The organism is Pseudomonas sp. VA159-2 (assembly GCF_024126635.1).
GTDB classification, from domain to species: Bacteria; Pseudomonadota; Gammaproteobacteria; order Pseudomonadales; family Pseudomonadaceae; genus Aquipseudomonas; species Aquipseudomonas muyukensis.
Genome location: NZ_JAMYBV010000006.1, coordinates 115344 through 229085 on the forward strand (window position 1 = coordinate 115344; position 113742 = coordinate 229085).

General features: G+C 67.7%; 98 protein-coding genes and 1 riboswitch (2 of these 99 running past the window's edge). Of the genes, 45 read left to right on the top strand and 53 right to left on the bottom strand.

Features of this window, described 5'->3' with window-relative positions:
- The 3 genes in view from NJG22_RS07960 to NJG22_RS07970 are tightly spaced (at most 14 nt apart) and all read right to left on the bottom strand, a layout consistent with a single transcriptional unit that may run on beyond the window.
- A protein-coding gene (locus tag NJG22_RS07960) for a non-ribosomal peptide synthetase (protein WP_253093530.1) crosses the window boundary here: on the bottom strand, positions 1 to 2342 show its beginning. It extends 6163 nt beyond the left edge of the window; only the first 2342 of its 8505 coding nucleotides appear in the window; its start codon is at positions 2340 to 2342; its stop codon lies beyond the left edge, outside the window.
- A 14-nt stretch (positions 2343 to 2356) separates the two neighbouring features.
- Positions 2357 to 10174 (bottom strand): non-ribosomal peptide synthetase, encoded by a 7818-nt coding sequence (locus NJG22_RS07965; RefSeq protein WP_253093531.1) that lies wholly within the window; start codon positions 10172 to 10174, stop codon positions 2357 to 2359.
- Position 10175: 1 nt separating this feature from the next.
- Complete coding sequence (locus NJG22_RS07970) at positions 10176 to 21137, bottom strand: non-ribosomal peptide synthetase (RefSeq protein WP_253093532.1); 10962 nt, start codon at positions 21135 to 21137, stop codon at positions 10176 to 10178.
- A 229-nt stretch (positions 21138 to 21366) separates the two neighbouring features.
- Here NJG22_RS07970 and NJG22_RS07975 point away from each other — a divergent pair, with 229 nt between their 5' ends.
- The 8 genes from NJG22_RS07975 to NJG22_RS08010 are packed head-to-tail and all read left to right on the top strand — an operon-like array spanning position 21367 to position 27397.
- On the top strand, positions 21367 to 22551 hold the full coding sequence (locus tag NJG22_RS07975; RefSeq protein WP_253093533.1) for a PepSY domain-containing protein: 1185 nt from the start codon (positions 21367 to 21369) through the stop codon (positions 22549 to 22551).
- On the top strand, positions 22548 to 23087 hold the full coding sequence (locus NJG22_RS07980) for a thiamine pyrophosphate-binding protein (RefSeq protein WP_253093534.1): 540 nt from the start codon (positions 22548 to 22550) through the stop codon (positions 23085 to 23087). Before NJG22_RS07975 ends, NJG22_RS07980 begins: the two co-directional genes overlap by 4 nt.
- Positions 23084 to 23401: a hypothetical protein gene (locus NJG22_RS07985; RefSeq protein WP_253093535.1), complete on the top strand. Its 318-nt coding sequence runs from the start codon at positions 23084 to 23086 to the stop codon at positions 23399 to 23401. Before NJG22_RS07980 ends, NJG22_RS07985 begins: the two co-directional genes overlap by 4 nt.
- Positions 23398 to 23967 carry a DUF6162 family protein gene (locus tag NJG22_RS07990; RefSeq protein ID WP_253093536.1) on the top strand — a complete coding sequence of 190 codons (570 nt, stop codon included), beginning with the start codon at positions 23398 to 23400 and terminating at the stop codon, positions 23965 to 23967. The genes NJG22_RS07985 and NJG22_RS07990 overlap by 4 nt, the downstream gene beginning before the upstream one ends.
- A 16-nt stretch (positions 23968 to 23983) precedes the next feature.
- The gene (locus tag NJG22_RS07995) at positions 23984 to 24892 is read left to right on the top strand and encodes a metal ABC transporter substrate-binding protein (protein ID WP_253093537.1); all 909 of its coding nucleotides are present in this window, start codon (positions 23984 to 23986) and stop codon (positions 24890 to 24892) included.
- The gene (locus tag NJG22_RS08000) at positions 24889 to 25638 is read left to right on the top strand and encodes a metal ABC transporter ATP-binding protein (RefSeq protein WP_253093538.1); all 750 of its coding nucleotides are present in this window, start codon (positions 24889 to 24891) and stop codon (positions 25636 to 25638) included. The genes NJG22_RS07995 and NJG22_RS08000 overlap by 4 nt, the downstream gene beginning before the upstream one ends.
- Positions 25635 to 26534, top strand: a complete 900-nt coding sequence (locus NJG22_RS08005; protein ID WP_253093539.1) for a metal ABC transporter permease — start codon at positions 25635 to 25637, stop codon at positions 26532 to 26534. Before NJG22_RS08000 ends, NJG22_RS08005 begins: the two co-directional genes overlap by 4 nt.
- Positions 26531 to 27397, top strand: a complete 867-nt coding sequence (locus NJG22_RS08010; protein ID WP_253093540.1) for a zinc ABC transporter substrate-binding protein — start codon at positions 26531 to 26533, stop codon at positions 27395 to 27397. Before NJG22_RS08005 ends, NJG22_RS08010 begins: the two co-directional genes overlap by 4 nt.
- A gap of 123 nt (positions 27398 to 27520) precedes the next feature.
- Here the strand turns inward: NJG22_RS08010 and NJG22_RS08015 are convergent, their stop codons facing one another.
- From NJG22_RS08015 to NJG22_RS08035, 5 genes are all read right to left on the bottom strand, one after another.
- The gene (locus tag NJG22_RS08015; RefSeq protein ID WP_253093660.1) at positions 27521 to 28573 is read right to left on the bottom strand and encodes a DUF1615 domain-containing protein; all 1053 of its coding nucleotides are present in this window, start codon (positions 28571 to 28573) and stop codon (positions 27521 to 27523) included.
- Positions 28574 to 28599: 26 nt separating this feature from the next.
- Positions 28600 to 29151: an isochorismatase family protein gene (locus NJG22_RS08020; RefSeq protein ID WP_253093541.1), complete on the bottom strand. Its 552-nt coding sequence runs from the start codon at positions 29149 to 29151 to the stop codon at positions 28600 to 28602.
- A 146-nt stretch (positions 29152 to 29297) separates the two neighbouring features.
- On the bottom strand, positions 29298 to 30023 hold the full coding sequence (locus NJG22_RS08025) for an alpha/beta fold hydrolase (RefSeq protein ID WP_366518789.1): 726 nt from the start codon (positions 30021 to 30023) through the stop codon (positions 29298 to 29300).
- Complete coding sequence (locus NJG22_RS08030) at positions 30020 to 30238, bottom strand: MbtH family protein (protein ID WP_253093542.1); 219 nt, start codon at positions 30236 to 30238, stop codon at positions 30020 to 30022. The genes NJG22_RS08025 and NJG22_RS08030 overlap by 4 nt, the downstream gene beginning before the upstream one ends.
- 80 nt (positions 30239 to 30318) lie before the next feature.
- Positions 30319 to 30567 carry a helix-hairpin-helix domain-containing protein gene (locus NJG22_RS08035; RefSeq protein ID WP_134693883.1) on the bottom strand — a complete coding sequence of 83 codons (249 nt, stop codon included), beginning with the start codon at positions 30565 to 30567 and terminating at the stop codon, positions 30319 to 30321.
- Positions 30568 to 30654: 87 nt separating this feature from the next.
- Here NJG22_RS08035 and NJG22_RS08040 point away from each other — a divergent pair, with 87 nt between their 5' ends.
- Complete coding sequence (locus NJG22_RS08040; protein WP_253093543.1) at positions 30655 to 31272, top strand: LysE family transporter; 618 nt, start codon at positions 30655 to 30657, stop codon at positions 31270 to 31272.
- A gap of 3 nt (positions 31273 to 31275) precedes the next feature.
- On the opposite strand, the gene NJG22_RS08045 is transcribed toward NJG22_RS08040, so the two are convergent.
- Positions 31276 to 31671, bottom strand: a complete 396-nt coding sequence (locus NJG22_RS08045) for a hypothetical protein (protein ID WP_253093544.1) — start codon at positions 31669 to 31671, stop codon at positions 31276 to 31278.
- A 255-nt stretch (positions 31672 to 31926) separates the two neighbouring features.
- A complete protein-coding gene (locus NJG22_RS08050) occupies positions 31927 to 32628 on the bottom strand; it encodes an NUDIX domain-containing protein (RefSeq protein ID WP_253093545.1) in 702 nt (233 codons plus the stop codon).
- 143 nt (positions 32629 to 32771) lie between these two features.
- Here NJG22_RS08050 and NJG22_RS08055 point away from each other — a divergent pair, with 143 nt between their 5' ends.
- Both NJG22_RS08055 and pncB read left to right on the top strand, forming a co-directional pair.
- Positions 32772 to 33434 (top strand): nicotinamidase, encoded by a 663-nt coding sequence (locus NJG22_RS08055; RefSeq protein ID WP_253093546.1) that lies wholly within the window; start codon positions 32772 to 32774, stop codon positions 33432 to 33434.
- Complete coding sequence (gene pncB / locus NJG22_RS08060) at positions 33431 to 34630, top strand: nicotinate phosphoribosyltransferase (protein WP_253093547.1); 1200 nt, start codon at positions 33431 to 33433, stop codon at positions 34628 to 34630. Before NJG22_RS08055 ends, pncB begins: the two co-directional genes overlap by 4 nt.
- Positions 34631 to 34715: 85 nt before the next feature.
- Here the strand turns inward: pncB and NJG22_RS08065 are convergent, their stop codons facing one another.
- Positions 34716 to 34985: a hypothetical protein gene (locus tag NJG22_RS08065; RefSeq protein ID WP_253093548.1), complete on the bottom strand. Its 270-nt coding sequence runs from the start codon at positions 34983 to 34985 to the stop codon at positions 34716 to 34718.
- 265 nt (positions 34986 to 35250) lie between these two features.
- Between NJG22_RS08065 and ppnN the strand changes: the two genes are divergently transcribed.
- On the top strand, positions 35251 to 36624 hold the full coding sequence (ppnN, locus tag NJG22_RS08070; protein ID WP_253093549.1) for a nucleotide 5'-monophosphate nucleosidase PpnN: 1374 nt from the start codon (positions 35251 to 35253) through the stop codon (positions 36622 to 36624).
- A gap of 277 nt (positions 36625 to 36901) precedes the next feature.
- The gene (locus NJG22_RS08075; protein ID WP_253093550.1) at positions 36902 to 37552 is read left to right on the top strand and encodes a TIGR04211 family SH3 domain-containing protein; all 651 of its coding nucleotides are present in this window, start codon (positions 36902 to 36904) and stop codon (positions 37550 to 37552) included.
- A gap of 89 nt (positions 37553 to 37641) precedes the next feature.
- Here NJG22_RS08075 and NJG22_RS08080 read toward each other — a convergent pair whose 3' ends face one another.
- The 4 genes from NJG22_RS08080 to NJG22_RS08095 all read right to left on the bottom strand — a co-directional run bounded on the left by NJG22_RS08080 (position 37642) and on the right by NJG22_RS08095 (position 40777).
- Positions 37642 to 38577, bottom strand: coding sequence for a 5'-nucleotidase (locus NJG22_RS08080; RefSeq protein ID WP_253093551.1), 936 nt, complete (start codon positions 38575 to 38577; stop codon positions 37642 to 37644).
- A gap of 31 nt (positions 38578 to 38608) precedes the next feature.
- Positions 38609 to 39307, bottom strand: coding sequence for an MOSC domain-containing protein (locus NJG22_RS08085; RefSeq protein WP_253093552.1), 699 nt, complete (start codon positions 39305 to 39307; stop codon positions 38609 to 38611).
- Between the two features lie 178 nt (positions 39308 to 39485).
- Positions 39486 to 39755, bottom strand: a complete 270-nt coding sequence (locus NJG22_RS08090) for a hypothetical protein (RefSeq protein ID WP_253093553.1) — start codon at positions 39753 to 39755, stop codon at positions 39486 to 39488.
- Between the two features lie 140 nt (positions 39756 to 39895).
- The gene (locus NJG22_RS08095) at positions 39896 to 40777 is read right to left on the bottom strand and encodes a LysR family transcriptional regulator (RefSeq protein WP_253093554.1); all 882 of its coding nucleotides are present in this window, start codon (positions 40775 to 40777) and stop codon (positions 39896 to 39898) included.
- Positions 40778 to 40956: 179 nt separating this feature from the next.
- Here NJG22_RS08095 and argC point away from each other — a divergent pair, with 179 nt between their 5' ends.
- Entirely contained in the window at positions 40957 to 41883 is a 927-nt protein-coding gene (gene argC, locus NJG22_RS08100) for an N-acetyl-gamma-glutamyl-phosphate reductase (protein ID WP_253093555.1), read from the top strand.
- A 75-nt stretch (positions 41884 to 41958) separates the two neighbouring features.
- Positions 41959 to 42645: a GNAT family N-acetyltransferase gene (locus NJG22_RS08105; RefSeq protein ID WP_253093556.1), complete on the top strand. Its 687-nt coding sequence runs from the start codon at positions 41959 to 41961 to the stop codon at positions 42643 to 42645.
- 103 nt (positions 42646 to 42748) lie between these two features.
- Here NJG22_RS08105 and NJG22_RS08110 read toward each other — a convergent pair whose 3' ends face one another.
- The 5 genes from NJG22_RS08110 to NJG22_RS08130 are packed head-to-tail and all read right to left on the bottom strand — an operon-like array spanning position 42749 to position 47186.
- Positions 42749 to 43504, bottom strand: a complete 756-nt coding sequence (locus tag NJG22_RS08110) for an ABC transporter permease (RefSeq protein WP_253093557.1) — start codon at positions 43502 to 43504, stop codon at positions 42749 to 42751.
- On the bottom strand, positions 43504 to 44709 hold the full coding sequence (locus tag NJG22_RS08115; RefSeq protein WP_253093558.1) for an ABC transporter substrate-binding protein: 1206 nt from the start codon (positions 44707 to 44709) through the stop codon (positions 43504 to 43506). Before NJG22_RS08115 ends, NJG22_RS08110 begins: the two co-directional genes overlap by 1 nt.
- Complete coding sequence (locus tag NJG22_RS08120; protein WP_253093559.1) at positions 44696 to 45517, bottom strand: ABC transporter ATP-binding protein; 822 nt, start codon at positions 45515 to 45517, stop codon at positions 44696 to 44698. Before NJG22_RS08120 ends, NJG22_RS08115 begins: the two co-directional genes overlap by 14 nt.
- On the bottom strand, positions 45514 to 46578 hold the full coding sequence (locus tag NJG22_RS08125) for an acyl-CoA dehydrogenase family protein (protein ID WP_253093560.1): 1065 nt from the start codon (positions 46576 to 46578) through the stop codon (positions 45514 to 45516). Before NJG22_RS08125 ends, NJG22_RS08120 begins: the two co-directional genes overlap by 4 nt.
- A 47-nt stretch (positions 46579 to 46625) precedes the next feature.
- Positions 46626 to 47186, bottom strand: a complete 561-nt coding sequence (locus NJG22_RS08130) for a carboxymuconolactone decarboxylase family protein (RefSeq protein WP_217848337.1) — start codon at positions 47184 to 47186, stop codon at positions 46626 to 46628.
- A gap of 102 nt (positions 47187 to 47288) precedes the next feature.
- On the opposite strand from NJG22_RS08130, the gene NJG22_RS08135 reads away from it, so the two are divergent.
- Positions 47289 to 48206, top strand: a complete 918-nt coding sequence (locus NJG22_RS08135; RefSeq protein WP_253093561.1) for an AraC family transcriptional regulator — start codon at positions 47289 to 47291, stop codon at positions 48204 to 48206.
- 70 nt (positions 48207 to 48276) lie between these two features.
- Here the strand turns inward: NJG22_RS08135 and NJG22_RS08140 are convergent, their stop codons facing one another.
- Positions 48277 to 48816, bottom strand: a complete 540-nt coding sequence (locus tag NJG22_RS08140) for an Rrf2 family transcriptional regulator (RefSeq protein ID WP_253093562.1) — start codon at positions 48814 to 48816, stop codon at positions 48277 to 48279.
- Positions 48817 to 49072: 256 nt separating this feature from the next.
- On the opposite strand from NJG22_RS08140, the gene NJG22_RS08145 reads away from it, so the two are divergent.
- Entirely contained in the window at positions 49073 to 50272 is a 1200-nt protein-coding gene (locus NJG22_RS08145; protein WP_253093563.1) for an FAD-dependent oxidoreductase, read from the top strand.
- A gap of 220 nt (positions 50273 to 50492) precedes the next feature.
- A complete protein-coding gene (locus NJG22_RS08150; protein WP_253093564.1) occupies positions 50493 to 52118 on the top strand; it encodes a methyl-accepting chemotaxis protein in 1626 nt (541 codons plus the stop codon).
- A 198-nt stretch (positions 52119 to 52316) separates the two neighbouring features.
- Here the strand turns inward: NJG22_RS08150 and NJG22_RS08155 are convergent, their stop codons facing one another.
- Positions 52317 to 53417 carry an alkene reductase gene (locus tag NJG22_RS08155; protein ID WP_253093565.1) on the bottom strand — a complete coding sequence of 367 codons (1101 nt, stop codon included), beginning with the start codon at positions 53415 to 53417 and terminating at the stop codon, positions 52317 to 52319.
- Between the two features lie 35 nt (positions 53418 to 53452).
- On the bottom strand, positions 53453 to 54646 hold the full coding sequence (locus NJG22_RS08160) for an MFS transporter (RefSeq protein ID WP_253093566.1): 1194 nt from the start codon (positions 54644 to 54646) through the stop codon (positions 53453 to 53455).
- A 238-nt stretch (positions 54647 to 54884) separates the two neighbouring features.
- On the opposite strand from NJG22_RS08160, the gene NJG22_RS08165 reads away from it, so the two are divergent.
- The 3 genes from NJG22_RS08165 to NJG22_RS08175 all read left to right on the top strand — a co-directional run bounded on the left by NJG22_RS08165 (position 54885) and on the right by NJG22_RS08175 (position 57819).
- Positions 54885 to 55808 carry a LysR substrate-binding domain-containing protein gene (locus NJG22_RS08165; RefSeq protein WP_253093567.1) on the top strand — a complete coding sequence of 308 codons (924 nt, stop codon included), beginning with the start codon at positions 54885 to 54887 and terminating at the stop codon, positions 55806 to 55808.
- A 95-nt stretch (positions 55809 to 55903) separates the two neighbouring features.
- Positions 55904 to 56701, top strand: coding sequence for an SDR family oxidoreductase (locus tag NJG22_RS08170; protein WP_253093568.1), 798 nt, complete (start codon positions 55904 to 55906; stop codon positions 56699 to 56701).
- Between the two features lie 134 nt (positions 56702 to 56835).
- On the top strand, positions 56836 to 57819 hold the full coding sequence (locus NJG22_RS08175; protein ID WP_253093569.1) for a zinc-binding dehydrogenase: 984 nt from the start codon (positions 56836 to 56838) through the stop codon (positions 57817 to 57819).
- A gap of 209 nt (positions 57820 to 58028) precedes the next feature.
- Here NJG22_RS08175 and thpR read toward each other — a convergent pair whose 3' ends face one another.
- Positions 58029 to 58574, bottom strand: coding sequence for an RNA 2',3'-cyclic phosphodiesterase (gene thpR / locus NJG22_RS08180; protein WP_253093570.1), 546 nt, complete (start codon positions 58572 to 58574; stop codon positions 58029 to 58031).
- 215 nt (positions 58575 to 58789) lie between these two features.
- Between thpR and lpxO the strand changes: the two genes are divergently transcribed.
- The 3 genes from lpxO (at position 58790) to NJG22_RS08195 (ending at position 60816) form a co-directional block, all read left to right on the top strand.
- Entirely contained in the window at positions 58790 to 59689 is a 900-nt protein-coding gene (gene lpxO, locus NJG22_RS08185) for a lipid A hydroxylase LpxO (RefSeq protein ID WP_217848352.1), read from the top strand.
- A 140-nt stretch (positions 59690 to 59829) separates the two neighbouring features.
- Complete coding sequence (locus NJG22_RS08190; protein WP_217848353.1) at positions 59830 to 60168, top strand: carboxymuconolactone decarboxylase family protein; 339 nt, start codon at positions 59830 to 59832, stop codon at positions 60166 to 60168.
- A 78-nt stretch (positions 60169 to 60246) separates the two neighbouring features.
- Positions 60247 to 60816: an N-acetyltransferase gene (locus NJG22_RS08195; protein ID WP_253093571.1), complete on the top strand. Its 570-nt coding sequence runs from the start codon at positions 60247 to 60249 to the stop codon at positions 60814 to 60816.
- Positions 60817 to 60933: 117 nt separating this feature from the next.
- Here the strand turns inward: NJG22_RS08195 and NJG22_RS08200 are convergent, their stop codons facing one another.
- Positions 60934 to 61680: an outer membrane beta-barrel protein gene (locus NJG22_RS08200; protein WP_253093572.1), complete on the bottom strand. Its 747-nt coding sequence runs from the start codon at positions 61678 to 61680 to the stop codon at positions 60934 to 60936.
- A gap of 160 nt (positions 61681 to 61840) precedes the next feature.
- A riboswitch (cobalamin riboswitch) is annotated at positions 61841 to 62047 on the top strand.
- 108 nt (positions 62048 to 62155) lie between these two features.
- On the opposite strand from NJG22_RS08200, the gene NJG22_RS08205 reads away from it, so the two are divergent.
- From NJG22_RS08205 to NJG22_RS08235, 7 genes are all read left to right on the top strand, one after another.
- Positions 62156 to 64279 carry a TonB-dependent receptor gene (locus NJG22_RS08205; RefSeq protein WP_253093573.1) on the top strand — a complete coding sequence of 708 codons (2124 nt, stop codon included), beginning with the start codon at positions 62156 to 62158 and terminating at the stop codon, positions 64277 to 64279.
- Between the two features lie 431 nt (positions 64280 to 64710).
- Entirely contained in the window at positions 64711 to 65550 is an 840-nt protein-coding gene (gene yghU, locus NJG22_RS08210; protein ID WP_253093574.1) for a glutathione-dependent disulfide-bond oxidoreductase, read from the top strand.
- A gap of 219 nt (positions 65551 to 65769) precedes the next feature.
- Positions 65770 to 67473: an amidase gene (locus NJG22_RS08215; RefSeq protein WP_253093575.1), complete on the top strand. Its 1704-nt coding sequence runs from the start codon at positions 65770 to 65772 to the stop codon at positions 67471 to 67473.
- A gap of 100 nt (positions 67474 to 67573) precedes the next feature.
- The gene (locus NJG22_RS08220) at positions 67574 to 68275 is read left to right on the top strand and encodes a PAS domain-containing protein (RefSeq protein WP_253093576.1); all 702 of its coding nucleotides are present in this window, start codon (positions 67574 to 67576) and stop codon (positions 68273 to 68275) included.
- A 16-nt stretch (positions 68276 to 68291) separates the two neighbouring features.
- Entirely contained in the window at positions 68292 to 69209 is a 918-nt protein-coding gene (locus NJG22_RS08225; protein WP_253093577.1) for a pyridoxal-phosphate dependent enzyme, read from the top strand.
- Positions 69210 to 69556: 347 nt separating this feature from the next.
- Positions 69557 to 70654: a carboxynorspermidine decarboxylase gene (locus NJG22_RS08230; RefSeq protein ID WP_253093578.1), complete on the top strand. Its 1098-nt coding sequence runs from the start codon at positions 69557 to 69559 to the stop codon at positions 70652 to 70654.
- A 35-nt stretch (positions 70655 to 70689) separates the two neighbouring features.
- Complete coding sequence (locus tag NJG22_RS08235) at positions 70690 to 71934, top strand: saccharopine dehydrogenase family protein (RefSeq protein WP_253093579.1); 1245 nt, start codon at positions 70690 to 70692, stop codon at positions 71932 to 71934.
- A gap of 51 nt (positions 71935 to 71985) precedes the next feature.
- Here NJG22_RS08235 and NJG22_RS08240 read toward each other — a convergent pair whose 3' ends face one another.
- Positions 71986 to 73032 carry a class I SAM-dependent methyltransferase gene (locus tag NJG22_RS08240; RefSeq protein ID WP_253093580.1) on the bottom strand — a complete coding sequence of 349 codons (1047 nt, stop codon included), beginning with the start codon at positions 73030 to 73032 and terminating at the stop codon, positions 71986 to 71988.
- A 185-nt stretch (positions 73033 to 73217) separates the two neighbouring features.
- Between NJG22_RS08240 and NJG22_RS08245 the strand changes: the two genes are divergently transcribed.
- Positions 73218 to 73706 (top strand): signal peptidase II, encoded by a 489-nt coding sequence (locus tag NJG22_RS08245; RefSeq protein WP_217848367.1) that lies wholly within the window; start codon positions 73218 to 73220, stop codon positions 73704 to 73706.
- Positions 73707 to 73856: 150 nt separating this feature from the next.
- Here the strand turns inward: NJG22_RS08245 and NJG22_RS08250 are convergent, their stop codons facing one another.
- Both NJG22_RS08250 and NJG22_RS08255 read right to left on the bottom strand, forming a co-directional pair.
- Positions 73857 to 74702 (bottom strand): type 1 glutamine amidotransferase domain-containing protein, encoded by an 846-nt coding sequence (locus NJG22_RS08250; RefSeq protein WP_253093581.1) that lies wholly within the window; start codon positions 74700 to 74702, stop codon positions 73857 to 73859.
- A gap of 13 nt (positions 74703 to 74715) precedes the next feature.
- Positions 74716 to 75021, bottom strand: a complete 306-nt coding sequence (locus tag NJG22_RS08255; RefSeq protein ID WP_253093582.1) for a putative quinol monooxygenase — start codon at positions 75019 to 75021, stop codon at positions 74716 to 74718.
- A 96-nt stretch (positions 75022 to 75117) separates the two neighbouring features.
- Between NJG22_RS08255 and NJG22_RS08260 the strand changes: the two genes are divergently transcribed.
- Positions 75118 to 76044 (top strand): LysR family transcriptional regulator, encoded by a 927-nt coding sequence (locus NJG22_RS08260; protein ID WP_253093583.1) that lies wholly within the window; start codon positions 75118 to 75120, stop codon positions 76042 to 76044.
- Here NJG22_RS08260 and gspF read toward each other — a convergent pair.
- From gspF to gspG, 7 genes are read right to left on the bottom strand one after another with little or no spacing between them, the layout of a single operon-like run.
- Positions 76025 to 77230, bottom strand: coding sequence for a type II secretion system inner membrane protein GspF (gene gspF / locus NJG22_RS08265; RefSeq protein WP_253093584.1), 1206 nt, complete (start codon positions 77228 to 77230; stop codon positions 76025 to 76027). The genes NJG22_RS08260 and gspF overlap by 20 nt on opposite strands.
- Positions 77230 to 78651, bottom strand: coding sequence for a type II secretion system ATPase GspE (gene gspE, locus NJG22_RS08270; protein WP_253093585.1), 1422 nt, complete (start codon positions 78649 to 78651; stop codon positions 77230 to 77232). Before gspE ends, gspF begins: the two co-directional genes overlap by 1 nt.
- On the bottom strand, positions 78648 to 81020 hold the full coding sequence (gene gspD, locus NJG22_RS08275) for a type II secretion system secretin GspD (RefSeq protein WP_253093586.1): 2373 nt from the start codon (positions 81018 to 81020) through the stop codon (positions 78648 to 78650). The genes gspE and gspD overlap by 4 nt, the downstream gene beginning before the upstream one ends.
- A complete protein-coding gene (gene gspM, locus NJG22_RS08280; protein WP_253093587.1) occupies positions 81017 to 81538 on the bottom strand; it encodes a type II secretion system protein GspM in 522 nt (173 codons plus the stop codon). The genes gspD and gspM overlap by 4 nt, the downstream gene beginning before the upstream one ends.
- Complete coding sequence (locus tag NJG22_RS08285) at positions 81528 to 82448, bottom strand: GspL/Epsl periplasmic domain-containing protein (RefSeq protein ID WP_253093588.1); 921 nt, start codon at positions 82446 to 82448, stop codon at positions 81528 to 81530. Before NJG22_RS08285 ends, gspM begins: the two co-directional genes overlap by 11 nt.
- Positions 82445 to 83395: a type II secretion system minor pseudopilin GspK gene (gspK, locus tag NJG22_RS08290; protein WP_253093589.1), complete on the bottom strand. Its 951-nt coding sequence runs from the start codon at positions 83393 to 83395 to the stop codon at positions 82445 to 82447. The genes NJG22_RS08285 and gspK overlap by 4 nt, the downstream gene beginning before the upstream one ends.
- A gap of 6 nt (positions 83396 to 83401) precedes the next feature.
- Positions 83402 to 83848: a type II secretion system major pseudopilin GspG gene (gene gspG / locus NJG22_RS08295; protein ID WP_253093590.1), complete on the bottom strand. Its 447-nt coding sequence runs from the start codon at positions 83846 to 83848 to the stop codon at positions 83402 to 83404.
- Between the two features lie 148 nt (positions 83849 to 83996).
- Here gspG and gspI point away from each other — a divergent pair, with 148 nt between their 5' ends.
- Complete coding sequence (gspI, locus tag NJG22_RS08300; protein WP_253093591.1) at positions 83997 to 84356, top strand: type II secretion system minor pseudopilin GspI; 360 nt, start codon at positions 83997 to 83999, stop codon at positions 84354 to 84356.
- 65 nt (positions 84357 to 84421) lie between these two features.
- On the opposite strand, the gene NJG22_RS08305 is transcribed toward gspI, so the two are convergent.
- Complete coding sequence (locus NJG22_RS08305; protein ID WP_253093592.1) at positions 84422 to 85417, bottom strand: bile acid:sodium symporter family protein; 996 nt, start codon at positions 85415 to 85417, stop codon at positions 84422 to 84424.
- 80 nt (positions 85418 to 85497) lie between these two features.
- On the opposite strand from NJG22_RS08305, the gene NJG22_RS08310 reads away from it, so the two are divergent.
- From NJG22_RS08310 to NJG22_RS08325, 4 genes are all read left to right on the top strand, one after another.
- Positions 85498 to 86292: a helix-turn-helix transcriptional regulator gene (locus NJG22_RS08310; RefSeq protein ID WP_253093593.1), complete on the top strand. Its 795-nt coding sequence runs from the start codon at positions 85498 to 85500 to the stop codon at positions 86290 to 86292.
- Between the two features lie 21 nt (positions 86293 to 86313).
- On the top strand, positions 86314 to 87453 hold the full coding sequence (ampC, locus tag NJG22_RS08315) for a class C beta-lactamase (RefSeq protein WP_253093594.1): 1140 nt from the start codon (positions 86314 to 86316) through the stop codon (positions 87451 to 87453).
- A gap of 1 nt (position 87454) precedes the next feature.
- Positions 87455 to 88078 carry a glutathione S-transferase gene (locus NJG22_RS08320; protein WP_253093595.1) on the top strand — a complete coding sequence of 208 codons (624 nt, stop codon included), beginning with the start codon at positions 87455 to 87457 and terminating at the stop codon, positions 88076 to 88078.
- Between the two features lie 307 nt (positions 88079 to 88385).
- Positions 88386 to 88718, top strand: coding sequence for a hypothetical protein (locus NJG22_RS08325; protein ID WP_217848383.1), 333 nt, complete (start codon positions 88386 to 88388; stop codon positions 88716 to 88718).
- Positions 88719 to 88850: 132 nt separating this feature from the next.
- Here NJG22_RS08325 and NJG22_RS08330 read toward each other — a convergent pair whose 3' ends face one another.
- From NJG22_RS08330 to NJG22_RS08340, 3 genes are all read right to left on the bottom strand, one after another.
- Positions 88851 to 89156: a hypothetical protein gene (locus tag NJG22_RS08330; RefSeq protein ID WP_253093596.1), complete on the bottom strand. Its 306-nt coding sequence runs from the start codon at positions 89154 to 89156 to the stop codon at positions 88851 to 88853.
- 221 nt (positions 89157 to 89377) lie between these two features.
- Positions 89378 to 89566 carry a hypothetical protein gene (locus tag NJG22_RS08335; protein WP_134693981.1) on the bottom strand — a complete coding sequence of 63 codons (189 nt, stop codon included), beginning with the start codon at positions 89564 to 89566 and terminating at the stop codon, positions 89378 to 89380.
- Between the two features lie 138 nt (positions 89567 to 89704).
- Positions 89705 to 90025 carry a YbjQ family protein gene (locus NJG22_RS08340; protein ID WP_134693982.1) on the bottom strand — a complete coding sequence of 107 codons (321 nt, stop codon included), beginning with the start codon at positions 90023 to 90025 and terminating at the stop codon, positions 89705 to 89707.
- A gap of 133 nt (positions 90026 to 90158) precedes the next feature.
- Between NJG22_RS08340 and NJG22_RS08345 the strand changes: the two genes are divergently transcribed.
- Both NJG22_RS08345 and NJG22_RS08350 read left to right on the top strand, forming a co-directional pair.
- Positions 90159 to 91592 (top strand): MFS transporter, encoded by a 1434-nt coding sequence (locus NJG22_RS08345; protein ID WP_253093597.1) that lies wholly within the window; start codon positions 90159 to 90161, stop codon positions 91590 to 91592.
- Entirely contained in the window at positions 91589 to 92329 is a 741-nt protein-coding gene (locus NJG22_RS08350; protein ID WP_253093598.1) for a class I SAM-dependent methyltransferase, read from the top strand. Before NJG22_RS08345 ends, NJG22_RS08350 begins: the two co-directional genes overlap by 4 nt.
- 158 nt (positions 92330 to 92487) lie before the next feature.
- Here the strand turns inward: NJG22_RS08350 and ribD are convergent, their stop codons facing one another.
- The 7 genes from ribD to NJG22_RS08385 are packed head-to-tail and all read right to left on the bottom strand — an operon-like array spanning position 92488 to position 99425.
- Positions 92488 to 93402 (bottom strand): bifunctional diaminohydroxyphosphoribosylaminopyrimidine deaminase/5-amino-6-(5-phosphoribosylamino)uracil reductase RibD, encoded by a 915-nt coding sequence (gene ribD / locus NJG22_RS08355; protein WP_253093599.1) that lies wholly within the window; start codon positions 93400 to 93402, stop codon positions 92488 to 92490.
- Positions 93399 to 94058: a class I SAM-dependent methyltransferase gene (locus NJG22_RS08360; protein ID WP_253093600.1), complete on the bottom strand. Its 660-nt coding sequence runs from the start codon at positions 94056 to 94058 to the stop codon at positions 93399 to 93401. The genes ribD and NJG22_RS08360 overlap by 4 nt, the downstream gene beginning before the upstream one ends.
- Before the next feature lie 12 nt (positions 94059 to 94070).
- Positions 94071 to 95762 carry a WD40 repeat domain-containing protein gene (locus tag NJG22_RS08365; protein ID WP_253093601.1) on the bottom strand — a complete coding sequence of 564 codons (1692 nt, stop codon included), beginning with the start codon at positions 95760 to 95762 and terminating at the stop codon, positions 94071 to 94073.
- Between the two features lie 24 nt (positions 95763 to 95786).
- Positions 95787 to 96383: a GTP cyclohydrolase II gene (ribA, locus tag NJG22_RS08370; protein WP_253093602.1), complete on the bottom strand. Its 597-nt coding sequence runs from the start codon at positions 96381 to 96383 to the stop codon at positions 95787 to 95789.
- 34 nt (positions 96384 to 96417) lie between these two features.
- Positions 96418 to 97428, bottom strand: coding sequence for an SUMF1/EgtB/PvdO family nonheme iron enzyme (locus NJG22_RS08375; RefSeq protein WP_253093603.1), 1011 nt, complete (start codon positions 97426 to 97428; stop codon positions 96418 to 96420).
- A 60-nt stretch (positions 97429 to 97488) separates the two neighbouring features.
- Positions 97489 to 98382: a VOC family protein gene (locus NJG22_RS08380; protein WP_253093604.1), complete on the bottom strand. Its 894-nt coding sequence runs from the start codon at positions 98380 to 98382 to the stop codon at positions 97489 to 97491.
- Complete coding sequence (locus NJG22_RS08385; RefSeq protein ID WP_253093605.1) at positions 98382 to 99425, bottom strand: acetylserotonin O-methyltransferase; 1044 nt, start codon at positions 99423 to 99425, stop codon at positions 98382 to 98384. The genes NJG22_RS08380 and NJG22_RS08385 overlap by 1 nt, the downstream gene beginning before the upstream one ends.
- Before the next feature lie 313 nt (positions 99426 to 99738).
- Here NJG22_RS08385 and NJG22_RS08390 point away from each other — a divergent pair, with 313 nt between their 5' ends.
- The gene (locus tag NJG22_RS08390) at positions 99739 to 100383 is read left to right on the top strand and encodes a metalloregulator ArsR/SmtB family transcription factor (RefSeq protein ID WP_217848395.1); all 645 of its coding nucleotides are present in this window, start codon (positions 99739 to 99741) and stop codon (positions 100381 to 100383) included.
- 19 nt (positions 100384 to 100402) lie between these two features.
- Here the strand turns inward: NJG22_RS08390 and NJG22_RS08395 are convergent, their stop codons facing one another.
- The 5 genes from NJG22_RS08395 to NJG22_RS08415 form a co-directional block, all read right to left on the bottom strand.
- A complete protein-coding gene (locus NJG22_RS08395; RefSeq protein ID WP_253093606.1) occupies positions 100403 to 101791 on the bottom strand; it encodes a TolC family protein in 1389 nt (462 codons plus the stop codon).
- Entirely contained in the window at positions 101788 to 104871 is a 3084-nt protein-coding gene (locus NJG22_RS08400; protein ID WP_253093607.1) for a MexW/MexI family multidrug efflux RND transporter permease subunit, read from the bottom strand. Before NJG22_RS08400 ends, NJG22_RS08395 begins: the two co-directional genes overlap by 4 nt.
- A gap of 18 nt (positions 104872 to 104889) precedes the next feature.
- The gene (locus NJG22_RS08405; RefSeq protein ID WP_253093608.1) at positions 104890 to 105984 is read right to left on the bottom strand and encodes an efflux RND transporter periplasmic adaptor subunit; all 1095 of its coding nucleotides are present in this window, start codon (positions 105982 to 105984) and stop codon (positions 104890 to 104892) included.
- Positions 105985 to 105998: 14 nt separating this feature from the next.
- Positions 105999 to 106484 (bottom strand): DUF2165 family protein, encoded by a 486-nt coding sequence (locus NJG22_RS08410; protein WP_253093609.1) that lies wholly within the window; start codon positions 106482 to 106484, stop codon positions 105999 to 106001.
- 261 nt (positions 106485 to 106745) lie between these two features.
- A complete protein-coding gene (locus NJG22_RS08415) occupies positions 106746 to 107633 on the bottom strand; it encodes an EamA family transporter (protein WP_253093610.1) in 888 nt (295 codons plus the stop codon).
- Positions 107634 to 107882: 249 nt separating this feature from the next.
- Here NJG22_RS08415 and NJG22_RS08420 point away from each other — a divergent pair, with 249 nt between their 5' ends.
- Together NJG22_RS08420 and NJG22_RS08425 are read left to right on the top strand one after the other, a co-directional pair.
- Positions 107883 to 109280 (top strand): cytosine permease, encoded by a 1398-nt coding sequence (locus NJG22_RS08420; protein ID WP_253093611.1) that lies wholly within the window; start codon positions 107883 to 107885, stop codon positions 109278 to 109280.
- Between the two features lie 126 nt (positions 109281 to 109406).
- Positions 109407 to 110714: a phosphate ABC transporter substrate-binding/OmpA family protein gene (locus NJG22_RS08425; protein ID WP_253093612.1), complete on the top strand. Its 1308-nt coding sequence runs from the start codon at positions 109407 to 109409 to the stop codon at positions 110712 to 110714.
- 4 nt (positions 110715 to 110718) lie between these two features.
- On the opposite strand, the gene NJG22_RS08430 is transcribed toward NJG22_RS08425, so the two are convergent.
- Positions 110719 to 112053: an ATP-binding protein gene (locus tag NJG22_RS08430; RefSeq protein ID WP_253093613.1), complete on the bottom strand. Its 1335-nt coding sequence runs from the start codon at positions 112051 to 112053 to the stop codon at positions 110719 to 110721.
- Complete coding sequence (locus NJG22_RS08435; protein WP_253093614.1) at positions 112050 to 112799, bottom strand: response regulator transcription factor; 750 nt, start codon at positions 112797 to 112799, stop codon at positions 112050 to 112052. Before NJG22_RS08435 ends, NJG22_RS08430 begins: the two co-directional genes overlap by 4 nt.
- Before the next feature lie 122 nt (positions 112800 to 112921).
- On the opposite strand from NJG22_RS08435, the gene NJG22_RS08440 reads away from it, so the two are divergent.
- Both NJG22_RS08440 and NJG22_RS08445 read left to right on the top strand, forming a co-directional pair.
- Positions 112922 to 113200 carry a hypothetical protein gene (locus NJG22_RS08440; protein WP_225935492.1) on the top strand — a complete coding sequence of 93 codons (279 nt, stop codon included), beginning with the start codon at positions 112922 to 112924 and terminating at the stop codon, positions 113198 to 113200.
- Positions 113197 to 113742, top strand: partial view of a DUF3313 domain-containing protein gene (locus NJG22_RS08445; RefSeq protein WP_253093615.1) — the 5' portion only. 111 nt of this gene lie beyond the right edge of the window; the window shows 546 of its 657 coding nt (coding positions 1-546); it begins with the start codon at positions 113197 to 113199; its stop codon lies beyond the right edge, outside the window. Before NJG22_RS08440 ends, NJG22_RS08445 begins: the two co-directional genes overlap by 4 nt.

Below are 113742 nucleotides of genomic sequence, written 5' to 3' on the forward strand. Positions count from 1 at the left end.
GGCGCCAGTTGGGCGATGCGCGCCAGCAGCGCTGGCGCCGCGCCTTCGCCGCCCAGCACCAACAGGCGTTGCGGCAACTGCGCCGCATCCACGGCGCCGTCGAGCAGCGCCGCCAAGTGCGATGGCACGATTTTCAACGCCTGCACCCCCACCATCGCCCGCGCCATGGCCTGGGCGTCCATGGCCGCGTCGGCCGCGATCAGGTGCAGGGTGCAGCCCGCGCACAAGGCACCGAACAAGGTGGTATGCCCAAGGTCCGCCGCGACGCTGGAGACCAGCGCCATGCTCTGCACCTGCGGCAGGCGCTGCAACACGGCCTGCACGTAGTTGGCCAGGGCGCCATGGCTGACCATCACGCCCTTGGGTCGGCCCGTGGAGCCTGAGGTGTGGATCACATAGGCACACTGCTCGCGCGCCAGCGCAACCGGGCGCAGCGCTGGCGCAGCGGCAAGCTCGAGGGTATCCAGGGCCAGCGCCTGGACCCCGGCAGGCAAGCGCCACTGCCCCAGCCAAGCGGTTTCACTCAACAGCAGCGTGGCGCCGCTGCTGGCCAGCACCTCGGGTAGGCGCTGGGCGGCGGCGTCCGGGTCCACCGGCACATAGGCGCCGCCGGCCTTGAACACCGCCAGGATCGCCAGTGGCAGGTTGATGCCGCGATCCAGGGCCAGCGCCACCGGTGTCTCCGGGCCCACGCCATGGGCCTGCAGCCAGGCTGCCAGGTGCTCGGAGCGCTGCTCCAGCTCGGCGTAGCTCAGCTGCTGGCCGGCGGCAACCAAGGCGATGCGCTGCGGGTGTTGCGCAGCCTGCGCGCGGAACAGCTGCAGCACGCTATCGGCGCAGAACGCCTGGGGCATGCCCTGCCCCGCCTCGAGCAACGCCTGGTGCTGCTCGGCCGCCAGCAGAGGCAAGGCCTCGATGCGCACCTGTGGATCGTCGCAAATCGCCTGCAACACCTGCCGCCATTGCCCGGCGATCCGTTCGGCGGTGTCCGCGTCGAACAGCTCGCTGGCATAGATCAGCGTGGCATCCAGCCCTTGCTCGTGCTCCAGGGTGTTGAGCGTCAGGTCGAACTTGCTGCTGCGCACCGGCTGGGTCAGCGGCCGCAGTTGCAAGCCGGTGCTGACGGTAGCCGCCGCACCACGCGACTCACGTTGGTGATTGAACATCACCTGGAACAGCGCCGCATGGCTGAGGCTGCGTTCGGTATGCAGGGTTTCCAGCAACTGCTCGAACGGCAGGTCCTGGTGCTGCTGGGCCTGCAAGGCCGCCTCGCGCACCTCGGCCAGCAACACGGTGAACGGCAGGTCGCCGCGCACCTGGGCCCGCATCACCTGGGTGTTGACGAAAAAGCCTACCAGGCGCTCGGTTTCGTTACGCCCGCGGTTGGCATTGGGCACGCCGACGCGGATGTCCTGCTGGCCACTGAGGCGTTGCAGCAACGCCTGGTAGGCCGCCAGCAGCAGCACGAACAGGGTCACCCCCTGGTCGGCGGCCAGCGCCTTGAGCTGCGCCGCCAACTGCGGCCCGGGGCTGGCGTCGACGCTGGCCCCGGCATGGCCGGGCAACAGCGGGCGCGGGCGGTCGCAAGGCAGTTGCAACACCTGATCGGCATCGGCCAGCTGCGTACCCCAGTAGGCCAATTGACGCTCGCGCTCGCCGTTGTCCATCCACTGGCGCTGCCACAGGGCATAGTCAGGGTACTGCACCGGCAGCGCCGGCAGGTTGGCCTCGCCCCCCTGCACATTGGCGGTGTAGCAACGCGCCAGCTCCTCCAGCAGCACCTGCAGCGACCAGGCATCGGCCACCACATGGTGCAGCACCAGGCTCAGCACATGGTCGTCCGTTGCGCGCTCGAGCAAGGCCGCGCGCAACAGCGGCCCCTTGGCCAGGTCGAAACCCTGGCCCGATTCGCTCAGCAGGAAGGCTTCGGTGCGTGCCTCGACATCGCCGTCGGCACAGGCCGCCAGCTGATGCACCGGCAACGCCACCGCGAACGGCGCCAGCACCTGCTGGCGCACGCCCTCCGGCGTTTCGACGAACACCGTGCGCAGGCTTTCGTGGCGTGCCACCACCTGCGCCAGGGCCCGTGCCAACGCCGCGCGGTCGAGCGCCCCGCGCAAGCCCAGGGCCAGCGGAATGTTGTAGGTCGCGGCCTGTGGTTCAAGCTGCCAGAGGAACCATTGGCGCTGCTGGGCATACGACAGCAGCAGCGGTTCCTCCGGGTCGCGCCGGAACATCGGCGCGATCCCGTACAGGTTGATGCCCTTCTGCTTGAGCATCACCGCCAGCGCCCGGCGCTCCTTCGCCGTGAGCGCACCCACGGACTCTATCAACTTTTGCACGCACGACCCCTCGATCAGGAAAGCAGTTTCTCAAGCTCTTCGGCAGATAGACGTTTGAGGGCCTCCAGCGATTTAGTCAGCTCGTCCTGCACCGGCGCCTGCGCCTGGCCCAGGGCCTGGACCTTGGCGCAGAACGCCTCCAGGCTGCTGGTTTCGAACAACAGGCGCACCGGCACGTCCAGCTGCAACTGCTCGCGCAGGCGCATCACCGCCTGGGCGGCCAGCAGCGAATGGCCGCCCAGGGCGAAGAAGCCGTCATCCAGCCCAACCTGCTCCACGGCCAGCAATTGGCCCCAGACCTGTGCCACCTGCTGTTGCACCTCGCTGTGCGGCGCGCGGTAGGCCACCTGCACCAACAGGCTGTCCAGGCCCGGCAACTGCCGGCGATCGAGCTTGCCGTTGGCGCTCAACGGCATCTGCGCCAGGCTCACCAGGTGCGCCGGGACCATGTGTTCCGGCAGGCCTTGACGCAAGAAACCACGCAACTGCGCCTGGTCGAGGCCGGCGTCGGCCACCAGGTACGCCACCAACTGCGGCCCCTTGCCGGTATCCGGCGCGGTGACCACCGCCTCGCGCACCCGGGGATGCTCCAGCAACCGCGCCTCGATTTCACCCAGCTCGATGCGCAGCCCCCGGACCTTCACCTGGTGGTCGATACGGCCGGCGTACTCGATGACCCCGTGGCGGTCGTAGCGGGCCAGGTCACCCGTACGGTACATGCGCTCACCGGCCACGAACGGGTCCAGCGGGAAGCGCTCGGCCGTCAGCCCCGGGCGGCGGTGGTAGCCGCGCGCCAGGCCCTCACCGGCCAGGTACAGCTCGCCGGTCACCCCCGGCGCCACCGGCTGCAGGTCGTGGTCGAGGATGTAGGTGCGCAGGTTGGCGATGGCGCGGCCGATCGGCACCGCGCCACGGCCGTCGTCGACACAGTGCCAGTGGGTCACGTCGATGGCTGCTTCGGTAGGGCCATAGAGGTTGTACAGCTGCGCCTGTGGCAGGCGGGCGAACACCTGCTGCTGGGTATCCACTGGCAGCGCCTCGCCACTGCAGACGATCCGCCGCAGCGAGGTGCAGGCCGGTACCCCAGGATCTTGCAGGAACACCTGGAGCATCGAGGGCACGAAGTGCAAGGTACTGACCTGGGTTTCGCCGATCAGCGTCACCAGGCGCGCCGGGTCTCGGTGATCGCCAGGGCCGGCCACCACCAGGTGGGCCCCGGCCAGCAAGGGCCAGAAGAACTCCCACACCGACACGTCGAAGCTGAACGGGGTTTTCTGCAGCACCACGTCATGGGCCTGCAGGCCGTAGGCCTCCTGCATCCACAGCAAGCGATTGACCAAGGCTCGGTGGCGATTGCCGGCGCCTTTCGGCTTGCCCGTGGAGCCGGAGGTATACAGCACGTAGGCCAGGTGCTCGGCGTCGACCTCGACGGCCGGGCGCCCCGGGTCGGCGGCGTCCCAAACCAAGGTGTCGAGGGCCAGCGCCGGCAGCGCCAGGTCGCGCGGCAAGCCGTCGAGCAACCAGGACTGGCTGAGCAGCAGCGCGATCCCGCTGTCCTCGAACAGGTAGGCCAGGCGCTCGGCCGGATACTCCGGGTCCAGCGGCACGTAGGCGCCACCGGCCTTGAGCACCGCCAGCAAGGCGATCACCAACTCCAGCGAGCGCTGCGCCGCCACCCCCACCAGCACGTCCGGGCCAACCCCGGCGGCCACCAGGCGCTGGGCCAACTGGTTGCTGCGCGCCTCCAGCTCGGCGTAGTTGAGGGTCACCCCGGCAAAGGTCAGCGCCGGCGCCTGCGGTGTGCGAGCGGCCTGGGCCTCGATCAGGCGCGGCACGCTCGGCTGCTGGGGATGATCGGCCTGCGGCCCGCGGCCAAGGGCCAGCCAGGCTTCACCCTGGGCGGCATCGAAGGCGCACAGGTCGGCCACCCGGGCCTGCCCGTCAAGCGCCGCCATCGAGCGCAACAGCGCGATCAACTGCTGGCCCAGATCGCCCATGGCGGCGGCATCGAAGCGGGCCGAGTCGTACTTGAAGGTCACCGCCAGCTCCTGGCCCGCGTCCACCAGCACGCTCAAGGGGAAGCCGCTGCGCTCGTGCCCGACCACCTCGCCAAAGCGCAGCCCTGCGGGTGCGCCCTGCTCCAGCGCCTCGGCCACCGGGTAGTTCTCGAACACCAGCAAACTGTCGAACAGCGCCTCGCCGCTGTGCCCGGCCCAACGCTGGATGTCGTACAGCGGGGTGTGCTGCCAATCCCGCAGTTGCAGGTTGAGCCCTTGCAGTGCCTGCAGCCAGGGCACCAGCGGCTGCTCGGGGCTGGCACCGGCGATCACCGGCAGGCTGTTGATGAACAGGCCGATCTGCTGCTCGATACCCGGTAGCTCCGCCGGACGCCCCGACACCGTGGCGCCGAAGGTGACATTGGCCTGGCCGGTATGACGCTGCAACAGGCAGGTCCAGGCGCCTTGCACCAGGGTATTGAGGGTCACCTTGGCGGCACGGGCAAAGCCTTGCAGCGCCTGGGTCGACGCCTCGCCAAGGGCCAGGCGCAGCTGGCCGTCGGCGTTGTCGAGCGGCACGCAAGCGATCGCCTGGGCCAACAGGGTCGGGCCATCGAAGCGCTGCAACTGCGCTTTCCAGAACTGTTCGGCGGCCGACGCATCGCGACCCTGCAGCCAACCGATATAGTCACGGAAACGCCCGGCAGGCGCGGCCGGTTCCTGGCCGGCATAGCGCTGCAGCACCTCGGCGAGCAACTGGGCGTTGCTCCAGCCGTCCATCAGCAGGTGGTGGTTGGTGAAGATCATCTGGTAGCACTGCTCGGCGCAGCGGGCCAGTTGCACCCGCAGCAAGGGTGCCTGGTCCAGCACGAAGCCCTCGTCGCGGGCCACGGCCGCCAGGTCTGCCAACCGCTGCTGCGGGTCGTCGAGGCCGCGCAGGTCGACTTCGGCAAAGGGCAAGGCCACCTCGCGCAGTACCAGCTGTAGCGGCTGGGCCTGGTCGGCCGGCCAATGGAACTGGCTGCGCAAGCTGTCGTGGGCATCCAGGGTGGCCTGCCACGCCTGGCGCAGGCGTTGCGGGTCGAGGCCGTCGATCTGCACCTGCAACTGGTTGATGTAGTCGCCACGGGCCTCGCTGTACAGGCCATGGAACAACATGCCCTGCTGCATCGGCGACAGCGGGTAGGCATCGGCCAGGTTGCGCGGCGGTACCGGCAAGGCGTCCAGGCGGGCCTGGTCGAGGCCGGCCAGTGGCACATCGGATGGCGTCACACCGCCGCTGCCCGCCGCCAGGCAGTGGGTCACCAGCTCGCCGAGCACACGCCCATAGTCATCGGCCAGGGCCTGCACGGTGGCCGGGTCGAACTGCTGCTGGCTGAACGTCCACTCCAGCACCAGCTCGCCCTGGTACACCTGGCCGTTGATGCTGATGGCGCTGGCCAGCGGCGCATCGTCGCCCTGCTCGCTGCCAGCAGCCTCGCGGGCCGGCACGAACAACGCCTGTGGGTCGTCGAAGCTGGCGTCGAACTGGCCCAGGTAGTTGAAGGTGACCTGTGGCGTGGCCAAGGCGCGCAGTGGTTGCATGCGCGGATCGGCAGCCGCGCGCAGCACACCGAAGCCGACGCCCTTGTCGGGCACCTGGCGCAGTTGCTCCTTCACCGCCTTGATCGATTCGCCCAGCCCCTCGCCCGGGTGCAGGCGCACCGGATAGGCGCTGGTGAACCAGCCGACGGTGCGGGTCAGGTCGATATCGTCGAACAGCTCCTCGCGGCCATGCCCCTCCAACTGCACCCACAAGGCCGGCTGCCCGCTCCAGGCACAGAACACCCGCGCCAACGCCGTCAACAGCAGGTCGTTGACCTGGGTGCGGTAGGCACTCGGTGCCTGCTGCAACAGGGCCTGGGTCTGTACCGGGTCGAGGCGGCTGCGGGCGTGGGCGGCATGCCGTCGGTGCAGGCTGGCGTCGGGGTTGGCGCACGGCAGGGCCGGCATCGGCTGGCTGGCCTGCGCCAGCCAGTAGTCGGCGCTGGGCTGCCGGGCCATGTCGCCAGCCCGCTCGCGCAGGCGCAGGGCCCAGTCGCGCAGGGCGCTGGTCTTGGCCGGCAAGGCAGCGCCCGGCGCGCGGTACAGCGCCTGCAGGTCTTCGAAGAGAATGCGCCAGGACACCCCGTCGACCACCAGGTGGTGCGCCACCAGCAGCAGGCGCTGGCCGCCCTGGTAATCGAACAGCACGGCCCGCAGCAGCGGCCCGTTGGCCAGGTCGAGACTACGCTGGGCCTGCTCGCAGACCGCCAGCAAGGCATCGGCGTCAGCCACCTGACGGTGCCACAACAACGTCTGGCCGCCCTCGAGCGGGGCATGGCTGGCACGCCAGCCCTCGGCCTGCTGGACGAAACGCAGGCGCAGGGCGTCGTGCTGGCGCAACAGGGCCTGCAAGGCCTGTTCGAGCGCCTGGGGGTCAAGCCTGAGCCGCGGCTCGAGCAACACCGACTGGTTCCAGTGGTGGCGCGCGGTCATGGCGGTGTCGAAGAACGCCTGCTGAATCGGCAGCAGCGCCAGCTCGCCGGTCACCGGGCCTTGCTCGGCTTGCACGGCGCTGTCGCCACGTTCGGCGACCTGGGCCAAGGCCTGCACGGTCTGGTGCTGGAACAGCGCCTTGGGGGTGAAGCGGATGCCGACCTGGCGCGCACGGCTGACCACCTGCAAGGAGATGATCGAATCACCGCCCAGTTCGAAGAAGTTGTCCTGGCGCCCCACCTGCGCCACCTTGAGCACGTCCTGCCAGATCGCGGCCAGGGCACATTCCAGCGCCCCTTGTGGGGCCTGGTAAGCAGCACTGGCCGGGTCGGCATCCGGGCGCGGCAGTGCCGCCCGGTCGAGCTTGCCATTGACCGTCAGCGGCAGGCTGGGCAATACCCGCCAGTGCACCGGCACCATGTAGGCCGGCAAGCGCGCCGTCAGCGCTTCACCAAGGCCTGTCGCCAGCTCCGCTTGCGCGTCGTCCGCCGCCACCAGGTAGGCGGCCAGCTGCGTGCCTCGAGGACCGTCCACCGGCAGTACCACGGCCTCGCGCACGCCGGGCTGGTCAAGCAGCGCCGCCTCGATTTCACCCAGTTCGATGCGCAAGCCACGCAGCTTGAGCTGGTGGTCGATGCGCCCCAGGTAGTGCAGCAAGCCATCGCCGCCAAGGCGCACCCGGTCACCGCTGCGGTACAGACGCGCGCCCGGCGCGCCGCCGGGGTCGGGCACGAAACGTTCGGCGGTCAGGCCGGGGCGACGGTGATAGCCCCGGGCCAGGGATGCGCCACCGATGAACAGCTCGCCCTGGGCCCCCACCGGGCACAAGCGCAGGCTGTCGGCCAGCACCACCGCGCTGACACCGGCCACCGCCTTGCCAATCGGCACCACGTCGCCGTCATAGACACCGCCCAGTTCATGCCAGGTGCTGTCGATGGTCGACTCGGTCGGCCCATAGAGATTGACCACCCGGCCCTGCCAGTGCTGGCGCAACTGGCGCAGCAGGCTGCCTTTGAGCGCCTCGCCACCGGCCAGCAACAAGCGCAGCGAGGCCAGTTGCCCGGCCTCGACCTGGGGCAGCAGGCCTTGCAGCAACGACGGCGCCACCTGCAACACAGTGATGCGCTCGGTGCCAACCAGCGACCATAACTGGCCGAGGTCGTCGTTCAGATCGGCCGGTGCCAGCACCAGCTGCGCGCCGCACATCAGCGGCAGCCAGAACTCCCAGACCGAGGCATCGAAGCTGAACGCGGTCTTCTGCAGGACCCGGTCCTCCGCGCTCAGGGGATAGGTGGCTCGCATCCACTGCATGTGGTTGGCCAGCCCGCCGTGACGGATCGCCACGCCCTTGGGCCGGCCCGTGGAGCCTGAGGTGTAGATCACGTAGGCCAGGTGTTCGCCATCCAGGCGCAGCGCCGGCGCGCCGGGGTCGTGGGCCGCCACCTCGCACACCGCGGCATCGAGCAGCAGCACCTGCGGCGCCGGTAGCGGGCCGGTGCGCAGGCTGACCTCGGCAGTGGTCAGCAACAACGCCAGGCCGCTGTCCTCGACCATGTAGGCCAGGCGCTCGCGCGGGTAGTCCGGATCCAGCGGCACATAGGCGCCGCCGGCCTTGAGCACGGCCAATTGCGCCACCAGCAGCTCGGGGCTGCGCGCCAGCGCCAGGCCAACCAGGCTTTCCGGGCCGACCCCGGCAGCGCGCAGTCGATGCGCCAGGCGGTTGGCGCAGGCATCGAGCTGCGCGTAGTCGAGGCTGCGCGCGCCTTGACGCACCGCTACGGCCCGCGGGTGGGCGGCGACGCTCGCCGCCAAGGCATCCAGCAGCAGGGTAACCGGCGCCTGGGCCGGTGCAGCGGCATTCACTGGCGTACAGGCAGCCTCCTCCAGGGCCAGCGACAGGTCGCCGGTGAAGGCCTGCAACAGCTGCTGCCAGTGACCGGCCATGCGCTCGACCGTGGCGCGCTCGAACAGTTCGGTGGCGTAGGTGAACGAGGCCCACAGGCGCTGCCCGTCCTCGTAGGTGTCCAGGTTCAGGTCGAACGGCGAGGCGTGCCGCTCCCAGGCCAGGGCCTCGACCCGCAGGCCGCCGGGCAAGGTCGATGGTTGCTCCTGGCGGCCCTGCACCTGGTGGTTGAACATCACCTGGAACAACGGGTTGTAGCTCAGGTTGCGCTCCGGCTGCAGGGCCTCGACCAGTTGTTCGTAGGGCAGGTCCTGGTAGGTCTGCGCCTGCAGCGAGGCCTCGCGCACCTGCTGCAACAGGCTGGCGAGGCTGTCGCGCGGCCCAAGCTGCGCGCGCAACACCTGGGTGTTGACGAAGAAGCCGATCAGGCCCTGGGTTTCACTGCGATTGCGGTTCCCCACCGGCACGCCGACGCGGATATCGCGCTGGCCGCTGTAACGCTGCAACAGCCACTGGAACGACGCCAGCAACAGCATGAACAGGGTTACCCCTTCGCGCTGGCAGGCCTGGCGCAGGGCCGGCAGCAGCTCGGCGGGCAGCGTCACGTCGCAGCGCGCGCCCTGCTGGCTGGCCACCGCGGGACGCGGCCGGTCATGGGGCAGCTCCAGCAACGGCTGCTCGCCGGCCAGTTGCGTGGTCCAGTAGGCGAGCTGGCGCTCGCGCTCGCCCGCCTCCATCCAGCAGCGCTGCCACACGGCATAGTCGGCGTACTGGATCGGCAACGCCGGCAGCGCCGCACCCTGGCCTTGATACAGCGCCACCAGCTCGCGCACCAGCACCTGCATCGACCAGCCATCGGCGATGATGTGATGCAAGGCCAGGACCAGCACCTGGTCCTGCTCGCCCAGTTGCAGCAGGCGCGCGCGCAGCAGCGGGCCCTGGCGCAAGTCGAACGGCTGCGCCAGGGTCGCGTCGACGAAACGCTCGATCAGCGCCTGGCGGTCCGCCTCGTGCAAACCGGCCGGCGCCTGCTCGTCGGTCAGCGCCACCTGCGCCTGGTCCAGAATGCGCTGCTGCGCGTGGGGCTCGTCGTCGAAGCAGGTGCGCAGGCTTTCATGCCGGGCGAGCAGCGCATCGAGCGCCGCCTGCAGCGCGGCGCGGTCGAGGGGGCCACGCAGGTGCAAGGCGGCCGGGATGTGGTAGGCACTGCTGCCCGGCTCCAGTTGCCAGAGGAACCACTGGCGTTGCTGCGCGTAGGACAGCGGCAGACTATCTTGCTCGTGCCGGCAGACCGGGATGGGCAAGTTGGCCAGGCTCATGCCCTTTTCCGCGAGTTTTTCCAGGAACAGCCGGCGCTGTGCCGCAGGCAGCTTGAGGAAGCGCTGTACCAGCTGTGCGTTGTCCAGGCCAGCCATATCAGTTCGCCTCCAGTTCGTTCAGGAAATCAAACATGTCGCTCAAGTCGTCCTCGTGATTCGATGTCATGCAAGCGCCGACCGCCTCGGCGTATTCGCCCAAGGTGCGGGCCTTGAACAGCAGTTCCAGGGTCAGGTCCAGGCCCAGCTCCAACTGGGCCTGGGCGGTCACCTGGGTGGCCAGCAGCGAGTGGCCCCCAAGCTCGAAGAAGTTGTCGTCCAGGCCCACCCGCTCGACCTGCAGCACCGCCCGCCAGATCGCCGCCAACTGTTGTTGCAAGGCGTCCTGCGGCTCCCGGTAGGCGGCATTGCCGGCCACCGCCAACGGTTCAGGCAAGGCCTTGCGGTCGACCTTGCCATTGGGGTTGAGCGGCAGTTGCGCCAGGCACGCCCACTGCGTCGGCACCATGTAGGCCGGCAGTTGCTGCTCCAGTTCGCTGCGCAGCGCCCGTAGCAGTTCGGCCGGGGCCGCCGGCACCGCCTCGGTCGGCACCACGTAGGCCGCCAACACTTTGCCGTGGGTACCCTCGCGGGCCACGGCGACCGCATCGCGTACCCCGGGCTGGCGTTTGAGGCTGGCTTCGATCTCGCCCAGCTCGATGCGGAAACCGCGGATCTTCACCTGGTGGTCGATGCGCCCCAGGCAGTCGACCAAACCGTCGCCGCGCTGGCGCACCAGGTCGCCGGAGCGGTACAGGCGCGCGCCCGGTGCCCCGTGCGGGTCGGGCACGAAGCGCTCGGCGGTCAGCCCCGGGCGGTTCAGGTAACCCCGGGCCACCCCTTCCCCACCCAGGTACAACTCGCCGGCCAGGCCGTCGGGCAACAGTTGCAGGCTGGCGTCGAGCACCCGCGCCGTGCGCGCGCCAACCCGATCGCCGATCGGCGCGTAGGGCGCCTGGCAATGATCGTCCTCGCCGGCCTTCCAGATCAGCGGGGTGACCACGGTCTCGGTGGGGCCATAGCCATTGATGATGTAGCGCGGCCGCAAGGCCCGGCGCGCCAGCGCGTAGCTGGCGCTGGGCACGGCGTCGCCGCCGAAGCAGTACACCCGCATGGGCGGCGGGTTGCCCACCCGCTCGGCGTGCTCGGCCAACTGCTGCAGGTACACCGGCGGGAACGCGGCCACGGTCACCGCGTGTCGGTGCAGCGCGGCGAAGGTCTGCTCCGGGGTCCACAGCGCATCGTCGCGCAGCAGCACCCGGGCGCCGTGGGTGAGGCTGGTAAGCCAGCGCTCGTGGGCGCCGTCGAAGGCGAACGACATGAACAGCAGTTCACAGTCGGCTTCACTCATTTCGTACCGCGCACCGATGCTCTGGCAATGCATGGCCAGCGGCCCATGCTCGACCGCCACCCCCTTGGGCAGCCCGGTGGAGCCGGAGGTGTAGATGATGTAGGCGAGGTTCTGCGCGGCGATGGCCACCTGGGGCGGCGTCGCCGGCTGGGCGTGCAGTGCCAGCCGGTCGACCGCCAGGCTGCGCACGCCATCGGGCAGCGGCGCCGACCAGGGCAGGCGCGAGTCCACCAGCAGCAGCGCCGCGGCGCTGTCCTCGAGCAGGTAGGCCAGGCGCTCCGGCGGATAGCCGGTATCCAGCGGCACGAAGGCAGCGCCGGCCTTGAGCACCGCCAGCAGGGCCACCGGCAACTGCTCGTCGCGCGGCAAGGCCACGGCCACGCGCACCTCCGGGCCGACGCCCTCGGCCCGCAGGCAATGCGCCAACTGGTTGGCGCGCCGCTCCAGCTCGGCGAAGCTCAGTTCGCGCTCGCCCTGGACCACGGCGATGCGCTCGGGCTGGCGTGCCGCCCATTGGCTGATGCGCTGTTGCACCAGCAGGCCATCACCCGGCGCCGGCGCGGCATTGCGCCGTGCGGCCAGCGCCTGCTCGGCCGGCAGCGCCAGCAGCAGTTCGCCCAAGGGTCGCTCGGCGGCTTCGACGAACTGCGCCAGCAGTTGCTCCAGGTGCTCGGCCAAGCGCTGCACGGTGGCCGTGTCGAACTGCCCCAGGGCATAGTCGAAGCCCAGGTGCAGCGCGTCGCCCAGTTCGACCGCCAAGGCCAGTGGATAGTGCGTCTGCTCGTGACTGTGCACGCGAGCAAAGCGCAGCGCGCTGGCATCACGCTGGCGCAGCGCCTCGCCGACCGGGTAGTTCTCGAACACCAGCAGGCTGTCGAACAGGCTTTCGCCAGCCAGCCCCGCCCAGCGCTGGATCTCGAACAGCGGCGTGCTCTCGTGCTCGGCGCGCTCCAGGCTGTCGGCCTGGACCTGTTGCAGCCAGGCGACGACCGACAGCTCCGGGGCCGGGGTACCGATCACCGGCAGGGTGTTGATGAACAACCCGACCTGACGGTCGATGCCCGGGACCTGTGCCGGTCGCCCGGCGACGGTGGTGCCGAAGGCTACGCTGGCCTGGCCGGTGTAGCGCTGCAACAGCAGCATCCATGCTGCCTGCACCAGCACGTTGGCGGTGACCTTGTGGCGGCGGGCGAACGCACTCAACACCTGGGTGCGAGTACTGTCGATCAGCCGTGCGTGGCGCGCCCGGCCGGCCTGCGGCCGCGGCCCGGCCCCCATGGCCTGGGCCAGCCGGGTGGGCGCCTCGAGCTCGGCCAGGCGAGCACGCCAGTAATGCTCGGCGGCCTCGCCATCGACCTGCTGCAGCCAGGCGATGTAGTCGCGGTAGCGTCCGCCGCTGGTGGCCGGCGCCTGGCCGTGGTAGCGCTCGAGGACTTCGCCGAACAACCGTGCATAGCTCCAGCCATCCATCAGGATGTGGTGGTTGGTGCAGACGAACCAGTAACGATCGCTGCCGGTGCGCGCCAGGCACAGGCGCAGCAGCGGCGGCTGGCGCAGGTCGAAGCCACGCGCGCGCTCGGCCGCCAGCAACTGGGCCAGGGCCTGCTCGGGCTCGGCCTGGTCGCGCCAGTCCAGCACCTCGAACGGCAATTGCACCTGCTTGCGCACGAACTGCAGCGGTGTCGCCAGTTCGCCTTGCCACAGGAAGCCGCTGCGCAGCGGCGCATGGGCCTGCAAGGTCTGCTCCCAGGCGGCCTGGAACCGCGCCGGGTCAAGGCCGTCGACCTGCACGTGCATCTGGTTGACGTAGTCGCCACTGCCCTGCTCGTAGAGGGCGTGGAACAGCATGCCCTGCTGCATCGGCGACAACGGGTAGAGATCTTCCAGGGTGGCCAGCGGCACACCCAGGCCGTCAAGGGCCGCCTGGTCGAGCGCCGCCAACGGCACGTCCGACGGCGTCAGCCCTCCGGCACCCGGGGCGCAGCAGGCCTCGACCAGTTGTTGCAGCTCTTCGCTGTAACGCGCGGCCAGGCCTTCGACCAATGCCGGGTCGAGCTGGTCGTCGGCGAAGGTCCAGCCCAGGCTCAGGCAGCCGTCATACACCTGGCCATCGAGGGTCAAGGCATGGCTGAGGGTACCGCGCGCGCTATGGTCGTGGCTGCCACTGGCGCCGGCCGGGCGCAACAAGGCATCCTCGGCAGCGAAGCTGCCATCGAACTGGCCGAGGTAGTTGAACAACACCTGGGCCCGGGGCTGCGCCGCCAGGCGTTGACGGGTGGCGTCATCCCCCAGGTAGCGCAGCGCACCGTGACCAATGCCTTTGTCCGGCACCGCGCGCAGTTGCTCCTTGACCGCGCGCAGCGTGTCGATAGGGGTGGCCGCCGGGGTCAAGCGCAGCGGGTAAAGGCTGGTGAACCAGCCCACGCTACGGCTCAGTTCGAGCCCCTCGAACAGCTCATCACGGCCGTGCCCCTCGAGCTCCAGCAGCACGCTCGGCGCCCCGCTCCAGTGACACAGCACACGGGCCAGGGCGCTGAGCAGCAGGTCGTTGACCTGGGTGTGCCAGGCCTGTGGCGCCTGTTGCAACAAGCGCTGCGTGGTGTCGGCATCGAGCCGGCTGTAGACGGTGCGGGCGCGGCACTGCAAGGCCTGCCCAGGAGCGATCGGCAGCTCGGCGCCTGCGGCGCATTGCTGTTCCCAGTACCCCAGCTGCGCTTGCAACGGTGCACTGCGCGCCCACTGTGCCAGGTGCTGGGCCCAGTCGCGGTAGGCGCCGGTCTTGGCCGCCAGGCCTGGCGCCTGGCCCAGGGCCAGCTGGCGATAGACCGTCTGCAGGTCGTCGAACAGGATGCGCCATGAGACACCGTCCACCACCAGGTGGTGGACGACCAGGAACAGGCGCTGGGCGCCGTCGTCCAAGGTCATCAGCAGGCCGCGCAACAGCGGGCCCTGGGCCAGGTCGAGGCTGCCCTGCAATTGCTCGCACAGGGCGCTCAGCGCTTGGCCATCGGCGGCCTGGGCCTGGCTCAGCAGCGCCTGTTGCGGCTGCAGCGGGCGATAGTGGGCTTGCCAGCCGTCGTCACCTTCGCTGAAGCCCAGGCGCAGGGCATCGTGATGGGCCAGCAAGGCCTGTAGCGCCTGCTCCAGCAGCTGTGGGTCCAGGGGCGCGGCGGGGGCCAGCAGCACCGACTGGTTCCAGTGGTGGCGGTCGATCCGCACCTCCTCGAAGAAGGTCTGCTGGATCGGCAACAGCAACTGGGCACCTTGCACCAGGCCTTGTTCGGCCTGCACGCCGTGCTCGCCAGCCTGGGCCACGGCGGCCACCGCTTGCAGGGTCTGGTACTGGAACAGGTCCTTGGCCTTGATCAGCCACCCGGCCTGGCGCGCGCGGCTGACCACTTGCAAGGCGATGATCGAGTCGCCGCCGAGCTCGAAGAAGTTGTCGTGCAGGCCAATCTCTTGGCACTTGAGCAGCTCAGCCCAGATACCAGCCAGCGCCACCTCGGCACTGCTGCGTGGCGCCGCGTGTTCGCCGCGGGCAGGCTCGGGCAATGGCAGCGCCGGGCGGTCGAGCTTGCCGTTGGCATTGAGCGGCAGGGCCTCGAGGAACAGCCAGTGGCTCGGCACCATGTGCTCGGGCAGGCGCTGACGCAACAGGGCGCGCAGGCTGTCGACCGGCACGCCGGCGCGGTCCTGGGCCACCACGTAGGCCACCAGTTGGCTGCCCTGCCCCACGGTCTGCACCAGCACGGCGGCATCCACCACCTGCGGGCAGTTGCGCAGGGCACTCTCGATCTCGCCCAGCTCGATGCGCAGCCCGCGCAGCTTGACCTGCTGGTCGCGACGGCCGTGGTACTCGAACGCGCCGTCGCGGCCCAGGCGGGCCAGATCACCGGTGCGGTACAGCCGGGCGCCCGGCGCGCCAAACGGGTCGGGCACAAAACTCAACGCCGTCAGCCCGGCACGCCCCAGGTAACCTCGGGCCAGGCCCGCGCCACCCAGGCACAGCTCGCCCAGGGCGTTGCCCGGCGTCAACCCCAGGTCGCTGTCGAGCAACCACGCCGAACGCTCGCCCACGGGCGTGCCGATCGGCGCGTACAGGCTGTGGGTGGCATTGCCGTCACAGGCGTGGATCAGCGGGCTGATCACCGCCTCGGTGGGGCCATAGGCGTTGAACAGCTGCCCGGCGCGCAAGTGCGCAAGCCCGGTAATCTGCGCCAGGCTCCAGGCCTCGCCGCCAAGGATGCAGGCCCGCACGGCCAGCGCTGGGCTGCCGGTTTCGGCGGCCTCGGCGATACGCGCCAGGTAGGTCGGCGGCAGGTCGAGCACCGTGATGCCGTGGGCCTGCAGCTGCGCCAGCAGTTGCGGGTAATCCCACTGGGCGACATCCCCCAGCACCAACGCAGCGCCGTGCATCAGCGGCATGAAGATCTGTTCGGCGGCCGCGTCGAAACTGATCGAGGCGAACTGCAACAGGCGATCCTCCGGGCCCAGCCCATAACGCGCTGCCGCCGCTTGGCAATGCATGGCCAACGCGGCGTGGCTGACGGCCACCCCCTTGGGCCGACCGGTGGAGCCGGAGGTGTAGATCACATAGGCCAGGCTCTGCGCCAGGGGTTGGGGGTAATTGCCGGTGCCGGCCTCGCCAACATCCTCCAGGGCCAAGGTGCGCAGGCCGGGGGCCAACTGCCCGAGCAGCACGCGCTCGCCCAGCACCAGGCTCGCCGCGCTGTCTTCGAGCATGTAGGCCAGGCGTTCGGCGGGATAGGCCGGGTCCAGTGGCAGGTAGCCGCCGCCGGCCTTGAAAATACCCAGCAGGCCGACCACCAGGGCCATGCCCCGCTCGGCGATGATCGCCACCAAGGTCTCGGCGCCCACTCCCTCATCGCGCAGGCGCGCGGCCACGCGGTCGCTGAGCAGGTCAAGCGTGGCGTAGTCGAGCCGCGCGTCACCCTGGACCAAGGCCAATGCCTGCGGGGCACGGAGAACCTGGGCGGCAAAGGCCGCCAGCACGCTGTCGGCTGGCATGCCGGGCACCTCGGCACTGGCCGCGACACGCCGTTGCCACTGCTCGGGCGCCTGCAAGGCGACATTGCCCAACGCTTGCCGGGGTTGCGCGACCAACGCCTGCAGCAAGCCCTGCCAGGCATCGGCCATGGCCTGGATGCTGGCTGGCTCGAACAGCTCGGCGGCGTAGAGGAAGGCGACGTTGATGCCGTGATCGGTCTCGAGGGTTTCCAGGGTGAGGTCGAACTGGGCCTGGCCAGCCGGCAGCACCCGCTCCTGCACCTGGACCCCCGGCAGGTTGCCGGCGGCAGCGGCGCCGACGGTATTGAGGTGGTTGTACATCACCTGGAACAGCGGGTTGTGCTGCAGCGAGCGCTGCGGATTGAGCGCCTCCACCAGGCGGTCGAAGGGCAGGTCCTGGTGCGCCTGCGCGGCCAGCGCCGTGTCCCGGACCTGAAGCACCAGTTGCTCCAGGGCCTGCTGCGGATCGATGTCCAGGCGCAGCACCAAGGTATTGACGAAGAAACCGACCACGCCTTCCAGGGCCTCGGCGTTGCGGTTGTTCACCGGCAAGCCGATACGGATATCACGCTGGCCGCAATAGCGCTGCAGCAGCATGGCGTAGGCGGCGACGAACACCTGGAACAACGTCAGGCGCTGCTGGCGCGCATACTGGCGCACGGCCTGGGCCAATGCCGGAGGCAAGCGCAGGTCCAGGCGCCCTTCGCGGTAGTCGCGCCCAACCCCGCGCGGGTGGTCGCAGGGCAGCTCGAGCAGCGGATGCTCGCTGCCCAGCTGGCCACGCCAGTACTCCAGTTGACGGGCCATCTCGCCGTCCTCCAGCCACTGGCGTTGCCACTGGGCGTAATCGGCGTACTGGATCGGCAGCGGCGGCAACGCCGCCGCCTCGCCTTGCTGGAAAGCGCGGTACAGCTGGGCGAACTCGCGGCCGAGCACGCCCATGGAGCCGCCGTCGGAAACGATATGGTGCAGGGTCACCACCAGCACATGGCGATCACCGCCCAGCTCGAACACCCGGGCCCGCATCAGCGGGCCACGCGCCAGGTCGAACAGTGCATTGACCTCAGCCTCGATGCGCGCCTGCAAGGTACTCTCGTCGTTCAGCACCTCCCACTCCAAGCGCACCGCGCCGTGCGCCTCGACCACCTGCAACAGGCCCTCGCCGTCGCCGGTGAAATGCGTGCGCAAGGCTTCATGGCGCGCCACCAGCTCGGCGAAGGTCGCCTGCAGCGCGGCACGGTCCAGGGCCCCGGTCAAGTCGGCCACCAGCGGTGTGTGGTAGGCAACGCTGTCGGGCTCCAGGGTCCAGAACAACCACTGGCGCTGCTGGGCGAACGATGCCGGCAGCGCTGCCTCGCGCCCCAACGCCCGCAACGGACGGCTCGGCGCGTTGCCACGCACGGCCTGCACCGCCGCGGCGAAACCGCGCAGGTCGGCGCTGTCGAACAGCGTGCGCAACGGCACATCGGCGCCCAGCAAGCGACGGACCCGGGAAATGATCTGCGTGGCCAGCAACGAGTGGCCACCCAGGCCGAAGAAGCTGTCGTCCAAGCCGACCTGCGCCACTTCCAACACCTGCGCCCAAATGTGCGCCAACTGTTGCTGCAACGGGGTCTGCGGCGCCTGGTACAGGGCCTGGGGAGCATCGGGCAGCAAGGCCGCCAGGGCCTGTGGGTCGAGCTTGCCATTGAGGGTCAAGGGCATGGCCTGGAGCGCGACGAAGGTGCTGGGCACCATGTAGTCCGGCAGGGTCTGCGCCAGCGCCTGACGCACGCCACTGCTGTCCACGCCGGGGGCCACCAGGTAGGCGACCAGTTGCCCTTGCTGCACCCGGCAGTGGGCTTCGCGAACCCCCGCCAGCTCGCGCAGGCGGGCCTCGATCTCACCCAGCTCGATACGGAAGCCACGGATCTTCACCTGGTGATCGATACGCCCGCAAAAGCGCAAGCGGCCCTGGTCATCCCGGCTGACCCGGTCACCGCTGCGGTACAGGCGCGCGCCTGGCGGGCCGAAGGGGTCTGGCACGAAGCGCTCGGCGGTCAGCCCTGGACGACGGTGATAACCCCGTGCCAGGCCAGCGCCACCGATCAGCAGCTCGCCCTCGACACCGCGCGGCAACACCTGCATCTGGCCGTCGAGTACTTGCGCGCGCAGGTTTGGCAACGGCAGGCCCAGGGTGGCCGGCTGGCCATCGCCCAGCGCGGCCGTGAGCACGCCCACCGTGGTTTCGGTGGGCCCATAGTGGTTGACCACCCGGCACTGCGGCGCCCATTCGGCCAGGCGCGCCAACAGCGCCGGGGACGGGCTCTCGCCGCCCAGCACCAGGCACTGGCGAGGCAGCCCGGCACCGCGATGCTGCTCGCTGAGCAGTGCCTCGATATGCGACGGCACGATCTTCAACACATCGATCCGCGCCGTCGCCATGTATTCGGCGAAGCGCTCGGCATCGAGGGTCAGCTCCAGGTCGAGCACATGCAGGGTGGCGCCACTGCACAAGGCACCGAACAGCGTGGTATGACCCAGGTCGGCAGCCAGGGTGGACACCACCGCCATGCTTTGCGCGCCCTGCAGCGGCAAGGTTTCGAGGATGCCCTGCAGGTAGTTGACCAGGCCGCCATGGCTCAGCGCCACGCCCTTGGCCTGGCCGGTCGAGCCGGAGGTGTAGATGACATAGGCCAGGTTGCCCGGCGCCACGGCCACGGTGGGCGCGGTCGTGGCAAGCTCAGCCCAGGCCGGTTGCGGCCCATCCAGCAGCAGGACCTGCAGGTCGGCGCCAACCGGCAGCTGGGGCAGTACCGCCTGCTGGGTGAGCAGGATGCCGACGCCGCTGTCCTCGAGCATGTAGGCCAGGCGCTGGGCGGGGAACTGCGGGTCGAACGGCACATAGGCAGCGCCAGCCTTGAAGATCGCCAACATACCCACCAGCATGTCCAGCGAACGTTGCACGGCGATCCCCACCAGCACGTCGGGCCCGGCCCCGAGCGCGCGCAGGTGATGGGCCAGGCGGTTGGCCTGGGCATCCAGCTCGGCCCAGGTGAGCGACTGCGTGCCCTGCACCGCCGCCACCTGCTGCGCGCGCGCCGCCGCCTGGCGCTCGATCAATTGATGGATGCACAGTTCGGCATCCCGTGGCCGGGTGTTGGCATTGTGCTGATGCTGTTCAGCCTGTTGCCGCGGCGACAGCAACGCCAGCTCGCCGAGGGCGGTGGCGGGATCATGCAGCCAACCTTCTACCAGGGTCATCCAGTGGCCTGCCAGGCGCTCGATGCTGTCGGCGCGGAACAGCTCGAGGCGGTAGGTGAACGCCGCGAACAGCCGGCCGCCGCGCTCGAAGGTATCCAGGGACAGGTCGAAACGGGTGGTGTGTTGCTGCCGCTCCAAGGCCCGCAGACGCAGCCCCCGGACCTCGCGCACCTGGTCGAGGTCGGCGACCTGCGACTGATGGTTGAACATCACCTGGAACAGCGGGTTGTGGTTACCCTCGCGGGGCACGCCAAGCCCTTCCACCAGCTGCTCGAAGGGCAGCTCCTGATGCGCCTGCGCGCCCAGCGCCACCTGTCGCACCTGCTCCAGCAACGCCGCCAGGCCTTGTTGCGGGTCTGGCTGGACGCGCAGCACCTGGGTGTTGACGAAACAACCGATCAGGCCTTCGACCTCACTGCGATTGCGGTTGGCCACCGGCACACCCAGGCGAATGTCATCCTGGCCACCGTAGCGTTGCAGCAGCGCAGCGAACATCCCCAGCAGCAGCATGAACAACGTCACGTTGTGCTCGCGAGCACAAGCACGCAGGCTGGCCGCCAGGGCCTGGGGAATCTCCAGCTCGTGCCGCCCACCTGCCGACCCCGGCCGCGCCGGCCGCGGGAAGTCGGTAGGCAGCGCCAGCACGGGGTGCTCATCACCCAGCTGCGCCCGCCAGTACTCCAGCTGGCGCGCCTGCTCGCCGGCCTCCAGCCAACTGCGCTGCCAGCGCGCGTAGTCGCCGTACTGGATCGGCAGCGCCGGCAGCGCCAGCGCCTGACCACGCGAGGCGGCGTCATACCGCTGGATGAACTCGTCGATCAATACATTCATCGACCAGCCGTCGGCGATGATGTGGTGCATGACCAGCACCAGCACGTGCTGCTGCTCGGCCAGGCGTAGCAAGGCGACCCGCAGCAATGGCCCTCGCTCGAGGTCGAACGGTTGTGCGGCCAGCTGGCGCAGGCGCTCGCCCAGCGCCTGCTGACGCTGTGCCTGGGCCAGGGTGCCGAGGTCCTCGTGCTGGATCGCCAGGGTTTGCTCGCCTGCCTTCAGGCACGGCGCATCGTGCTCATCCAGGGCAAACAAGGTGCGCAGGGTCGCGTGGCGCTCGACCAGCCCAGCAAATGCCTGCTCCAGCGCCGCCCGATCCAGGACACCGTCGAGCTGCACCGCACTGGGCAAGTTGTAGGCGTTGCCCTGCGGGTCGAGCTGCCACAGCAGCCACATGCGCTGCTGGGCATAGGACAGCGGGCTGGCGTGGGCCTCGCACGCCCCCGCCGGGATCGGCAGCACCGGGAAATCGACACCCTCGCGCGTCAGCGCGGCGAGAAACAGGCGGCGTTTTTCCACGGGCAGGTCCTGGAACCTGCGGGCAAGCTTGCGAGCGTCATCTGCGTTCATTGACATCCATCCGTCGTGATCGAGCAAGGCGCGCGGGGCGCCTGGTATCCACAGAAAACGGATGACACGCGGGGAAAATTAACGGCTGGCGAACGACCGGGGCGCAGCTCTTGAAACATTTTCTTTCATTTGCTCGAGCAGGTTTTCGATTCTCATTCGTCTTATTTAGCAAACGGCGCAATCACGCTGTGCGTCTGCGCGCCTTCTCGCTTCCGATGGGTTACCTCACATGGCAAAGCAATCGAAATCCAGGCTGTGGTTCCTGGTCCATAGCTGGCTGGCACTGCCGATCTGGTTCTTCGTGCTCATTGTCTGCTTCACCGGCACCTTGGCCGTGGTCAGCCAGGAACTGGTGTGGCTGGCCAACCCCGACGTGCGCGCCAGCAACCCCGACGGCAAGGCCGAACGCCTGAGCTACCAGCAGATCGTCGACGCCCTGCACAAGGCCGAGCCGCAGATGGTGGTACGCACCCTGTCGCAACCGGATGGCTCGCACTTCGCCCTCAACGCCAGCGTCACCTTCCCCGACGGCACCGCGCCGACGCTCTACGTCAACCCCTTCACCGGGGCCATCCAGGGCAAGGCGGCGGACTTCAACTTCGAAGCCTTCACCCGCGCCTTGCATGGCTGGTGGCTGGTCCCGTTCAGCAACGGCTATAGCTGGGGTTGGTACCTGGTGTCGCTGCTCGGCCTGCCAATGCTGGCCTCGCTGGTCACCGGCCTGGTGGTGTACAAGAAATTCTGGCGCGGCTTCTTCAAGCTCCCGCGCCGCCAGCACGGCCCGCGGATCTTCTGGGGCGACCTGCACCGCCTGGCCGGGCTGTGGTCGATCTGGTTCATCGCGGTGATCTCGATCACCGGTACCTGGTTCCTGATCCAGGCGATCCTCGCCGACAACCACGTGACCCTGTCCAGCGAACCGGTGGTGCCGGTGATCGCCCGCGAACAGGTGCCCGCCGGCGTCGACGGCGGCCCCGCCCCGCGCATCGACCTGGACCAGGCCGCACTGATCGCCACCACGGCAATCCCGGGCCTGGACATCAGCTTCATCTCGCTGCCCGGCACCGCCTACAGCCATGTGCGCATGGGCGGGCGTGGCTGGTACCCGTTGATGTTCCAGACCGCCGAAGTCAACCCCTATACCCGCGTGGTCGACAGCCAGTTCCTGCTGGCCGACCGCTCCGCGCTGGAGTTCGTCACCGAGTCGATGCGCCCCTTGCACACCGGCGATTTCGGTGGCCTGGCGATCAAGCTGATCTGGGCCTTCTTCGGCCTGGTGCTGACCTTGATGGTACTCAGCGGCTTGCTGATCTGGAGCAAACGCACCGCCCAGGCCACCGCTGCCGCACTCAAGCGCAGCGAGCGCCAGCCGCGCGCGCAGACATCCCGCCCCGTGGTGGAGGCCAACCCATGAGCCAAGCAACCCTCGCCCCACAGAGCCGTGCCCGGCAGCTATGGCTGAAGTGGCGCTTTCACCTGAACATCCTGTTGCTGCTGATTCCGCTGGGCTTCATGCCGCGCTACTTCGCCGAGGCCCGGCTGTTCCGTGGCGACAGCGGCCTTGGCGCCCATTTGATCAGCGCCATCCCGGTAGGGCCGTACAGCATCGACCTGGCCGAAATGCGCGACGAGGCCCCGCGCGCCGATGGCCCTGCCGGCCACTTCAAGCAGTTCAACGCCGCGCTGTGCAGCGGCTGCCAGGACAAGGTCAAGGCGCTGTACCTGCGCATCGGCAAGCCCCGCAGCCTGCGCGCGGCCGGCACCATCTTCTTCGGCACGCCCTATCGCATGGGCACTTCACTGCCGATTCCGCCGCGCACGCAACCCGACGCCCGCGTCTGGATCACCCTCGAAGGCTGGGACGGCAGCATGCACCAGGCATCCGTGGCGCTGGCCGATGCATCACCAGCCACGGTGGCCTGGCTCAAGAAACAAGGAGGCAAGAAATGAAACAGTCGCTGCGCAGGCTCGCCCTGCCCCTCTTGGCCCTGGCCACCACCCCGGCGCTGGCGCACAACCCGATGTGCGAATGCACCGAGGCCGGCGAGCAGGTCACCTGCAAGGGCGGCTTCTCCGACGGCAGCGGCGCGCCCGGGGTAACCCTGGACGTGATCGGCTACGACGAGCAGGTGCTGCTGGCCAGCAAGCTCGGCGACGACTCGACCCTGACTTTCAAGCGCCCGGACGGTGAGTTCTACGTGCTGTTCGACGCCGGCCCCGGCCACGTGGTGGAAGTCGACCACGCCGACATCGGTGCGCCATGAGCCGCGCCCAGCGGGTGCGCCCGGCCGGCGCCGGGCATGAAACCCTCTACGTGCTGCTGGCCGCCGCGCTGATCGTGCTGCTGGCGGCCAGCGTGGTGAGCCTGCGCGGCGAGCGCGAGGACACGCCGACCCTCGCCGCCCACCAGCTCGACGCCCGCCGCGACCTCAACGCCGCCGAACAGGGTATCCATACCGACCTGTGGGTGGCGGTCGACGAGATCCGCCTGCTGAGCGAGGACAACGGCGCCGCGCCCGAGGCCGCGGCCCTGGCCGAGGAAGGCCTGCCGCCCTTCGTCAGCGACGCCAGCAGCCAGCGCCGCGGCGGCCACCAGTGGTCGCGGCTGGCCAACGGCGCCTACCTGGGCCGCAGCCAGGACGCCCAGGTGGCCGGCAGCTTCCTGCTGATAATGCCCCAGGACGGCGACGCCCAGCCTGATCTCTGGCTGCGCCGCGACAGCAGCACGCAGGCCCCGGACGACCTGGGCGCCGAGGCGCTGGTCGCCGCCGGCTGGCAACAGGTCGTCAGCCACTTCGATGCCGGGGTCACCCGCCAACACCGCCACTGAACCGAAGGACCCGCCCATGTTCCGCTTCGCCCGCGCCCTGGCGCTGCTTCTGGTCGCCACCCTGCCCGCCCTGGCGGTCGCCGACAACGGCAAGCCGCTGCGCATCGGCATTACCCTGCACCCCTACTACAGCTACGTGAGCAACATCGTCGGCGACAAGGCCGAGGTGGTGCCGCTGATTCCCGCCGGCTTCAACCCCCATGCCTACGAGCCGCGCGCCGAGGACATCAAGCGCATCGGCACCCTGGATGTGATCGTGCTCAACGGCGTGGGCCACGACGACTTCGCCGACCGCATGATCGCCGCCAGCGAAAAGCCGGCGATCAAGACCATCGAAGCCAACGCCAACGTGCCGCTGCTGGCGGCCACCGGCATCGCCGCCCGCGGCGCCGGCAAGGTGGTCAACCCCCACACCTTCCTGTCGATCAGCGCCACCATCGCCCAGGTCAACAACATCGCCCGCGAGCTGGGCAAGCTCGACCCGGACAATGCCACGTTCTACCAGCGCAACGCCCGCGCCTACGCCAAGCGCCTGCGCGCGCTGCGTGCCGAGGCGCTGGCCAAGGTCACCCAGGCGCCGGACGCGACCTTCCGCGTGGCCACCATCCACGCCGCCTACGACTACCTGGTGCGCGACTTCGGCCTGGAGGTGACCGCGGTGGTGGAACCGGCCCACGGCATCGAGCCGAGCCCTGCGCAACTGAAGAAGACCATCGACCAGCTCAAGGCACTGGATGTGAAGGTGATCTTCTCGGAGATGGACTTCCCTTCGGCCTACGTCGACACCATCCACCGGGAATCCGGCGTGCGCATCTACCCGCTGACCCATATCTCCTACGGCGAATACACCAAGGACAAGTACGAGGTGGAAATGCAGCGCAACCTCGACACCGTGGTCCAGGCCATCCAGGAGAACCGCGCGTGACCGCCGCCGCCAACCTCGCCGTGGCCCACGGGCCGCGCATCGCGTTCGACGGCATCGACCTCACCCTGGGCCGTACGCGCATTCTGCAAAACGTGCGCTTCGACGTCGCCCCCGGCAGTGTGCACGCCATCGTCGGCCCCAACGGCGGCGGCAAGAGCTCGCTGATCAAGACCCTGCTCGGGCAGATGCCGCACCAGGGCCAACTGACCTTGCACTGGCCGGGCGAGCGCGAGGTGATCGGCTATGTGCCCCAGGCCCTGGAGTTCGACCGCGGCCTGCCGATGACGGTCGACGACTTCATGGCCGCCATGTGCCAGCGCCGCCCGGCGTTCCTCGGTCTGTCGCGGCAGGTACGGCCGCTCATCGAGGCGGCCTTGGCCCAGGTGGGCATGCTCGACAAGCGCAAGCGGCGCATGGGCGCGCTGTCCGGCGGCGAGCGCCAGCGTGTGCTGCTGGCCCAGGGGCTGGTCCCCGAGCCGCAGTTGCTGGTGCTGGACGAGCCGATGTCGGCCCTCGACGAGGCCGGCATCCAGGTGTTCGAGCAACTGCTGCGCGGCTGGCGCCAGGCCGGCACCACCGTGCTATGGATCGAGCACGACCTCGAAGCGGTGCTGCGCCTGGCCGACCGGGTCACCGGGCTGAGCCGCCAGGTGCTGTTCGATGCCCCGCCCGCCGAAGCCCTGACCCCCGAGCGCCTGCTTGGGCTGTTTTCCGTTCACCCGCGCAGCGAGGGCCTTGCCCGATGAGTTTCGAAAGCTTCCGCCAGCTGGTCCAGGACCTGGCCAGCACCGGCTACCTGCCGGAGGCGCTGGCCTATGGGTTCGTGGTCAACGCCCTGCTCGCCGGCTTGATGATCGGCCCGGTGCTGGGCGGCCTGGGCACCCTGGTGGTGGTCAAGCGCTTTGCCTTCTTCTCCGAGGCGGTCGGCCATGCCGCACTCACCGGCGTGGCCATCGGCATCCTGCTCGGCGAGCCCTACACCGGCCCCTACGGCAGCCTGTTCGGCTACTGCCTGCTGTTCGGCATCCTGCTCAATTTCCTGCGCAACCGCACCGGCCTGTCGCCGGACACCCTGATCGGCGTGTTCCTCTCGGTATCCCTGGCACTGGGCGCCAGTTTGCTGCTGATGCTGGCCGGCAAGATCAACGTGCACATCCTCGAGAATGTGCTGTTCGGCTCGGTGCTCACCGTCAGCGCCCAGGACCTGCTGGTGCTGGGCATCGTCGCGGTGCTGGTGCTGGCCCTGGCCCTGCCGCTGTACAACCGCATCATGCTGGCCAGCTTCAACCCGCAGCTGGCGGCGGTGCGCGGGGTGGCGGTGAAGACCCTGGACTACCTGTTCGTGGTGCTGGTGACCTTGGTCACCGTGGCCTCGGTGAAGGTGATCGGGGCGATCCTGGTCGGCGCCCTGCTGGTGATCCCGGCGGCGGCGGCGCGGCTGGTCAGCCAGTCGCTGAAGGGCTTTTTCTTCGTCTCGGTGGCCATCGCCACCCTGAGCACCCTGGTCGGCATCCTCTTGCCGATCGTCTTCGACCTGCCGGTGCCCTCGGGCGCGGCGATCATCCTGGTCGCCGGGATCTGCTTCGCCCTCGCCGCCCTGGCCCGCGCCCTCGTCCCCCGCCTGCAAGGAAACCCGGCATGACCCTGAACCAGCTCACCCTCGCCCTGGCCCTGAGCGGCCTGCCGCTACTGGCCAACGCCACCCAGGTGCTGACCACCCTGCCGGTGACCCACAGCCTGGCCAGCGCCCTGCTGGCCGGCACCTCGGTGCAGCTTGAGCGCGCCGCCCCGGCCAACCTGCCGGCCAGCCGTCAGCCTTCGTACTTCAGCGGCCGTGGCGGCGCCAGCCTGCACAAGGTGGCCAGCCAGGCCGACGCGGTGATCGGCGTGCGCTCGATCTGGCGCGACGACCCGCTGTACCCCATGGCCCGCCGCAGCAATATCCGCATTGTCGAGATCGACGCCGCGCGCCCGGTGGACGGTGCCCTGCCGGGGATCGCGGTCAGGGGCGAGGAGGCCTTCGCCAGCTACCCCTGGCTGAACCCGAGCAACCTCGGGCGCATGGCCGATGTCGTGGCCAACGACCTCGAGCGCCTGGCACCGGCGGACAAGGCCAGGATCCAGGCCAACCTGGCCGGGCTCAAGCGCCAGATGCTGGAGTTGACCGCCAGCAGCCAGGGCCAGTTGGCCGAGGTCGACAACCTGAGCGTGGTGAGCCTGTCCGAGCGCCTGGGCTACCTGGCCAGCGGGCTCAACCTGGATGTGGTCGAGCAGCCATTGCTGGCCGACGAGCAGTGGGACCAGGCAGCGCTCGATGCGCTGGGCGCCAACCTCAAGGGCCAGGACGTGGCGCTGGTGCTGCACCATCGCCAGCCGCCGGCCAAGGTCGCCGCGGTGATCGCCGCGGCGGGGGCCAAGCTGCTGGTGCTGGAGAGCGACCCGGAGGATACCGTGGCCGGGCTCAAGGCCAGCGTCGAGCAGGTGATCCAGGCCCTTCAGGGCTGAGCGGCTGCGCGGCTCGTTCGCCAACAGGGTACGCGCAGGCCTCAACCTGCGGTAGGAGCCAGCCTTGCTGGCGAGCCAGGCGGCGTGGGGTCGCGCCCTTTCAGCCCCCCCCCGGCATGCCCCTCAACGCTTCATGCAGCGCTGATAGCGCTCATCCACCCTGCCGGCAAACCACGCCGTGGTCAGCTTGCGGGTGATCTTCGGGCTCTTCAGCTCGATGCCCGGCAATACCGCGCGCGGCAGCGCCTTGCCGGCCTTGGCCTCGGCCAGGGCGAACACGCCGCGATACAGCGCGGTCTGCTCCAGCCCCAGGCTGCCCTCCTGTTCCAACTGCGCGCGGATCTGCGGATTGCGCAGCCGCAACTGCGGCCCGAGCGTGCGCGCGGCCCGTTCGGTGGTGCCGGGCATGATCGCGCCCGGGGCGATCAGGTCGCCATCGAGCGCCAGCGACGCGCCGCTCACCCGGCTCAGCGCGGCCTGGAACGCGGCGTTGCGGCTGGCGTACCAACCGGCGTTGAAATCGGCGAAGCGGTACAGCTGGCGTTGGTAATGGGCGGGGTAGCCCAGCAGGTGGGCGATGCCGAAGTACAGGCCGCCACGGCGGCTGAACACCTCCTGGCGCACCGTCCCCTGGTAGTCGTAGGGGTAGCCCTTGGTGTGCTGCTCGGCAAAGTCGATGCTCACCTGCATCGGCCCGCCCGTGTGCACCGGGTTGAGCCCGCCCAGCAGCGTGCGGCCCAGCGGCAGGCGGCCGATCACCTCGTCGTACAGGGCACTGAGCTGCTTCTCGCTGCGTACCGCCTGCAGCCGTTGCTGGTAGCTCTTGCCGTTGCTCGAGGGGGTTTGCAGGGCGCCGTCCACCAGCAGTTTCGGAATATGCAGGCGCGCCGCGCGGCGGTCGATTTCCGCGCGGGCGATGCGGCCAAGGTTAGGCACCTGGGGGTCGGCGTTGAAGGTCGACTCCTGTTCGGTCACTGCCAGCACCGCGCACAGGTTGCTCTTGCTCGGGGCCAGGCCCTGGGCCTGGAACGCCACCTGGATATCCGTGGCCCAGCCTTCACGATCCTTGACCTGGGCCGGTAGCAGGCGAAGCAGTTGGGCACGGACCTTGGCCGGGTCGCTCTGCTGCGTCGCTTCATGGCGCCCGGCACAGCCCTGTAGCAGCCCCAGCCCCAGCAGCCCGGCGGCCAGCAGGCGGCCGTTCAGGGTTGCTCCCCGACCAGGTAGGTTTTGCTGATGTGGCGGAACAATGGGTGGCTGGCGCTGCCCAGCAGCTCGAACAGCACCATCTCGCGGGTCACTACCTGGGCGCCGGCATCGCGCATGCGCGCCAGGCCTGCGGCCTTGCTGGCGGCGGTACGGCTGTCGCAGGCATCCTCGACCACGAACACCTGCTTGCCCAGGGCGAGCAGGCCGAGCACGGTCTGCAGCACGCAGACGTGGGTTTCCATGCCGCAGACGATCACCTGCTCGCGGGCCAGCAGGCTGGCTGGCAGGCATTGGGCGGCAACGCAGGAGAAGTGCAGTTTTTCGACGATTTCGGCGGTGGGCGCGGCGGCCTTGAGCGCGGCCAGGGTGTGGCCGAGGCCTTTGGGGTACTGCTCGGAGATGACGGTGGGCAGTTGCAGCTCGGTGGTTGCGGCCAGCAGCCAGCGGGCGCGGGCGGCGGTGCCCTCGGGGTCGCGCATGGCGCCGATGAGTTTTTCCTGGATGTCGACGACCAGCAGCGTGGCCTGGCGGGGATCGATCAGCATGGGCGGTCTCATTGCCTTGGGGAAGGAGCGTTAGCCTTACCCAGGAGGGGGCTGGCGTCAATCGAGACGCGGTCTCGCGCGACGCAGCAGCGCGCCCGATGCAGTCATCCGCTGCTACCTAACTTGTTCTTGAGCAAGAGCAAGACTCAAGCAGAAAGCCGCAGCGGCTCCAAAGTGCGACTGAGCGCCTCGAGCACCCGATCCTCATGCTCATGAATGAAGAAATGCCCCCCAGGAAACTTGGCCAGCGCATACTCACCCACCGTCTCCCGCCCCCACGCCTGCAACTGCTCGTCACTGGCCCGATCGTCCTCGCCAGCAAGCACATGCAGCGCACAACTCAAAGGCGTCCGCTGCCGATAGGCATAACGCCCGCAGAGCAGAAAGTCAGCCTGCATGATCGGCAAGGTCAAACTCATCAACTCTTCGTTGTCCAGAACCTCCTCCGGCGTCCCGCCCAGCTTGCGCAGCTCGGCGATCAGCTCGGCATCGCCGCGCGGCTCGCTCCAGCGCGGGCTGTCGTAATCCTCGCGGCGGGTGGGCGCGGCAGTGCCACAGGCAAACAACGCCACCGGCGCCGGGCAGCCCAACGCACGTAGCTCGTGGGCCAACTCGAACGCCACCAGCGCCCCCAGGCTATGCCCAAGCAACGCATAAGGCGCCTGAGTCGCCAGCCGCTGCTCGGCTGCCAGCTGCCGGGCCAACGCCTGCAGGTCGGTGTGCAAGGGCTCGGCCATGCGCGCACCGCGCCCAGGCAACTCCAGCGGACGCACCTGCAGCCAGGCTGGCAGCTTGCGCCGCCAGCGGCTGTAGACCATGGCACTGGCGCCGGAATACGGCAGGCACAGCAGGTTCAACGTGGCCGCAGTCACTGGGCCGAGGCCGCCATCTGCTGGCGCAGACTCAGCGGACGCATGTCGGTCCACACCTCGTCGATGTAGGCCAGGCAGTCCTTCTTCAGGCCGCTCTTGCCCACCGCGCGCCAGCCGTTGGGAATGGCCTTGTAGTCCGGCCAGATCGAATACTGCTCTTCATGGTTGACCACTACTTGGAACTGGATGTCGTCGCGGTCGAAAACGGAAGTCATTGCCTGTCTCCTTGATGATGAGGGCCGAACGCGCCTGGCGCAGGGCGGCTTTCAAGGGAACGAACAGCAACCAGGGAAAATTAGCCAGGCGCGCGGGTCGACTCACGCGCCCGGGCGATGGCCGCCTGGATCGCCGCCCGGGCCTGCGGGCTGTTCTTCCAGCAACTGCTGCCCACCAGGCTCGCCGCCGCAGCGACGATCTGCAGGGCATCGGCCTCGGCCAACTGCGCCAGCGAGTCGAACCCCAACTGCTCCAGGCGTTGCACCACGGTCGGGCCCACGCCCTTGACCGCCAGCAACTGGGCCCGCTCATCCGCGCAAAACGCCATGTCCACCTCCTTGTGCCTTGCCACTTTGCAAGTGCCGCGGATGATGGCATATATCCCTCTCTGCCCCCACCCTCCAGGAGACTCCCCATGCTCGGCGTGACCGACTACGGCGCTTTCGTGATCGCGTTCCTCATCCTCCTGGCAATCCCCGGCCCCGGCAACTTCGCCCTGATCACCGCCACCGGCAAGGGCGGCATCAAAGGGGGCCTGGCCGCCACCTGCGGGGTGATCCTCGGCGACCAGGTGCTGATGTGGCTGGCGGTGGCCGGCGTCGCCGCGCTGCTGGGCGCCTACCCGGCCGCCTTCCACGTGGTGCAATGGGCCGGCGCGGCCTACCTGGCCTGGCTCGGCCTGCGCATGGTCCTGAGCAAGCCCGGCGCGGCGCCACGCGACAGCGGCATGGCCAGCGGCCGCTACCTGCGCCAGACCATGATGATCACCCTGCTCAACCCCAAGGCGATCATGTTCTACATGGCCTTCTTCCCGCTGTTCATCGACCCGGTGCGCCACCAGGGCATGCTGACCTTCGCCTTCATGGCCCTGACCGTGGCCGGGCTGACCCTGCTCTACGGGCTGGTGGCCGTGCTGCTCACCCACCACCTGGCCGAACGCATGCGTGCCAGCCCACGGGTGGCGCATGCCCTCGAGCGCTTGGCCGGGGTCTGCCTGGTGGGCTTTGGTATCAAGCTGGCGGCGATGCGCTGAGGTTCAGGCGTCGCGCAGCAGGTCGTGGGCATCGAGCAGGCGGAAGGCCACCTGCGGGTTACGCTCGAGGCCGCGACGGATGGCGGCCGGGATTGCCTGGCGGGTCTTGCGGCACAGGCCCGGCTGCGCCTCCAGCTCGATGGCGATGCCGCGCATGGTGCGCACTTCGTTGAGGCCGGGGCTGATGCGCACGCGGATGCCCAGCTGTGCGTAGAGGCGCGCTTGCAGGTGGTACAGGTCGTCGAGGTCCTTGAGGTTTTCCAGGCGGGCGACCAGGCGCTTTTCTTCCTCGCGGGTGAGCAGCAGGATGCGCCGCTGCGGGCCTTCGGCCAGGCGTTCGCGCCCGCAGTCACAGGCGCCTGGCGGGCATGGGTGGCGTAGCGGGGGTTGGCTGGTCATGGTGCAAGGATAGCTGCAAGGATCTTCTGTCGCCTAGACGACGCGCCCATGAGCGCCAGCCTGCGCGTCGTCCGCTTCGCCAGCAAGGCTGGCTACTACCGGCCAGGCAGGTCGCAATCCGTGTAGGAGCCGGCCTTGCCGGCGAACACCGGCGCAGCCGGTGCCATCTACCGCGCCGCCTGCTTCGCCAGCAAGCTGGCGCCTACCGGCCAGGCAGGTCGAAAACAGCATAGGCGCCGGGTTAGTGACGGCGCCCTAGCCGCCCGCCAACAAACTACGGTCGAACATGAACGCCCCCGCGCCCTGCGGCGTATGGCGGTACAACTGCTGGGGCCGCCCCAGCCGGGGCTGATGCTTCTGCCCGGTGTCCTCCACCCAGCCCGCCGCTTTCATGCGCTCCAGGCGTTTGCGCAGCGAGGTGCCGTTGACCGCCTGCCCCAGGCACGCCTGCACCGCGGCCAGGGCATCCAGCACGGTAAAGCGCGTCGGCACCAGGTACAGCGGCAGGTTGCTGTACACGGTCTTGGCCGCCAAACGCTCACAAGCGCGCTCGACCAGCAGGCGATGGTCGAACGGCAACAGCCGCTTGCGTGTCAACAGCTCGTCCAGCTCGACGAAGGCCAGCTGCGTCCCATCGACCTCCCCATCGGGATCGAGCAGCGCCAGGTAGTAGGTGCTCAACGACCAGCCCCGCGGGTCGCGAAAGGCATTGCCCTCGGTGCCGACTTGCTCCAGATGCCGCGGCACCACCCGCGCCTTTTCCGCCAAGGCCCGCGCGGCGGCGGCATCCAGGCTGTTGTCCGGGGTACGGCCATTGACGATCACCCCCGGCAAGGCCCACTGCCCGGCATGCGGTTCGCGCTCGCGCAGGTGCAGCAACACCTGCAGGCGCTGGGTTTGCGGGGACAGGCGCAACGCGACGATATCCACGCTGGCCAGGACTTCTGCACTGCTCACACACTCACTCCATTCCGAGGCGCCGCCATATTCCACCAGAGCGATTAAATAGATCAAGGATTAAATCCATCAGAAAAGGTCCCTTGACATACTTAATTTACCAGGTGGATTATATTTCCAGTCCAGCCAGGGAGAGATGCCAGATGAAAATCGCCAGCTTCGATGTCGACGCCCAAAACGGCTTCACCGCCAACGCGCCCCACGAACTGCCGGTGCCCGGCGGCGAGCAGATCGCCCCGGCCCTCAACGCCATGGCCCAGCGCGGCTCGCTGCGCCTGGGCAGCAAGGACGCCCACCCGGCCAACGCCGCCTGGGTAGTGGCCGACGCCGGGCAAATGCTGCAACCGCTGGCCCTGGCCAACGCCGACCTGACCTGGGTCAGCCATTGCGTCCCTGGCACCCCGGGCTTCGAGCTGCTGCCCGACCTGCCCGCCCCCATCGACTACGACTACTTCGTGTGGAAAGGCGTCGAACCCGACCTGCACCCCTACGGAGCCTGCTACCACGACCTGGGCGAACGCCGCTCCACCGGCGTCATCGAATACCTCAAGGTGCAACAGGCACAGGCGATCATCGTCGGCGGCCTGGCCCTGGACTACTGCGTGCGCACCACGGCCCTGCAACTGCGCCGCGCCGGGTTCGAGGTGCTGTTGTACCTGCCGGCCTGCCGCGCGCTGAGCGCCGAGGGCGCCGAGCAGGCCTGCGCTCAGATGGCCGCCGCCGGCATCCACCTGTGCGCCGATGAACAGGCCCTGGACCGCCAACTGGCGCAACTCAAGGAACGACTCAAGGAGCAACGCCCATGAGCGACAGCGTTTTCGGCCCACGGATCATCCAGAACCTGCTGGACACCGACTTCTACAAGATCACCATGATGCAGGCGGTGCTGCACAACTACCCCAACGCCGAGGTGGAATGGGAGTTTCGCTGCCGCAACAACGAGGACCTGGCGCCCTACCTGGCCGAAATCCGCTACCAGGTCGAACAGTTGGCCGATGTCTCGCTGACCCACGACCAGCTGGCCTACCTGGAGAAGATTCCGTTCATCAAGCCGGACTTCATCCGCTTCCTCAGCCTGTTCCGCTTCAACCTGCGCTACGTGCAGGTGGGCCTGGACGATGCCGGGCAACTGGCGATCCGCATCCGCGGCCCATGGCTGCATGTGATCCTGTTCGAGATCCCGCTGCTGGCGATCATCAGCGAGGTGCGCAACCGCTACCGTTATCGCGAGGTGGTGATCGAACAGGTCGGCGAGCGCCTGTACCAGAAGCTCGACTGGCTCAGGGCGCAGGCCAGCGACGACGAACTGGCCGGCCTGCAACTGGCCGACTTCGGTACCCGCCGGCGCTTCTCGTACCGGGTGCAGGAAGAGGTGGTGCACATCCTCAAGCGCGACTTCCCAGGCCGCTTCGTCGGCACCAGCAACGTTCACCTGGCCCGCGAATACCAGGTCAAGCCAATCGGCACCATGGCCCACGAATGGTTCATGGCCCACCAGCAACTCGGCCCACGGCTGCTCGACAGCCAGGCCGCCGCGCTGGAGTGCTGGGTGCGTGAGTACCGTGGCCAGCTGGGTATCGCCCTGACCGACTGCATCGGCATGGAGGCCTTCATGAAGGACTTCGACCTGTACTTTGCCAAGCTCTTCGATGGCCTGCGCCACGACTCGGGCGAGCCGCTGGCCTGGGCCGAGAAGGCCATCGCCCACTACCAGCGGCTGGGGATCGACCCGAAGGGCAAGACGCTGATCTTCTCCGATGGGCTGAATTTCCAGAAGATGCTCGAGCTGTACCGTGCGCTGAACGGCAGGATCCAGGTCAGCTTCGGCATCGGCACCCACCTCACCTGCGATATCCCCGGCGTCACGCCGATGAACATCGTGATCAAGATGACCGCCTGCAACGGCGCGCCGGTAGCGAAGATCTCCGACAGCCCAGGCAAGACCCAGTGCCGGGACGAGAATTTCGTGGCCTACCTGCGCCACGTGTTCCAGGTCGCCTGATCGCCAACCCCGTCACACCGATGCCGCGCGATCATGCAGGCCCCAGGCCTGGCGCGTTTGTCACGCGCCAGGCCCATGTGGACAGTCACCACTGGCCGCTGACCAGGCAGCCAACGATTTCCCAACCGCTGTATTCCCACCAGGAATAGCGTTCATCGGAGCAGTTTCTGGCGAGGCTGGCCAGCTGAACTTGCTGGGCGGGTTGCGCGCTGGCGAAGGGCGTCGCAAGCGAGGCGGTAACCTGATGGGCGGGTTGCGGCGCGGTGATCGGGGCCGGATGCACGGAAGCGTTCGCGACCGTGACGCTGAAGGTCAGCGCTGCGGATACGGCCAGGGCAGTCATGGAGTTTTTCATGTTGGAAATCCTTTCAATGATCTGACAGGAGCACAGGCATTGGCTTGACCTGCCACAACCGCGACAGGCCAGGCTATTGGCAAACCTACCACCGCCGGGCCTGCGGCACAGTCGCTCAACTGTGCTATTGACAGCCCCCTCCCCAGGGGGATTATTCGCGCCGCCCCTCGCCGCCAAGGTTTTTCACCCGCCCCCTCGTTGCCACGCACGTTTGCTTGTATGGTGTTGTCCAAGAAGGATGTTTTACCCGCACAGGAAAGACCAGATGCCCCAACGCAATGTCATCAACGCCTCCGTCAGCCCCAAGGGCAGCCTGGAGACGCTGTCGCAACGTGAAGTCCAGCAACTGAGTGAAGTCGGTACCGGCAGCCTCTACACCCTGTTCCGCCAGTGCGCCCTGGCCATCCTCAACACCGGCGCCCATGTCGACAACGCCAAGACCATCCTCGAGGCCTACCAGGACTTCGAGGTGCGTATCCACCAACAGGACCGCGGCGTGCGCCTGGAACTGCTCAACGCCCCGGCCGATGCCTTCGTCGATGGCGAGATGATCGCCAGCACCCGCGAGATGCTGTTCAGCGCCCTGCGCGACATCGTCTACACCGAGAGCGAGCTGGCCAGCCAGCGCATCGACCTGGACAGCTCCCAGGGCATCACCGACTACGTCTTCCACCTGCTGCGCAACGCCCGCACCCTGCGCCCCGGCGTCGAGCCGAAAATGGTCGTGTGCTGGGGCGGCCACTCGATCAGCAGCGAGGAATACCAGTACACCAAGAAGGTCGGCCACGAACTGGGCCTGCGCAAGCTGGACGTCTGCACCGGCTGCGGGCCGGGGGTGATGAAGGGCCCGATGAAGGGCGCCACCATCGCCCACGCCAAGCAGCGCATGCACGGCAGCCGCTACCTGGGCCTGACCGAGCCGGGCATCATCGCCGCCGAGGCGCCCAACCCGATCGTCAACGAGCTGGTGATCCTGCCGGACATCGAGAAGCGCCTGGAGGCCTTCGTCCGCGTCGGCCACGGCATCATCATTTTCCCCGGCGGCGCCGGCACGGCCGAGGAGTTCCTCTACCTGCTGGGCATCCTCATGCACCCGGACAACCAGGACCTGCCGTTCCCGGTGATCCTTACCGGGCCACGCAGCGCCGAGCCGTTCCTGCTGCAACTGCATGCCTTCGTCGGCGCGACCCTGGGCGAGGCGGCCCAGCGGCACTACCAGATCATCATCGACGATCCGGCCGAAGTGGCCCGGCAGATGGTCGAGGGGCTCAAGGCGGTCAAGCAGTTCCGCCGCGAGCGCAACGACGCCTTCCACTTCAACTGGCTGCTGAAGATCGACGGTGGCTTCCAGCACCCGTTCGACCCGACCCACCAGAACATGGCCGACCTGGCCCTGCATCGCGACCTGCCGCCCCATGAACTGGCGGCCAACCTGCGCCGGGCGTTTTCCGGGATCGTCGCCGGCAACGTCAAGGACAAGGGCATCCGCCTGATCGAGGAACACGGGCCGTACCAGATCCGCGGTGACGCAGCAATTCTCGACCCGCTAGGGCGGCTGTTGCAGGCGTTCGTCGACCAGCACCGCATGAAGTTGCCGGGTGGCGCGGCGTATGTGCCGTGTTACCAGGTGGTGACCTGACCCCTTCGTAGCGCCCGCTTCGCCAGCAAGGCTGGCTCCTACAGCGATCCTGTGCAGGAGCCGGCCTTGCCGGCGAACAGCGGCAAAACCGGTGCCATCCCCCCGCTGATTCGCCAGTAATTCGCCACTAGCCTTTGCACCATCCTGCAGACAATTCCCGCCCCAAGCGGTGAACCTGCCTCAAAAAAAACGGTCTTTCGCTGACGGTCAATCCACCCGACCGGATCAGCGGCCCAGCCATCGGGCCTTCATTCGTCCTGTTTCAGCGAAGACCAGCATGCCAGACAACCAGCCAGCCTCCCCTGCCCTCACCGCCCTGCGCGGCGGCCTGATCGCCGCCCTGATCGCCCTCGCCGCCCCGGCCCATGCCGAGGAACCGGCCAGCGATACACGCTGGGTCAGCGACAGCCTGAGCACCTACGTGCGCAGCGGCCCCACCGACGGCCATCGTATCGTCGGCACGCTCAAGTCGGGGCAGAAGGTGACGCTGGTGACCAGCCAGGGCAACTACAGCCAGGTGCGTGGCCAAAGCGGCGACCTGGTGTGGATCCTCAGCAGCGACTTGCAGGCCGTGCCCGGCCAGAACGAGCGGCTGCCGCAGCTCGACGCCCAGGTGGCCGAGCTGTCCGGCCAGCTCAAGACCATCGACGACAGCTGGAAGAACCGCGTGCAGGGCATGCAGGAGACCCTGGATTCGCGCAAGGCGCTGATCGACGAGCTGGAGGCCCGCAACAAGGCCCTGAACGAACAGCTCGAGCAAAGCCAGTCGACGTTGCGCGACACCCAGGCGCGCCTGGGCGACGAGAACAAGCAGGTGATGATGCGCTACATGGTCTATGGCGGCAGCATCGCCGGTGCCGGGCTGCTGGCCGGGCTGATCCTGCCGGCGCTGACCCGAGGGCGCAAGCGTAACGACCGCTGGTTCTGACCCGCAACTGCTGGTACCGGCTGTGCCGGTGTTCGCCGGCAAGGCCGGCTCCTACCTCGATCGCGCCGGCGCAAGCTTCGCGAACAGGTTCAAGCCGGGCGGTTACCCACGCCGAACGGGATATGCACCGATGGCGCCACCGTACGGGTGCTCTTCAGGTGCCCGGACTGGTCGTCGAAAAAGATGTGCGGCTTGAGCACCTGCAGCACCCGGCGCTTTTCGATGCCACCGAGGAAGAACGCATCGTTGGCCATCACCCCCCAGCTCTTCAGGGTATTGAGCGCGCGCTCGTGGGACGGCGCGTTGCGCGCGGTGACGATCGACACCCGCAGGCGATTTTCGTAGCCGGGGTGTTCGAGCTTGTACTGCTCCTCCGCCGCCTGGATCCGCGCGATGCGCACGAAGAACTCCTTCAGCGGCCCGGGGTTGTGTGGCTGGGCGACGTTGATCACCTCATGGGCATGGAAACTGCCCAGCCCACCCGATTGCATCACCGCCTCCGACTCATCCCCGGCCAGCACGCCATCGAAGTCGAAGGCGATGCGCAGGTTATCGTCGCGCTCGTCATCGTCGAACTGCGAATCGAGCACCTGGCCGGCCGGGTAGCCGGCCTTGATCGCCGCCTCGACGTGCTGCTTGTCGGCGGACAGGAACAGGGCGATGTTCAGTGCCGGGATGTATTCGTAGGGTGAGCGGCCCTGGGTGAAGATCGCCCGGGTCATGTTCAGGCCGTAATGGCCGATGGTCTTCATCACCCGCATGCCGGTGTCCGGATCGTTCTGCGACAGCAGCACCACTTCCACCAGCGGGTCCTCAGGGTCCTCGCGCAGGTCGTTCAGCGCCAGCAGGCGCTTGATGAAGGGATAGGCGATGCCCTTGCCCAACGGCACGTCCAGGTGCTGCTCTTGGTACTTGCGGTACTGCGCCTCGCCGTCGCGGCGGAACACCGCATCCGACTCGCTGAGGTCGAACACCGCGCTCGAGGCCACGCCAATCACCAGGCGGTCGTCCAGCTCGAAGGCCATGGGCGCTCCTTGTCGTGTGAAAGTGAAGCCGTCAGCCTTCGCTGCGGCCTTGCAGGCGCGATGTCCAGTCCTCGACTTCGCGCTGCTCCAGGCGCTTTTCCAGGGTTCGACGCCAGTTCGGCACCAGCGGCAGGGCCAGGCATTCGCGCAACAACCCAGGCTCCAGGCGCTTGTCGAACAGCACCGCCGACAGCCGCGCCACCGACCACTGGGCATGGGGCCGCTCGACCAGTTCCAGGGTATCGCCCGCCGCCACCGCGCCTTGCTCGAGCACCCGGTAGTACCAGCCGGTGCGCCCGCTCTGCTGCACCCGCAAGGCCATCTGCGCCAGGTCGAAACGGTCGTTGAGCTTCCAGCACGGCATGCGCCCCTGGGAGATTTCCAGCAACGCCGTGCCGACCCGGATGCGGTCGCCCAGGCAGACATCCGTCTCGCACCAGCCGCTGCTGCTGAAGTTCTCGCCGAAGGCGCCTGGCTGCTCCAGCAGCGGGTGCGCGCCGAGTTCGGCGGCCCAGACGGGGTAATGGTCGCGGGGGTAGTGGTGGATCGCTTTGTCGACGCCGCCGTGCACGCGCAGGTCGCCCTGTTCGTCGCCGGCCAGGCCGAGGAAGGTCACCTGCAAGCGATCCTGGCGGGGCTGTTTGTCGATGGCGCTATGCGAACCTGGGCGGGTAAAGGGCCGGGCACTGCCGGTGAGCAGGCTGTCGAGGCGTGGGCTGGACGCAGGCATGGGGCGGTCTCGTGCAAAGGACCGGGCGAGCTTACACCAGCGCGATCATGCGCCCAAGACAGATGCGAGGCCTGCAGGCGCGGCCTGGTGTCGCGAAAGGGCTGCATCGCAGCCCCAGCCGTTGATGTCACACAGCCCATCGTGGCCCTTTCGCGGCACCAGGCCGCGCCTGCAACCGCTACTTGCCCCGCGCCTTGTTGTAGATGGTCTTGGCCTGCTCGGCCGAGGTCTGGCACTTGCCCATGTCACCGTTGTCCCGGGCGGCCTTGGCAGCCTTGAGGTGTTCCTTGTAGTCGTGGGCCATGCCGCCATGCAAACCCGGACCATCGGTCTTGAGTATGTTCTCCAGCTCGGCGATTTTCGCATCGCAGTTGGTCTGGGCGCTGTCTTCGGCATGGGCGGCAACGCTGAGCACCGAAGCGATCACTAGCAGTGTCATGGATTTCATGGCGCGTTCTCCTGGGAAACAACCTGACGGCGGGAAAATGCGCCGGCCTGCGTGCCGGCGCAGCAAGGAGCATAGCCCCACATCGACCGGTGCGTGGGCGCTTCTCGACAGGCCTGTCGCCGTTGAGCCGGCCTGGCCGGTTACTGGCGTAATCGTGCCAGGGCCTGCAACACATGCCCCGTGGCGCGCTCAGGCTCGCCTTGGCGACAGGCAATGCCCAACTGACGCCACATCCCGGGGCGCAGGGGGCGCCGGACGATGCGCCGGTCATGCTGCGCGCCCTCGCCCTCCTGCGGCAGCAACGTCGCCCCGTATCCCGCCGCCACCAGGCTCTTGATCGCATCGTTGTAGTTCAGCTCGATACGCGCTTCAGGGTACAGGCCCGCCGCCGCGAACCACTGCGCGGTCACGCGCGACAGTTGGGTGGTGCTGTCGTTGAGGATCAGCGCCCGCCCCGCCAGCCAGGCCGGCGTGACCCGCGCCGGCGGCCGCCAGTCGGCGGGGACGTAGGCCATGATCGGATCGCGGCGCCACGGCGTGACCTGCAGCCCCTTGCCCGCCTCCTGTGGCAATGCCACCAGGCCGATATCCAGGCTGCCTTCGCGCAAGCGCGCAAGCGAGGCCTGGGAGGTCAGCACCTGGACCTCGACATCGATGCCCGGATGCTCGCCGCGCAAGGCGTCCAGGGCCTGGGGCAACAAATGGGCGATGGCGCCGGTGGAGGCCCCCAGGCGCACACGCCCGGTCAGGCCCTGGACCTGGCGACGGACCTCGTCCAGGGCCTGGTCGGCATCGGCCAGCAAGCGCCGGGCGCGGGCCAGCAGGGTTTCGCCGATTGCCGTGGGGCGCACCTGGCCGCGGGTGCGGCTGAGCAACGGGGCACCGATGCGTGCCTCCAGCTCGGCGATGTGCAGGCTGATGGTCGGCGGCGCCAGGCTGAGCTGGCGGGCAGCGTCGGCGAAGGAGCCGTTGTCGGCGATCATCACCAGGGTGCGCAGGCGGTCTAGGCTGATTTCTCGCATGGGCGTGGGGTACTGCTGGCAAGGGGCGCGTTCGCCAGCAAGGCTGGCACCTACGGGCGTGCACAACGCAAGCCCATGTTCAGGAATTCTGAACAGGGTGGTCATGATATTCAAATTTTCTTTCTGCCCAAGGCCGGTGAGGATGGCGGCATCATTTCCTTGCTGATGGACACCCCTTCATGCACCAGCCCCTCGTTTTCATCGACGGCGACCAAGGCACCACCGGCCTGCAGATCCACGCCCGCCTGCACGGCCGCCAGGACCTGCGCCTGCTCACCCTGCCCGCGGCCGAGCGCAAGGACCCGGCACGTCGCGCCGAGGCGATCAACAGCGCCGACATCGCCGTGCTGTGCCTGCCGGACGACGCCGCCCGCGATGCGGTGGCGACGATTCACAACCCGGCGGTACGGGTGATCGACGCCAGCTCCGCCCACCGCACCACACCAGGCTGGGTGTATGGCCTGCCAGAGCTGGACGCGCAACAGGCCGAGCGCATCGCCCGCGCCACCCGGGTCAGCAACCCCGGCTGCTACCCCACCGGCGCCATTGCCCTGCTACGGCCGTTGGTCACGGCCGGGCTGCTGCCAGCGGACTACCCGCTGAGCATCCATGCCATCTCCGGCTATTCCGGCGGCGGCCGGGCAGCGGTCGAGCGCCATGAACAACGCCGCGACGACTACCTGCCGGCCCTGCAGCTGTATGGCCTGGATCTGGCCCACAAACATGTGCCGGAGATCCAGCAGCATGCCGGGCTCAGCGCGCGGCCGCTGTTCGTGCCAGGCTATGGCGACTACCGCCAGGGCATCGTGTTGAGCATCCCGCTGCAACTGCGCCTGCTGCCGGGGGTCAGCGCCGAGCAGCTGCACGCCTGCCTGGAACAGCACTACCAGGGCGCGCGCCATGTGCAGGTGCTGGCGCTGCATCGGCAAGGCCCGGCGCCAGCGCTCGACCCGCAGGCGCTGAACCACAGCAATGACCTGCGCCTGGCGCTGTATGCCAACCCTGAGCATGGGCAGGTGCTGCTCACCGCGGTGTTCGACAACCTCGGCAAGGGGGCCTCGGGGGCAGCGGTGCAGAACCTTGAGCTGATGCTGACAGGTCTGTAGCTGGCGGGTGCTCGGCGAAGCCAGATAGCGGGTAGAATAGGTGCCCCACACGCAGCACCCGGAGCCCTACCCGCGATGTTCATCCTCCGCCGCCTCGACGGCGTGCCGCCCGAGTCCTTCCAGAACCAGATCCGCCAGCTGGTGATCGACCATGTCGGCCAGCTCAGCAGTGTCGCCATCAGCCCGGACAACCCGCTCTACCCGCTGTACCAGTACGGTGTGGGCCTGGAGGTGCACCAGTACCTGATGGCCCTGGACGGCACCCGCGGCCTGGCGGTCGAGCTGATCCTGGCCCTGGATGCCGAGGCCCCGGAGCAGTTGCTCGGTTTCGCCCTGGCATTGCCGGCCCAGGACGACCCGCAGGCCTGCGCTTTGGCGTTTCTGGCGGTGGACGCCGGCCATCGCCGGCAAGGCGTCGCCCGCGGCCTGCTGGATGACCTGCGCGGGCGCTATGCCTGTGTCGAGCTCAGCGCCTTCCCGGCGCAGGTGCCGTGGTTCGAGGCCATGGGCCTGCAGGTGGTCGCCAGCGCCGGCCCGCAGGTGCTGATGAGCAGCACCGGGCAGGCCAGCGGCGCATTGATTGGCCGGTTGGACATCGCGCCGATCTACCAGACGGTCGAGGTCATGCAGATCCACGCCTACCTGCTCAAGCAGCATGGCGACGAAGCGATGATGGAAGCGGAACAGTTGCGCGATGAGCGCCTGGACGCCCTGGCGGAACAAGCCCAGGCCTGCGCAAGGCAGCGTCTTACCCGGCATTGACGGCCGTCGCTGTTCGCCGGCAAGGCCGGCGCCTAGAGTGCCCGAGACCTACCTCGGCCTGTAGGCGCCAGCCTTGCTGGCGAAGAGGCTGTATACACAGCCTCTAGGCATGCACCCAACGCCGATGCAGCCCACGGGCCAGGGCATCGAGCATGAAGCCCAGCACCCCGATCAGCAGCACCATGGCCATCAGCTCGGAATACGCCAGGCGGTCGCGGGTATCAAGGATGAAATACCCCAGCCCCGCGCTGACCCCGAGCATCTCGCACGGCACCAGCACGATCCACAGGATGCCGATGGCCAGGCGCACCCCGGTCAGCACATGGCCGATCACCCCCGGCACGATCACTTTGCACAGGGTCTCCCAGCGCGTGGCGCTGAGGCTGCGCGACAACTGCAACCAGCGTGGGTCGAGCTGACGCACCCCAGCGGCCGTGTTGAGCAGGATCGGCCACAATGCGGCGAACGCCAGCAGGAAGTAGATCGGCTGGTCGCCCACGCCCATCAGCATCACCACCACCGGCATCCACGACAGCGGCGAGATCATCCGCAGGAACTGGAACGCCGGCGTGGTCGCCGCTTCCAGGTGACGGTAGCTGCCCACCAGCAGGCCCAGCGGCACACCGATCAACAACGCCAGCAACAGGCCAATCAGGATGCGCTTGAGGCTCACCCAGATATGCCCGTACACCTCGCCCTGGCCCAGCAACTCCAACAAACTGGTCAACGTGGCCTGGGGCGAGAAGCGCGCCGACAAGCCATCGGCCGCGCCAAACACCTGAACGCCAGCCCACCACAACACCAGCAACACCGCCAGGCCGACCAGGCCCAGGGCGCCATGCACGACATGCCCACGCATCAGACCGCGAACTCCTCGCTACGCTGGAAGTTCTCGGCGATGCCGAACGCCGCCGGGCCACCCACCGCCTCGATGGCCTTGCGCACGAAGCGCTCGTCGACCAGGTCGCGGGCCGTTTGCGCCGGGTCCAGGCTGGCGAGAAAACCGCTCTCGCCCTCGATCAGGGTGTTCTTCAGGCGCTTGACCAGCTCCTCGGTGTAGCTGGGGAACGGGTACGGCTGGAAGTCGATGCGCTTTTCATCCCACTGCTGGTGCTGGATCGCCCCGCTGGCGATGTAGCCGGCGCGGTCCTCGGCGGACGGCGCCAGGACCTTGGCCAGCACCGCCGGCTCGTGCGGGGTGTACTTGTTGGGGCCAGCCTTGGACAGCAGCGCGGCAGCCTCGGCACGGTGCTCGCGGGTCCACTGCTGGGCCTTGACGATGGCGTTGACCACCTTCTGCGACCACTCCGGGCGGTTGTTCAGGTCGTGCTCGTGCATGAACACCACGCAACAGGCATGGTTGCGCCAGACATCACCGGTGAAGCGCTGCACACGGCCAACCTTGAGGTTCTCGGCCAGGGCATTGAACGGCTCGGCGACGATGTAGCCGGCGATGCGCTTGCTGGCCAGGGCCGGCGGCATGTCCGAGGGCGGCAGCACCAGCAGGTTGACTTCGTTGTCGGCCAACTGTGCGCTGGCGGGTTTGGACACCGGCTTGAGGCCGTTGTCGTTGAGCATCTGCTGCAGCACCACGTTGTGGATCGAGTACCAGAACGGGATGGCCACGGTCTTGCCGCCGAGTTGCTGCATATCGCTGATGTCCGGCGCCACGGTCAGGCCCGAGCCGCCGACATGGTTCCAAGCCACCACCTTGGCCGGCACCTTGCTGCCATAGCGCGCCCACACGGTCATTGGCGACAGCAGGTGGATGACGTTGACCTGGCCGGAGATGAACGCCTCGATCACCTGGGCCCAGCTGCGCAGCAGCACTGGGCGCTCGGCCTTGATGCCCTCGGCCTCGAACAGGCCATTGTTGTGCGCCACCAGCAAGGGCGTGGCGTCGGTGATCGGCAGGTAGCCGATGCGCACCGGCGCGTCCGGCTCGGCGGCGGCGCGCGCCTGCAGGCTGGACAGCAACGGTAGCGCGCCGGCGGCGGTGAGCATGGCGCTCAGCTTGAGAAAGTCGCGACGCGAGGGGGTCGAGCAGCAGTCATCCATGCACATGGACAGCCTCCGAGGGCAAGGGGGATGGGGTGGGTTCGGCTGTGCGGCTTGCCCGCCGAAGGGTCTTGAGAATCTCGATACGCAGCGCGCCCAGCTCCTCGACCCGTTGCTCGCGGGGTTGCGGCAGGTCGATGTGCCACTGGCCAAGGGTGCGCGCCGGGTGGTTGCCCAGTAGCAGCACGCGATCGGACAGCAGCAAGGCTTCGTCGATATCGTGGGTGATCAGCACGGCGGCGGTGTTGTGGGTGGCGATCAACTGCAACAGCAATTGCTGCATGTCGGCCCGGGTCACCTCGTCCAGCGCGCCGAACGGTTCGTCGAGCAGCAACACCTCGGGCTGGCGTGCCAGGCAGCGGGCCAGCGCGGTGCGCTGGGCCATGCCGCCGGAGAGCTGCGCCGGATACTGGCCGCGGGCGTAGGCCAGGCCCACCGCGTCGATGGCGTGGTCGATCCGCGCCCGCCGTTCGGCGGCCGGCAGCTTCGGCTGGCGCGCGAAGTCCAGGCCGAACGCGACGTTCTTTTCCAGGCTCAGCCAGGGCAGCAGGCTGGGGTCCTGGAACGCCACCGCCAGGCGCGGGTGCGGGCCTTGCAGCGCCTCGCCGTGCAGGCTGACGCGCCCGCCACGGGGCGGCTGCAGGCCGGCCAGCACACGCAGCAGGCTGGACTTGCCGACCCCGCTGGGGCCGAGGATGGTCACCACCTCGCCCGGCGCCAGGCTCAGGTCGAACTGCTCCAGCACCGCCTGCCAGCCGCCCTCGCGCGGGTAGCCCAGGCTGATGTCGCGGGCCTCGAGCAACACCTCGCTCATGCAGCGGCCGCCTGGCGTTGCAGCTCGGCGCGCAGTTGCACCAGGCTCGGGGTGACGATCGGCACGAACGCCGACTCGCGCCAGCGCCGGGCGAACCCCTCGCCGTAGGCGCTCAGGTAGGCCTTGCCACCGCTGGCCTGCAACTCCAGCTGCACGGCATCGGCGGCGCTTTCGGCAAGGGTGATGCGCAGCTTGAACAAGGCCGCCGGCTGGCCGAGGAAGCGACCGTCGAGCAGGCCCTGCTTGAGCTCGCCGACGGTATTCTGCAGGCGCTGCAGCAGTACCTGGCGCGCCTCTTCGAGGAACGAACCGCGGCCTTGCAGGTGCGCCTGTACTTCATCCAGGGCACGCCGGGCCAGGCCGATGGCCATGCCGCACTGCAGGGCGAGGAACGCCGGGCGCACCTTGGGCAGGAACTCGCGGGCATTGTCGTGCAGCAGCCAGTCGCGGCCCAGCGCTACCTGGTGGAAGGCCAGCGCCGCGGTATTGCTCGACTGCAGGCCCATCAGTTGCAAGTCGTCGGAGCGCTCCAGGCCCTGGGCCGTGGAGGGGATGGCCAGCACGAACGGCGCGCCACCGGCGTCATCCTCGATGGCCGCCGCCACCACGAAACCGCTCTTGCGCAGGTTGGTCACCCAGTGCAGGCGGCCTTCGAGGTGCCAGCCATCGCCCTGGGGCTGGCCACGGACCTGCAAGGCCTCGATGCCGGACAGGTACTTCATGGCGTTGGACAACCCGGTGGCGCCCGCCAGCTCGCCCTTGAGCAGCTCGGGCAGCAGCCGCTCGCGCAGCGCCTGGTTGGGGCTGTGCAGCAGGTATTCGATGAAGGCGCGCTGGCCCCAGCAGACGAAGGCCGCGGCCAGCGAGCGGCTGGCGATGGCGGCGATGGCCTCGACCGCGTCGCTGACCTGGCCACCCGAGCCGCCCAGGGCCGGGTCGATGCCGACGCGCAGCAGTTGCGACTCGGCGATGTGCGCCAGCACCTGGTGCGGATCGCACTGGCCCTGGTCGATGGCTTCGGCATTGGCGTCCAGCCATTGGCCAAATGCGTGATCAAGCATGTCCCTACTCCTGTTGAAACGCCGGACGCGCCGGCACCAAGCCTCGATCAGGCCGAAGGCTGCCAGCGGTACTTGCTCAGCTCGTCGTTGAGCGGCGTCTGGGCGAACACATTAGCAAAGTTGCACAGGGTAGCGAGACTGACACCGAGAATCACTTCCAGGGCGTTGCCCTCGCTGAAGCCTGCGTCGCGGAAGGCTTGATAGGTGGCGTCGCTGACATTGCCGCGGGTGGCGATCACTTCGCGGGCAAACGCGGCCAGGGTCTCGTAGCGAGCATCGGGCAGCTCGCCGCGGGCACGCAGGGCATCGACCACCGCCTGGGGCAGCTTGGCCTTGTTCAACGCCACGGCGGTGTGGCCGGCGACGCAGAAGTCACAACCGTGCTGGGTGGCGGCGATCAGCTGCACCACTTCGCGCTCGGCCAGGCTCAGTTCCGACTTGCCATTGAGCGCCGAGACAGTGACGTAGGTTTCCAGCGCGGCCGGGGCATTGGCCAGGACGCCCAGCAGGTTGGGGATGAAGCCAGCGTTCTTCTGCGCGTTCTCGAGGAACGGACGTGCGGCTTCCGGGGCGGTCTGCAGGCTGTGTAAGGTGATGCGCGCGGACATGGAGTGGTCTCCTTTGATGTAGGTCGCTACAGTCTGTTGGTTATAAGAAGTAGCATCCATATTCATCAGTCGCCTTTCCTTGCTCCAGAGTCCTTGCATTAGATGATTTCATCCAGCCATCTTGTCGATTGGTTATTAGAAGGCCTCGAGCTCGATGCCAGCCTGTTCCATGTCGGGCGCTACTGCGGCGGCTGGCACGCCAGCACCCAGGGCCTGGGCCGGGCCAGTTTCCACCTGGTGGTGCAGGGGCATTGCTGGTTGCACATCGACGGCCAGGCGCAACCGCTGCGGCTAGACAGCGGCGACGCGGTGTTCTTGCTGCGCGACCTGGCCTATCGGCTGTCCGGCGACCAGGACCCCGCCGCCGCCTGTGCCCAGCCGCGCCAGGCCATGCAGGCGCTGGACAGCAGCGCCAGCGACGGGGTTGGCCTGGTGTGCGGCTTCTTTCATTTTCAGTCGGGGTTGTCGTCGCTGATCGTCGAAGGGTTGGCGGACTGGATCCTGCTGCGCGCCGACGACCCGGCAGGCAGCGCGGCGCGGGCGCTGTTCGGGCTGGTCCTGGAGGAATGCCAGCGCACCCCGCAGCCGTCGCAGACGCTGCTGGAGCGGCTGACCCACTTGTTGTTCCTGTATGTGCTGCGCCAACAGGTGCACGCCGGGCAGTCGCTGGGCGGGTTGGTCGCCCTCGCCCGCCAGCCGGCCTTTGCCGGCCTGCTCGAGCAGCTGATCGAGGCACCGGGGCAAGCCTGGACGCTGGAAAGCATGGCGGCCTGCGCCGGCCTGTCGCGTTCGGCGTTCTTCAAGCGCTTCAACGAGCTGGCCGGGCAGTCGCCGGGGCAGGTGCTGCTGGCGTTGCGCATGCGCCATGCGTGTCAGCTGCTCAAGGCGGGCAATACCGTCGAGCAAGTCGGCGCGCAGGTGGGCTATCAATCGGTGGCGGCGTTCACCCGGGCGTTCGCCAAGGCAGTAGGCGTACAGCCTGGCGCCTATCGCAAGCAGCACGAAGGCCGAGCCCCGTAACCCGTGGGTGCCAGCCACCGCGTCGCCTGGTTCGCCAGCAAGGCTGGCGCCTACGGGTTATAGCGTTGCGTTACTCCTGCCGCAACGGAATATCCCCGGCGCCCTTCCCTTCGCGCCGCTCGCTCATCCAGTCATTGACCTGCTGGCCGAACTCGGCCGGCGCCTTGCGCCCGAAGCGCCGCGCCAGGTCGAGGATGGTCTGCTGGGCCAGGGCCTCCTCCATGCGCTTCTGCGCGCCCAGCATCACCGCGTGGATGGCACAGGTGCCCGCGGTCGCCCAGGCCGGCGCTGAACCTTCGAACACCGCGCAGCGCTCGCGGATCTCGCGGCAGTCGAAGATCTTCTTCGGCCCATCGATGGCGTTGACGATGTCCAGCACGGTGATCTCGTCCGAGGGCCGCGCCAGGCGGAAGCCACCACGCACCCCCTCGGTGGCCGCCACCAGCCCGGCCCGGGCCAGCTTGGTGAAGACCTTGGCCAGGTATTCCTGGGGCACGCCTTGCAGCTCGGCCAGGTCGCGCACGCTCGACTCGCGGCTGTCGCCACGTTCATCGACCAGGAACAACAGGCAATGGATGCCGTACTCGACACCGGCACTGTACAGCGACATGTCAATCTCCGACTAAATTTGTCGCAAATAGTACGCCCTCCCTGCACGCCTGGCAAAACCTCCTCGACCACCCGCTTTTTTTACAGCCCCTGAAGTGCCATGGCGCATGGGTTACAGCCAGATTCGCGGGGCGCTGGGGCTGGCGCGGATGAAAAAAACACTTGCGGCAACAAACTACGACCAATAGAGTCGTAGTTATTCGGCAGGTGCCCACGCCCTGATCGAACCCTCGTCCCCTACCTTGCGGAGCCTCTTCATGACCTCTCACATCCTGATCATCGGTGCCGGTTTTGCCGGCGTCTGGAGCGCCCTGAGCGCCGCCCGCCTGCTCGACCAGGCCCAGCGCGGCGATGTGCGCATCAGCGTGCTGGCCCCGCAACCACAACTGCGCATCCGCCCGCGCTTCTACGAAGCCGACGCGCACACCCTGCAGGCGCCGCTGGCGGAGTTGTTCGACGTGGTCGGCGTGGACTTCATCCACGGCCACGCCGAGCGCATCGACAGCCAGGCGCGCCAGGTCGGCTATGTCGACGCCCATGGCCAGCCTCAGCAGATCGGCTACGATCGCCTGGTGCTGGCCGCCGGCAGCCAGGTCGCCCGCCCCGCCGTGCCGGGCCTGGCCGAGCACAGCTTCGACGTCGACCAGATGGAGTCGGCCGTGCGCCTCGAGCAGCACCTGGCGAGCCTGGCCGAGCAGCCGGCCAGCCCGGCGCGCAATACCGTGGTGGTCTGCGGCGGTGGTTTCACCGGCATCGAAACCGCGACCGAAATGCCCGCCCGCCTGCGCGCCATCCTCGGCGCAGGCCAGGCCCGGGTCGTGCTGGTCGACCGCGGGGCGAGCGTCGGCGCGGCGCTGGGTGCCGGAATCACGCCGTCGATCATCGCCGCCTCCGAGCAGGCCGGCGTGCAGTGGCTGACCGGCACCTCGGTGGTGGCGGTGGATGCCGGCGGCGTGACCCTCGACAACGGCGACTACATCGCCAGCAAGACCGTGATCTGGACCGTTGGCGTCAAGGCCAGCCCACTGACCGCACAGGTCGCCGGCGAGCGTGACGGCCTCGGCCGCCTGCGGGTCGACGACCACCTCAAGGTGGTCGGCCAGGCGCATATCTATGCCACCGGCGATGTGGCCTGGGCCGCGGTGGACGACAGCGGCAACCACGCGCTGATGACCTGCCAGCACGCCATCCCCATGGGCCGCCACTCGGGCAACAACGCCGTGGCCGACCTGCTCGGGCTGCAACCTGTGGCGTACCGCCAGCCCAAGTACGTGACCTGCCTCGACCTCGGCGACTGGGGCGCGACGTTCAGCGAGGGCTGGGAGCGCGAACTCAAGCTACATGGCCAGGAAGGCAAGGCGATGAAGCGGCAGATCAATACGGTATGGATCTACCCGCCGGCCGCCGACCGCGCCCAGGCACTGGCAGCGGCGGACCCGCTGATCGCGATCGTCTGAGTGACCAAAAATGAAAGGCCCGTCACACAAGTGACGGGCTTTTTGCATTCGTCATTACATTGAACGACTGGTCAACAATAGTGGCACTATGTCATCATTCAGAAAAAACAACATGAACCGTGAGGATATAACCCCTTCGCAGCGCATCGAGAGCCTGACCCACCGAGCCCGGTAAAGCCGCGCTCTTGACGCCTGCCTGCCACCGTCAAGGAGCGTCGCAATGCAATTTCGGAACATGAAGATCGGCATTCGGGCCGCAGGCCTGTTCACCCTGCTCGGGATCCTGGTCCTGGCCATGGGCCTGGTCGCCCTCTACGAAACTCGCAAGATGGACAGCGCCACCGACGAGATCCGTATCACCTGGATGCCCGCCGTCCTCGCCCTGGGCGAAGTCAGCAGCAACCTTGGGCGCGCCCGTGCCCTCACCCTGCGCAGCGCCCTCGAGCAAAACGCCGCCGCCCGCCACGCCACCCTGGCCAGGATCGTCGAGGTCAATCGCCAGCTCGAAGGCGACCTCGAGGCCTACGAAAAAACCATCATCAATGCCGAAGACCGCGCCCTGTTCAGCACCTTCATGGGCCTGAGCGAGCGCTATCACGGCCTACAGAAAGCCATCCGCGATGCCGCCGCCGACGAGCAACTGGACGAGGCCCGACGCCTGATCAACGGCCCGCTGGCCGAGTATGCCGACAGCATGATGCAAGCCCTGGCGGCGCTGATCGACTACAACACCAAGGGCGCCGAACAGGCCTCGCAGCGCAGCAGCGACGCCTCCGACGAGGCCTTCAGCCTGATCGTCGCCACCCTGGCGCTGATCCTGCTGGCTCTGGTGGCCATTGCCACCCTGCTCACCCGCAGCATCGTCCTGCCCCTGGCCGACGCCGTGGCCATCGCCGAGCGGGTGGCCACCGGCGACCTGACCCGCGAGATCGTCATCACCGGCCGCGACGAGCCGGCCCTGCTGCTGAGCGCCCTGAGCCGCATGCAACACAGCCTGCGCGACACCCTGCGGCAGATCGCCGGCGCGTCCGACCAACTGGCCTCGGCCTCCGAAGAGCTGCACACCGTCACCGAGGACACCAGCCGCGGCCTGCACCAGCAGAGCGCCGAGATCGACCAGGCCGCCACCGCCGTCAACCAGATGACCGCTGCGGTCGAGGAGGTGGCCAACAACGCCGTGAGTACCGCCGATGCCTCCCAGGGCGCCGACCAGACCACCCGCGACGGGCGCGACCAGGTCAACCAGGCGCTGAGCTCGATCCAGCACCTGGTGAACGATGTCACGGGAACCTCCCATGAGATCGAGCAACTGGCCAATAGCGCCAACGAGATCAGCCGGGTGCTCGATGTAATCGGTTCGATTGCCGGGCAGACCAACCTGCTGGCCCTCAACGCCGCCATCGAGGCAGCCCGCGCTGGCGAGGCCGGGCGTGGTTTTGCCGTGGTCGCCGACGAGGTGCGGGCGCTGGCCCATCGCACCCAGCAGTCCACCGCGGAGATCGAGCAGATGATTGGCGGTATCCAGAACGGTACCGAGCGCGCGGTCACTGCCATGCACAGCAGCCAGGGGCGTGCCAGCGGTACGTTGGAGGTGGCGCAGGCCGCCGACCAGGCCTTGGAGCTGATCGCCGACGCCATCGCCTCGATCAACCAGCGCAACCTGGTGATCGCCAGTGCCTCGGAGCAGCAGGCGCAGGTGGCGCGTGAGGTGGACCGCAACCTGGTGAACATCCGCGACCTGGCGATGCAGACCTCGGCCGGCGCCAACCAGACCAGCGCGGCGGCCCAGGACCTGTCGCGCCTGGCGGTGGAGATGAACGGGATGGTGGCGCAGTTCAAGTTGTAGAAGCCGCCGGGGCACTTCCCTGTAGGAGCCAGCCTTGCTGGCGAACCAGGCGACGCGGAAGATGGCACCGGCTGCACCGGTGATCGCCCGCCGCCGGCTCCTACAGGTTTGCGCCGCACCCTGCCCCGTAGCCAGCCTTGCTGGCGAAGCAAGCACCGCCGGGCACGACCTTGCAGGCGTTGGCCAAACGCCGACCCCTCACGCCATCAGCGGATAATCCGTCAGCCCCTGCGCATCCCCGCCAAACAGCGTGGCCCGCTCATGCTCGGCCAGCGGCGCATTCACTCGCAGCCGCTGCGGCAAGTCCGGGTTGGCCACGAACGGCCGGCCAAAGCCGATCAAGTCCGCCCAACCCTCGCTCAACGCCTGGCGCGCGCGCTCGCCGGTGTACTTGCCGGCATACACCAACACGCCTGGGAACACCGCACGCAGTTGCTGCTTGAAGTCCACCGGCATGTCCGGCGCATCGTCCCAGTCGGCCTCGGCAATGTGCAGGTAGCCGATCGCCAGCTCGCCCAGGCGCTTGGCCGCGGCGGTGTAGGTGGTGACCGGGTCGGCATCGACACAACCATTGAGCGTGGTCAATGGCGCCAGGCGCACGCCGACGCGCTGCGCCGCGCCAGTGCCATCGACCAGCGCCTGGGTGACTTCGTCGAGAAAGCGCAGGCGGTTTGGCAACGAGCCGCCGTAGCGGTCGGTGCGGTCATTGGCACCGGAATCGAGGAACTGGTTGACCAGGTAGCCGTTGGCGGCATGCAGCTCGACCCCGTCGAAACCGGCGGCCATGGCATTGCGCGCGGCCTGGCGGTACTGCTCGACGATCTGGGCGATCTCGGCCTGGTCCAGCGCACGGGGCTTGGACGCCTGGACGAAGCCCGGGGTGCCGTCGGCATTGTCGATGAACACATTGACCCCTTCGGCCTGGCGCGCGGTGGACGACACCGGCGGCTGGCCATCGAGCAGGCTGCTGTGGCTCAAGCGGCCGACATGCCAGAGCTGGGCGAAGATGCGCCCACCGGCGGCGTGCACCGCGTCGGTGACCAGGCGCCAGCCGTCGATCTGCGCCTGGGTGTGAATGCCGGGGGTGCGGGCATAGCCCTTGCCCAGCGGGGCGATCCAGGTGCCTTCGCTGACGATCAGCCCGGCACTGGCACGCTGGGCGTAGTACTCGGCCATCAGCGCGGTGGGCACATCGCCCGGTTGGGCGGCGCGCGAGCGCGTCATCGGCGGCATCAACACGCGGTTGGGCAGGTTCAGTTCACCGAGTTGCAGGGGTTGGAACAGCGGATCGAGGCTCATGGTTGAAGTTCTCCAGTAAAACGAATACGACAGGTTCAGGCGCGGCTGATCACAGGTTGCGGTTGCGCCGGCACCCGGCGATCGAGGCGGCCGCTGTAGACGGTCAGGGCCAGTGCGCCCAGGGTGACCAGCGCGGCGATCCAGGGGGTGTGGCCCAGGCCCAGGTGCTGCACGACTTGCGCGCCGCCCCAGGAACCGCCCGCCACGCCCAGGTTGAAGGCGGCGATATTGAAGCCGGCGGCCACGTCGACCGCATCCGGCGCGACCTTTTCGGCCTGTTGCACCACGTACACCTGCAGGCCCGGCACGTTGCCGAAGGCCACGGCGCCCCAGGCCAGCACGGTGGCGACCACCAGCAGCGGGTGTGGCGCGGTGAAGGTCAGCACCATCAGCACCACGGCCAGCAGCGCGAAGATGATCGACAACGCTTGCACCGGGCCCTTGCGGTCGGCCAGGCGGCCACCCCAGATATTGCCCAGGGCCACCGACACGCCGTAGGCGAGCAGCACCAGGGCCACGCTGTTGGCGCCGAAGCCGGCGATGTCCTGCAGGATCGGGGCGAGGAAGGTGAAGGCGATCAGCGAGCCGCCGTAGCCGACGGCAGTCATGGCATAGACCAGCAACAGGCGTGGTTGCAGCATCACCCGCAATTGGCGCAGCAGCGGTGCCGGTTCGCTGTGGGCGATACGCTTGGGCACGAACAGCAGCGCGCCGATCAGGGCCACCAGGCCGAAGGCGGCAACCACCAGGAAGGTCACGCGCCAGCCGAAGTGCTGGCCGATGAAGGTGCCCAGCGGAATACCGGTGACGAAGGCCACGGTCATGCCGCTGAACATGGTGGCGATGGCGCTGGCGGCTTTTTCTTTCGGCACCAGGCTGGTGGCGATGATCGAGCCGACCGAGAAGAACACGCCGTGGGCAAGGCCGGTAAGGATGCGCGCCATGATCAGCGATTCATAGCTGGGCGCCTGCCAGGCCACCAGGTTGCCGGCGGTGAACAGCGCCATCAGGCCAACCAGCAGCAGCTTGCGCGGCACGCGGCCGGTCATGGCGGTGAGCAGCGGCGCGCCGATGGCGACGCTCAGGGCGTACAGGCTGACCAGCAGGCCGGCCGATGGCAGGGTGACGGCAAGGTCGTTGGCAATGGTCGGGATCAGGCCGACGATCACGAACTCGGTGGTGCCGATGGCGAACGCGGCGAGTGTGAGGGCTAACAAGGCGAGTGGCATGGGGGAATCACCAGTGGAATTGGAATGGGTGAATTCTCGGGGCTCGCGGGGGGAGGAAAAAGACAGCGGTGGGACAATGAGTTTTGATCTGAAAGCAAAGATAGTCGCCAAGATCGTGCATAGATGTGAGCGTCGGCCGCAGCCAGTGCCAGGTAATAGCTGGACGGGGGACAACCGGCGCTATCAATAAAAGACCCTCAAGGACATAATTACCGCCATACAAGTCCCTGGAGGTCTTATGCAAGATCTACGACAACTGCGCTACTTCGTCGCCGTCGCCGAATGCGAGAACGTCGGCCGCGCCGCCGAACAGCTGCACATTTCCCAGTCCCCCCTGAGCCGGCAGATCGCCCAGCTCGAGGACAACCTCGGCCTGGCGCTGTTCGAACGGCGCAACCAGCGCCTTTACCTGACCAACGACGGCCGCACCTTCCTCGGCGAAGCCCGTGGCCTGCTCAAGCACGCCGAACGCCTGGAGTCCCTGGGCAAGCGCCTGGGCCGTGGCGAGGAAGGCGGCCTGTGCATCGGCTACGTCAACCATGCCATCCATGCCGGGGTGCTGCCCGGCGCGGTACGGGCGATTCGCGGCGAGCGTCCGCAGATCCACATCGCCCTGTACAACATGACGCCCAAGGAACAGTTCGAAGGCCTGCGCCAGCGCAGCCTGGACATCGCCCTGGTGTGCGAGCCGCCACCGGCCAACGACCCGGACCTGCGTTCCCACCCGGTGTTCGACGACCCGATGCTGCTGGCCATCCCCGCCCAGCACCCGCTGGCGAACAAGGCCGAGCTGACCCCAGGCGACCTGCATGAACAGGAGTGGATCATCACCGGTGGCCAGCCCGACCAGGCCAACAAGCGCGACGACTTCATCGCCCGCTGTGGCGATGCCGGGTTCACCCCGCGCCTGTCCCTGGAGGCCACCGACCCGCTGAGCGTGCTCGGCCTGGTATCCGCCGGGCTGGGCCTGGCCATGGTGCAGGGCAGCCTCAGCGCCAGCGTCGGCCCGGCCGTGGTGCTGCGCCAGCTGGACTGGTTCCAGCCCAGCGTGCAGGTATGGGCGGCCTGGCACCAGGTTGACCTGCGGCCGATCGTGGGGATCTTCCGCGAACGGGTGCTGGACCTGGCCGAGCGCGCGCAAACCGCTAAAAAGACCGCGTAGGTCTTAACTCAGTCGAATTGCGTCTTTTACAGTCTTGAAATGCGCGGCTAGCCTTGTCTCCCATCGATGCAACCCACATTCACAGGAGCCATTCCATGAACATCGACCTCGGCGGACGCACCGCCATCATCAGCGGCTCGACCGGCGGTATTGGCCTGGCCATCGCCCGCGGCCTGGCACGCGCCCATGCCGACGTGGTCATCGCCGGCCGTAGCCAGAAGTCGGTCGATGCCGCCCTGGCCGAACTGCGCGCCCAGGGCGGGCGTGGCCAAGTGCATGGCGTGGTCGCCGACCTGGGCAGCGCCGCCGGCGCCCAGACCCTGTTCGCCGCGCACCCCCAGGCCGATATCCTGGTCAACAACTTGGGCATCTACGACGACGTCGACTTCTTCGCAGTGCCAGACAGCGAGTGGGCCCGTTTCTACGAAACCAACGTGCTGTCCGGCGTGCGCCTGTCCCGTCACTATGCCCCGGGCATGGTGGAAAAAGGCTGGGGCCGCATCCTGTTCATCTCCTCGGAGTCGGGCATTGCCATTCCTGCCGACATGATCAACTACGGCGTGACCAAGAGCGCCAACCTGGCGGTCTCCCACGGCCTGGCCAAACGCCTGGCCGGTACCGGCGTCACCGTCAACTCGGTGTTGCCTGGCCCAACCTTCACCGATGGCGTCGCCAACCTGGTCGCCGAAGCCGCCAAGGCCTCGGGCCGCGACGTCCGTGAAGAAGCCGACAACTTCGTGCGCACCGCCCGCCCGAGCTCGATCATCCAGCGCGCCGCCGAAGTGGACGAAGTGGCCCATCTGGTGGTGTACCTGGCCTCGCCGTACTCCTCCGCCACCACCGGCGCAGCCCTGCGGGTCGACGGTGGCGTGGTCGACAGCATGGCTATCTGAGTGTGTGGGGGCGGGCTATCCCGCCCCTATGCATTGATGACTTTCATTCAAGACACCTTGGCAGCAGACGCACTGTTTCCCACCGCACCTACCGCGCTAGCCTGCCCCGCCATTTCCTGCCACAAGGACCGAGCATGCCCAATGACCATCAAGCCTGGGGCTGGACCCCTGGTGCCGGCCTCGACGGCCTGCAGTTGATCCGCAAACCCCTGCCTACCCCCGGCCCCGGCCAGGTACTGGTGGCCAACCAGGCCATCGCCCTCAACCCGGTGGACTGGAAGATCTGCGAATGGGGCCACGCCGATTGGCGCCAGGGCACCGTGCCGGGTGTCGACGGTGCCGGGCTCGTGGTGGCCGTGGGCGAAGGCGTCGACCTGCCGCTGGGCAGCCGCGTCGCCTATCACCAGTCGCTGTCGCGCGACGGCAGTTTCGCCGAACACTGCCTGCTCGACGCCAGCCTGCTGATGCACATCCCTGCCAACCTCGACATCGCCGCTGCGGCCGCGGTGCCATGCCCGGCGCTGACCGCCTGGCAAGCGCTGGCCAAGGTCGCCGAGGGTGCCTCGCGCGATGTGCTGGTGATCGGCGCGGGCGGCGCGGTGGCGTTCTACCTGGTGCAGTTGGCCGTGCAACGTGGCTTGCAGGTATGGGCCACGGCCGGGCAGCAACACCATGCACGCCTGCGCGAACTGGGCGTGGCCGGGGTGTTCGACTACCGCGCCGATGATTGGCAAGGGGCCCTTCAGCAGGCCCTCGGCGAGCGCCCGCTGCATGCGCTGTTCGACACCGTCAGTGGTGCCCACGCGGCCAGCCTGGCCCACCTGCTGGGCTACAACGGCCACCTGGTGTGCATTCAGGATCGTCAGGAGCAAGCGCCGCTGCCAGCTTTCAGCAGCGCGATCTCGTTGCATGAGGTGGCGCTCAACAGCGTCCATGTCCATGGCCGTCTGCTTGACCGCCAGGCGCTGAAAGCCGAGGGAGAGCGCTTGTTGCAGGCGGTTGCCGATGGCCGCTTGTTGGCGCCGGTGCGCCAGGACTTTGCCTTCGAGGAACTGCCGGCGGCGTTGCGTCAGCTCAAGGATGGCAGCCGTGTCGGTAAGTGGGTGACGCGGCTGTAAGGCTGGAGTGCGCGCCACCCGCGCGGCCAGTTCCCCTGTAGGAACCAGGCGACGCGTCGCCTGGCGCCGGCGTCGCGGGTGTTCGCGGGCAAGCCCGCTCCTACAGGTACCGAGGCAAGACCCCACATCGGCCACTCCGAGGCCCTACTCGTACAGGCCAAGGCCTTGACCAGGCGCTGTTCGAGGGGCGCGACACTGCCGCGTGAGCATCAATCCCCCAGGGGCCACTCAGCCAACGGCCAGTAGCGCCCCTTGCGCGACTCGTACAGGGTGAAGTGCCGCGCCACGAGGAAGAACTGCGGCGCTTGCCCGGCTTCCGGCACCTGGCCGCGATAGTCCCGCGACAGGGTCAGGTGCGGCCGGTACTCGCGCAGCGGCGCCGCGATGCCCAAGGGCAGCAGCGCCTGGTGCAGGGCGTACACCAGCTGGCGCAGGGCGACGGGCGCCTGCTCCGGCGCCAGCACCAGGGCAGCGGCACGCGGCCACACCTGCAAGCGGTCCAGCACCACGCGCAACGGCGCCTGCGGGCGGCTCACCCGTTCGACCGCAGCGCAGATCGCCGGCACCTGGGCCGCGTCGACATCGCCTAAAAACACCAGGGTCACGTGGAAGTTCTCGGCCGGCACCGGCTTACCGCTGCGCAGGCCCAGGCCTCGGCGCCATTGCGCCAGGGCCCGGCACTGCGCAGCGGCGACCGGCAGGGCGAAGAACAGGCGCTTGAAGGGCGCCCCGCTTGGGCGTGCATCCTGGACCATGTGGCGCTCCTTGGCAGCGGATCGAAGGTTCGAGTGTACCGTCCTGGCCATCGGAAAAGGCTGAACAACCTGTTGAATCGTTTACGCAACCTGTAGGCCATCCCACCTAAGTCGCGGGGATTTGTCGCAACAATAGGTACAAACCCAGCCCACGATTGTTTATGCTGGCGGGCTTAAGCCATGGCGCATGGCCATTTTTCGACAAGTAAACGTCCATGAAAATTGCACTCGTACTGATCTTCGTATGCTCGATCGCCTATGTTCACCTGCGCGGTCGGGTTCGCCACAAACTGACTCGCCAGCTGGGTGACCACTCCAGTTTCCTGGCCCCGGTCAACGCCTTCCTCTACCTGTTCTCCAAGCACCCGGCCAAGCCGTACCTGCCGGTGGAGGCCTTCCCCGAGCTGAAGGTGCTGCAGGACCACTGGCAGGAAATCCGCGCGGAAGGCCAACAGCTGCTGCAGGCCGGCGAGATCAAGAAGTCCGACAACTATGACGATGTCGGCTTCAACTCGTTCTTCAAGACCGGCTGGAAACGCTTCTACCTGAAGTGGTACGGCGAGAGCCACCCTTCGGCGATGACCCTGTGCCCACGCACCACCGAACTGCTGCAAGGCATCGGCTCGGTCAAGGCGGCGATGTTCGCCACCTTGCCGCCGGGCGCCAAGCTGGTGCGCCACCGCGACCCCTACGCCGGTTCCTACCGCTACCACCTGGGCCTGGATACGCCCAACGACGACGGCTGCTACATCGACGTCGACGGCGAGAAGTACTCCTGGCGCGACGGCGAGGGCGTAGTGTTCGACGAAACCTACATCCACTACGCCGCCAACACCACCGAGCACAACCGCATCATCCTGTTCTGCGACGTCGAGCGCCCGCTCAAGTACCGCTGGGCGAGCGCCTTCAACCGTTGGTTCAGCCGCAACGTCATGGCCGCCGCCGCCGCACCCAACGACGCCAGCGACAAGACCGGCGGCATCAACCGCCTGTTCACCCGCATCTACAAGATCCGTGAACGCGGCAAGGCCATGAAAAAGCGCAACCGCACCCGCTACTACCTGGAAAAGTGGGCAGTGGTCGCGGCGCTGGTGCTGGTCTTCATCTACATCTGATCCACATTCGCAAACCGGCTCCTGCCTATCCGCAGGAGCCGGCCTTCGCGTAACCCGCCCTCACGCTGCGCCTCTCCCCCGAACAGCCCACTTTCGTCTAGCCTGAAAGCTCCTGTTGCCAACCTCGCAAGGTGAACACGATGAGCATGATGGACTGGGACGCCTACCGTAAGCAGTTGATGGCCGGCATCGGCGATCTCAAGCAGCTCTCCCCCGATACCGTGGCCGGCTACATGACCGCCAGCGGCGCCGGGGCCAAGACCAACCACCTGGATGCCAAGACCCGCGAACTGATCTCCCTGGCCGTGGCCGTCACCACCCGCTGCGACGGCTGCATCGCCGTGCACTCGCAGCAGGCGGTCAAGCACGGCGCCAGCCGCGAGGAAATCGCCGAGGCCCTGGGGGTGGCGGTGGCGATGAATGCTGGCGCCGCGCTGGTCTACTCGGCCCGGGCCCTGGATGCCGTGGGCAAGGCCTGACCCGGTCAGGCGTCGCCGCCCTTGCGCGGCGGCGCCGCGCCGCCCAGACTGAGCGGCTCAGTACCCGCAGGAACCGCCATGATCCAGATCCGCCCCATGACCCCGGAAGATTTCGAACGCTTCTGGCCGACCTTCCAGGCCATCGTCCAGGCCCGCCAGACCTACGCCTTCGACCCCGGGCTCGACTTCGAGCGGGCCCGCGCGCTGTGGCTGGAAACCCCGCTGCGCACGCTGGTGGCCGAGGAAAACGGCGAACTGCTCGGCTCGTATTTTCTCAAGGCCAATGCCAGCGGACCCGGCTCGCACGTGGGCAACTGCGGCTACATGGTCTGTGAAGGCGCCCGTGGCCGCGGCGTGGCCAGGTTGATGTGCGAGCACTCGCAGAAACTCGCCCGCCAGGAAGGCTTCCTGGCCCTGCAGTTCAACTCGGTGGTGGCGACCAACGAGGTGGCCGTGGCGCTATGGCACAAGCTTGGCTTCGAGACGGTCGGGCGCTTGCCCAAGGCCTATCGCCATGCCGAACTGGGGTTGGTGGACAGCCTGGTGATGTACAAGTGGCTGGCCGATGAGCCAGTGCTGGAGAAACCGCCGCTGTTGATTGGCCGCAAGAATATCGAGGCGCGGGTATCACGCCGGCGCGGTCGCTGAGCGGCACGCCAGAGGCCTAGGCGCCGGTTTGCCGGCGAACTCGGGTGCACGCGGCGCCGGGTTCGCCAGCAAGGCTGGCGCCTACCGATTGCGAGGCGGGTGAGTTCGTTCAGGCGCTTAGAACGCCAACCCCACCTTCACCCCGAACTCGTCCCGCTTGAGCTTGGTGTTGTCCGCCACCGGGGTGTCCTCGTCGAGCTTGTACTCGGTGCGGGTGTAGTACGCCCCCAGTTGCACTGGCATGCCGCCCTGCTGGTTCATCAGCAAGGTGACCTCGGCATAGGGGTTGGTGCGGTCCTTCATGTCGACACTGTCGCTGCCGTAGTCATCGACCTTCAGCCGCGCACGGCCATCGATGGTACGCCGCGCCCCTACTTCCACGCGCAGGGTCGAGGCGTCGAACTGGTGGTTGTAGCCCAGCGCCGCCTTGGCGAATGGCGACTTGTAGGTCAGCCGCGTATCGAGGTCGTTGATCTCGGGTTCGAAGCGCGTCCAGCTGTAGCCGCCGCCCAGCGTCAGGTCGACGAAGTTGCGCGCATCCAGCGCGGCGCGCCAGCCCAGGTCCAGGTCGGCCTGGGCCTCCTTGAGCTTGTTGTCGCTCTTCTTGCCGTACTTGGCCTCGGCACCGATCTGGTAGATGAAGCCAGATTCGGCGGTCATCTTGTTGCCGAAGGTGGCGAACACGCCGCCCTGGCCCATGTGTTCCTTGTCCGATTCGCTGCCGCCCTCGAACTTGAACTTGTCGTAGGCGCCCAGCAAGCCGAGGGTGAACAGCGGATCGCTGCTCGGCGCCGCAGTGGCGGCCAGGGGCGCGCCGAGCAAGGCCAACAGGCAGGAATGACGCAGCAGGTTACGGGTAAACATGCGCAGAAGTCTCCATGACGTGAATGAATGAGCAACGACCGGTTCGAGACAACGCCATTGGCGAAAGTTCGAAAAAATTTCGACAAATACCGCTAACTCGCTAAGGCGTCACAGATTTTGCGTTCATTCAAACGATTGACTCGCTGCCGGTTCGATGATCAGATGCGCGCCAGTTTCAGGTGTCCTGCGCCGCCGCGCGCAGGGTGAAACGGGAAGCCGGTGCGTCGTTTTCAACGACAAGTCCGGCGCTGCCCCCGCAACGGTAAGCGAGCGAAACCTTCGACACACCACTGTGCACAGGCATGGGAAGGTGAAGGCTTCATGACCCTCGCAAGCCCGGAGACCGGCCTGAGGCTTCACTTGGCAACCCGCGGTGGGCGGGCGCAGGCCGGTATCCGCGTGCGCGCCTGCCTACGCGGTTCGCCTTTGCGTGTTCTCCACCGGGATCCATTCATTCCTGCAGCAGTGGAACGACATGTCCCGATTCAACAAGCTTCACACCCTGGCGGCCTGCCTGGCCGTGTCCCTGCCAGCGCTGGCCGACGAACAGCCCGGCGCCTCCCTGACCCTGCCCGCCACCGCCATCACCGACAAGCGTGAGCCGCAGGCCGTCGACCTGGCCACCCCGAGCCAAGCCGGCTCGCGCCTGAACCTCAGCGCCCTGGAAACGCCGGCCAGCACCAGCACCCTCACCACGGCGCAGATCCAGGGGCGCAACAACCAGACCGTGCAGGACGCCGTGACCCGCTCGCCGGGCATCACCTTCATCGGCACCCCGGGCGACGGCGGCACCGGCCTGTCGGCACGCGGCTTCACAGGCCAGAGCTCGGTGATGACCCTGTTCGATGGCGCGCGCCTGTACGCCGGTGCCGGCACCCTCACCTACCCGGTCGACCCATGGATGGTCGAGCGCATCGAGGTGATCCGCGGCCCGGCCTCGGTGCTGCATGGCGAAGGCGCCACCGGCGCGGTGGTCAACGTAATCCCGAAAAAACCCTTCAGTGGTGACATTCGCAACCACCTGCGCCTGGGTTACGGCTCCTGGGACCGCCAGCAGCTCGGCCTGGACAGCGGCGGCAGCCTCAGCGAACACCTGAGCTATCGCCTGACCCTGAACCAGCAGGCCGGCAACGGTTGGGTCGACCGCACTGACTCACGCAGCCTGGCACTGTCGGCCGCACTGCGCTTGGACGCCACGCACGACCTGAGCTTCACCCTGTCCCACGAGCGCGGCGACGCGCAGCCGGCCAACTACTACGGCACCCCGCTGATCGACGGCCACCTGCGCAGCAGCCTGCGCAAGAAGAACTACAACGTCGGCAACGACCAGCAGCGCTACCACGACGAGTGGACACGGCTGACCAGCGACTGGCAGATCAACGACAGCCTCAGCGCCAGCAACCAGCTGTACTACATCAAGAGCCGCCGGCACTGGCGCAATGCCGAGGAGTACAGCTGGGATGGCGCCAGCGGGCAGATCCTGCGTGGCAGTTTCCTTGAGATCAAGCACAACCAGGAACAGATCGGCGACCTGCAGAGCTTCACCTTCGACCATTCGCTGTTCGGGCTGGCCAGCAAGACCGTGGTCGGGGCGCAGTACAACAAGATTCGTTTCAATGTCGACAGCAACTCGCCGTACAACGACGACAGCAAGGACCCGCTCGACCCTTGGCAGCCCGCCCCCGGCGGTTTCCACAGTGGCTCGCCGCTGCGCCCGCAGATGCTGTCCAAAACCAGCACCTTTAGTCTTTTTGCGGAAAACAGAACGCAACTGACCGAGCGCCTGTCGTTGGTCACCGGGGTGCGCCGCGACCAGAACCATATCGACCGCGACGACCTCACCAACGACACCCGCAACGACCGCAGCCTGCGCGGCGGCAACTGGCGTGCCGGGCTGGTGTTCGCCGTCAGCGACGACCTGTCGCTGTATGGCCAGTACTCCACCAGCGAGGATGGCGTCGGCGACCTGCTGACCTTGCGCCCCGAGCAGCGCCTGGATCTGACCGAAGCCAAGCAGACCGAGCTGGGCTTGAAACAGCGTTTCTGGGAGGGGCGCGGCGAGTGGACGCTGGCGGCGTACCACATCGTCAAGAAAAAGCTGCCGGTCTATGACGTGGTGACCAAGGGCAGCCAACAAGCCGGCCAGCAGACCTCCGACGGGCTCGAAGCCAGCCTGGAGCTGGCCCTGGGCAACCAGTGGCAGGTGTCGGCGAACGCCGCACTGCTGCGGGCCAAGTACGATGATTTCCTGCAGCGCAGCGGTGGCGTGGTGTACGACCGGGCCGGCAATCGTCCGCAAGACGTCCCGCGCCGCACCGCCAACCTGTGGTTGAGCAAAGGCTTCGGTCAAACTGTCGACGCCGGTATCGGCCTGCGCTATGTGGACGCGCGCTACACCAGTGCCGCCAACGACGCCCAGGTGCCGGGCTACAGCGTGGTCGACGCCAACCTTGGCTGGCAAGTGCTGCCCGATGTACGCCTGGGGCTGCAGGTGAACAACCTGTTCGACCGCCAGTACGCCCAGTCCAGCTACAGCGGCGAGCAGTGGCTGCTGGGGGCGCCCAGGTCGTACTTCGCCACGGTCGACTACAGCTTCTAGGCCCCCCGCCATGCGCTACTCCTGTAGGAGCCAGCTGGCTGGCGAACCAGGCGACGCGGAGGATGGCACCGGCTGCGCCGGTGTTCGCCGGCAAGCCGGCTCCTACAATGGTTACGGCCTGCAATACCCGTAGCCAGCTTGCTGGCGAAGCAGGCGACGCGATGGATGGCACCGGCTATGCCGGTGTTCGCCGGCAAGCCGGCTCCTACAGGTTTGCGGCGCCCCCCACCCCGTAGGCGCCAGCCTTGCTGGCGAACCAGGCGGCGCGGTGCCTCTGGCGCTTGGCGGGGTTGCGTCACACCTGAGCCAACCTGTAAAGCTTCGCCGTTCGATATCAGTTATGCATCGATTGCATTTGTCCCTCGCGCCGAACCCATGGCATGAATGCAGGTCCACGCCTTTACTTGGCCGCATTCCAGGAGATTCCGCGCATGAGCAAGTCCGAGTACATTCCGCCCAAGGTCTGGACCCACCAGGCCCCCTCCGGAGGCCAGTTCGCCAGCATCAACCGCCCCGTCGCCGGCCCCACCCACGACACACCGCTGCCGCTCGGCAAGCAGCCGCTGCAGCTTTACTCGCTGGCCACGCCCAACGGCGTCAAGGTCACCATCCTCCTGGAAGAGCTGCTCGCCCTCGGCCACACCGGCGCCGAATACGACGCCTGGTTGATCCGCATCGGTGAAGGCGACCAGTTCGGCAGCGGCTTCGTCGCGGTCAACCCGAACTCGAAGATTCCCGCCCTGCTCGACAATAGCGTCGAACCGCCCGTGCGGGTATTCGAGTCCGGCTCGATCCTGCTGTACCTAGCCGAAAAATTCGGCGCCTTGCTGCCCCAGGCACCGGCCGCGCGCACCGAGAGCCTGAACTGGCTGTTCTGGCAGATGGGCTCGGCCCCCTACCTGGGCGGCGGTTTCGGCCACTTCTATGTGTATGCGCCAGAGAAGTTCGAATACCCCATCAACCGCTTCACCATGGAAGCCAAGCGTCAGCTCGACGTGCTCGAGCAGCGCCTGGCCGAAAGCCCCTACCTGGGCGGCGACCAATACAGCATCGCCGACATCGCCGTATGGCCCTGGTATGGCCAGCTGGTGCGCGGCAACCTGTATGGCGCGGCGGAGTTTCTTGCCGTCCATGAATACCCGCATGTACAGCGCTGGGCCGAAGCCATCGCCCAGCGCCCGGCCGTGCAGCGCGGCACCCGGGTCAACCGCACCTGGGGCGACGAGGCCAGCCAGGTGCCAGAGCGTCATTCGGCCACCGACCTGGACTGAGCCTGGGCAAGCGGCCCCGCCGACCTGTGTTCAACGCTGGAACCCTAGGGCTGCTGCGCAGCCCCAGGGGGCACAAGGCCACTCCTGCAAGGAATGCCCAACACCACCAGAGTGCCGCGCTGCAACGAAGCATTTCCCCACTGCATGCCTGCGTGTGGCAAGACCTTCTTGCTACACTCGCCACCATGATTTTTCCACCTGCACAACTGTGGTGACAGCATGATCGAGGTAACCGAGGTTTCCATTGCCGAGCTGCGCGAAGCGCTCGAGTCCGGCCGCACGACCGCCGTCGAACTGGTCAAGGCCTATCTGGCGCGCATCGACGCCTATGATGGCAAGGACACCGCCACGGCACTCAACGCCGTGGTGGTGCGCAACCCTGAAGCCCTGAAGGAAGCCGAAGCCTCCGACGCCCGTCGTGCTAGTGGCACGACGCTCGGCCCGCTGGACGGCATCCCCTACACCGCCAAGGACAGCTACCTGGTCAAGGGCCTGACCGCCGCCTCCGGCAGCCCAGCCTTCAAGGACCTGGTCGCCCAGCGCGACGCCTTCACCGTCGAGCGCCTGCGCGCTGGCGGCGCCATCTGCCTGGGCAAGACCAACATGCCGCCCATGGCCAACGGCGGCATGCAGCGCGGCGTTTATGGCCGCGCCGAAAGCCCGTACAACGCCCACTACCTGACCGCGCCCTTCGCTTCCGGCTCCTCCAACGGCGCCGGCACCGCCACCGCCGCCAGCTTCAGCGCCTTCGGCCTGGCCGAGGAAACCTGGTCCAGCGGCCGTGGCCCCGCGTCGAACAATGGCCTGTGCGCCTACACCCCATCGCGCGGGGTGATCTCGGTGCGCGGCAACTGGCCACTGACGCCGACCATGGACGTGGTGGTGCCCTACGCCCGGACCATGGCCGACCTGCTGGAAATCCTCGACGTGGTGGTGGCCGACGACGCCGACCCACGCGGCGACCTGTGGCGCCTGCAGCCGTGGGTGCCGATCCCGGCCGCCTCCAGCGTGCGCCCGCAGTCGTACCTGGCGCTGGCAGTGACTGCCGACTCGCTCAAGGGCAAGCGCTTCGCCGTGCCGCGCATGTACATCAATGCCGACCCCGAGGCCGGCACGTCCGAAAAGCCCGGCATCGGCGGCCCGACCGGCCAGCGCATCAACACCCGTGCCAGCGTGATCGAACTGTGGAACCAGGCCCGCCAGGCCCTGGAAGCGGCCGGCGCCGAAGTGGTCGAGACCGACTTCCCGCTGGTTTCCAACTGCGAAGGCGACCGTCCGGGCGCGCCGACCGTGTTCAACCGCGGCATCGTCAGCAAGGAGTTCCTCCATGACGAGTTGTGGGAGCTGTCTGGCTGGGCCTTCGACGACTTCCTGCGCGCCAACGACGATCCCAAGCTCAACCGCCTGGCCGATGTCGACGGCCCGCAGATCTTCCCCCACGACCCGGGCACCCTGCCCAACCGTGAGGATGACCTGGCTGCCGGCATGGATGAATACGTCAACATGGCCAAGCGCGGTCTGAAGACCTGGGACCAGATCGCCACCCTGCCCGACGGCCTGCGCGGCCTGGAAGCCACCCGCAAGCTCGACCTGGAAGACTGGATGGACGCCCAGGGCCTGGACGCCGTGCTGTTCCCCACCGTGGCCGATGTCGGCCCGGCGGATGCCGATATCAACCCCGAGTCGGCGGACATCGCCTGGAGCAACGGGATTTGGGTGGCCAACGGCAACCTGGCGATTCGTCACCTGGGGGTGCCGACCGTCACCGTGCCGATGGGCGTAATGGCCGATATCGGCATGCCGGTGGGGCTGACCTTCGCCGGCAAGGCCTACAGCGACAACAATCTGTTGAAATTCGCGGCGGCCTTCGAAGCGACCGGTTCGCGCCGGATGATTCCTCCGCGCACCCCAAAACTCAGCTGATCCCTAGCCGCAGGCTGACCCTGCGACACTGCCGAACAACACTCGCCAAATTCAATTCGTTGTGTAAAATTCAACACAATATTGAATATGGCGAGTTCCCATGCCCCCTTTCGATCCCCGCTTCGAACGCCAACTCACCCTCACCGTCCTCAAGGCTACCCTCCAGGCCTTGGGCAGCGTCGTACCCAACAACCTGGAAATCCTCCTGCACGACCTCGACCACCCGGAGCGCTCCGTGGTGGCTATCGTCAATGGCCATCTTTCTGGCCGCCAGGTCGGCAGCCCGATCCTCGCCGCCCCTGAACAGGACCAGGGCTTCAAGGCGCTGATGCGAGCCACGGTCGAGCAGCACGGCTGCGACCCCGTGGTGCTGCCCGACTACCCCACCACCCTCAAGGGCCGCGCCCTGCGCAGCGCCACGGCGATTTTCCGCGACAGCACAGGCCACCCTTTCGCCAGTTTGTGCGTAAACAGCGACATCACCGGCCTCGAGGCGGCCATGACCTTCCTCCAGCACTTCCAGCCGCTCGGCGCGACCTGTGGCACCGCAGTCAACAGCGAGCCGGCAGACATGAGCGTGCTGATGGCCGAGATCATCCAGGACGCCTTGCAACGCAGCGGCCAGGGCCGGATGAACAAGCAGGCCAAGGTCGAGGCCGTGCGGGTGATGCAGGAGCGCGGCCTGTTCATCGTCAAGGGCGGCGTCGAGAAGGCCGCCGAGGCCCTCGGCGTCACCCGCTACACCGTCTACAACTACCTGGAGCAACTGCGTGGCGACCAGCCCGCGGTTGCCCGTGACTGAGCCCCCGGAGGCCGCCATGCCGTTGCACATCCATACCCCGCTGATCGAATCCCGCCCGCTGTCGCTCTGCGCCAAGCGCCCGGTCTGGCTCAAGCTCGAGGCCCTGCAACCCTGCGGCTCGTTCAAGCTGCGCGGGGTCGGGCATGCCTGTGAAGTGCAGCAGGGTCGCGGCGCCCGGCACTTTGTCTCGTCCTCCGGCGGCAACGCCGGGCTGGCCGTGGCCTACGCCGGGCGCAAGCTGGGCGTGCCGGTGACCGTCGTGGTGCCCGAGACCACCACCGAGCGTGCCAAGCAGCTGTTGCACCTGGAGCAGGCCAGCGTGGTGGTGCAAGGCAGCTCCTGGCAGGAGGCCAACCAGCATGCGCAGACCCTGCTGGGGCCCGGTGATGCCTTCATCCATCCGTTCGACGACCCGCTGCTGTGGGCCGGCCATGCCAGCATGATCGACGAAGTCGCCGAGGCAGGCGTGCGGCCCGATGCCGTGGTGCTGTCGGTAGGTGGCGGCGGCCTGCTGTGCGGGGTGGTCGAAGGCCTGCGGCGCAATGGCTGGCAGGATGTACCGGTGCTGGCGGTGGAGACCGAAGGCGCCGCATCGTTGCACGCAGCCATGGCCGCCGGGCACACCGTCGAGCTGCCGACCATCGCCTCGGTGGCGACGTCGCTGGGCGCCAAGCGGGTGGCCGAGCAGGCACTGGCCTGCACCCGCGAGCATCCGGTGCACAGCTACCTGGTCAGCGACCGTGAGGCGCTCCAGGCGTGCGAACAGCTGCTGCTCGATCACCGCTTGCTGGTGGAGCCCGCCTGCGGCGCGGCGCTGGCCTTGCTGGCACGGCCCGAGGCGCTGGCGGCCTATGACAATGTCCTGGTGATCGTCTGCGGCGGCGCCACTGCCACGCTGGAGCAGATCCACACCTGGCTCGCCCAGGCGCAGTAGTGCCTGATGCGCCAGCATGCTGTTGGTCGCCCACAGGAATGACCCTGAGCAACAGCGCCAAGGAAGCCACGGGCGCCCTGCCCCGCAGGAGCCAGCCTTGCTGGCGAACCAGGCGACGCGGAAGATGGCACCGGCTGCGCCGGTGTTCGCCGGCAAGCCGGCGCCTACAGCATGAGCCCAGCCAAACGGCGCCTCACAGCCGGGCCGCTCAGGATGGTCACATTAGCCTGTTCAACTGAGCGTGCGCCGGCGCCTCGGACGAAATGCGCCCCGTGCCCTTTCGTACCGCGACAAGTGAAGGCACAATGCGTGTCCTTTTTTTGGCCGGCCTGGCCGGGGGCCTTTAAATGATCAAGACACCGTACTACCTCATCGATAAACAGAAACTGCTGGGCAACATGGAAAAGATCGCCTATGTCCGCCAGCAGTCCGGGGCCAAGGCCCTGCTCGCCCTCAAGTGCTTCGCTACCTGGTCGGTGTTCGACCTGATGCAGCAGTACATGGACGGCACCACTTCGTCCTCGCTGTTCGAGCTCAAGCTCGGCCGCCAGAAGTTCGCCGGCGAAACCCACGCCTACAGCGTGGCCTGGGCCGACGATGAAGTCGAAGAGATGCTCGAAAACTGCGACAAGATCATCTTCAACTCCATCGGCCAGCTCGAGCGCTTCGCCGAGCAATCCGCAGGCAAGGTACGCGGCCTGCGCGTCAACCCGCAGGTGAGCAGCTCCGACTACCTGCTGGCCGACCCGGCGCGTCCGTTCAGCCGCCTGGGCGAATGGGACCCGGAAAAGATCGAGAAGGTGATCGAGAAGATCTCCGGCTTCATGTTCCACAACAACTGCGAGAACGGTGACTTCGGCCTGTTCGACAAGATGCTCAGCCACATCGAAGAGCGCTTCGGCCACCTGCTGCACAAGGTCGAATGGGTCAGCCTCGGTGGTGGCATCCACTTCACCGGCGAAGATTACGCGGTAGACGCCTTCTGCGCGCGCCTGAAGCAGTTCTCGCAAACCTACGGCGTGCAGGTGTACCTGGAGCCGGGCGAAGCGGCCATCACCAACAGCGCCTCGCTGGAAGTGACCGTGCTCGACACCCTGTACAACGGCAAGCACCTGGCCGTGGTCGACAGCTCGATCGAAGCGCATCTGCTCGACCTGCTGATCTACCGCCTCAACGCCAAGATGGCCCCCAACGATGGCGCGCACACCTACATGGTCTGCGGCAAATCGTGCCTGGCCGGCGATATCTTCGGCGAGTATCAGTTCGACAAGCCGCTGCAGATTGGTGACCGCCTGTCGTTCGTCGACACGGCCGGCTACACCATGGTCAAGAAAAACTGGTTCAACGGTCTGAAAATGCCGTCGATCGCGGTCAAGCAGCTCGACGGCAGCGTCGAGGTGGTGCGCGAATTCGGCTTCGACGACTACGTTTCCAGCCTGTCCTGACGGGCAGGCCTTTTCAGTAAGGAGCACAAGGTAAATTGAAGAAGAACGTTCTTATCATTGGTGCAGGAGGTGTCGCCAAGGTGGTGGCCCACAAGTGCGCGCAGCATAACGACGAACTCGGTCGTATTGCCATCGCGTCACGGAACATCTCCAAATGCCAGGCCATCATCGACAGCGTCAAGGCCAAGGGTAGCCTGAAGGTACCCGCCGACATCCAGGCCTTCTCGCTCAATGCCCTCGATGTCGAGGCGACCAAGGCACTGATCCGCGACACCGAATCGCAGATCGTGATCAACGTTGGTTCCGCCTTCCTCAACATGTCGGTGCTGCGTGCCTGCATCGATACCGGTGTCGCCTACCTGGACACCGCGATTCACGAAGAACCGGGCAAGATCTGCGAAACCCCGCCCTGGTATGGCAACTACGAGTGGAAACACCTCGAAGAGTGCCAGCAGAAGAACATTACCGCCATTCTCGGTGTCGGCTTCGACCCGGGTGTGGTGAACAGCTACGCGAAACTCGCGCAGCAGCAGTATTTCGACCGCATCGACTCGATCGACATCCTCGACGTCAATGCCGGTTCCCACGGCAAGTACTTCGCCACCAACTTCGACCCGGAAATCAACTTCCGCGAGTTCACCGGGCAAGTGTGGAGCTGGCAGAACAGCCAGTGGACCAGCAACAGCATGTTCGAGGTCAAGCGCACCGACGACCTGCCAGTGGTAGGTTCGCAGAACCTGTACCTGACCGGCCACGATGAAGTTCACTCGATCTCGAAGAACCTCAACGTGCCGAACGTGCGTTTCTGGATGAGCTTCGGCGAGCACTACATCAACGTGTTCAGCGTGCTGAAGAACCTCGGCCTGCTCAGCGAGCAACCGGTGAAAACCGCCGAAGGCCTGGAAGTGGTGCCGCTGAAAGTGGTCAAGGCGGTACTGCCCGACCCGGCCTCCCTGGCCCCGGGCTACACCGGCAAGACCTGCATCGGCGACCTGGTCAAGGGCACCAAGGATGGCCAGCCGCGCGAGGTGTTCATCTACAACGTGGCCGACCACGAAGAAGCCTACGCCGAGACCGACAGCCAGGGTATCTCCTACACCGCCGGCGTGCCGCCGGTGGCGGCGGCGCTGCTGGTCGCCCGTGGCCAGTGGGATGCCGGACGCATGGTCAACGTCGAGGAACTGCCAGCCGAGCCGTTCCTCAAGGCGCTGGATGTGATGGGCCTGCCGACCCGCGTCAAGGATGAAAAAGGCGATCGTCCGTGGGACGCTGAAGCCTAAGCTGCAACACGAAGGGGCGCCGCAGGGCGCCCCTTCTGTTTGTGCCGATCGCTACTTCCTGGCCTCCAGGATCAGGTTGAACGGCGTCTGCGTCGCCCGCCGCAAGCGCGTGAACCCCGCTTCCTCGAACACCGCCCGCAACCGCGCCTCCCCCGCCTGCGCCCCCAACCCCAGCCCCACTTCCTGAGACAGCGAGTTCGGCGTGCAGATGAAGGTGGACGCCGCGTAGAACAGCCTGCCGATCGGGTTGATGTTGGCATCCAGCGAATCCTCGGCGAACGGCTCCACCAGCATCACCGTGCCATCGTCCTTGAGCGCTCGATAGGCATGGCGCGCCGCCCCCACCGGGTCGCCCATGTCGTGCAGGCAGTCGAAGAAGCACACCAGGTCCAGGTCGTTGCCCGGATAGTCCTTGGCCGACGCCTGCTGGAAGCTCACCCGGTCTGCCACGCCCGCCTCGCGCGCCCGCTCGCTGGCAACCTGTACCGAAGGGGCGTGATAGTCGTAGCCGACAAAATGCGAGGCTGCAAAAGCCTGGGCCATGACGATGGTCGAGGCGCCGTGGCCACAGCCGACATCCGCCACCCTGGCACCGGCCTGCAGCTTGGCCACCACCCCCTCCAGCGCCGGCAGCCAATCGGCCACCAGGAACGCCCGGTAACCGGGGCGGAAGAAACGCTCGGTGCCGCTGAACATGCACGGATGATGATCGCCCCAGGGTACGCCGCCATCGCCGCGCATGGCCGTCACCAGCTTGTCCTTGTCGTGGAACAGCGCCGCGATCACTGCGGCGCCACCGGCCATATAGGCGGGCGAATCCTCCAGCGCCAGGGCCATGGCCTGCTCTTCAGGCAGGGTGAAACGGCCCTCGTGGTGGCTCATGTAGCCTGCCGCCGCCTGGGCATTGAGCCACTCGCGCAGCAGACGTGGCTGGCAGCCGGTGCGTTCGGCCAGCCCCTCGGGTGTAATCGGCTGGCTGTCGGCCATGGCACGGTACAGCCCGAGTTCATCACCAAGGATGACATTGGCCAGCGTCGCCGCCGCGCCCATGTCGTCCACCAGTCTACCCATGAATGCGTGAAGCCGTGCCTCGTCCATGACCTGCCCTCCTCTTGCCAGAAGGCCACCGTCGGCGACGTCCGGTCCGGGAGGCGGTGGTCGGATGGATGATCGGGTCGCGCCTGCAACAGACCCGGGCTTTAAGTCTAGACCCGCCTGCGCTATCTTCGCCGCGCTGCGGGCGTGCCCGGCAGCCGCATTCGCGCACAAAAGGAACTGCCAGCATGTTTTCCAGCCGTACCCTTGTCCTGACCCTGGGCATCGCCTTCATCATCATCGACCAGTGGGTAAAACTGATCGCCCTGGTCGCCCTGGACCAGCACAGCTATGTCTATGGCAACCAGAGCGTCTGGCTGGACCTGGCCCTGAGCCTCAACCCCGGCGCGTTTCTCAGCCTTGGCGCCGGGCTGGCGCCGTGGCTCAAGCAACTGGTGTTCGTGGCCGCCGTCGGCGTGGTGTGCGGCTGGGCCATGGTCTGGGCCTGGCGCCACTGGCCATCGACGCCGGTCAAGGCCAGCGCCGCCTGGTTCATCGCCGTGGGCGGGCTGGCCAACCTGATCGACCGGGTGTTTCGCGATGGCCACGTGGTCGATTACCTGGTGCTCAACATCGGCAGCCTGCATACCGGCGTGTTCAACCTGGCCGACGTCGCCATCATGGCCGGCGCCGCTGTGCTGCTGGTGGACGGCATTACCCGGCCGAGCAAAGGCTGATCGACCTGGCGGCAGCCCTTTCGAGGCCTTTGCGATTGTTTCGGATTTGCGCGTTCCAATTCTAGATTGATGGGGTCGCTTTGCGACCCTTCGCGACACAAGGCCGCTCCTACAGGGGATTGCGTCGGACCGCTCGCAACGGGCGGGCCTTTAGCGCGGTGCCGCCTCCAACTGCTCCAGCAACGCCTTGGCCAGCGCCTTGTCGGAGAACGGGTTCTGCCCGGTGATCAGTTCCCGGTCGACCACCACGTGCGGCTTCCAGGCCTGGGCGTAACTCATATCGCCGCCGGCGCCCACCATGGCCTTGGCGGGATAGAACTGCAGGCGCTGTTGCTTGAGCGAGCCTTCGAATACCTGCTCCTCTGGGTCAGAGAAAATGGTCATGCGATAGCCCCGGTACGTCCAGTCGCTGGCCGCCGGGGTTTCGCCACGGGCGAGCGCGGCGCGGTAGGCGACCGGATCCTGCTGCGCCGACAGCAGCGTGATCGGGCCATGGCAGATCGCCGCGGTGGGCTTGCCGGCCTGGTGGAAGTGACGCAGCAAGGTGCCGACGTCAGGGTTGTTGGCCAGGTCGATCAGCGGCGCGTGGCCACCAGGAATGAAAATACCCGCATAGCGATCCAGGTCGCCCGCCAGCACTTGCTTCACCGACAGTGTGTCGTGGATGCCCGGCAGGCCTGCGACGACCGTGGCGATACGCTGCATTTCGCCGGCGTCACCGCCGAAGTAGATCGGGTCAACCGAGCGCTGGTCGACACTGGGGGCATTGCCCTTGGGCGTCACCAGCACCAATGTGTAGCCCGCCTTGAGCAACTGGTCGGCGGGCACGCCGAACTCATTGAGGTAGTAGCCGGTGGAGTATGGCTTGCCGTCCTTGAGCGGCAGCTGGTTTTCACTGGACAGCAAAACCAGCACTTCGCCTTTGGACGCGGCAGCGGCCTGGCCGGCCAGCAATACGCCGGCCAGGGCCAGGGCGATGGGGGCAATGTTGTTCATGGCGATTTCCTGATCAGTTGAACGGCGCGATATCCAGCGGGCGGGCAAGCTGCACCTGGGTCGGCGCCGCCAGCCACTGGCCGGTAGTAGCGCGGTAAGCCTGGTAATGGGCGCTGCTGCGATGGGCCTCGACAGCGGCCTGATCGACATACAGCTCGAACAGCTCGAAGGCCAATCCCTCGCCCTCGCCAATGAACAGGTCGTAACGCAGGTTGCCGGGCTCGCCGCGGCTGTGCGCAACCATCAGGCGCAGGGCCTGCTCGGTCGCATCACGGTGTTCGGGCCGAGGCTGGATGGTGGCGAAAATAGCGATGGGCATGGTGTTCTCCACACGGGGCTGTAAGTCAGTGGGCCCATCCTAGCCAAGGCGCTAAGATTCGATAATTCGAAAGCTTTTATTTCTACGATCCAGAATATGAATATCGCCAGCAAAGACCTCAACCTGCTGCACCTGTTCCAGGTGCTCTATGAAGAGCGCAACGCCTCCCGCGCCGCGCAGCGCCTGGCCCTCAGCCAGCCGGCGCTGAGCCACAAGCTGAACAAGCTGCGCCAGCAGTTCGGCGACCCGTTGTTCGTGCGCGCCCCACGCGGGCTCAGCGCCACGCCCCGGGCCCACGAGTTGGCGCCGCAGGTGCAACATCTGGTCGAGCAGTTGCAGGCGTTCTACCTGCGCTGCGATGGCGAGGACTTCCTCGCCCGCCCCACCCGCCTGCACCTGTACAGCACCGACTACCTGGAACAGACCCTGCTGCCCGGCCTGCTGCCGATCTTGCGCAGCCAGGCGCCGAACCTCACGCTGATCACCCACAACACCCGTGGCGAACTGCCCCGCGAAGCGCTGGAAAAAGGCACCTGCGACCTGGCCATCGCCGGCTTCTACAACGACCTGCCCGATACCTTCCACCAGCAACGCCTGCTCAGCGAGGCGTTCGTGGTCCTGGCCGCGCGGGACAACCCACAGTTGGCAAAGGGCTTGGACCTACGCGCGTTCCTCGCCTGCGAGCACCTGCTCACCACCCTGACCGGCGACCTCGACGGCCGGGTCGACCGTGCATTGCGTGCGTTGGGCCACCAGCGCCGGGTGATCGCCGGGCTGTCCAGCTTCATCGCCCCCACGCGCCTGGTGCGGGGTACCGACCTGCTGCTGACCTGCCTGCGCGCCCTCGCCGAAGAGGCCGTGGCCCGCGACCCCGGGCTGGTCATCCATGCCCTGCCGCTGGCCTTGCCGCAGGTCGAGGTCATGCAGATCTGGCACGAGCGTACCCATGCCGACCCACTGCGCCGCTGGTTCCGCCAGCAGGTGTGGACGGTGGCGGCACAGCTCACTGCACCAGCTGGTTGATCTCGATGATCGGCATCAGTACCGCCATGACGATCAGCAGCACCACAGCGCCCATCACCACGATCATCAGCGGCTCGAGCAACGCAGTCATGCCCATGGCCCGGCGCTCGATGTCCTTGGCCAGGCTGTCGGCGGCGCGGTCGAGCATCGGCGGCAGGTTGCCGGTTTTCTCGCCACTGGCGATCAGGTGGATGAGCAGCGGCGGGAACACTTTCTCCACCGCCAGCGCCGAGGCCAGGCCAGCGCCTTCGCGCACCCGCGCGGTGGCCTGGCTGACGCACTGGTCGAGGCGGTCGTTGCCCAGGGTCTGGCGCGCCGCCTCCAGCGCGCGCAGCAGCGGCACCCCGGCACTGCCGAGAATCGCCAGGGTGGAGGCGAAGCGCGCGGTGTTCAGGCCCAGCACGAAGCGCCCGAGCAACGGCAGCCGCAAGATCCTTGCGTGCCAGGCCAACCGCGCCGCCGGGGCGCGCAAATAGACCCGCCAGCCCCACGCGGCCGCCGCCATGGCGGTAAAGCACCACAGCCCCCAGGCGCGCACGAAGTCGCTGGCGCTGAGCATGGCCAGGGTCAGCCCAGGCAGGTCCTGGCGCGCTTGGGTAAACGCGCTGACCACCTGCGGCACCACATAGCTGAGCAGAAAAATCACGATGCCCACCGACACCAGGCCGACCACGCCGGGGTAGATGAAGGCGGTGAGGATCTTGCCGCGCAGGGTATTGCGCTGCTCGATGTAGTCGGCCAGGCGTTCCATCACCTGGGCCAGGTCGCCGGACTCCTCGCCCGCGGCCACCAGCGCCCGGTAGATGTCCGGGAAATCCCGCGGCCGCTCGGCCAGGGCATCGGCCAGGCGCATGCCGCTGCGCACATCGCCGCGCACGGCCGCGAACACCTGGGCGATATGCTTGCGCTCGGCCTGCTCCAGCGTGGCGCCCAGCGCCGCCTCCAGCGGCAGGCCGGCGGCCAGCAGGCTGGCCAGTTGGCGTGTGGCCCAGGCCAGGTCGCCATCGGAAAGCTTCGGGCTGAACAACCCACCGCCCTGTCCAGGCGCTGCCTGCACCTCCACCTGCAAGGCGGTCAGGCCCAGCGCCCGCAACTGCGCCAGCGCCGCGCCCGGGCCGTCGGCTTCGAGCAGGCCATTGACGATTTGGCCCTGGGCGTCGGCGGCTTCATAGCGATAGCGGTTCATCAGGCATCCCGTGTCACGCGAAGGATTTCTTTCAGGCAAGTGCTGCCGTTGTCGACCCAGCGCTGGCCATCCTCGCGCATGCTGCGCATGCCATTGCGCCGGGCGGCGGCGCGCAAGGCCTGCTCGTCGGCGCTTTGGTGCACCAGGGCGCGTACCTGGTCGTCAACGCAGAACAACTCGTGGATACCCGTACGGCCGCTGTAGCCGCAGTGATTGCACTGCGCGCAACCCACCGCGCGGTACTGCCCAGGCGTGGCCGGGTCGGGCTCGCGGCAATGCGGGCACAGGCGCCGCACCAGGCGCTGGGCCAATACCCCAAGCAGCGCCGAGGCCAGCAGGAACGGCTCGACGCCCATGTCGACCAGGCGGTTGACCGCCGACACCGCATCGTTGGTGTGCAAGGTGGCCAGCACCAGGTGCCCGGTCAGCGAGGCCTGCACGGCGATCTGTGCGGTTTCCAGGTCGCGGATCTCGCCGATCATGATCACGTCCGGGTCCTGGCGCAGAATGGCCCGCAGGGCCACGGCGAAGCTCATGTCGATGCGCGCGTTGACCTGGATCTGGCTGATCCCCGGCAGGTCGTACTCCACCGGGTCCTCGACAGTGAGGATGTTGCTGACGCTGGCATCCAGGCGCGCCAGCGCGGCGTACAGGCTGGTGGTCTTGCCCGAGCCGGTGGGGCCGGTGACCAGCACGATGCCGTGGGGCTGGCGGATCAACTGGTCGAGCCGCGCCAGCAGGCCGGCATCCATGCCCAGCGCCTCCAGGCGCAGACGCCCGGCCTGCTTGTCCAGCAGGCGCATCACCACCCGCTCGCCGTGGCCGGTGGGCACGGTGGACACGCGGATGTCGATCGGCCGCCCGGCCACGCGCAGGGCGATGCGGCCATCCTGGGGCAGGCGCTTCTCGGCGATATCCAGTTGCGCCATGATCTTGATCCGCGATACCAGCGCGCCGTGCAGGGCCTTGCGCGGCGAAACCACGTCGCGCAGGGTGCCGTCGACCCGGTAGCGCACCAGGCAGTGGCTCTCGAACGGCTCGATATGGATATCGCTGGCCTGGTCGCGCGCGGCCTGGGTGAGCAAGGCGTTGATCATGCGGATCACCGGCGCGTCGTCCTGGGCTTCGAGCAGGTCGGTGACTTCCGGGATGTCCTGCAACAGCCGGTCGAGGTCGACCTCGTTCTCGGCGGCCCCGACCACCGCCGCGGCGCTGCCGGTGTCGGCATAGGCGCTGACCAGCAGGGCGTCCATCTGCGCCTCGCTGAGCGCCTCGACGTGCACCTGACCGTGCCTCCTGCGCACTTCGGCCAGGGCCCAGCCCGGGCTCGACGGGCAGCGCGACAGCAGCGCCGCGGCCTCGCCGTCTGCCTGCAACACCAGGCGCTGGGCCTTGGCCCAGGCATAGGGCAGCCGGCTCACCGGGCGACCTCGTCCAGCGGTACCGCGCGGATCGACGCCCGCGGTGCGCGCAGCGCCGCCGGTTGCACCCGCCCTTGGTCCGGCACGCCCTGCTCCACCGGCGGCAGCAACGGCATGTCCATGTCTGGCAGGGCCCAGGAGTGCTCGGGCTTGAGGTTGCCCTGGGCGCGGCGGATGAAGTCGTAGCGGTTGAGGGTGATGCTGCGCCCGACCCCGGCATCCCGCACGATGTACGGGCGCAGGAAGACCATCAGGTTGGTCTTGTTGCTGGCCCGGCGCTCGTTGCGAAACAGCGCGCCGACCCCAGGCAGGCTGGACAGCCACGGGATGCCTTCGTTGCTCTGGCTGTAGCCGTCCTGCAACAGGCCGCCGAGCACCATGATCTGGCCGTCGTCGAGCAAGATGCTGGTGTCGATGGCGCGCTTGTTGGTGACGGTACCGGCGGCGCTGGAGGCGCGCGCATCGACGCTGCTGACCTCCTGGTAGACATCCAGCTTGACCGTGCCACCCTCGGAAATCTGCGGGCGCACGTTCAGGCGCAAGCCGACCTCCTCGCGCTGGATGGTCTGGAACGGGTTGTTGCTGTTGCCGCCACCGTCGGTGACGTACTGGCCGCTGACGAACGGGATGGTCTGGCCGACGAAGATGCTCGCCGCCTCGTTGTCCAGGGTCAGCAGGTTGGGCGTCGACAGCACGTTGCTGCCGCCCTTGCTCTTGAGCGCATGGGCCAGCACCTTGAGGTCCAGCACCTCGCCGATGCCGGGAATCTTCACCGTGCCGTCGACCACCCCTACCGACAAGCCCTTGGGCAGCACATCGATGCTGGTGGCGCCCTTGGTCAGGCCACTGCCGCCAAGGTTGGCACCGCCGAACGCGCCATTCTTGCCCAGGTTGCCAGCCTGCCACTGGATGCCGAACTCGTTGGCGTCGTCCTCGCCCACTTCGACGATCAGGCTTTCCACCACCACCTGGGCGCGGCGCTGGTCGAGCTGGTCGATCACCTCGCGCAGGCTGCGGTACAGCGGCTCGGGCGCGGAAATCAGCAGGGTGTTGGTGGTCTTGTCGGCCTGGATGGTCGCGCCGCCGGCAGCGAACGCCGTGCCCTGCTCGCCCTGGGCCAGGCCGTTGCCATAGCCATTGGGTGTGCTGCCGGCGCCCAGGCCGTTGTGGCCCTGACTCGGGTTGGCGCCGCGGTTGCTGTTGCTCTGCGGCGTGCTGCTGGTGCCAGTGGCGCCGTTGCCATTGCCCCCGGTGAGCATGCCGCCGCCGCTGAGCTGCGCCCGGGTGCCGTCGCTGCTGACGCTGTCGCTTTCGCCGGTGAGCAACCCACGCAGGCTCTGCGCCAGCTTGTCGGCCTGGGCGTTGCGCAGGTACACCACGTGCAGGTTGCCGGCACTGTTCTGCGCGTTGTCGAGCTTGTAGATCAGGTCGCGGGCCAACTGGGTGCGCTCAGGGCTGCCCGAGCGAATCACCACGCTGTTCGAACGTGGGTCGCCGAGCACGCTGATCTTCTGCGTCGGGTCGCTGGCCTGGCTGTCGAGCAGTTCGTTGACCATGCTGGCGATATCGCTGGCGATGCCGTTCTGGATCGCCACCACATCGGTGTCGATGGCGCTGGGAATATCGACCCGGTCGAGGATCTGCGCCACCCGCTCGAGGTTCTCGGCATAGTCGGTGACGACCAGGGTATTGTTGCCCGGGTAGGCGTTGATCGGGTTGTCGGGCGAAACGATCGGGCGCAGCACCGGGATCAGGTTGACGGCGTTTTCGTACTGCAGGCGAAAGGTGCGGGTGAGCATGCCGTTGCCGGCCACGCGATCGTCGTTGGCCAGCGCAGCGCCGAGCAGCTTGGCATCGGCCTGGGGCACCACCTGAGCCACGCCGCCCACGTCGACCACGCTCAAGCCCTGCATGCGCAAGGCCGCCAGCAGCATGGCGTAGGCCTTGGCCGCCGGCACCTCGCCTTCGGAGACCAGGGTCAGCTGGCCCTTGACCCGCGGATCGATCAGAAACTGCCGGCCCGTGGCGCGGGACAGGCCGCGCACCACTGCCTGGATATCGGCGTCGACGAAGTTCAATTGCACCGGCTGGTCGCCCAGAGGATTGCTCTGCGCCGCCAGCGGCGTCGCGCGGCTGTGCCGCTGGCCGACTCGCGCAGGTACCTGACGCGCGGCCGGGCGCGGGCTTGGGCGGGCCTGGGCTGGATGCTCCAGGGCGGTCGGGGCAGCGCCGAGCGCGGCGAGCGGCCGGCCCAGCTCGCTGCTGGCCAGGGGCGCCTGCACGGCCGGCGGCGGGGTGGTGCAGGCCGCCAGCGCCAAGGCCAGCGCCAGGGGTGCGAACGGCAGCAGCCGGGAGTGAAGGCAGGTCATGAAGGGTCCTTAGCGCCAGGCGCCTGATCCATGCGAAGGGTTCCGGAAAATGTCACAGGCCCGCCCGCTGCGTTATCCGCATCGCGCTGCAGCATCAGTTGGCCGATATTCAGCCCGAGGCGCGCGGGTGCCTGCTGCAACCAGGCCACCGCGGCTTCGGCCGGGGCGTGCTGCCAGTCCAGTTGCCAGGCGCCGTCCATGCGCGCGAGGCGCGAGTGGTTGTGCAGCCCCGCCTGCGCCAGGCTCTGGCCCAGGGCCAGGTCGAGGTCGACCGGGGGCGCTACGGCATGCTGGGCCAGCAACGCGTCGAGGGCCTGGGCCTGGCCGTGCAACTTGGGAGTTTCGGCCTCCCAGTGGGCGATCCGAGCCAAGGCCGGCGCAATCAGCACCTGCCAGCAGAACAGCGCAGCCAACAGCCCGCCAGCCAGGGCCATGGCGCGCCGCTCGCGAGGGGCCAGGGCTTGCCAGCGCTGGCGCCCCTGCGCCCGCGCGGCGGCCAGGCGCGTCTTAATCGACATGGGCCAGCCCCTCTTGCCCTGCGCCGCCGGCGCGCAAGGTCCACCCCTGGGCATCGGCACCCGCCTCGATACCACGCGCCGCCAGGTCGGCCTGCCAGGTACTGCCAGCCGGTGCCTGGGTGCCTTCGGCCAACGGGGTGATGCGCAGCACGCCGTCCTGGAAGCTCAGCGCCGCCACGTTACCGGCCAGAAACGGCATGCTCTGCCCGGCGCCTTCGAGCAGCGCCGGCAAACCCGCTGCCGCCGCCCCCTGCCCGCCCTGCAACTGCTGGCGCGCCTGCTGCAGTGGGTTGAGCACCACCGGCAAGTGTGGGAACGCCTGGCGCACCTGGCTGACCATGCGCGCGCGCAGTTGTTCGCCGGCGCTGGCCAGCTGCGCGGCGTACAGGTTCAGCCCCAGGCACCAGACCGTGGCCGCCACGCCCCAGATCGCCAGCAGCCGCCCCCGGCCCTGCGCCTGCGCCGGGCCCAGCAGGCCGGCTGCCAGGTCCGGCGCCGGCAGGCCGTCGGCGGGCTGGGCGAACACCCCGCCCAGGCGAATCCGCTCGCCCTGCAACCAAGCCTGCACGTGCGCCAGCTGCGGCTGCCCCAACCAGGCCACGGCGACGCGGCCATCGGGCTGGCGCAGACCATGGGCCACATGCAGCTGCCCGGCATCGCCCAGCACCAGGCCCTGGACCGCGCAGCGCACCGCCGCCGACAGGCGCTTGCCGGTCAGCGGCGGCAAGGCGATGGCCAGGGCCAGGCTGTCGTCTTCATGCAGGTGCAGGCGCCACAGCGCGCCCTTGGCCCGCGCCGCCAGTTGCCCACGCGTGGCCTGGCCATGCTGCTCGCCATGGCGATAGTCGAGCAGCGATTGCGCCGTCAACTCGGCCAGCGGCGGCAGTTGGATCTCCAGCAGCTTGCTCATGCCCCCACCCGCGTCCAGATCACCTCTGGCAACTGGCCTTCGCGCTGGCGCAGCAGTGCCTGCATCGGCAACGCGCGAGCGCCCAGGCGCGCCTGGCCATGGAGGCGGAACCAGTCGCTGTTGATGCCCACCCGCACATTGGTCGTGGCCAACTGCGGCATGCGCAAGCGGTTGACGAAATCACCACGGTTGATGAACCAGCGCCCGCCGTCGCGCTCGGCCACCAGGGCGCTGGCCTGCGGCAATGACAGCCCCGGCACCTGGGCGGCCAGCACTTCGGCGCTGGCGGTGTTGCCGTTGACCCAGGTCAGGGCCGGCAACACCGTGACGAACCGCTGCAAGTGCCGCAAGGTCTTGCCATTCATGCCCTCGAGCGAAGCCAGGGCGTCCAGGTTGCGCAGCATTGGCCGCTTGGCCGGCAAGGGTTGCGCGGCGACCGCCGGCGAGGTCAGGCGCCCTCTGTTCAGGCCTTGCTCGGCCTTGGCTGGCGTTTGCGCAGGGCGCTGCGGGTAGCTGTCGATCACCTGGCCGGCAATGGCCGTGGCCAGGCGCGCGTCGACGCCGATCAACGCGCACAAGCGCTGGAAGGTGGCCAGCGCCTCGGCATCGAGCTGGCCGTCGACCACCAGGTTGCGCAGGTTGAACTTGCCCTGCTCGTCCTCCAGGCGCCCATCGAACTGGACCATGCCCGAAGGCAGGCCCAGGATCGGGCGCGTCCAAGGTTGCCCGGTGCGCACCAGCGGGTCACGCATTCGTTGTTCCAGCAGCAGCTGGCGGCTGAGCTGCAAACCGCCCTCCAGCGCCCATTGCCCCTGTAACGCCAACTGGCGGTTCTCCAGCTGTCGGGTGAGCAGCCCCTGGCGCTCGATCATGCCCGCGGCGATCACTGCCACCACCGCGGCAATCAGCAAGGCGCTGATCACGGCCATGCCCTCTTCGCGCGCCATGGCCGGTCACAACTGCCAGGAGCCGATATCGGCATTCACCCCGTCGCCGCCGGCCTGGCCGTCGGCGCCCAGGGAGAACACATCGACCTCGCCGTTGGCGCCCGGGTTCAGGTACTGGTAAGGACGGCCCCAGGGGTCGTTGGGCAGGCGGTCGAGATAGGCGCGCCACTGGCCGTCCTTGGCCTGGGCCGGCTTTTCCACCAAGACCTTCAGGCCCTGGTTCTGGTTTGGATAGCCGCCGTTGTCCAGGCGGTAGAGCTTGAGCGCCTGCATCAACCCGGCGATGTCCTGGCGGGCCGCGGTGGCGCGGGCCTGGTCGGGGCGGTCGAGCACCTTGGGCACCACCATAGCCGCGAGGATCCCGAGGATCACCACCACCACCATGATCTCGATCAGGGTAAAGCCCTGCTGGCGGAAACGGCGGCCTGTGGCGCTGCGGCGGGCGATCTGCATCTCGGCATTCCTTGCGTGAGTTCGAATCGGGGGCCGATTGTGGCAAGCGGGTATGTCACTGATATTGAAAAAGCTCGGGAGTCGGCGTCGTCAAACGGTCATCGCGCCGCTCTAGAGTGCCCCTTTGCCCTGCGCGAATGGAGTCCCCGTGCGCACCACCGAGGACGGTTTCACCTTGATCGAAGTGCTGGTGGCGCTGACCATCGTCGCCGTGGCCATGGCCGCCGCCGTGCGCGCCACCGGGTTGATGACCCAGGGCAACGGGCTGTTGCGCGACAAGGCGCTGGCCTTGCTGGCGGCCCAGGGGCGCCTGGCCGAGCTGCGCCTGGAGGGCGGCGCGAAGCCCGGCGTCAGGCAGTTCGAATGCGACCAGGGGCGTTTGCGCCTGCGCTGTGAACAACGCCTGTCGCATGCGCCGGGCGGCATGTTGGAGGTGTCGCTGCAGGTGTTCGAACGCCAACACGAAGGGCCGGCGTTGGCGCGATTGCAGACGCTGGTGGGTCAATGAGCGCGCAGAGGACATCTTTCAGGGTGTTCGACATTAGCGCCCAAAACCCTTGAAAAGGATGCCCCTCACAACGACGCACGCACCTCAGGATGCCCCGTCTCCACCCGCGCCGCATACCGCTGCGCCAGCACCGCGCAGACCATCAGCTGGATCTGGTGGAACAGCATCAACGGCAGGATCATCGCCCCGATACCACCGCCCACGAACAGCACCTGCGCCATCGGCACCCCCGTGGCCAGGCTCTTCTTGGAGCCGGCGAACAGGATCGTGATGCGGTCCTCGACATTGAACCCAAGCACCCGCCCCAACAACCGCGTCCCCAGCAGCACCACCGCCAGCAAGATCCCGCACACGGCGAACAACCCGGCCAGGTGCTGCGCCGACACGCTATGCCACAAGCCGGTGACCACCGCCTCGCTGAACGCGGTATACACCACCAGCAGGATCGACCCCTGGTCCACGGCTTTCAGCCAGCGCGCGTTGCGCCTGACCCAGGCGCCGATCCAGCGCCGGGCGAACTGGCCGGCGACGAAGGGCACCAGCAGTTGCAGGGTGATCTTGAGCACCGCGTCCAAGCCCGAGCCGGTATCGCCGGACGCCCCCAGCAGCAGCATCACCAGCAGCGGCGTGAGGAAGATCCCCAACAGGCTCGAGGCCGCCGCGCTGCAGATCGCCGCCGGCACATTGCCGCGAGCCAGCGAAGTGAAGGCGATGGCCGACTGCACCGTGGCCGGCAAGGCGCACAGGTAGAGCACGCCCAGGTACAGCTCGTTGCCCACCAGCGGCACGAACAACGGCTTGAACGCCAGGCCCAACAGCGGAAACAGCACGAAGGTGCAGCTGAACACCAGCAGGTGCAGGCGCCAGTGCCCGGCGCCGGCGATGATCGCCTCGCGCGACAGCTTGGCGCCGTGCAGGAAGAACAGCAGGCCGATGGCCAGGTTGGTCAGCCAGCCGAACAGCACCGCGCCTTCGCCTGCGCACGGCAGCACGGTGGCGATGAACACCACCGCGAGCAAGGCCAGGGTGAAGTTGTCGAACAGCATGCGCAAATATCTCATTACAGATTCCATCTTGTCTTTATGCAAGCCAGAACGATAAGGTCTGGGCCTTTCTGCCGCTAACGCCGGAACCCCCAGCAGTGTCGCCCAACGGACACCCCGAGCATCGTCTCGCCGCCCTCAAGCAGTTGCCACGCCCGGTGTACGGCCAGGCCGAAAGCCTGCCGAACGTCGCCCTCGGCTACCGCCACCAGCACCGCTGGGGGCAGTTGTCCCATGCCCGTGGCGGGCTGCTGCGGGTGCGCACCGACGCCGGCCTGTACCTGGTGCCGCCACGGCACGCGGTGTGGGTCGCCGCGCGGGTGCCGCATCAGGTGCGTTGCGAGCCCGGCACGCACATCCGCAGCCTGTACATCGAGCCCACCGCCCTGCCCTGGCCCGCCGGGCAATGCCGGGTGATCGCGGTGGAGCCGCTGCTGGCCGAACTGATCGAAAGCTTCTCCGGGCTGCCGATCGAGTACGACCGCGACGGCGCGGACGGCCGCCTGGTGCAGGTGCTGCTCGACCGCCTCGGCGCGGCGCGGGAAGCCCCGCTGCTGCTACCGTTGCCCCGGGGTCGCCAGTTGCGCGGCATCTGCCAGCGTCTGCTGGATGCCGCGGACGACCCACGCACCCTGGGTGACTGGGCCACGCGCCTGGGCGTCTCGCAAAAGACATTGAGCCGAGGTTTTCTCCGTGAAACCGGCCTCACCTTCCGCCACTGGCGCCAACGCGCCCGCCTGCTCAACGCCTTGCCGGCGCTGGAGCGTGGCGAGCGGGTCACCGATGTCGCCCTGGCCTGCGGCTACGCTTCGCTGTCGGCGTTCATCGCCGCGTTCGCCGGGCACTTCGGGCACACACCTGGCGAGCTGCTGCGTCGCCGCCCCCATGACTGATCGACAAGGAACGCCCTGACCATGACACGCCCCAACTCCTGGCTACTGGCCACTACCCTGGCCCTGGCCGCCCCCCCGTTGCTGGCCGATGACCTGCAAGCCACCGTCGACGGCGTGATCGAGCCGCTGATGCGCGAGCAGCACATCGCCGGCATGGCCGTGGCGGTCTATGCCAAGGGGCAGTCGCACTACTTCAGCTACGGCTGGGCGAGCAAGGCCGACAAGCAGCCGGTAAGCCGCGACACGCTGTTCGAAGTCGGCTCGGTGAGCAAGACCTACACTGCCACCCTCGCCGCCCTGGCCAGCGCCGAAGGCAAGCTCGACCTTGCGGCCCCGGCCAGCCGCTACCAGCCGGCCCTGGCCAAGGCACCGCTCGGCAGTGCCAGCGTGCTGCAACTGGGCACCTACAGCGGCGACTGCCTGCCGCTGCAATTCCCCGAGGCCGTGCAAACGCCCGAACAGACCCTGGCCTGGCTGCAGCACTGGCAGCGCCGCTTCGCGCCTGGCACCTACCGCTGCTACTCCAACCCCAGCCTGGGCCTGTTCGGCGACCTGGCAGCCCGCGCGCAACAAAAGCCATTTGCCGAAGTCATGAGCGAACAACTGCTGCCGCGCCTGGGCCTCAAGCACACCTACCTGGAGGTCCCGGCCAGTACCCGCGGGCTGTACGCCCAGGGCTACGACGCCAACGACAAGCCGGTACGGGTCAGCCCTGGGCCCTACGCCGACCAGGCCTATGGCATCAAGACCAGCGCCAGCGACTTGCTGCGCTTCGTACAACTGCAACTGCAACCCGGCGCTCTGGACCCTGCCTTGGGCCAAGCCATCGCCATCACCCAGTCCGGTTATTTCCAGGTCGGCCCGATGACCCAGGGCCTGGGTTGGGAACGCTACGCCTACCCGGTCAGCCTCGACACCCTGCTGGCGTACAACGGCGCCAAGGTCATCCGCGGGGAAAACCCCGTCCGCGCGCTGCAACCGGCGCTGCCCGCCGAGCCTGCCGCCTGGTACAACAAGACCGGCGCGACCGGCGGCTTCGGCGCCTATGTCGCCTTCGTGCCCGCCAAGCAGATGGGCATCGTGCTGCTGGCCAACCGCAACTACCCCAACGAAGAACGCGTGCGCGCGGCACAACGCATCCTGTCCAGCCTGGAGCACTGACATGCTGAAGATCCTTGGTAAAGCGTCCTCGATCAACGTGCGCAAGGTGCTGTGGACCTGCACCGAACTGGGCCTTGGCTACCAGCGCGAAGACTGGGGCAGCGGCTTTCGCGCCACCGACAGCCCCGAGTTCCTGGCCCTGAACCCCAACGCCATGGTGCCGGTGATCGTCGATGGCGATTTCGTGCTGTGGGAGTCCAACAGCATCCTGCGCTACCTGGTCAACCAGTACCGCGGCGAACACCTCTACCCCAGCGCCCCACGCGCCCGCGCCGCGGTGGACCAGTGGCTGGACTGGCAGGCCACCGACCTCAACGACGCCTGGCGCTACCCGTTCATGTCGCTGGTACGCCAGTCCCCGAGCCACCAGGACCCGGCCCTGCTGGCTACCGCCAGCGCCCAGTGGACGGCCAGGATGCGCCTGCTCGAACAGCGCCTGCAGAGCACCGGCGCCTATGTCGCCGGCAGCGACTTCAGCATCGCCGACGTGGCCATCGGCCTGTCGCTCAACCGCTGGCGACGCACGCCGCTGGAGCACCCGCCACTGCCGGCGCTGGAGGCCTACCACAGGCGCCTGCGCGAGCGCCCGGGCTACCTGGAGCACGGTGATAACGGCCTGGCCTGACAGCACGAGGTGGATTGTCCGACAAGATGTAGTGACAGAAAATAATCACTACAAAACCATTGACGCCCTTCCCGCGCCTTGTGCATGATGAGGCCGTCTCCCTGATCGGGAGCGGTGGCAAGGGTGTTCCAGACGGCCTGCGCGGTAACGCAGGCCGTCCGTGGAGAGGGAAACTGCCCAGAAGGCAGCGTGAGAAAGCCCCTGTTGCGATGCTGCTGTAGCAGCCTTGGTTAGCGCGCTACATGGTGTGGCGCCAAATGTGAACTTCAGCCGAACTTCACCAACGAATGAGAGTAATGGGGGCTTTATGATGAACTTGAACAACAATCCAACCATCGACCAATTGGCCCAGCTGTTCGCCGCGCGCAAGGACAGCCTCGACGACCACCTGCTGTGGGTCAGCCAGTCCGGCGACGTGCGCCTGGACCGCCTGCCGCCGAACACGGTCGAAGCCGAATTCGAATCGCACATGCCCAGCATGCGCGCCCGCTTCAAGGTCTACCGTCGTGGCCAGGGCTACGTCGGCAAGAAGGCCGCCGCCGACACCACCTTCGTCGGTCGCGTCCTCCAGACCCTGCAACAAGAATGGCCTACCGCCCGTGAGCGGCAGGCAGTCAAGGTGATCGATACGCTGAACTGAGCACGTTTCAGCCAGGCGTACACCGTTTCTTGAGCCCGGCCCGCAAGGCCGGGCTTTTTCATGTGCGCAATCTGCGCACGACGCCCAATCCGCAAGAGCCAGCCTTGTTGGCGAAGCAAGCGCCGCGCTGCCTCAGGCCCAAGCACGCCGAGGCGCCTGCGCAGGCAGCGGCAAGGCCCCGGTGGCCAATGCCCGGGCCCGGTCGACACCCCATACCAACGCGCGGGTCATGGTTTCACCCGGCCGGGCCGGGTAGTACTCCTCGAGCAGGGCCTTGCCCCCCCGGGCGTACACGCCCACGAACAACTGCGTGGCGCCAAGCCGGGAAAGCCGCACCTGCACATCGATGCTGGTGCCATCGCTCAATTCCTCGTCATGGCTGCGGCTGTGCAACTGCGCATCGGCCCATTGCCAGTAGGTCTCTTCCCTGATTCGCATTGCGCTGATTACTCCGAGTCTGAAATGCCGCGCAAGAAAAGCACAGTCGCAGCCACCCGGCGAGGGGGACGCACCGATACCATGAGCGGGATCAACAAATGCTGGGAAAACCGCGCCGTTGGGCGGCCCGCCTGAACGCAAGCGCGGGGCAGGCCCGCACCCTCAGGCCACTGCGCGGCACTTGTGGGAGCGGGCTTGCCCCGCGCAGGATCAAGGTCGATTTACTTTTTCGAAGGCACCCGTGGCATGAACCGGCCCTTCTTGGCACGCTGCAAATGGGCAGGCTGCAACTGCTCCGACTCATCCAGGGTCATGTTGGCAAAACCCAGGCGCAACGCCGCCTGGCCGCAACGCACCTGGCTGTTGATCGGAAACGCATCGTTCAAGTCTTCGTAATAGGATTCGCTCATGCCCTGTCTCCCTCCAATGGTGACCGTGCCGACAAGCAACGCGCTTGCCTAGAGAAGCGGCGGCCCGCTGAAGTGAGACTAGCCGGTCATTTGCAGACTGGCCGGGCAATCCGCCACAGCCCGACCAGTGGCAAGCGCCTACTTCAGCCGCACCGCCGTGCCGGTGGCGAACACCACGACCATGCCCCCTTGTACCGACGGCATGCTGATCTCGAAGTCCACCCCCAGCACGGCATCGGCTTGCAACTGCCGTGCCCGCGCCATGAGCTCCTCGGTGGCCTGCTCGCGCGCCAGCTTCAGCGCGCTCTCCAGGGTCTGCGAACGGCCGCCGAAGAAGTCGCGAAAACGTGCGAAGAAATCGCGCACGAAATTGATCCCCTGCACCGATTCGGCGCTGACCACGCCGAGGTACTCGGCGACAGGGCGACCTTCAAGCTGGCTGGTGGTGCTGATGATCATCGGTGCTACTCCTGGTGCGAACAAAAGAAGACGATGCTAACAAATTCATCGCCCGCCAATTACACAAGCATCTGCTTGAATATTTGACGAGCGGCTCCTAGACTCCCTGCGCAGGATCACGCAAGGAGCCTTCATGACCGCCCTTCCCGAACACCCCCCGGCGCGCTGGAGCGAGCTGCTCAGCGGCGGCAATGCCCTGCGCTCGATCGCCCTGGCCGGGGGCGTCGCCCTGCATGCCATCAATGTGTATATCGTCACCACCCTGCTGCCGACGGTGATCGGCGAAATCGGCGGGCTGGCCTTTTATGCCTGGAACACCACGCTGTTCGTGGTGGCCTCGATCATCGGCTCCACCCTCTCCACCCGCCTGCTCGCCCGCAGCGGGCCACGGCTCGCCTACCTGCTGGCGCTGCTGGTGTTCGCCGCCGGCTCCGTGCTCTGCGCCCAGGCCGCCAGCATGCCGATGCTGCTGGTGGGGCGCAGCGTGCAAGGCCTGGGCGGCGGTATCCTGTTCGCCCTCAGCTATGCGTTGATCCACTTGGTGTTCGAGCACCGCCTGTGGCCGCGGGCCATGGCCCTGGTGTCGGCCATGTGGGGCGTGGCCACCCTGTGTGGCCCGGCGGTGGGCGGCGTGTTCGCCGAGGGCGGCCATTGGCGCTGGGCCTTCTGGGCATTGCTGCCGGTGGCCGCGCTGCTGGCGCTGATCGTGTGCTTGCGCCTGCCGGGGCGCCAGGCGCTGGACGGCAACGGCGCCCGACCGGCCTATGGGCTCATCGCCTGCCTGGTCGCCTCGGTGCTGGCGATCTGCGCGGCCAGCCTGTCCGAGGTGCTGTGGATCAACCTGCTGGGCATCGTCGCGGGCCTGGCGATTGCAGCGCTGATCGCCCGCCTCGACCCAGGCGCCCGCCATCACCTGCTGCCCAGCGGCGCCTACAGCCTGAGGCAACCGATGGGGGCGCTGTTCGCCATCATGTGCCTGCTGGTGGCAGCCATCACCACCGAAATCTATGTGCCTTACTTCCTTCAGCACATCCACGGCTTTGGCCCACTGTCGGCCGGCTACCTGACCGCGGTGATGGCCGCTGGCTGGACCCTTGGCGCCCTGGCCAGCGCCGGGCGCGACCGCGACGGCGGTGCCCGGCAGATCCGCCTCGGCCCGCTGGTAGTGACCGCGGCACTGCTGGCCCTGGCATTGCTCACACCGCAGCCGACCTGGCTGGCCCAAGCCCCCGGCCTGGCACTGTATACCGTGGCCCTGGCCGGTGTCGGCCTGGGCATTGGCCTGGGCTGGCCGCACCTGCTGACCCGCGTGCTGCAGGCCGCGCGTCCCGGCGAGGAAAACCTCGCCTCGGCGTCGATCACCACCGTGCAGCTCTATGCCACCGCCCTGGCCGCCGCCCTCGCCGGCCTGGTCAGCAACAGCGCCGGCCTGGTCGACCCAGGTGGCGTCGGCGGGGCGCGCCAGGCCGCGACCTGGCTGTTCGCCCTGTTCGCCTGCGCGCCGCTGCTGGCCATCCCGCTGGCACGGCGCATCACTCGCCCTTCAGCGCGCAAGGAATGCCCATGAAAGAATCCAAGGAAGTCTACGAGCGTATCAGCGATCAATTCGAAGACTTCACCAGCCACGCCAGCCAGCGTGACGTCGAAGTCGATACCGTCCGCTACATGGTCCACGATTTGCTCGGCGGCGTGGCCGGCAACCAGGTCCTCGACCTGGCCTGCGGCCATGGCTTTTTCAGTCGCAGGCTCAAGGACTGGGGCGCGGCGCGGGTGCATGGCGTGGACATCTCGCCGAGCATGATCCACCAGGCCCGCCAGGCCAACGACGGCATCGTCTATGAAGTACGCGACGTCGCGCAGATGGGCGAGATCGGCCAGTTCGACAAGATCACCGCCGCCTGGCTGTTCAACTATGCCGGCAGCGTCGAGGAGCTGCGGCGCATGTTCCAGACCGTCGCGCTCAACCTCAAGCCCGACGGGCAACTGATTGCCTACACCGCCAACCCCACGTTCGACCTGGCCCAAGGCAACTTCACCGCTTACGGCATCCGAGTTCTGGACGAACAGCCGGTGGAGGGAGGTTTTCGTTGCCAGGGCCAGTTCATGAGCACACCGCCGGCGGACTTCACCTACTACCGCTGGCACAAGTCGGTTTACGAACAAGCCGCCCACGACGCGGGGCTGCGCAACGTGCGTTGGATCGCCCCACTGATCAGCGGGATCCGCAAGAAGGCGCATCCAGCGGGCTACTGGGATCTGTTCGAGCAGAACAGCCTGCAGGTCGGGCTGATTTGCAGTCGCTGAAATGATCGGGGCTCACGCATGTCGCCTGTAGGAGCGGCCTTGTGTCGCGAAAGGGCTGCGCAGCAGCCCCGCCAATCTTTGCACGAACGCAAAATCCTGGGGCCGCTTCGCGCCCCTTTCGCGACACAAGGCCGCTCCTACAGGGTGAGCACAGGGCGCTAGACCCTCACCAGCCACTCATCCACCAGCCCCTGGCGCGCCAAGGCCTCACACCACGCGGGCTCGGCCTCGACCTGCACCTCGTTGCAGTCCAGTTCGTGAAGCACCTGCAACACCCGCGACGCACCGAGTTCCTCGAGCATGCGGCAACCAACCCGGGCAAAGCGTCTGTCAGCCATCGCCCGCCCGTCATGCAACACCAGGGTCGGTGCACGACCGTCGAGCACCTCGGCCAACGCTGGACAGTCGAGCCCCTGGTCTACCATCACGCGCAATGGCACCACCGGCGTGGCACGTTGTGCCGACACCGGTGCCAGTAGTGACGTGTCGCACGCCTTGACCCATTCGCAGGTGGTCAGCAAGGCCGATGCCCGGCCCCGCCAGTGGGCCAGCGGCGCCTGCTCATCGCAATGGCTGAGCATCGCGCCGTCGCCCAGCGCGCCGATCGCCAAGGCATCGGGCCGCAATACCCGCACCCAGGGCCGCTGGCGTTCGATACGCGAGAAGAACCCGCGATTGAGCGCCCGCGCCTCCGGGCACGGCAACACTTCGACAACGAGGCCGGCCTGGCGCAGGCGTTCGCCACCGCTGCCCTGCGAAGCATCGGCGCTGGCGCTGACCACCCGGCGCACCCCGGCGGCCACCAATGCCTCGGCGCACGGTGGCGTGCGCCCATGATGGCCGCAGGGTTCAAGCGTTACATAGGCGGTGGCGCCCCGCGCCGCCTCCCCGGCCTCGCGCAACGCATGTACCTCGGCGTGGGCTTCGCCGGCGCGTTGATGCCACCCCCGGCCCACCACCCGGCCATCGTTGACGATCACGCAACCGACCCGTGGATTGGGCATGGTGCTGTACAGGCCCTGGCAGGCGAGCGCCAGGGCCATGTCCAGGTAATGACGATCAACCGTGCTCACGTGCGAACCAGGGCGAGCAGGTAACGCGCCTCGCCGTGCTGCCGCTCGATCACCTCCAGGCCCTGCCAGGTAAAGCCATGGCCCTCGAGGGTCTGGCGGATGCCTAGGTCGGTGAAGAAGTAGCCCTGGCGCTGATTGTCCATTTCGCGCCAACCTGGCTCGGGCTGGACATCGTCTACGCCGAACACGTTCAGGCCCACCAGCGCGCCAGGGCGCAACAAGCGGCGCACATGCCCCAGGTACGCCGCCCATTCATCCGGGTGCTGGTGATGAAAGCAGCCATTGTCCAGGGCCGCATCGAATTGTGTGCCTGGCGCCGGCTGCCAGTCCTGCACCGCCTGCTGCACCAGGTTCAGGCGATCGCCCCAGCGCTTGCGCAGCAGCGGCCAGCTGGAGTTCTCGACGATATCCAGACCGGTCACCCGGTGCCCGGCGAGGATGAATGTCGAGGCATCGCGTCCACGCCCCACGCCAAGGTCGAGGACATGCTGGTCGGCGCGCGCCTCCAGGCGTTCGAGGAACGCCTGGGCCGCCTGGATCATGCCGACGTCCCACGACCATTCGTCCTCGCCATGGCTGTAGCGGTGCACGAACGAGGTGTCGAGGGCCTTGCGGTAGTCGCCCTGGGCCATGAAGGCCTGTGCTTGCTTGTTCATCGCAATCCTCCGTCAGGATGCCAGGCGGGCGTCGATGCCATAGATGCGCCCATCGTAGGAGCTGGCCAGGAAGGCCTCGCCGAGCGCGTCATGGGTCAGGCAGGAGATGCCACTGGCGGTAGGCCGCTGTACCGGCAACCAGCGCCGCGAAGCCAGGTCGAACAACGCCACGGTGCCATTGTAGGCGGCGGTGGCGATCACCCGGCCATCGGCGGAGGCGGCAATGCACTTGATCGAGTGCTGGTGCGGCGAGCCGAACACCTCGTCGCCGGTGTCCAGCCACAGGCGCAGCTTGAGGTCCCGGCCAATGCTGGCGAAACCGCCGGTGATGGTGCAGCAGCCATTGGAGATGCGCGTGTGCGCGCCTTCGATATGGCGCAGGCAACTGAAGTCCTCGATGCTGTGCACGGCGGCATCGGCCGAGGCGCAGACGCTGAACAGGTGTCGCGCGTCCGCCGCCACGCCCTTGATCGCGTTCTCGTGCATGGGGATAGATGCCACCAGGCGCAGGCCGCCCTGGCCATCATGGGCGAACACCAGGCCTTCGCCGGTGTAGGTGCCGATCAAGGCATGCTCCTCGCCGTTGCGCACGAAGGTAGCGCCGCAGTTGAGCGGCGAACGGTGCTGGTACAGCAAGCGTCCGCTCAAGCCGTCGAACACCTGGCCCATCTGCCCGCCGGTCAGCAGCAGCGGGCCGAACGGCAGGAGGAAGTTGCACAGGCTGCCGACCGCGGTCACCGGCTGGTCGTCGCGGTGCAGGATGCCGGCGTCGCCGATGCTGTACTGGCGTTCGTCGCTGCGCACCACGGCGTTGATGCTCACCGCCGGCTCGATGCCGGACACCTGCCACTGGTCGCGCTCGTAGTTCCAGGTGGCGTAGCGCGAGCCGAAGGTGGCGAACACCAGTTGCTCGTCGCCGACAAAGGCGCAGCTGCGCGGCCAGACGATGCTCGGCAGCGCGGTGCTGCGGCGCTTGAGCAGTTGGTTGGCGGCGTCGAAGGTCCAGAGGATCGCCGAGCGGTCGTAGCTCAGGCTCACCAGCAGGCGCTTGTCGTCGTTCCAGACGATGCGCTTGATCCCGGCGGCATGGGCCGGCACGGTCTGCACCTGGCCCTGGGCGATGATCGAGATGCGCCCTTCGTCGTCACCGGCGAATACCACGCCTTCGCGGGTGATGGCGATGGTGTCGGTCTCGACGCCACCGATGTCCACTTCATCGCTTTGCCGGCCTGTGGCGGTGTCCCACTGGCGCACGGTGCCGTCGTCGCTGCTGGAGATCAGACGCTGGCCATCCGGCGACCAGACCACCGAGATCACGTCGGCCTGGTGGCCATGGAACGCCTGCTGCAGCACGCCGTCGAGGTCGAAGATGCGCAGCACATGGTCGCGCGAGCAGGTCGCCACGCGCTGGCCGTCTGGGGAGAACACGGCCATTTCGACGTCGTCGTCATGGTCGCGCAGTACCGCCTTCAGGCGCATGCTCGGCACCTCCCAGATGCGCGCGGTGTAGTCGCTGCTGGCGCTGACCAGGTGCTTGCCGTCGGCGCTGAAGGCGCACTGGTTGGCCAGGTGGTCGTGGTGCACGCGGTGGATCGGCTCGCCGGTGACGGCGTTCCACAGGATCACCTGGTTGTCGTAGCCGGCAGTGGCGACAAAGTGCGCGGCATGGGCGGCGATGCCGCTGATAGGGCCAATGTGTTTCATCGAAAGATCCTTTTTCGCGGGAGGTCAGAGCTTGATCGAATGGCTGGACTTGTCGGCTTTCGCCTGCAGGTAGCTACGGTTGTGCTGGGTCAGGAACACCCCGGTGGGCACTTGCTCGACCACATCGATGCCGCCGGCGCGCAGCTGCGCGACCTTTTCCGGGTTGTTGGTCAGCAGGCGGCACTTGTCCACGCCCAGCGCCTGCAGCATCTGCACCGCCGGGTCGAAGCTGCGCGAGTCGGCCAGGTGGTTCAGGCGCAGGTTGGCCTCGTAGGTATCGAAGCCCTTGTCCTGCAGCAGGTAGGCCTCGAACTTGGAGTACAGGCCGATGCCCCGCCCTTCCTGGCGCAGGTAGATCAGGTAGCCACCGACCTCGTGCAGCGTGCGCAGGGCTTCCTGCAACTGGGGGCCGCAATCGCAGCGCTGCGAACCGAACACATCGCCGGTGATGCACTCGGAATGCACCCGAACCAGCGGCACCTCGTCCCGCCCCGGGGAGATGCCCACGGCGAAGTGCTCCTGGTGGCGTTCGAAACCATGGAAACCATAGAAATGGGCGTCGACATCGCCGCCGAGAATGGAGATCGGCACGATGGTGTGAAGCGAAACATCCTTGTTCATGGGATCAGACCTCTTGCACGGAAGACGCGGTTGCTTAGTTGTGGTGTTCCACCAGGCGAAAACCCATGACGTAGATCGGCCGTGGGTAGCGCCCGTGGCGGCGCGCGGTACGCGCCAGGTCGCGAAAACGGGTGAAGCTGCCACCGCGGGCCACGCGGTGGGTACCGACATCGAGCACCAGGTCGTCCTCGATCAGTGGGCCGCCGGGATAGGCCTGGTAGTCCTCGGCCACGTACTCCTCGACATTGCCGGCCATGTCCAGCACCCCGAACGGCGACGGGGCGTCGCAGAACACCCCCACCGGGGTGCTGTCCAGGTAACCCAGTTCGGCGGTGTTGGCATGCTCGACCTGGTAGCTGTCGCCCCAGGGAAACTGCCGCCCCTCGGGGCCGGCGGCGGCGTATTCCCACTCGGCCTCGCTGGGCAGGGCGAAGCGCCGGCCGGTGCGCGCACTGAGCCAACGCGCATAGGCGTCGGCGTCGCTGGCGGCAACGCTGTAGACCGGGTGGTTGGCGTGGTGCCGCGGGTAACGGCCAAAGGCCCAGCCCTCGGGGATGCCGGGGTGGCCGCTGTCGAGCAGGAACTGGCGGTACTCCTGGTGCGTCACCGGCAAGCGGGCGATGCGAAACGCCGCCAGCTCCACCGCGTGGCGCGGGGTTTCCTTGTCGATCCAGTTGCGGTCCAGGCCCAGGCCGTCGAACTGGTCCATCACCTGCTCCACCGCACGCGGGTCGAGGCCGATATGTACCCGCGCCGCCGGGATGTCGATCATCTGCGGGGCGAAGGTGTCGATGCGCGGGTCGCCGCGCAGGCCCAGCACCTCGCCGGCGGCGATACGCCGGGCCAGGGGCTCGCGCGGTTGCTGGACGATCCTCAGCAAGGTTTCCAGCGGGCCGTCGAGCAAGGCGTCGAAGGCTTCGCCGACCTTGGCTTGCAGCGGTTGCTCCAGGTAGTGCTCCGGGTAGCCCATCAGGGCCCGGTCACTGACATCCTTGGGCAAGGGGCTGGGCAGCCGTGGCCAATGCCACTGTTTGTAGCTGTTCATGCAAGTACCTGCCTGGGCACACGCCTGCCGCGCGCCGCGGCAGGGTGTGGCGAGCTGGGATCAGAGGCGATCGGTGAGCAACCGCGGGTTGCTTTCGATCATCTCCACTTCGGCGCTGTAGACCTCGATGACCAGGCCGTCCGGGTCTTCGAAATACACTGCGCTGCGCACCTGGTCCGGGCCATGGTGGTAGCCCGGGGCCGGGCCGTTGCCCTTGACCAGCTTGATGCTGCCGGCGGCCGTCACCTGCTCGGCGATCCGCCGCACATCCTCGGGCAGCGCGCGGATGCCGATGTGGTAGCCGGCCGGGTAGCTGAACGCCTCGCTCTGCTCGATGAAGAAGTCGAAGCCGTTAAGCTCCATCACCGCCTTGCGTGGGCCGAGGTTGTAGCAGTAGTTGGCACCGAGGATGTCGGCGTAGAACGCCTTGGAGGCTTCCAGGTCGCGGGTGAGGATGTTGACGTGGTTCATCTCCGGGCGCTGCTTGGCCCGGGCCACCTCGTCCAGCCCCAGGCCGTCGAGGGAGCGCCACAGCTTGCTGGCGGCGGCGAACTTGGCGAAGCCCGGTAACCAGGCCTTGATCACCTGCGCAGGCGCCTGGCCGCTGGCGATGTCCAGCGCATAGGGATAGAGGAAGCCCTGGCTGGCCTGCTGCCACTGGGCGAGCACGCCGCTGGCCGATGGCAGTTGCGCCAGCGTGCCCTGCACGCGAATCAGCACCAGGGCGGTGTTGTGGCACAACCCGCGGGCCTCGTTGAGCACGTTGCCCAGCGCCGCTGGCGGCGTCGCGCTGTCGAGCAACAGGCAGACCGCGTCCACCGGCCCCTGGCCTGTTGCCTGCTGGCTGACCTGCAGGCTGAAACCCGCCGCCGCCGCCGCGCTGCCCAGGCTGTCGAGGGCCTGGGCCGCCGCGTCGCCCAACGGCGCGGCATGCAATGCCAATAGACGCAGCATCAGGCAGCCCTCCGTCCGACCAGCAGGATGTAGCGGCCGATCGGCTCCTGCTCCACCGCCAGCCCCGCCGAAGCCATGCTGTCGATCAGGTAGCGGGTCGAGTGCAGCTCGCCGTTGACGGTGTTGAGCATCATGTGCAGGGAGAAGTCGGCCGACAGTGCCGGATGGATTTCGTCGTCCTCCAGCGCCATGCTCAGCACCAGCAGCGCGCCGCCGGCCTCGACCATGCCGGCGGCGCCGGCGATCAGGGTGCGCACCTGCTCACGGGTGAAATAGTGCAGGCAGTCATTGAGCATCAACACGTCGGCGCGCTCGCCCTGGTACTGGGCCAGGTCCAGCAGGTTGCGCGCATGGAAACCCAGGCGCTGGTCGAGCCGGTACTTGGCGAAGGTGCTGGCGGCGGCCTCGCGGGTCGGCTCCAGGTCCCAGACTTCGCCCTTGACCTGCGGGTGGCGGCTGGCGATCTCGGCCAGGTAGGTGCCGTGGCCGCCGGCCAGGTCGATCACCCGCCGCGCCTTGTCGAACAAGGGCAGGTCGCGCAGCACATCGACCATCGGCTGGCTGAAGCGGACCATGGCGTCGTTGAACGCATCGCGCGCCGCCAGGTCGTGCTTGAAGCGATTTTCCTGCTGGAAGTCCAGCGACTCGCGGCTGCGCAGCACCTCGCCCAGGCGTGGCCAGTTGTGCCATTGCAGGCGCTGGTGGTCGATGATCGGGCCAATGAACTCGGCGCTGTCGCTGACCAGGAAGCGCTGGCTCAACGGCAGGTTCTCGTAGCCTTGCGCGCTGCGCTTGAGCAAGCCCATGGCGACCAGCGCGTTGAGGAAGATCCGCCCCTTGTTCGGCACCCAGCCCAGCGCATCGCTCAACGCCTGGGCCGCGATTGGCTGGCGGGTGTGGTCGAACACGCGCTGGGCCAACGCCGAATGCAGAATGGCGGATTGACGGTACTGATCGGACAGTTTCACCAGGTCGACCACGCCCTGCAGGCTGCTCACCTCGTCGGCGTGCTCGTAGATGGTCACGGGTTTCTGGGCATTCATGCACTCACGTCCCTGTCGAATTATTGGAGTAGGACCTGCGCCCGGCCGTTGGCCAGCCAAGGAATTCCACGAACTTGCACGCAACCCTCCCTGGGACCGGCAAGCACAGGCTCCGCAAGACAGCCTAGACGTGAGTCAAATAAATACAACTAAAAACTTTTATATTTTTATCGAATATAAAATTAACAATCTATACTGGTTTGCCGTACACCTATCCACACGAATACACGCTATCCTTCGCCCACTTGCCTGCGCACAGGATGGCCCAGGCCCGTGCCCCACCCGCTCATTCACCCCCGGTTTGCAACGCTCCATGACCTCGAACTCCGTCGACCCGAACTGCACCACCGACCGCATCCTGTTCCTGCTCAAGACCCGCGGGCCGCTCAAGACCGCCGATCTTGCCCAACTGCTCGGCATTACCTTCGAAGCCACTCGCCAGCAGGTGCAGAAGCTGCAGGCCACGGCGCTGATCAGCGGCATCAGCGTGCCGGCCAAGGGTGCGGGCCGCCCCTCGCAGAAATGGACGCTGACCGCCACAGCCCAGCGGCGCTTTCCCGATTCCCACAGCGTGTTGACCCTGCAACTGATCGAAAGCGTCGAGCAGGTGTTCGGCAGCGACGGCGTCGACCGCCTGATCAGCCGCATGGAAGACAGCAACAGCCGCGAGTACCAACAGGCCTGCGGCGACGCCGAAACCTTGGAAGACAAGGTGCGCATCCTGGTGCAACTGCGCGAACGGGCCGGCTACATGGCCGAGATGCAGGCCGATGGCGCGGCTTGGCTGATCGTCGAGAACCACTGCCCGATCTGCATCGCCGCGACCCGTTGCCAAGGTTTTTGCCGCAGCGAGCTGCAGGTGTTCCAGGCGGCGATCGGCGAGCAGGCCACGGTCGAGCGCTGCGAGCACCTGATCTCTGGAGATCGCCGCTGTGTCTACCGGATTTCGCCGAAGTAGGAGGGAAGGCGTTCGCCGCCTACCCCCCTTCACTCCCCCACCCCAACGCCTTGTACAACGCAATCGCATCCAGGTACGAAGCGGTCTCCGCCTCAGCCACCTCGCGCTTGATGGCGAACAACGCGCGCTGGTTCTCCAGCACCGCCAGGTAAGTCCCCGCCCCCCGCCGATAACGCTTGTTGGCAATGTCGATGGCTTCGCTGCCATGCCCGGCGGACGCCACCAGGCTTTGCAGCCGCGACTGGTTGCGCACCAGTTGCGTCACCGCGTTCTCCACCTCTTCACGGGCCAGCAGCACGGTCTGCTCATAGCGTGCCCGCGTGCCATCGGCCAATGCCTCGCGCGCGCGCAACCGAGCCCGGGCATTGCCCAGGCGCAGGGCCGGCCAGGTGACCATCGGCGCCAGTTCGTAGGCCCTGGCGGCACTGCCCAGGTCGCCGCTGCGCAAGGCGAAGAAGCCGATGAAGCCACCCAGGTCCAGGCGCGGGTACAGTTCGGCGGTGGCCGCGCCAACCTCCTCGGTGCTGGCGGCCAGCTCACGCTCGGCACTGACCACGTCCGGGCGCTGGCCAATCAGCGCATCGACGTCGCCCAACGGCAATTGCCGCGCCAGCGGTGGCAGGAACGTCGCATCGGCCTGGGCCTGGCTGCCGGGGACTGCGCCGGTGAGCACATCGAGGCGGTAGCTGGCCTGCTGGATCGCCGCCTGCAACGGCGGCACCGCCGCCTCGCTGAGCAGCAAATTGGCGTGGGCGTTCTGCTGGTCCTCGTACTGGCCGCTGCCGGCACGCACCTGGGCCGTGGTCAGCTGCAAGGTTTCGCGCCAGGCCTCGACCTGGTCCTCGGCCACGGTAAGGCTGCGCTTGAGCCCAAGCCTGAGGTAGTAATTGCGCGCCACCTCTGCGGCAATGCTCAAGCGGGCCTGCTGCAGGTCGGCCGCCGCCGCGTCGGCGCGAGCCTCGGCGGCATCCGTCAGGCGTTGCAGGCGGCCGAACAGGTCGACCTCCCACTGCACGTCGAAGCCGGCGCGGTACTGCTCGCTGCGCATGCGCCGCGGGTCGCTGCCATCGGCCGGTTGCTGCTGTTGCAGGCTCTGGTTGTAGCCGGCCCGGGCGGTGACCCAGGGATAACGGTCGAGGCTGCGGTCGTCGAACAGCGCCCGCGCCGCCAGCAGGTTGGCATGGGCCTGGCGGATGTCGTGGTTATGGGCCAGGGCCTGGTCCACCAGGCGGACCAGCTGCGGGTCGTCGAAGAACCGCCACCACTGCGCCGGCAGCTCGCCGCGCGCGGCGAACGCGGCCCTTTGCGGGCTGTGCACGCCGCTGGCGGCAAGCTCCGGCTTGCGATAATCCGGGCCGACGCTACAGGCGCCCAGCGCCAGCAATGCGATTGGCAACAGGCGCTTCATGGCTGGCGCTCCAAGGTTTCGGCCAGCGACTGGGCACGCGGCGAGCGCTCCGTGCTGGCGTGGTCGCGGGCAAGCAGGCTGTAGATGGTCGGCAGCACAAACAGGGTGAACAAGGTGCCCACCAGCATCCCGGTGACGATCACCACCCCCAGCCCGAAACGGCTGGCGGCCCCGGCGCCGGAGGCGAACAGCAGCGGGATCAACCCCACCACCATGGCCGCCGTGGTCATCAGGATCGGCCGCAAGCGGATCTGCGCCGCCTGGCCGATGGCCGCGCGGCGGTCCAGGTGCTGCTCGGCCTGCAAGGTATTGGCGAACTCGACCATGAGGATGCCGTGCTTGCTGATCAAGCCGATCAGGGTCACCAGGCCGATCTGGGTGTAGATGTTCACCGTGGCCACCCCCAGGGCCAGGGGCAGCAGCGCACCGCTGATCGACAACGGCACGGTGATCAGGATGATCAGCGGGTCCACCAGGCTCTCGTACTGCGCCGCCAGCACCAGGTAGATCACCACCACCGCGGCAAGGAACGCCAGCATCAGCGCGTTGCCCTCCTGCTGGTACTGGCGCGCGTCGGACTGCCAGTCGATGCTGAAGCCCGCCGGCAGTTGCGCGGCCACCTGTTCGAGGAAGGCCACGGTGTCGCCCAGGGTCACGCCAGCGGCGGGGATGGCCTGGAAGGTCGCGGCGTTCTGCTGGTTGAACTGGGTCAGGCGGTTGGGTTCGACCTGCTCGCTGACCTGCACCACGGTGGACAACGGCACCAACCGGCCCTCCTCGCTTCGCACGTACTGGCGGGTCAGGGCCTGCGGGGTCAGGCGCTGGTCACGCGGGCTCTGGGCGATCACGTCGTAGGAGCGGCCATCGAGGCCAAAGCGGTTGAGGTAGTTCTCGCCCACCAGCACCGCCAGCGACTCGCCGATATCCTGCATGCGGATGCCCATGCTGTTGGCCTTGGCCCGGTCGACGCGCACCTGCACCACCGGGTTGTTGTAGTCCAGGTCGCTGTCGACCACGGCGAACAGGCCGCTCTGGCGCGCCTTGGCCTTGACTTGCTCCATGGTGTCGAACAGCACGCGGTAGTCCTGGGAGCTGCGCAGCACCATCTGCACCGGCAGCCCGCCGGTGGAGCCCGGCAACGCCGGCAGCTGGAAGGCGAAGATGCTGGTGCCCTCGACATCGTTCACCGCCGCCTGCAACTCGAGCTGGATCTGCGACGCATTGCGTTCGCGCTCGTTCCAAGGCTGCAGGTTGATGCCGCCGATGCCCGAGGCGATGCCGTCGCTGCCGTTGATGATCCAGGTGCTGACAGTCTCCGGCAGGGTGCGGTAGACCGCGTCGAGCTTGTCGGCGAAGCGTTCGACATAGGCCAGGTTGGCGTGCTGCGGGGCCTTGATCGCGGTCAGCAGGCCGGCCTGGTCCTCGGTCGGGGCTAGTTCGCGCTGGGGCAGGCTGTACAACAACGGCAGGCTGACCAGCACCAGCAGGGCGAAGCCGACGCTGATCCAGCGGTGCTTCAGGGAAAAACCCAGCACATGGGCGTAGCGCCCGGCCAGCCATTCAAAAAAGCGGTTGGCGGCATGGGCCATGCGCCCCTCGGACTGACGGGCGTCGAGCAGGAACGAGCTCATCACCGGCGACAGGGTCAGCGCCACCACCCCAGACACCACCACCGCCCCGGCCAGGGTCAGGGCGAATTCGCGAAACAGCGCGCCGGTCAGCCCGCCCATCATGCCGATCGGCGCGTACACCGCCGCCAGGGTGATGGTCATGGCGATCACCGGCCCGGCCACCTCGCGGGCGCCGATCAGCGCCGCGGCCACCGGCGTGCGCCCCTCCTCGATATGGCGGTGCACGTTTTCCACCACGACGATGGCATCGTCCACCACCAGCCCCACCGCCAGCACCATGGCCAGCAGCGTCAGCAGGTTGATGCTGAAGCCGAACGCCAGCATCAGCGCCGCGGCGCCGAGCATCGACAGCGGGATGGTCACCACCGGGATCAGCACCGTGCGCAGCGAGCCCAGGCACAGGTAGATCACCACCACCACGATCAGCAGCGCCTCGAGCAAGGTCTTGCTCACCTCGTCGATCGACGCCTGGATGAAGCGCGCGGTCTCGAAGGCCAGCTCGGCCTTGGTGTCCGGCGGCAGGGTCTGGCGAATCTGCGGCAGCAGCTGGCGGATGCCGTCGACGATCACCAGCGGGTTGCCGCCGGGGGTGGCGAACAGCCCCAGGTGCACCGCCGACACGCCGTCCATGCTGGCGCTGGTCTCGGCCGAGGCGGCGCCGAGCTCGACGGTGCCGATGTCGCGGATGCGCACCAGGCCGTTGCCGTCGTTGCGGATCACCAGCTCACGAAAATCGCCGACCGAGGTCAGGTCGGTGTCGACGCGGATATTGGCGATCACGTACTGGCCCTTCACCTTGCCGGGGGCGGCCTGGTAGTTGTTGCGCCGCACCGCCTCGGCCACATCGGCCGCGGTCAGGCCGCGGGCGGCCAGGCGCGCCGGGTCGATCCACAACCGCATGGACAGGGTCTGGCCGCCGAACACCTGGACCTTGGCCACGCCCTCGATGGTGCTCAACAAGGGTTCGACCACCCGCGTGAGGTAGTCGGTCATCGCCGGAATCGGCAGGCTCGGGCTGGCGAAGCCGATATAGGCCACCGCCGTCGACTCGCCGGCGGAGCGCTCGATCACCGGGTCATAGGCCCGCTCCGGCAGGCGATAGCGCACTTGGTTGACCTTGGCCATCACCTCGGTCAGCGCCTGGGTGGAGTCACGGTTGAGCTCCATGCGCACGGTCACCAGGCTGCGGCCCTGCACCGAGGACGACGACAGGTAGTCGATGCCCTCCACCGAGGACACCGCCTGGGCGATCGGCTGGGTGACGAAGCCCTGCATCAGCTCGGCGGGGGCGCCGGGGTATTCGGTGGTGACAGTGATGGTCGAGCTTTCCAGCAACGGGTACTGGCGGATCGGCAATTGCAGCAGCGACAGCAACCCCAGCAGCAGAATCAGGGTGCTGACCACCAGCGCCAGCACAGGCCGGCGCACGAACAGGTCGGTGAATGTCATGGCGGGTTCTCGCGCGAATCAGGCGCCGCTGGGCGGGGTCTGCAGGGTGTCTTCGGTGGCTTGCACGGCGGTGCCGTCGATCAGGCGCAACTGCCCGGAGACCACCACCTGGTCGCCCTCGCGCAGGCCCTGCTCGATCACTACCCGACCGGCCTGGCGCTCGCCGGTGCGCACCGAGACGCGTTGCACCACCAGGGCATCGGCGGCGGCATCGTGGCGGGCGACGAACACCGTGTCGCCATAGGCGGTATAGGCCACCGCGGTTTCCGGCACGCTCAGCACCTGGCCGACCTCGGGGCTGGCGACCTGGACGCTGGCGTACATGCCAGCGGCCAGGCGCGCGTCGGGGTTGGCCAGGGTCGCCTGGACCTGCACCGTGCGCGAACGCCCGATCAGCGGGTCGATGGCGCTGATGCGCGCGGTGAATACGGAGTCGGGGAAGGCATCGAGACGCACCTGCACCGGCTGGCCGGGGCGCAGGCGGGCGCTGAGCTGCTCCTCGAGGGAGAAGTTGACATACAGGCTGCCGGTATCGATGAGGCTGACCACCGGGTCGCCGACGTTCAGGTACTGGCCCTGGTTGACCCGGCGGATGCCCAGGCGCCCGTCGAACGGCGCGCGCACGGTCTTCTGCGCGATCACCGCCTCGGTGCGGGCCAGCTCGCCCTGGGCCATGTCGCGGGCGGCCAGGGCGTTGTCCAGCTGCTCCTGGGTGGCGGCGTTCTCGCGCAGCAGGTCCTTGACCCGGCGGTGGTTGGTGCGCGCGTTGTCCAGCTGGGCCTTCAGGCGCAGGCGCTCGGCCTGCTCCGGGGCATCGTTGAGGGTGATCAGCACATCGCCCTTGCGCACCTTTTGCCCGGAGGTGAAGTTGATCGCCGTGACCCGCCCGCCGATCTCGGCGGAGACCAACACCTGGTGCACCGCCTCCAGCTCGCCGACCGCGGCGAAGGAGCGGTTTTCCGGGCCTTTGTGCACACGGGCCAAGGCCACCTTGACCAACTGCCGCGGCGCCGCCGCCGTGGCCTGGGCTTGCCCGGCATGCTGCCAGGCCAGGCCAGCGGCGCAGAGCAGGGCCAGCGCCAGGGCGCTGCCGAGTATCGCTTTGCTGTTCATTGCGCGCCCTCCCCTCAGGCCCAGTTCAGGTTGAACAGGCAGAACGCCAGGGTCGCCCACAGCACCAACGCCAGGTGGGTCAGTTGCAGGCCTTCCTGACGGATCCAGTAGCCGAACCACAGGCCGCCGAGCAGCATGGCGAAGGTGAAGGCGAGCATGGCGGCGAGTGCCAGGTTCAGCCAGGCCCGGGCCATCAGCGGGTCCTGGGCGATGACCAGGCCGTAGCTGCCGACCCAGGCCGACAGGCTGGCGACGACCTGCAGCAGGACAATCACCAGCAGCGCGGCGCGGGCCAGGGCAGGCGACTGGCAGGCGCGGCGCAACAGCGGGAAGTCGATGGCGGGCGGTTGGCGCAGTGGCGCCATGGCCAGGGTGGCGCCGATGGCGCCGACGGAGCTGGAAAACGCCTGCAGGTTGTTCAATACCGCGATGCTCAGCCACAGCGCCAGGCCCACGGCCTGGATGGCCTGGAACAGCCACAGGGAGGTGTGCAAATCCATATCAACGTCCGTATCGATGGCCTGGTTTGGGGTGCCCAGGCAATTACACAAGAAAACGCTTGGATATTAGTGGCAGCCTTGCCGATACACAAGCGTTGCTATTACGGGCGCGTGGGGCGGGATGGGCGTTGATGTGGGTCAGGGCTTGGGCATCGCCAGGCAACGCGATCAAGGTAGGAGCCGGCCTTGCCGGCGAACACCGGCACAGTCGGTGCCATCCATCGCGTCGTTTGCTTCGCCAGCAAGCGGGTTCCTGCAGGTTCAGGTGCTGACAGCCGCTCGCAGCCGCTGCCCCAACCGCCCCCCAAACACATTGATCAGCAAGCCGAGCATCACCAGCAGCGCGCCCCAGCCCTGCACCTCGGTCAGCCGCTCGCCCAGCAACAACGCCGACGAACTCAAGCCAATCACCGGCACCAGCAACGAAAACGGCGCCACCTTGCCCGCCGGGTGGCGCGACAGCAGCGTGCTCCACAGGCTATAGCCCACCATGGTGGCGACAAAGGCCAGGTACGCCAGGGCCAGCACCGAACTCCAGCCAATATTGGCCAGCGCCTGGCCAATCCGCTCGGGCCCCTCCAGCCACCAGGACAGGGCCAGAAACGGCAACGGCGGAATCAACCCACCCCAGATCACCAAGGCCACCAGGTCGACCTGGCCGAAGCGTCGGGTGATGATGTTGCCCATGCCCCACATGGCCCCCGCGCACAGCGTCAACAGCAAGGCAATCAACGGCACATGCCCGCTGTCCTCGCTGCCGATCACAGCAAGCCCTGCGGCCGCCACCAGCAGCCCCAGGACACTGGCCAGGCGCAGCCGCTCGCCAAGAAACAGCGCGGCAAAACCAAGGGTGAAGAAGGCCTGGGACTGCAGCACCAGCGACGCCAAGCCCGGCGGCATGCCGCTGTACATGGCCTGGAACAGGAAGGCGAACTGCCCCAGCGAGATGCTCGCGCCGTAGGCGATCAGCCAACGCCACGGCAGGTTCGGGCGGCGTACCAGGAACACCGCCGGAAAGGCCACCAACAAGAAGCGCAAGGCCCCTAGCAGCATCGGCGGCAGGCCATCGAGGCCGACCTTGATCACCACGAAATTGACGCCCCAGGCGATGATCACCACCAGGGCGATCAGCAGGTCCTTGAGTGGCATGGCACGCATTCCTTCTACCGGCTTGTTTTAGTCATATTTAGTTACAGCATAAGGTTAATCCTCCGCCGGGAACCAGCACAGTTAGGCGCCAGGCTTGCGCAACAGTGGGCTGTGATGACCCTGGCGTTACGCTTCAGGCTTCACTTGACCTGACTTGTATATACATGCTCATATCAGGTCACGGCCGTCCGCCTATGTCCCGCCGACCGCCGCCGCCCTCACAAAAACAACGAAGCGGAGCCCTCCCCGATGTCCAGCAAACCTGTGATCGAGCGCCGCTCGATCGACTACATCCCGGAATCCGAACGCCATGGACGCGTCTACAGCCAGTTCACCCTGTGGCTGGGAGCCAACCTGCAGATCACCGCGATCGTCACCGGCGCCCTGGCCGTGGTGCTCGGCGGCGATGTGTTCTGGTCGCTGATCGGCCTGTTCATCGGGCAACTGGTCGGCGGCGCGGTGATGGCCCTGCATGCCGCCCAAGGGCCACGCCTGGGGCTGCCGCAGATGATCTCCAGCCGCGTGCAGTTCGGCGTGTATGGCGCCGCCATTCCCATGGCCCTGGTGTGCCTGATGTACCTGGGCTTCACCGCCACCGGCACGGTGCTTTCCGGCCAGGCCATCGGCCAGTTGCTGAGCATCAGCGACAGCGCCGGCATCCTGATCTTCGCCGGGGTGATCGTGCTGGCGACCCTGGCCGGCTACCGGGTGATCCACTGGATCGGCCGCCTGGCCAGCGTGCTGGGCATCATCGCCTTCGTCTACCTGTTCAGCCGCATCCTGCTGCTGGCCGACATCGGCCAGTTGCTCGACAACCGCCATTTCAGCTGGGCCAGCTTCCTGCTGGCGGTATCGCTGGCCGCCTCCTGGCAGATCGCCTTCGGCCCCTACGTGGCCGACTACTCGCGCTACCTGCCGAGCCACACCTCGCCGCTCAAGACCTTCCTCGCCGCGGGCCTGGGTTCGGTGCTCGGCGCCCAGGCATCGATGATCCTCGGCGTGTTCGCCGCGGCGATTGCCGGCGGCCAGTTCTCCGGGCGCGAAGTGGCCTACATCGTCGGCCTTGGCGGCGCCGGCACCACCGCGGCGCTGCTGTACTTCAGCATCGCCTTCGGCAAGGTGACGATCTCTACCCTCAACAGCTATGGCAGCTTCATGTGCATCGCCACCATCATCAGCGGGTTCCGCGGCCACGTGCAGATCAGCCGGATGCAGCGCCTGGTGTTCGTGCTCGGCATCGTCGGCGCGGCCACGCTGGTGGCGCTGCTGGGCCAGCATTCGTTCCTCAGCGCGTTCAAGTCGTTCATCCTGTTCCTGCTGACGTTCTTCGTGCCGTGGAGCGCGGTGAACCTGGTGGATTACTACTTCATCACCAAGGAACGCTATGACATCCCGGCGCTGGCCGACCCTGACGGGCGCTATGGGCGCTGGAACTGGCCGGGTATCGGCGTGTACACCTTTGGCGTGCTGGTGCAGATGCCGTTCATCGATACCAAGCTGTACACCGGGCCGATGGTCGCGCACCTGGGCGGGGTGGATGTGTCCTGGCTGATCGGGCTGGTGGTGCCGAGCGTGCTGTATTACTGCGTGGCCCGCGGACGCGCGGCGCAAGCCCCGGCGCGGATTGTGCTGCCGGAGGGGCGTTGAGGTAGGGCGAGCCTTCAGAGGTTCGCCGCCGCGCAACGTATCAGGCGCCCAGCTGCACCCGTTGTCACGCCAGCGTCACGCAACTGTCGTAATCTGCAGCGCAACTCTGTGGCAAAGGTCACCGGCATGCCCCGCCTGCTTCCCTTCCTGCTGTGCCTGCTGCCAGCCCTGGCCTGCGCCGAGCCTGCACAGTTGCGCCTGCAGGGGTCCAACACCATCGGCGCCGCCCTCGCCCCGGCGCTGGTCCGTGGCCTGCTCCAGGCCCAAGGGGCCAGCGCCATCGAAACCCTGCCCGGCGCCCTGGCCAACGAAACCCAGATCCGTGCCCACGATCGCAACGGCCAGCCACTGCGCATCGACATCGCTGCCCATGGCTCAAGCACCGGCTTTATCGCCCTGGCCAAGGGCGATGCCGACCTGGCCGCCGCCTCGCGCCCCATCAGCGACCGCGAAGCGCTGCAGCTTGAGGCCCTGGGCAACCTGCGCAGCGCCAACGCCGAGCAAGTGATCGGCCTGGACGGCGTGGCGGTGATCGTGCACCCGGACAACCCGCTGGCGCAGTTGACCACTGCGCAACTGGCCCTGGTGTTTGCCGGCCAACTCCAGCGCTGGGAGCAACTGGGCGTGGCCGGCGGCGCCATCCACCTGTACGCCCGCGACGAGCGCTCCGGCACTTTCGAAACCTTCAAGGCGCTGGTGCTCGACCCCGAGCGGCACTGCCTGTCCGAACAGGCCCGCCGCTTCGAATCTGCCGATGCGCTGGCCGCGCAGGTCAAGGCCGACCGCCAGGCCATCGGTTTCAGCAGCCTGGCCACGGTGCACGGGGCCAAGGTGCTGGCGGTGGCCGCAGGCGACGCCCCGGCCCTGGCGCCTAGCCGCGCGCTGGTGGCCAGCGAGGACTACCCGCTGTCGCGCCGGCTGTTCTTCTACCTGCCAGCCAATGCCAAGCCCCAGGCCCGCGCCCTGGCCGAATTCGCCCAGAGCCCGGCGGGCCAGGCCATCGTCGCCGAGCAAGGCTTCGTCGCGCAGCAGATCAAGGCCCTGCCGGTGCCCAGCCAGGCCGACATGCCACCGCGCTACCGCGCCCTGGCCAGCGAGGCCCAGCGCCTGAGCGTGAACTTCCGCTTCCAGGAGGGTAGCGCCGGCCTCGACAACAAGGCCCTGCGCGATGTGCAGCGGGTCGGCGACTACCTGCGCCAGGCCGGCAAGCTACACAACAAGGTAGTGCTGGTGGGCTTCGGCGACCCCAAGGACACCCCGGGCCGCGCCGCCCTGCTGTCACGCCTGCGGGCCATGGCCGTGCGCCGCGAACTGGCCCGCGAAGGGGTGCAGGTCAGGACCGTGGCCGGCATGGGCGACGAGCTGCCGGTGGCTGGCAACGACCTGGAGCAAGGGCGCCAGCGCAACCGCCGGGTCGAGGTCTGGGTGTACTGAGCGCTCAACGCCCCTCGGGCAATTCGACCCGCGCCAGCAACCCGCCCTCGGCCCGGTTGCGCAAGGTCAGCTCGCCGCCCTGCTCGCGCACGCTTGCCCGCGCCGCCGACAGGCCCAGCCCTACCCCACCGGTGTCGCGGTTGCGCGAGCCTTCGAGGCGGAAGAAGGGATCGAACACCCGTTGCAGCGCCTCCTCGGGAATGCCCGGGCCTTCGTCGCTGACTTCGATGACCAGGCGATGCTCGTCACGGTACAACGCGATCCGTGGGGCCCGGGCATATTTCACGGCGTTTTCCAGCAAGTTGACGATCACCCGCTTGGTCGCCAGCGGGCGGCCATCGTGGACCAGGTGCGGCGGGCCGCTGAAGCCCACGGCAACCCCCTGGTCGCGGTAATCGTCGACGAGGGTCTGCAGCAGCTCCGACAGGTCGTACGCCGTGCGCTGCTCCAGTTGCGTGCCCTCGCGAAAGAACGCCAGGGCGGCGTTGATCATGCTCTGCATTTCCTCGACATCGCGCACCAGCTTGGCCTGCAGTTCCTGGTCCTCCATGAACTCGCTGCGCAGGCGCAGGCGGGTCAGCGGCGCGCGCAAGTCGTGGGAGATGGCTGCGAGCATGTGGGTGCGCTCGCGAATGAAGTGCTGGATCTGCGCCTGCATGATGTTGAAGGCGATGATCGCCTGGCGGATTTCCTCCGGGCCTTCGATGGCGATGGGCGGTGCCTGCAGGTCGCCACCGAAACGCCGCACGGCGCTGGCGAAGCGTTGCAAGGGGTCGGCCAGCTGGCGCGTGGCGAGCCAAGCCACCAGCAAGGTGGCCAGCAGCCCGAGGCCAAGGATCACCGCGAGCCGCGCCTGCAGGCTCAGGCCCCAGCTGCGCTCGGGCGGCACGAACGCCAGCCAGCTGCCGTCGCCCAGTTGCAACAAGGCCATGTAGTGCGCAGCGGGGCTGCCGGGTGGCCAGTTGTCGGGGTTGAACACTTCCATGTGCCGGGTCGTGCCGGACAACGCCCGCAATACCGGCTCCTTGCCCGGGTCGAGCTGGGCCCCGGCGCCGGGCAGCGCGAACCCGGCCCGCTGTGCCTGCCAGGTCACCTGCAACGCCGGCGAGCTGGCCGCCTCGGCCAGTCGCTCGCGCAAGGGCGTCGGCGCCGCCTCGATCAGGCGGGTGGTCACGGCCATCTGCTCGAGCAGCCCGGTGCGCTCGATGGGTGGCCGCGCCCAGTTGCCGGCGAGCTGGACGAACAGCGCGTTGAGCGCCAGCGAGGCGAGCAAGGCGGCGAAGATCGTCAGGGCGATACGCCACCTCAGGGTGTCGCGCCACAGCCAGCGGCGGATCACGGGCGAATGACCTTGGCGGTGAACAGGTAACCGCCATTGCGCACGGTGCGGATCAGCTCCGGGCGCTTGCTGTCCGGCTCGATCTTGCGCCGCAGGCGGCTGACCTGCACGTCGATGCTGCGGTCGTACGCGTCATGCCCATGGCCACGGGTCAGGTCGATCAGTTGCTCGCGGGTGAGGATGCGCTGGGGATGCTCGAGGAACACCACCAGCAGGTCGAACTCGGCACCGGACAAGGGGATCATCACCCGCTCGGGCGAGCGCAGCTCGCGGCAGGTGATGTCCAGCTGCCAGCCGGCGAAGCCAATCAGCGGCCGGGCCGCTTCCAGCGGAGCGCTGGGCTCACCGGCCCGCCGTTGCAGGGCGCGTACCCGCGCCAGCAATTCACGAGGGTCGAACGGCTTGGTCAGGTAGTCGTCGGCGCCCAGTTCCAGGCCGACGATGCGGTCGCTGAGCTCGGCCATGGCGGTGAGCATGATGATCGGAATGCCGGTTTGCGCGCGCACCTTCTGGCACAGGCTCAAGCCGCCCTCGCCCGGTAGCATCAGGTCGAGGATCAGGGTATCGGGACGTTGCTCGGCAATCGCCGCCCACATCGCCTGCCCTTCGGCGGCCAGGTCCACGTCATAGCCATGCTGGACGAAGAACTTCTTCAGCAAGGCGAGGATTTCCACATCGTCGTCGACGATCAGCAGTCGGCTCACGGTCACTCGGGTCCACGGTGAAAAAAGCCAATCTAGCGCCATTGCCTGGCCCAGGTCATTTATTTCAACCGCGCAACATTGCGTCGACACCGACATCAAGCAGACATCACCCGGCAACGCGGCGTCGCCACCCTGTGGGCCTTTCACTCCCAGGAGGGTTCCCCTTGCACAGCACGCCCCTGATCCTCAGCCAACGCGCCACGGCACGCGCCGACGATGCCCCCTTGGTCATCCAGCAAGTGAGCCTGGAGCTTACCGAAGACCAGCAGCAGGTCACCCTGCGTCGCTACTTCGAGCACTATGGCCCGGACAGCGGCGAATGGGTCGAGTACCTGCATACGGTGAGCACCCGCGAGCTGGTGCACTGGCTGATGGCCCAAGGCAGCTTGCGCATCGAATGCCCGCAAGGCACCGCTGGCGCCCGTGAGGGCGTGCAAGGATGAGGCGCCTGGGTACCCTGGCGCTGGCCCTGAGCGCCGGCCTGGCCCTGGTGGCCTGCAGCAACCGCACGCCGCAGGCGGGTTTTCTGCCCGACTACAGCCGCCTGAACGCGCACCAGGCCCCTTCCGGGCGCGAAGTGCTGAGCTGGGTCGACCCGCGCTGGCCGCGCGGGCGCTACATCGAGGTGTACCTGGCGCCCAGCCGGTTCTACCCCGCGCCTGCGCCAACGCCGCGGATTCCCCAGGCCACCCTCGAACACATCAGCCGCTACTACGACCAGGTGCTGAGCGCCGAGCTGGGCAAGGTCATGACCCTGGTCGAGCGACCCGGCCCGAACACGCTGGTGATACGACCGGCCATCACCCGGGTCAGCGCCGACACCCAGGGCCTGCGATTCTACGAGTGGCTGCCGGTGACCCTGGTCGCGGCCGGGGTTAGCAGCGCGGCAGGCATTCGCGACCGCGACAGCCAGATCGCCACCGAACTGGTCTTCGAGTCCGGCACCAGCGGCCGGGTCATCGCCGAGGCGATGTTCACCGGCACC

Coding starts and splice junctions, on each gene's coding strand:
- NJG22_RS08305 (WP_253093592.1), bottom strand. CDS start 85,417: ATGAGATATTTGCGCATGCTGTTCGACAACTTCACCCTGGCCTTGCTC.
- NJG22_RS08035 (WP_134693883.1), bottom strand. CDS start 30,567: ATGGCGTTTTGCGCGGATGAGCGGGCCCAGTTGCTGGCGGTCAAGGGC.
- ampC (WP_253093594.1), top strand. CDS start 86,314: ATGACACGCCCCAACTCCTGGCTACTGGCCACTACCCTGGCCCTGGCC.
- NJG22_RS08225 (WP_253093577.1), top strand. CDS start 68,292: ATGCCGTTGCACATCCATACCCCGCTGATCGAATCCCGCCCGCTGTCG.
- NJG22_RS08395 (WP_253093606.1), bottom strand. CDS start 101,791: ATGAAGCGCCTGTTGCCAATCGCATTGCTGGCGCTGGGCGCCTGTAGC.
- NJG22_RS08020 (WP_253093541.1), bottom strand. CDS start 29,151: ATGCTGATCGATCCCCGCCAGGCCACGCTGCTGGTCGTCGACATCCAG.
- argC (WP_253093555.1), top strand. CDS start 40,957: ATGCACCAGCCCCTCGTTTTCATCGACGGCGACCAAGGCACCACCGGC.
- gspG (WP_253093590.1), bottom strand. CDS start 83,848: ATGCAGATCGCCCGCCGCAGCGCCACAGGCCGCCGTTTCCGCCAGCAG.
- NJG22_RS08360 (WP_253093600.1), bottom strand. CDS start 94,058: ATGAACAAGCAAGCACAGGCCTTCATGGCCCAGGGCGACTACCGCAAG.
- NJG22_RS08065 (WP_253093548.1), bottom strand. CDS start 34,985: ATGAAAAACTCCATGACTGCCCTGGCCGTATCCGCAGCGCTGACCTTC.
- NJG22_RS08080 (WP_253093551.1), bottom strand. CDS start 38,577: ATGGCCTTCGAGCTGGACGACCGCCTGGTGATTGGCGTGGCCTCGAGC.
- ppnN (WP_253093549.1), top strand. CDS start 35,251: ATGCCCCAACGCAATGTCATCAACGCCTCCGTCAGCCCCAAGGGCAGC.
- NJG22_RS08110 (WP_253093557.1), bottom strand. CDS start 43,504: ATGCGTGGGCATGTCGTGCATGGCGCCCTGGGCCTGGTCGGCCTGGCG.
- NJG22_RS08330 (WP_253093596.1), bottom strand. CDS start 89,156: ATGCGAATCAGGGAAGAGACCTACTGGCAATGGGCCGATGCGCAGTTG.
- NJG22_RS08085 (WP_253093552.1), bottom strand. CDS start 39,307: ATGCCTGCGTCCAGCCCACGCCTCGACAGCCTGCTCACCGGCAGTGCC.
- NJG22_RS08055 (WP_253093546.1), top strand. CDS start 32,772: ATGAAAATCGCCAGCTTCGATGTCGACGCCCAAAACGGCTTCACCGCC.
- NJG22_RS08045 (WP_253093544.1), bottom strand. CDS start 31,671: ATGACCAGCCAACCCCCGCTACGCCACCCATGCCCGCCAGGCGCCTGT.
- NJG22_RS08245 (WP_217848367.1), top strand. CDS start 73,218: ATGTTTTCCAGCCGTACCCTTGTCCTGACCCTGGGCATCGCCTTCATC.
- NJG22_RS08040 (WP_253093543.1), top strand. CDS start 30,655: ATGCTCGGCGTGACCGACTACGGCGCTTTCGTGATCGCGTTCCTCATC.
- NJG22_RS08240 (WP_253093580.1), bottom strand. CDS start 73,032: ATGGACGAGGCACGGCTTCACGCATTCATGGGTAGACTGGTGGACGAC.
- NJG22_RS08165 (WP_253093567.1), top strand. CDS start 54,885: ATGCAAGATCTACGACAACTGCGCTACTTCGTCGCCGTCGCCGAATGC.
- NJG22_RS08200 (WP_253093572.1), bottom strand. CDS start 61,680: ATGTTTACCCGTAACCTGCTGCGTCATTCCTGCCTGTTGGCCTTGCTC.
- NJG22_RS08390 (WP_217848395.1), top strand. CDS start 99,739: ATGACCTCGAACTCCGTCGACCCGAACTGCACCACCGACCGCATCCTG.
- NJG22_RS08215 (WP_253093575.1), top strand. CDS start 65,770: ATGATCGAGGTAACCGAGGTTTCCATTGCCGAGCTGCGCGAAGCGCTC.
- lpxO (WP_217848352.1), top strand. CDS start 58,790: ATGAAAATTGCACTCGTACTGATCTTCGTATGCTCGATCGCCTATGTT.
- NJG22_RS07995 (WP_253093537.1), top strand. CDS start 23,984: ATGTTCCGCTTCGCCCGCGCCCTGGCGCTGCTTCTGGTCGCCACCCTG.
- gspF (WP_253093584.1), bottom strand. CDS start 77,230: ATGAACCGCTATCGCTATGAAGCCGCCGACGCCCAGGGCCAAATCGTC.
- NJG22_RS08135 (WP_253093561.1), top strand. CDS start 47,289: ATGATTTCATCCAGCCATCTTGTCGATTGGTTATTAGAAGGCCTCGAG.
- yghU (WP_253093574.1), top strand. CDS start 64,711: ATGAGCAAGTCCGAGTACATTCCGCCCAAGGTCTGGACCCACCAGGCC.
- NJG22_RS08075 (WP_253093550.1), top strand. CDS start 36,902: ATGCCAGACAACCAGCCAGCCTCCCCTGCCCTCACCGCCCTGCGCGGC.
- NJG22_RS08425 (WP_253093612.1), top strand. CDS start 109,407: ATGCCCCGCCTGCTTCCCTTCCTGCTGTGCCTGCTGCCAGCCCTGGCC.
- pncB (WP_253093547.1), top strand. CDS start 33,431: ATGAGCGACAGCGTTTTCGGCCCACGGATCATCCAGAACCTGCTGGAC.
- NJG22_RS08350 (WP_253093598.1), top strand. CDS start 91,589: ATGAAAGAATCCAAGGAAGTCTACGAGCGTATCAGCGATCAATTCGAA.
- NJG22_RS08365 (WP_253093601.1), bottom strand. CDS start 95,762: ATGAAACACATTGGCCCTATCAGCGGCATCGCCGCCCATGCCGCGCAC.
- NJG22_RS07990 (WP_253093536.1), top strand. CDS start 23,398: ATGAGCCGCGCCCAGCGGGTGCGCCCGGCCGGCGCCGGGCATGAAACC.
- NJG22_RS07980 (WP_253093534.1), top strand. CDS start 22,548: ATGAGCCAAGCAACCCTCGCCCCACAGAGCCGTGCCCGGCAGCTATGG.
- NJG22_RS08380 (WP_253093604.1), bottom strand. CDS start 98,382: ATGCTGCGTCTATTGGCATTGCATGCCGCGCCGTTGGGCGACGCGGCG.
- NJG22_RS08150 (WP_253093564.1), top strand. CDS start 50,493: ATGCAATTTCGGAACATGAAGATCGGCATTCGGGCCGCAGGCCTGTTC.
- NJG22_RS08125 (WP_253093560.1), bottom strand. CDS start 46,578: ATGCTTGATCACGCATTTGGCCAATGGCTGGACGCCAATGCCGAAGCC.
- NJG22_RS08415 (WP_253093610.1), bottom strand. CDS start 107,633: ATGCCACTCAAGGACCTGCTGATCGCCCTGGTGGTGATCATCGCCTGG.
- NJG22_RS08335 (WP_134693981.1), bottom strand. CDS start 89,566: ATGAGCGAATCCTATTACGAAGACTTGAACGATGCGTTTCCGATCAAC.
- NJG22_RS08175 (WP_253093569.1), top strand. CDS start 56,836: ATGCCCAATGACCATCAAGCCTGGGGCTGGACCCCTGGTGCCGGCCTC.
- NJG22_RS08010 (WP_253093540.1), top strand. CDS start 26,531: ATGACCCTGAACCAGCTCACCCTCGCCCTGGCCCTGAGCGGCCTGCCG.
- NJG22_RS08420 (WP_253093611.1), top strand. CDS start 107,883: ATGTCCAGCAAACCTGTGATCGAGCGCCGCTCGATCGACTACATCCCG.
- NJG22_RS08320 (WP_253093595.1), top strand. CDS start 87,455: ATGCTGAAGATCCTTGGTAAAGCGTCCTCGATCAACGTGCGCAAGGTG.
- NJG22_RS07970 (WP_253093532.1), bottom strand. CDS start 21,137: ATGAACGCAGATGACGCTCGCAAGCTTGCCCGCAGGTTCCAGGACCTG.
- NJG22_RS08340 (WP_134693982.1), bottom strand. CDS start 90,025: ATGATCATCAGCACCACCAGCCAGCTTGAAGGTCGCCCTGTCGCCGAG.
- NJG22_RS08285 (WP_253093588.1), bottom strand. CDS start 82,448: ATGAGCAAGCTGCTGGAGATCCAACTGCCGCCGCTGGCCGAGTTGACG.
- NJG22_RS08105 (WP_253093556.1), top strand. CDS start 41,959: ATGTTCATCCTCCGCCGCCTCGACGGCGTGCCGCCCGAGTCCTTCCAG.
- NJG22_RS08130 (WP_217848337.1), bottom strand. CDS start 47,186: ATGTCCGCGCGCATCACCTTACACAGCCTGCAGACCGCCCCGGAAGCC.
- ribA (WP_253093602.1), bottom strand. CDS start 96,383: ATGAACAAGGATGTTTCGCTTCACACCATCGTGCCGATCTCCATTCTC.
- NJG22_RS08435 (WP_253093614.1), bottom strand. CDS start 112,799: ATGGCGCTAGATTGGCTTTTTTCACCGTGGACCCGAGTGACCGTGAGC.
- NJG22_RS08140 (WP_253093562.1), bottom strand. CDS start 48,816: ATGTCGCTGTACAGTGCCGGTGTCGAGTACGGCATCCATTGCCTGTTG.
- NJG22_RS08385 (WP_253093605.1), bottom strand. CDS start 99,425: ATGAATGCCCAGAAACCCGTGACCATCTACGAGCACGCCGACGAGGTG.
- NJG22_RS07965 (WP_253093531.1), bottom strand. CDS start 10,174: ATGGCTGGCCTGGACAACGCACAGCTGGTACAGCGCTTCCTCAAGCTG.
- NJG22_RS08205 (WP_253093573.1), top strand. CDS start 62,156: ATGTCCCGATTCAACAAGCTTCACACCCTGGCGGCCTGCCTGGCCGTG.
- NJG22_RS08090 (WP_253093553.1), bottom strand. CDS start 39,755: ATGAAATCCATGACACTGCTAGTGATCGCTTCGGTGCTCAGCGTTGCC.
- NJG22_RS08170 (WP_253093568.1), top strand. CDS start 55,904: ATGAACATCGACCTCGGCGGACGCACCGCCATCATCAGCGGCTCGACC.
- NJG22_RS08120 (WP_253093559.1), bottom strand. CDS start 45,517: ATGAGCGAGGTGTTGCTCGAGGCCCGCGACATCAGCCTGGGCTACCCG.
- NJG22_RS08400 (WP_253093607.1), bottom strand. CDS start 104,871: ATGACATTCACCGACCTGTTCGTGCGCCGGCCTGTGCTGGCGCTGGTG.
- NJG22_RS08190 (WP_217848353.1), top strand. CDS start 59,830: ATGAGCATGATGGACTGGGACGCCTACCGTAAGCAGTTGATGGCCGGC.
- NJG22_RS08405 (WP_253093608.1), bottom strand. CDS start 105,984: ATGAACAGCAAAGCGATACTCGGCAGCGCCCTGGCGCTGGCCCTGCTC.
- NJG22_RS08195 (WP_253093571.1), top strand. CDS start 60,247: ATGATCCAGATCCGCCCCATGACCCCGGAAGATTTCGAACGCTTCTGG.
- NJG22_RS07975 (WP_253093533.1), top strand. CDS start 21,367: ATGGCAAAGCAATCGAAATCCAGGCTGTGGTTCCTGGTCCATAGCTGG.
- NJG22_RS07985 (WP_253093535.1), top strand. CDS start 23,084: ATGAAACAGTCGCTGCGCAGGCTCGCCCTGCCCCTCTTGGCCCTGGCC.
- NJG22_RS08260 (WP_253093583.1), top strand. CDS start 75,118: ATGAATATCGCCAGCAAAGACCTCAACCTGCTGCACCTGTTCCAGGTG.
- NJG22_RS08410 (WP_253093609.1), bottom strand. CDS start 106,484: ATGGATTTGCACACCTCCCTGTGGCTGTTCCAGGCCATCCAGGCCGTG.
- NJG22_RS08115 (WP_253093558.1), bottom strand. CDS start 44,709: ATGTGCATGGATGACTGCTGCTCGACCCCCTCGCGTCGCGACTTTCTC.
- NJG22_RS08220 (WP_253093576.1), top strand. CDS start 67,574: ATGCCCCCTTTCGATCCCCGCTTCGAACGCCAACTCACCCTCACCGTC.
- gspM (WP_253093587.1), bottom strand. CDS start 81,538: ATGTCGATTAAGACGCGCCTGGCCGCCGCGCGGGCGCAGGGGCGCCAG.
- NJG22_RS08030 (WP_253093542.1), bottom strand. CDS start 30,238: ATGACTTCCGTTTTCGACCGCGACGACATCCAGTTCCAAGTAGTGGTC.
- gspD (WP_253093586.1), bottom strand. CDS start 81,020: ATGACCTGCCTTCACTCCCGGCTGCTGCCGTTCGCACCCCTGGCGCTG.
- thpR (WP_253093570.1), bottom strand. CDS start 58,574: ATGGTCCAGGATGCACGCCCAAGCGGGGCGCCCTTCAAGCGCCTGTTC.
- NJG22_RS08255 (WP_253093582.1), bottom strand. CDS start 75,021: ATGCCCATCGCTATTTTCGCCACCATCCAGCCTCGGCCCGAACACCGT.
- NJG22_RS08160 (WP_253093566.1), bottom strand. CDS start 54,646: ATGCCACTCGCCTTGTTAGCCCTCACACTCGCCGCGTTCGCCATCGGC.
- NJG22_RS08230 (WP_253093578.1), top strand. CDS start 69,557: ATGATCAAGACACCGTACTACCTCATCGATAAACAGAAACTGCTGGGC.
- NJG22_RS08155 (WP_253093565.1), bottom strand. CDS start 53,417: ATGAGCCTCGATCCGCTGTTCCAACCCCTGCAACTCGGTGAACTGAAC.
- NJG22_RS08325 (WP_217848383.1), top strand. CDS start 88,386: ATGATGAACTTGAACAACAATCCAACCATCGACCAATTGGCCCAGCTG.
- gspK (WP_253093589.1), bottom strand. CDS start 83,395: ATGGCGCGCGAAGAGGGCATGGCCGTGATCAGCGCCTTGCTGATTGCC.
- NJG22_RS08250 (WP_253093581.1), bottom strand. CDS start 74,702: ATGAACAACATTGCCCCCATCGCCCTGGCCCTGGCCGGCGTATTGCTG.
- NJG22_RS08095 (WP_253093554.1), bottom strand. CDS start 40,777: ATGCGAGAAATCAGCCTAGACCGCCTGCGCACCCTGGTGATGATCGCC.
- NJG22_RS08375 (WP_253093603.1), bottom strand. CDS start 97,428: ATGAACAGCTACAAACAGTGGCATTGGCCACGGCTGCCCAGCCCCTTG.
- NJG22_RS08345 (WP_253093597.1), top strand. CDS start 90,159: ATGACCGCCCTTCCCGAACACCCCCCGGCGCGCTGGAGCGAGCTGCTC.
- NJG22_RS08005 (WP_253093539.1), top strand. CDS start 25,635: ATGAGTTTCGAAAGCTTCCGCCAGCTGGTCCAGGACCTGGCCAGCACC.
- NJG22_RS08145 (WP_253093563.1), top strand. CDS start 49,073: ATGACCTCTCACATCCTGATCATCGGTGCCGGTTTTGCCGGCGTCTGG.